The following is a 115,343-nucleotide window of genomic DNA, read 5'->3' as shown; positions in this document are numbered from 1 at the left end:
TGATCATGCTCATATTGGCGTCAATCATGTCATTGACGTTGGCAATGAGGCTGTTGTTTATGATCTTCATGCCGCCAACAGACGTATTGTTGACAATGTGGTATGAAGATTTGCCAACGTAAACAACAAAGATGGAAACACCGATAAGCAGGATTACGCTTATGAGCGCGGCTATAACAGTATTTACGCTCTTGAATGACAGACGTGGCATGATATCCTCCAATGAACTCGTGATGCATTTGTGATTATGATGTGATAATAACGTATGTTAAAAAAAATTAGCATTCCGTTAACACTTCACATCTCTCTAGAATATTTTCACTTTTACTAGTTTAAAAAATCGTCAAATCCAATATAAACTTTATATCTTTTGTAATAATATTTTGGAGAAAAGGCAGTAGTGTAGTATGTATTCATGTGATTATTGGAATTGAAAAATTTAATTACAGCAGAAATCCCGTTTGTATCATCTCCTGCTGAGTCTGAACACAGCGCCAAGTATGAGTGCGCCGCCTGCAAAAATGCCCAGACCGGGAGCATCGTTAAAGAGCATCCACGCAGCAATTATGGCGTAAACAGGTTCAAGCGTGATAATAACTGCTGCCTGTCGGGCCTTGAGGGCAGTGAGGCTGCTTACGTAAAGGCTGTAGGCGAGGGCGGTGCACAAAAGGCCCAGACAGATTATCCACAGCCAGTCCAGAGCGGCGATGCCCGGCACATCCGCTGCAGCAAAAGGCAGAAGGCAGATGATGATTACCGTATTTTGCCACCAGCAGGTCTGCATGCCAGACATGCCCCCGGCAAAGTGCCGGTTTGCAATGGCCACAAGTCCGTAGACAGCAGCGGAAACAATGCCCCAAAGCAGGCCGTGGGTTGCAGTATCAGCTAGCGAAAACGAGGGCGTCAGGCACACAAGCCCAATGCTTACCATGCCAATGCACTGCAATTCCCGGGCGTTTGGGCGCTCGCGGTAGGCTATGGCTTCAAACAGGGCCGTAAAGGCGGGAAAGCACGCAAAGCCGAGCGTGCCCACCGCAATGCCGCCCAGTTTTATGCCCATAAAAAATGTAACAAAATGGAGGGTCAGCAGAATGCCGCTTACGGCAAGGCCTGTCAGGTCGCGTGCCGCAATTCCATGCCAGGGCGGATCACGCCGAATAAGGCAAATGCAGCCAAGGGCCGCCACTGCGACCACGGCCCTGCCCCAGACAAGATCAATGGCGGAACACTGGCACAATTTGCCAAAAATGCCAGAAATACCAAACAGAACCGTGGCTGCGTGCATGCGGATCAGGGCTGCGCGCACGGCGCTTTGCTGCATTGCGTCCTTGTTGGGTGCTGTGGTAGATTGTAATTGTGGGGGCGCAGCCTGTCTGGCATTCTGCATGCAAGCTCCTTTATTCTGTCTGTGCGCTATGGATACATTCAAGGGCCGCGCGCGGCAAGCAGGGCTAGGCAAGGGGGCATGCATCTGGCGAATTTGTCATGCCCACAGCTTGATCAGCGGTAAGCCCGGACAATGTTTCTGAAAAAAAGTCTAGATTTTATCTTGAAATTCACGGGCAGGTAGTGTAGCGCAAAAAGAAAACATAGCGTAACACGATGCTTGGCGAACTTGCGCCAGGCCGCACGCAACATCGGGGGCATCATGCCGCAGGTCGCAGCACGTATTAACGACGATCAGGAACGCTGGCTCAAAGACTACTTCCGCACAAAGAGCGCGGGGGCGGAGTTTATCCTCCCCTGGGCGGTGGACACGTTTTTTCGGGCAATCACGGGCATCAAGCATATCTTTAGTGCTGCGGAGCTGAAAACCATTGTGGAAGCCCACAAGGATATGAAGCTCATGCCCGACCATACGCGGCTTTCGTATCTTTTGCTGCGCGTTACGGATGCCTGCGACATCAACGGCGTACATCTGCGGCATGGGGCCAGCAAATCCAGCCTTGAAGCCAAGATCAAAAGTCTGGACGACACGCAGGCCACAGCCCTGATGGTATGGGCCTCTGCTTTTTGGGTCAGCCGCAACTGCTCTGCGGAAAATATGGACGAGTACATCAAGGCGTATTGATTTTTTTGCGCCGTCTGCTTAGGTTCACACCGCTTTTGCGGCCCGGAGCGTAGCGACCAAACCGGGGCCGCGCCCGGTGAGGCTTGCGGCGCGCTTCATAGTTGTTGCATGCCGTGCTCATGCGCCCGCCGCTACCGGGCGGCGCGAGGGGTTGCCCTGTGCTGGCAACTCCTGCGGGGCGGGCAACTGCCGGATTCGGCATCATTCATGGTCGCTTGTGCGACCTTTTTTTAGGCGCGTTCAACCGCGCAAGAGAGTTTGTCATGCTGCAAATACTGCGGGCAAAACTGCATTGCATTCGTGTTACCGGGTGTGAACTGAACTACCACGGCTCGGTAACGCTTGACCCGGAGCAGTGCCGCGAGGCGGGCATCTACCCGCTGGAATTTGTGTATATCTGGAACAAGAGCAACGGACAGCGTATTTCCACCTACGTTATCTACGGCGAGCCTGGGTCGCGCTGCTGCATACTCAATGGTGCGGCGGCCCGGGCCTGTCAGCGTGGGGATGAAGTCATCATCAGTGCTTACGAATATGTGAACGGCCCGCAGGATCTGTATAGCCGCAAGCCCGTGGTGCTGACCTTTAACGAGGACAACAGCATTCATGAACGCCTGCGCTACGTGGTTGACGGGGAAGAAGACGGCGACTTTGGCTTTCATGTAGAAACCGAATAACCGCAGGCTCCGGCAGAACGCGCAAGATGTCCTTGCGACGAGCAGTGTACTATAAACGAAAAGAGGCCCCATGGGGCCTCTTTTCGTTTATACTGCGGCGCACAGAAAGCAGCGCGATCATTCGTTGGTGATAATAAGGTACAAATCGCCTTGCCACGGCCCCACACGCTTGCCCAGACCGCGCAGCCGGATGGGTTTGCCCACGGCAAAATCCGGCGGCAGGGTGATCTCGACAGTTTTCAGCTCGCCAGAAAGGGCCTGGCGTATTTGCAGGCGAATGCGCTTGCCGGGCGCAAGGTTGGCCGAGGGTAGCGCAAGGGTTTGTTCTTCATCAATCTGACGGCGCAGCCAGCCCTTGACCATGCCGGTAACGCCCTTGCTGTGGTCTTTGTTCCACTTGGGCGTGCCCCAGGCCAGATTGCTCTTGTGCAGTTTTACATTGCGCTTTTCTGCCGTGGTTTTTTCCTTGGGCTGGCCAAAAGCAGGCCCTTCCTTTTGGTAAGGCGCTTCCTGCTGTGGGGGCGCTTCTTCCTGATGCTGACGGTTCAGTTCGCTGTAAATATCTTCAAAAACGCGGCGGGCAAAGGGATCTGTAAGCAGGTCGCGCAGCACGTCATGCTCTGAATAGCCGTTCTGCGCAGTTTTTTTGTCTGCCGTTTTGTTCTTTTGCTGCTCTTGATTCTGCTCTTTTTGGGCTTTCCCGGTCTCGTCTGCGGCCTGCGCCCTGGCAGCGGCGTCAGCCGGGCCAGAGCTGGCTTCTTTTGCGTCAGATTCCGCTTGCTGCCCGTTGCTGCCTTGAGAGCCATTTTCAGCCTGGGCCTTCTGCTCAGCCCTGTCGTCAGTAGGCTCTTCTTTTGCGGCCCGCGCCTTGCTCTCTGCCTGGGCAGCCCTGGTGCCCTCTGTTGAAGCCCGTACGCCGTCCTCATGCTTGAGTATGGCGGAAAGGGCCACATAGGCCTCGTTGAGCAGCTGGAATTCCCGGCTGGCATCCGGGTTGCCGGGGTTGAGGTCGGGGTGCAGCTCAAAAGCGCGACGCCGATAGGCCCGCTTGAGGTCAGCCGTATCGGCGTCCTTTTTAAGCTTGAGAATGTCGTAGCATTCTTTCAGCGATATCTGGCGGGGGCGGCGTCGCATGATTACTTCAGGATAAGCGCATTGGCTTCACAGGTGGCATCGGAAGCAAGCAGGCCGTTGTCGCGCAGATAGTCGCGGCCTTCGCGCGCAAAATCCGCATGCAGCGCGCCAGTTTCGATGCCGGGGCAGAATTCCTTGGCCATGGCGAGGCTGGCCGGGTCTTCAATATTGCCGCGAAAAAAGGGCCATGCGCGGCAGATTGAAGGCTTGCCCTCATGTACGCCGCAGCCGCTGCCCTGGCGAAAAAACACGCAGTAGCCATCTTCGCCGCAGCGAATCTTGAGCTTGCCGCCAATGCGTTCGCAATAGTTTTCCGCCACGGCTTCCGGCGCTTGCTGCATGTGCGCTGCCAGCCGGATCAGGTCTGTGGGGCTTACGACAATGCCGCCTCTTCCTTCGCAGCAGTGGCCGCACATGCGGCAGTTGAAAACAGATTCTCTGTGAGAGGCAGACATGGGCTATAATCCTTGGCCTTAAAAAGTGAGCGAGGGGCGCATGAGGCGCTCGTGTTCCACCATGATGCAGGAATCTTCAACCACGGTCATGCCTGTACGGGCCAGCAGCTGACGTGCCTCGATCGAGCGTATGCCAAGCTGCATCCAGAAAACTTTTGGTTTCCAGGGCAGATCCAGCACTTCCTGCGCGTGGGCGGGGCAGTATTCCGGCGCGCGAAACAGATTGACGATATCCACCGGCTCGGGCAGTTCCGCAAGGCAGGTGACCGCAGGCAGACCCCATACGGTTTTGCGCACAGGATGGACAGGAAAAATTCTGTATCCCTGCTCCAGCAGATAGCGCCCGACCCTGTCCACAGCCTGACCGGGTTTGTCCTTGGCGCCGATAATGGCGATGCTGCGTGATTCGCCAAACATGGCGCGCATCAGTCTGTCGTCAAGCATAGTACATCCATACCGCAAGAGGGCGGATTATCAGCGGGCAGCCCTTTGGGTTGCTCCCGTTAGTATATCTGTAATCAGTTTTAATAGACGGCAATGGCAAAATGCGCAAGTTCCCAGCCCCGGTTTGGCTGAATCTTTTACCGAGGCAGCGCTAACTCCTTGCCGAGTTTGGCAATTAAAAGGAGGCAGGGCAAGCCCCGCCTCCTTTGTCGCAGCAATTGCGAAATGCGCTACGCGGCCTTGGGCGGGGGGCTGGTTTCCTTGCCGGATTCGCGCAAAGGGCCGGAAAAAAGCGGGGCTATTGCCAGGAGTTTATCTGTTTTGCCAAACAGATACACAACGTCATCGGCCTGGAACAGGTCGTTGGGTTCGGGCGATGCCTGGGTTGCGCCGTCACGCAAAATGGCAATAACCGTTACGCCGTATTTGCGGCGCATCTGGCTTTGGGCAAGGCTGATGCCGCAAAGGGGCGAAGCGGCGGCAAGGCGCATGGCCTGAACGCCCATCTCCGGCAGGCGGCTGACCATGGAATCAAGCGAGTTTACCGATGCGCTCATGCGGCGGATCATGCGGTAATTCTCCTGCCGGATACGCGCGGCAAAGGAATCTATGTCCTGCCGGGGAACCAGATAGCGCGTCAGCACGCGGCTGAAAACCTCAATGGAGGTTTCAAATTCTTCCGCGATCACTTCGTCCGCGCCAAGTGCGCGCAGGGGGGCCACCTCGCTCACAAAGCGGGTGCGCGCAATGATGTGCAGGTTGGGGTTGAACCGGCGGGCTTCGATAACAATGGAGCGCACAGCCGCCGGGTCGGAAATGACGATGGCGAGCACGCGCGCCTTGGTGACGCCCAGATGCTCCAGAACGATTGGCTGCGAAGCGTCGCCGTGCGAAATGGGTTCCTTGTGCCGATAGCGGGTAACTGTTTCAGGATTCATTTCAAGGATTGTGTAACATACGCCGGATTCTCGGGCCACATGGGCCAGATGTTTACCGCTGATGCCAAAGCCCACAATAATCAGGTGGTCATCCATGGCGCAGGCACCTTCGTGGTCTTCGGCCTTGGCGAGTATCCTTTCGTTGCGCTTGCCCGCAACCTTGTCGGCAAGGTGCGGGGCCACGGCCATAAGGCCGGGGGTCAGCATCATGGTGAGTACGCTTACATCAAGGAATGTCTGGTAGGCGTTCATATCAAACAGCCCTGCCGCCAGACCAGATGCCGCCAGAACAAAGGCAAATTCGCCCACCTGCGCGAGGGAAAGGGACGTAACGATGGCAGCGCGCAACGGGTAGCCCTGCACCAGCACCGAAGGCAGGGTGAGCAGGGATTTGATGACGATGAACAGCGCCGTCAGAACAATAATGGCCACAAAATGCTGTAAAAAAAACTCCAGATTCAGCATCATGCCTACCGAGATGAAAAACAGGCTCATGAAAACATCGCGGTAGGGCAGAATACCCGAAATAACGCTCATGCTGTATTCCGAGCGGGCGAGCATCAAACCAGCCAAAAAGGCCCCGAGCGAGAGAGAAAGGCCCAGATGGTTGGTCAGCATGGCCATGCCAAGGCACAGGCCCAGGGTGGAGAGCAGCAGTATTTCTCTTGTGCGGGTGCGCACCACGGCTTCCATAAGCCTGTTAAGGCCAAAGCGGGCAAACAGCAGCACGCCGCCCAGCACCGCCACCACGCGCAGGGTGGAGAACACCGCGCCCTGGAGCGAAAGCTCAAGCGTGCCCGCAAGCAGGGGCACCGCCAGCAGCATGGGCGCTACCATAATGTCCTGAAAAACAAGAATGGCTAGCGAAAGGCGGCCCGTGGGCGTGTTGGTGGCCCCGCGCTCCTGCAAAATGCGCAGCACGATGGCCGAGGACGAGAGCGCCACCAGACAGCCCCAGAAAAGGCCTTTCTGGTAGGTGGCGTCGCGCAGCAGCATGGCAATGCCCGCCACGGCAAGAACCGTCAGGCCGATTTGCAGGCTGCCGCCCAGAAAAACGGGCCGTTTCAGGCGGTTGAGGGCCTCGCCGGAAAGTTCCATGCCTATTGTGAACAGCAACATGGCAACGCCGAGTTCAGCAATATGATCAATGGCCTGCATATCCTTGACGATACCCAGCAGGGACGGGCCGCACAAAACGCCTGTAAGCAGAAAGCCCACGGTAGCGGGCAGTTTTATTCTGTTGCAGACGATGGTGACGAATATTGAAAGAAGAAAAATAATGACGATTTCATAGAGCAAAGGAACTTCCATGCAGCCTCCTGCGGCAATCTAGCACTGTGACCATATACAGCGCAAGACGCGCTGCCGCAACAATGTTTGCGGCAGCGCGATGCTCGTCCAACTGGTTGCAATGTAAGGCAGGATTGTAGTTGCTGCGCAAAACCTCAGCGGCTCTCGCGCATGTCGGGCAGAGCCACAAAAGGCCCGACAGTTATGCCCTGCGAGGGGGCCTGCATGATCTGTTTGCCATCGTCCATGCGTACCAGACCATTGGGCAGAAATTCTACCCGCAAGGGAACAACTACTGTGCGCAGCATGGTGAGCTGATCTTTTTCCATGCGCGGCGACATGCATTTCTGCTCCGCGCCCTGCTGCCAGCGCAGGGAGCAGGCGGCTGTGACAAGGCTGGAAACCGCGCCGTCTTCAGCAAAGCACAGGGAATTGACATCGCCGCAGATGGCCGAGGCGGCGGGGTCGTAGGCCGCAATCTGTCCAATGGAGGTCAGCACATGCGCAGGGCGCGCTGGTTCGCAGCTTCGCAGCGCGCCGCTCTCATAAAAGGCGCAGCCGTACCTCACGGGCATGGGGCCTAATGGGGTGGCAAGCAGGATAGTTTCGCCGGGCCAGAAGGTGACGCTTTCCAGCACGCCAGAAGGATAGAAACGCAGGCCCTGAACCTTTGCGTTCACTTCCTGCCCATGCAGAGAAAGGGATAGCTGGCTTGCCAGTTTGCGCTCGTCCTCTTCTGTCCAGTAGCCGCTGAGCTTGCCCTTGCGCAGGAGTATGCGCTTGAGCGCGCCGTTTCCGTGCCAGGCCAGCCATTCTGCGGGCATGTCGCCAAGGGGTGTGCTGACTGTTGTTTGATCTTGCAGCTCCAGGCTGCGCCACATGCCGTTGGGGTAGAGGCTGAAGCTCTTGACGCCGCTACGGCGCACGTCTTCCGGGTCATGGTGGGGCGTGAGCCAGCCGTGGGGCGTGGGCACGGTATCTTCGGCCAGCAGGCGGCAATCCTGCGGCGCGCCGCCGGGCCAGCGGGAGAGCACATGCACGTTTGTGATGGTGCCGTAGGGCGTGGCCACAGTTTCAAGTTGCAGGGCGGTACCCATAACATAGACTCCTAACGTCCATTGGACGCAGTTTCACCGCAAAGCGCATGCGAAATCCGGGCGCGGACGGTTCCGTCTTCCTGTCGGGTGAGGGCGCAGGTCAGGCGCTGCTGACGCATGTGCTCCTCAAGCCAGGGGGGCATGTGCCCGCAGATGAGTTCCAGTTCCACAAAGGGTGTGGACGCAAAAAAGGGACGCAGGGCTTTTTTTGACGTAATTTCCGGGTGTGCGGCCTGCACTTCCATAAGATTGATGCTGTATACGCCGGGCGTATCTGTGGGCGTGGGCGCGGTGGGAATCTGCGCCTCCCCCTGGGCGGAAGCCAAAATCTCGCTGGCAAGGGCATCCAGAATATCGGGCGAGAATGCGTCCAGCTCGCACAGGCAAAAGCCCATGCGGCTCAGTTCGTTGTAGGCAAGACCGGAAATACTGGCCCCGGCTATGGCAGCCTCTGCGGGCAGCAGAAGGGCCAGTTGACGCAGCCGGTCTCGTATCTGGGGCAGAGTTGCGCAGCCTTCAAGAGAAAAAGGCACTGGATCACAGGCATGCCAGCCCTTGCCCGTGCTCCTGTCGCGCTGCCAGAGGGAAAGGTGGGTGCAGTTTTCCATGGCGGTGATTGAATTATCTGTATTTTCCAACACTGCAATGCAGTCGCATTTCATGGCGATCTCCATATGCTTGGGCGTCCAGAGTGTTAGCGGCAACGAGTGATGTAATTATTAAAAATAACATCTATCTGACGTAATTATGATAAACTTGTTTTAGCACAAGATGGATTTTGTTCTCTGCCAAGGAAGACAAGCCTGTTTTTGAGGGAGTGTACTCTTATAGTACTCGACCGAAAAAACTGGCGCAGTGTAACGCTGGCAGAGGACAAAAGACGCTTGTGCCGTTAAAGACCAAAGGGGCGCGTGCCATAGCTATACCCCAAATGCTTGCCCCAGCCGTTCATGGATTTTTGCGGTAAAAGTGTAGCCGCAAGGCGTTCCAGTTCAAGTGCCTTGCGCGCATCTACGGCGCAGGATGTATTGCCAAGCCGCGCAGCCGCCGCCGTAAAGGTGGCAAGCCCGCAGTTGCCCGCCCGTTCGCCAATGCCCCACAACGTTGTATTAACGTAGCGCGCCCCGGCGTTCACAGCCATGAGTGAATTGGCAACAGCCATGCCAAAGTCGTTGTGCGCATGGATTTCCACATCCACGCCTGCCTCGCGCAGCATGCGCACGGCCCGCCAGACCTTGTCTGGCGTGTAACAGCCCACAGTATCGCTGAGCCGCACCCGCACCACGCCGCACTGGCGTGCCGCCTTTGCCGCTTCGCGCAACTGGTCGGGCGAAGCGTGGGAGGCGTCTTCAAAGCCGACAGTCACTTCCGCGCCACGGCTTGCGGCGAGCGCCGCGCACTTGGCAAGGGATGCCATCACTTCGGCGCGGGTGGTTTTTAGTTTGTCCTTGATCTGCCGGTCAGAAACCGGGCAGCACAGATGGATGATATGCGGAGAGCAGTCAAAGGAGTGGCGCACGTCGCTTTCGCGCAGGCGGTTCCAGGTGGACACGCGGGCATTGGAACAGGCCTCGCGGATGGAGCGGATGGTGCCCTTTTCGTTTTCGCCCATGGCGGGAACGCCCGCCTCAATCTGGTCCACGCCAGCTTCGTCCATCATGGCGGCAAGGCGGATTTTCAGGGCAGGGGGGAATGCAAAGCCGGGAGCCTGCTCGCCGTCGCGCAGGGTGGTATCGACAATAATGATCTCAGGCATGGCCCACCTCCACAGAAGCCGTTGCGCCCGAAAGACCGCAACAGTCCGTTCGGGCAGAAGACAAGGATTCGGGGGGATGGCATGTGTGACACAGGTCGAGAAACTGAGCATCGGTCAGGCTGTACTGCTGCTGCTCGGCAAGCTGTTGCACCAGTGCAAGCATATGTTCTTCTTCCGTGCGCGGCAAGTTCAAACCAAGCTGGCGGGCCTTGATGCGCAGCGAAACGCGCCCTGAGTGCTTGCCCACTACAATCTGGCGTTCAAGCCCCACAGTGGCTGGCGTATACGGCTCGTAGAGAAAGGGCTTTTTGACAATGCCGTCCACATGGATGCCGGATTCTACAGCAAAAATATCCGCACCCAGCACGGCCTTGTGGTGGGAAACTTCCTGGCCCGCCTCCTTGAGCATGGCTGTTGCTTCAGGCAGTTTGTCCAGATGCGTCAGGCCGGTTTCCAGGCCCTGGGCGTACAGGCTCAGGGCCACTTCCTCCAGCGCGGGCCCGGCATCGGGGCCGTGCAGGGCAGAGCCGCCAATGCAGCCCGCCACACGGGGGCCGCCCTTGAGCAGCCACAGCACGGCAAGGGCCGTGGCGCAGGCCGCATGGTCGCCGGGGCAGAATTCCACCGTATCCTTGATGGCGGCAAAGCGCGGCCAGAGTTCCGTTTCAAAGGTATAAAGAGCGTCACAGCAACCGCTCAGGCGTGCCCACGGCCCGTTAAGGATCGGGCGTTTGCCTGTGCGGCGGGCCTTGACGCTGGCTGCTGCAAATTGCAGGTCTGGGGGAATTTCGACCACAAAACCCATGTGGTGCATGAGGTCGATCCATTCCCCGGCCCAGAGCGCAAATGCGTCTGCGGTCTGCCTTTCCTCTTGCGAGTGCGCGGCTGGCAGCACCCGGTAGAGCAGGCAGAGCGTTCTGTCCACCAGTTGCGGCATGGAAATAACCTCTTGGCAAAGATGGCGTGTGCCCCGGCCTGACCGGTTTGCCTCCGGCCAGGCCGTTGGAATGGGCCGGAATTATCCGCAGAGCGCCCTGGCGGCGTCATTCACGGCCTTATCCACATTTTCATAGAGGGTGAACACGCGTATTCCCTTGGTCTCAAGCTTTTTCAGCGGGCTTTCGCCTATGCGCAGGGCCAGCACACCCTTGCAGTCGTCCACGGCGGCCAGTATGCCCGCCATGCGCCCGGCCTTTTCGCCGCAGTCGTCCATGCCGTTGCAGTATTTGGAGACGCTGCGAGTTTCCACGTAGTTGGCGGCGTCGCCATCGCTTTCGTAGATGTAGAACTGTTCGGCCTGACCAAAGTGCTGATCAACGGTCATGCCTGTCTTGGAAGCCACGGCTATGCGTATCTTGCGGGCCACGGCGGGCTTGGCTTCTTCCACCACGGGGGCCTTTTCGGCAACGGGCGGGCGGTAATCAATGGACTTGTCGTCGCCCAGCAGGCCCACGGCATCGGCGCGGCACTGCTTGCAATGGTACATCTGCTTGAGCGTGGGCTCGCAGCTGCGGCGCATGTCCATGAGTTCCTTGTTGCTCACAAGGGGCATATTTTCAAAAACGCTGCCCTTGACCGGGATGAGCTGCATGATGTTGGTCATCACAGCGCCCAGTTCGCGCGCGGTTTCCACCACCTGCGGAATGTGCCCATCGTTGATGCCCTTGAGCAGCACCGTGTTGACCTTGCTCACAATGCCAGCCTGGGAGAGGGCGCGCAGGCCCGCCATCTGGTTTGCCAGCAGAAGGGCGGCTGCGGTTTCGCCCGTGTATTTCTTGCCACGGTACATGGCAAACTTGTAAATCTGCGCGCCAATGGCGGGATCAACGGCGTTGATGGTCACGGTGGCGTGGCTCACGCCCACGCGCTTCATGTCTTCCACATATTCCGGCAGGGCCAGACCGTTGGTGGACATGCAGAAGGTGATATTGGGGTCTTCCTTGCGGATCATCTCCAGCGTGCGGAAGGTTTCCTCGGGATTTGCCAGCGTGTCGCCGGGGCCGGCGATGCCCACAACCGTAAGGTTGGGCATGTCGTGCTTAACCTTCATAAAGTGGTCAAAAGCCTGTGCAGGCGTGAGCACGGCGGTGGTGACGCCGGGGCGGCTTTCGTTAACGCAGTCGTACTTGCGCAAGCAGTAGTTGCAGCTCAGGTTGCACTTGGGCGCGATGGGCAGGTGCAGGCGCGCCGAGGTGGCACAGGCCCCACAGGAAAAACAGGGGTGGGACTTGGTGCGTTCCGCATTGACGGCGGCGGCGCTGCCAGCGGCATGGGCTGCTGAAGGGGCAGTTACAGGCACAAGAGGCTCGCTGGCGGGGGCCATAACTTCTATGCGGGAGGCATCAGCTTCCATGACGGCTTCATCCTTGAAGTATTTGTTGAGAAGCTCCTCGCGGAAGCTGCCCTCGGTGAACTGCAACATGGCGTTGGCCGTGGCTTCCATGAGGCTGAGCGAGCCGTCATAGAAGAGCATGCGTGTGCGCTGGCCGCCAACCCTGTCGTGGATGGGAAATCCGTAACGCAGCAACGGAACATGATGGCGCTCTTCAATGCGGCGGCCATCGGAATTGCCAAGCATGAGGTTGGCCTTGCGGGCCAGCATTGCGTTTTCAATGGCGGCAAAGTCTGCAAAATTGAGAATGTCGTAATCGCCGCTGAACTGGGTTTCCGTAGCCTGAGCCATGTCGGGCGCAAGCGTTTTTTCAAAGGCGGCGCAGCGGCTGCCGGTGGCGGCCACCACGGGGACGGCTCCGTTTTCGCACGATGCGCGCACAAGGGCCAGCACCATGTCAGGTTCGCCAAATACGGCAACGCGGCTCTGGGCGTTATACTTGTGCGCATCGATCATGGCGTCAAGGTAGCGGGCGCGTTCTTCGCGCACCGTGGCGGGAATGGCCCCGCCAAGGGCCTCAAGCGTGGCTATAAAGGCATCCGTATCGCGCAGGCCCACGGGCAGGTTCATGCGCAGGAGCGGCACGCCGTAAGTATCGCGCAGGTACGCGCCAGGGGAATAGCCCTCGGGGCAGAAGGGCGCAAGTTCAAGCGTCATGCGCGCGCCAGCCATGAGGCCGATGCGGGTGAGCGTGGTGCCATATTGGGGCAGCCGATTGTAGTCGTCTTCATGTCCGCCATCAAGATTCTGCGAAAGGTCGGGCAGCAGCACATATTCAAGGCCGCAGGCGTCAAGAAGCAGCTTGAGCGCTCTGGTATCCGCCGCAGAGAGGTGCCCGGTGATGATGTTGACAACGTTGTTGGGCGTGGCGTTCATGGGCACATGGCGCACAATGGCGTGCAAAGCGCGGAAAAATCCCTCGTACTGCGAGCCGCTGTAGCCCGGCGAGACCACGGGAATGATGGTGGCCGTCACTTCCGGGTGTTCGTCCTTGAACTGCTTGATGATGGCGGGCACATCCTCGCCGATGGTTTCGGCAAGGCAGGTGGTGGAAACGCCGATCACCTCTGGGTTGTAGAGTTTGATGAGGTTTTCAAGCCCCTTGAGCAGATTCTTGGTGCCGCCAAAGACCGTGCCTTCTTCTGTAAGCGAAGAGGAGGCGATATCCACCGGCTCATTGTAGTGTGTTGCCATGTGCCGCCGAATGTAGGTGCTGCACCCCTGCGAACCGTGCAGAATGCTCATGCTCTTGCTGATGCCGTAAAAGGCGCTTACCGAACCCATGGGCATGCACATCTTGCAGGGATTTGTATTCAGGTTGACAAGATTGGCGCTCATTGTCTTCTCCTTATGTTCCAGGCGGCCTTTGGGCCGCGGCGGCGGGCAAACTGCGTGCAAGCCGATTACGCTGTGCTAGAAATGTGCTGCTCTTGCTGCCAGTGCTTCACGCACCAGATTGGCCTGCGCCTGCGTTGCCTCGGCAAATGAGGCGCTGCTGCGCGTGAACTGCCACACAGGGCTGTTGATGGAAAGGTTCACCTCGCGGGTGAAGTTTTCCACGCCTTCAAAACCGCCCAGAGCGTGCTTGCGCTCATGGTTGTGGTCGCAAAAGGCAATGCCGAGTTTGTAGGCGAGCGGGCGTTCCTTGACGCCGCCAACCAGGATATCCGCGCCTTTCTGCTTCATGAAGGTTTCAAGCTCTGCCGGGTTGGCATCGTCCAGAATGACGGTGCCGGGGTTAACGAGGCTTGAAATGATTTCATAATCTTCAGGCTTGCCGGTCTGGGTGCCGACCACTACGGTTTCAATGCCCATCTCGTTAAACTGACGGATGAGCGATATGGCCTTGAAGCCGCCGCCCACAAAGATGGCGGCCTTCTTGCCCACAAAGTGCGGCTTGTACTGTTCAAGAAAAGCTTCCGCCTTTGCGCCGCGTTCAGAAATAAGTGCCTCAGCCTTGCGCTTTGCGTAGTCGTCATTGAGGCGTTCGGCTACCTGACGCAGGGCGGTGGAGGTGTCTTCCACCCCAAAGAAGCTGGCGCGCATCCAGGGAACGCCCATTTCGTCTTCCATGCGGTGGGCCAGATACATCATGGAGCCAGCGCACTGCACGATGTTGAGCTGGGCAGCCGGGGCCTTGATGAGCGTTTCGTACGCGGCATCGCCCGTGAGTGTGGCCACAATGGGAATGCCCATCTCGCGCAGGTAGTTGCGGATGATCCACATTTCGCCCGCAAGGTTGTAGTCGCCAAGAATGTTGACGCCCTTGATCTTGGGCTGTTCCTTGTGCGGCTCCATGAGCTGCACAAGGGCGTTGCAGGCCATGCGGTAGCCTGTGGACTTGGTGCCCGAAAAGCCCGGAGCCTTGACCGCGATCACGCGGATGCCGTGCTTTTTTTCCGCATTGCGGCACACGGCTTCCACATCGTCGCCGATCACGCCCACAATGCAGGTGGCATACACAAAGATGAGCTTGGGCGAATAGTTGACCACGGCCTCGTCAATGGCGCGGGTGAGCTTTTCCGCGCCGCCAAAGACGATGTCCTTTTCCTGCAGGTCAGTGGAAAAACTGTTGCGGAACAGTTCCGACCCGCTGGTGAGGCTGCCGCGGATATCCCAGGTGTAGCTGGCGCAGCCGATGGGGCCGTGCACGATATGAAAAGCATCGGTAATGGGGTTTAACACCACGCGCGTACCGCAGTACACGCAGGCCCGCTGGCTCACGGAACCGGCCACGCTGGCCGTATCGCAACGCAGGCCGTCGCCGCTACAGCAGCCCCCGCCCTTGTTTCCCTTTTCCTTGATGGACGTACGGCGTTCTTCAAGTATTTCCATAGCCATGGGAACCCCCTTGCAAGGGCGGGGGGGGGATGCCCCCCCGGCCCTATTGCGGCTTAGAGCCGTCTTACATAATCAGATCCATGTCTTCGTCAGCGCAGTTGCGGTCAAACTCTTCCATGAGCGTATCAGCGATCCGGGTGGCGAGCTGGAAGGCTCCACGGTAGCCGACCATGGGCAGCGAGGCGTGTCCGTAGCGGTCAAGCACCGGGAAACCAGCGCGAACCAGCGGAATGCCCTCGGCCTTGGCGATCTGCTTGCCGTGAGAGTTGCCAAGCAAGAGATCAACGGGTTCTTCCTTGATGAACTGATGCAGGTCAAAGAGATCCTTGGCGGCAAAGGCCCGGCATTCTTCTTCCTTGCCGTATTCCTTGAACATGGCCTTGGCCAGCTTGACGAAGGTTTCGCCGGGCGTACCAGTGAGCACGTACTTGGGGATCATGCCCAGTTCGAGGCAGAAGCGGGTCATGCCAAGCGCTGTGTCGGGGTCGCCGTACACGGCAACCTTCTTGCCGTAGAAGTACGGGTTGGCGTCCAGCATGAGGTCAAGCAGGCGACCACGTTCTTCGTCAATAAGCGGGTCAACGTCGCCGCCGTTGAGGTTTGCCATGGCCATGACAAAGGCATCGGTATCAGCCAGGCCGATGGGCAGGGGCAGCAGGTCAAAGTCCACGCCGCACTTGCGCTTGAGCTGGGCCGCGGGTTCCTCGCTGGTCAGCCGGCCAAGGGCCAGAACCTTACGGCAGGTGCCAAGGGCACGGATTTCTTCAACCGTGGTGCCGCCATCAGGGTACATCTTGTATTCGCCGGTCATGGGGGCATCCATGACGTTGCTGCAATCGGGGAACATGATGGACTTGAGCTTCATCAGGTTCACAAGGTGCTTGTATTCACGGATGTCGCCGGGGTTCACAAAACCGGGGAACACCGCCACGGTTTCCGTGGTTTTGCCCTTGGCGGCAAGGTAGTTGATAAAACCGGCCATCATGTTGCCAAAGCCCGTCACGTGCGAGCCAACGTAGCTCGGCGTGTTGCAGTGCACCACGATCTTGTCGTCCGGAATTTCCATTTCGTCGATGTAGGTCTTGAGGTCATCGCCGATGGTTTCAGAAAGACATGTGGTATGCACGGCAATAATGTCGGGGTTATAGACCTCAAAAGTGGTCTTGACGCCCTGACGGATGTTTGGGCCGCCGCCGAACACGCAGGCGCCTTCGGTAAAGGAACTGGTGACGGCAATGGCGGGTTCCTTAAAGTGACGCGTAAGGTAGGTGCGGTGGTAAGAAGCACAACCCTGCGATCCGTGGCTGTAAGGCATGCAGTTGCGCACGCCCAGGGCGGCAAACAGCGCGCCCACCGGCTGACAGGTCTTGCACGGGTTGATAAGAACGCCCGATCTGTTCACATGTGTCTTTGGGGTGAGGTCAAGCATACTATTCTCCCACAGTTCCTTGCAGGGTGGCGCGGTTCTTCCAGGGCGGGGTTACCATGTGCCACGCGGGGGTAAAGTAACCCATGCAGAGGTCGTAACCGAACTGCGTTGCGCCCTTGAAACCCGCGTAAGGCCCGCTGTAATCGTAGCTGTGCAACTGGCGCGAGAGCGTGCCGGCCTTTTGCAGCGCGTACTTGTCCTTGATGCCGGAGAAGAACATGTCGGGCTTGAGGATTTCCATAAATTTTTCAGCTTCGTACATGTTGAGGTCGTCAACCACGTAAGTGCCCTCGTCCATGTCGCGTATCATGCCGTGGTACTTTTCAAGCGGGATCTCGGCGGCCAGCTTGTCGTACTGTTCCTGCGTAAGGTAGGCATGATACTTCTTTTCGTCCTTTTCCACGGTGATGTGTTCAATGTTCTTGCTGTCCGCGTCGTCCTTGATGTTGGGGATGATTTCCCGGCCTTCGTAGTCGTCGCGGTGGCCGAATTCGTACCCGGCAAGCACTGTCTTGATGCCCAGATCCTGCAGCAGGCCCTGGTAGTGGTGCGAGCGGCTGCCGCCCACAAAGAGGGCTGCGGTCTTGCCGTTGAGGCGGGCCTTGTAGGCCGCCATCTGATCCTGCACCTCGGCCAGTTCTTCGGCGATAACCTGCTCGGTACGCTGCGCAAGCTCTGGGTCGCCAAAGTAGGCAGCCATGTCGCGCAGGCTCTGAACCGTTCCTTCCAGGCCGATAAAGTTGACCTTGAGCCAGTCCACGCCGTATTTGGTCTTCATCATTTCGGCGATGTAGTTGATGGAGCGGTGGCACTGCACGAGGTTCAGATTTGCCTTGTGCGAGCTGGCGATGCGTTCCACTTCTCCGTCGCCCGTGAACACCGAAACAACTTCGTAGCCGATCTTTTTAAGGATGCGTTCCTGTTCCCAGCCGTCGCCGCCGATGTTGTATTCGCCAAGGATGTTGATCGAATACTTGGTGGCGGGTTCATAATCGCCAGTTCCGATAACGCGCTTCATAAGACCGTTGTTGGCGATATGGTGGCCCGCCGACTGGCTTACGCCCTTGTAACCCTCGCAGCTGTATGCCACGCAGCGGATGCCATATTCTTGTTCAGCTTCTGCGGCCACGGCCTGAATGTCGTCACCGATCAGGCCCACAGGGCAGGTGGCGGCGATCATGATGGTCTTGGGGTGCATAAGCTCCATGATTTCATCAATGGCTTTCTTGAGCTTCTTGGTGCCGCCAAAGACGATGTCCGGTTCCTGCATGTCCGTGGTAAAGCAGTACTGGATGTAATTGGGGGTATCCCCTTCTGCCTTGGCCTTGTTGCGGCGCGTACCCCAGCTGTAGAAGCCGCAGCCCACAGGGCCGTGGGTGATCGTAACCATGTCCTTGATGGGGCCGAGCACAACGCCCTTGCAGCCAGCGTAACAGCAGCCCCGGTTGGTCATGATGCCGGGAATGGCACGCGTGTTGGCGATAATAATCTGGTCTTCCGCAGGATTGACCTTGAGCATGTGCTCCTTGCGGTTCTTGAAGACCTTGGCGTTGTAGCGCTCAAGCACTACTGCGTTGGCGTCAATACTCATACATACCTTCCTTATGCGTCAGCGCGCTCGCCCGTGCGAACCACATAGGATTCTTCCACCGGCATCACAAAGATCTTTCCATCGCCGGGGTGGCCGGTGCTGTTGGCCTCTATAATGGCCTTGACCACAGCTTCGACCTTTTCATCGGGAACGCAGATATTGAACAACCGCTTGGGGATCAGCCTGCCCACTTCGGTCAGGGATTCGCCCGCCGGAGTGCGCGGCAGCTCGCCGCTTTCCATAACCATGCGCAGGGTGGCGGGATCCATGCCTTTTTTGCCGCGTCCCAGGCACTTGGTGCATGAGAATGAGGGGCATCCGGCCTTGGACAGGGCATTCTTGGTAGCCGCCACCATGTTGGCTCGAACCATTGCAACTATTTCCTGCATGGGAGCCTCCTACAGGCCGGACTTGCCGCTGCTGATGGTCCAGGCCTCGCTGACGCTTGAAACAAAGATTCTGCCATCGCCAAAGTGACCGTCGCCCGTTTTTGCCACGCGCAGGATAACGCGGATGGCATCGTCCTTGTCTTCATCGCTGACCACAAGCATGAGCATCTGCTTGGGAATTTCGTCGTACTGGATATCGCCCACCATGATGCCTTTCTGCTTGCCACGGCCCACCACATCAAGCTTGGTAACGGCGGGAAAGCCCGCTGACAGCAGCTCGGAGAGAACCTCGGTGGTCTTTTCAGGCCGAATAATCGTGCGAATCATCTGCATTGTTGTTCTCCGTTTCGTGCTGTTGGTTTAGGCGTCCATCAAGCCGTGTTCCATGAGCAGCTCTTCGAGCCGTTCCTGGGAAAGGGGCTTGGGGATAATAAACATGTCGTTACCGTCGATCTTCTGCGCCAGGGTGCGGTATTCGTCGGCCTGTCCGCAGGTGGGGTCAAATTCGATAACGGTCTGCTTGTTGATTTCGGCGCGCTGCACCATGTTGTCGCGCGGCACAAAGTGGATCATCTGGGTGCCGATTTCCTTGGCAACGGCAGAGACAAGCTCGGCTTCGCCATCAACCTTGCGGCTGTTGCAAATGATGCCGCCAAGGCGCACGCCGCCGGTGTTGGCGTACTTTTTTACACCCTTGCAGATGTTGTTGGCGGCGTAGAGGGCCATCATTTCGCCCGAAGCCACGATGTAGATTTCCTGGGCCTTGCCTTCACGGATGGGCATGGCGAAACCGCCGCACACAACGTCGCCCAAAACGTCATAGAACACGTAGTCGAGGTCTTCGGTGTAAGCGCCAAGGCGCTCCAGCAGACCGATGGAGGTGATGATGCCGCGCCCGGCACAGCCGACGCCCGGTTCGGGGCCGCCGGATTCCACGCAGCGGATGCCCTTGAAGCCGTTTTTGAGCACCAGATCCAGCTCGATGTCTTCACCCTCTTCACGCAGGGTATCGAGCACGCTCTGCTGGGCAAGGCCGCCCAGGATAAGGCGCGTGGAGTCGGCCTTGGGGTCGCAACCCACGATCATGATGTTCTTGCCCATTTCGCCAAGGCCGGCGTTAAGGTTCTGTGTGGTGGTGGACTTGCCGATACCGCCCTTGCCGTAAATAGCTACCTGACGCATGAGATTCCCTCTGGGTTTGATGTTCCCGCGCTCGTTGCGCTTGTCCCTCTTTGTGCAGAAACCGTGCCGTTAGATTAACTATATAATATTATTACTTAATTTTATAATCTGCATGCACAATCAATACAAATTTGTTAAGGTGGCCCATCGTGCGGAAAAAACTGTCCAATCTGTAACTTGCTTTAATAATAGATTTTTATTTGAGCAAAAATTTCAGGCATAAACAGCCGATACAAATTTGTTTGAAATTGGGAACGTGTTGCAGGGGAATTGCCATGTGTGAATGTGCTGGGGCAGAATGGGCTACATTTGGAACACATGATGATGGAAACGGCAGAGGAAAACAGGCAGGGCAGTGATGGCTGCTCATGAACACAGAAAGCCCGGCCCATCTGGTAAATGGGGCGGGGCAGGGGTTGAATCGCCAAAAAGCGGCGAATTGAGAGCAGTGTGAAGGGAGGAAGGGAGCGGTTCAGGCAAGAACGTATCTGTTCGGACGGTTTTGCCAGTAGGGGAGAGAAAAGGGCTTATTCATCAAGCGTGGTCAGGCCTGCATGGCCGCAAAGATATGCATAGCCAAGACAGGAAAAGTTTGATTCAAAATTGTACCAAAATAGGAATGGAAACGTAAAAGTTGCAAAGCGTGAACAACCCAACTCGCGCAAGAAATACTGCGGGCAAGACCTTGCGCACGGCTTATGAACGGCATGCGCGGCAGAAATGCAGTATGGGGTTCGGGGATGGGGAAGGTGAGCTACGCGCAGCCAGAAGTTTTTAAAGTTTCTGCGCGGGTTAGAGTCGTGATTAGGATATCTGCCAGATCAGCATTTCAAGGGAATATTCCGTGCGTTCCACATATTCCCCGTTCTGGTTGCGAAATCCCTCAAGATGCGCGGCAAGATGGGCCATGTCCGGCTCAGCGCCACGGGCGCGCAGGTTGGCGGCGCAGGCTCCAAGCAGCTTGTCGCGGGTGTGCGGCACAATCCACTGACCGTTAACGGGCAGCGCTGTATACTGAATGCACTGACTCTCAAGCCATGCGCGCATATCTGGGGCATCGGCAAACTGGGGCGGCGTAATGCCGTAATGCGTGTACAGCCCGGCCATGACATCCGAAGTTTTGCGCTCGTTAAAACCCATAAAGACCACCTGCTCCAGCGCGTAGTGCTGCAGCTTTTCGCGGGCGGCGTCATCGCTCAGGGCCGGGGTCATGGAAGCAAAAACAATCTGAAAGCGTTCCTCAAGGGCAAAGTGCTCCCAGTCGGAAAGCACGGGCCGGATGTTGGCAAGGCCCTGCGCGGCGGCATCCTGCATGAGGATGCGGAGCATTTCGTCCGATATATCTACGGCAGTGACCGATGCGGCCTCCTGCGCAAGGCGGATGGTGTACATGCCGCTGCCGCAGCCCACATCCAGAACCGTTTTGCCGCGAAAATCCACGCCGTTGTCGCGCGCCAGCTGGAGCATGCGCCCCTCGTAGGTGTCAGCCCCGGCTTCATAGCGGGGAAAGGACTCGGCTCTGCTGTTCCAGAATTCCCTGGTGCTGTTTTGGGCTGTCATGGCGTATCCTTTGGGTTGGTCGCAACCCGCCTGGACAATTGGAGCAATGCACAGAAAATATGCGTCAGACGGCGCGGCAATATTGCAGCTTGTTTCTGATTTCCTGAGGTGTGGACTTTGCAAACACCCACTTTGCAGACGGTGAACCGTCTGCAAAGTGGGTGCTGTAAACGTTTAACTGCGCGGCATATTGCCGCAATCCAAAGTCTAGCGGGCTTCGAGCCGCTGCCGCAGAATGGTGACAGGGTGCAGGCTGAATTTGCCGGAACCGTGCGTGATCTGCACGCGGCAGGTGCCGCACTCGGAAACCGCCGCCTGAGCACCGCTTTCGCGTACCTTGGCGAACAGTTCCGAGCCTACAGTCTGGGCAATGTCGTATTTTTCCTTTTTAAAGCCATAGCTGCCGGAAATGCCGCAGCAGCCTGCATCAGCATTTTCCACGGTCACGCCGTCAAGGCGGCGCAGCAGTTCCAGCCCCGGCAGGCCGTTGCCCTGTGCCCGCAGATGGCAGGGTGCGTGGTAGATCAGCTTGAGGTCGGGCAGGGTCTGCTTGCCGTCGGCCTTCAGCGAAAGATCGCCGCTGTCCACAGCATCCAGCAGAAATTCCTGCGCGTCCGCAAGGCTGCATGCGCCGTATTTTTCCGCCACATCGGGGAAGTATTCCGGCAGATCCACCCGGAACATGAGGGCGCAACTGGGGCAGCCCGTCACCACGGGTAGCCCTGCATCGCGCCACTGGCCCAGAGCTTTCAGGTTATGTTCCGCATTGGAGCGGGCATGCTGCCAGAAGCCGTTGGCAACCATTGGCAGGCCGCAGCACACAAGTTCCTCGGGCACAATGACCTTGTAGCCCGCGCGGTTCATGGCCCACACCATATCAAGGCCAGTGCGCGGGTCATACACGTCCACGTAGCAGCCGGGGTAGAAAACCACGCTGCGCTTGTGGTCGGGCTGGTGCACATGGCGCATGAGCTGGCGGAATGTCTGGGGCGCAAAGGCGGGCAGGGGCGCGCGTTTGTCGATGCCCAGCGCATCCAGCACCATGCGGGTAACGGGATTGAGCATGCCGAAGTTCTTGAGCGCCGCCGGAATGAGCCGCAGCCACTTGGCCATGAGCTCGCCGTGACCGAGCACCCAGTCGCGCAGACCGGGGGAGTGCTTCTTGAACTGGTCGGCCCTTGCCATCATGTTGAGACTGGAAACCGGCACGCCGTGCGGGCACGAGATATCGCAGTTTTTGCAGTTGGCGCAGTAGTGCAGCGAGGGGTCTTCCGTCAGCCCCAGCAGGCGAAAGCGTTCATAGGCTGGGCCTATCATGCGCGGCCCCAGGAATTTGGGGGTCGCATCCGCCACGGGGCAGTGCACCACGCAGGTGGTGCAGGCTATGCATTTGTCTGGATTGATGCGCACGCTCATTGGTTTTCCCCGGCAGCGGCGGCTGCGGCGGCCATGAGGCCCGCCTGCCAGCCCGTGGCGATGGCAACGCCGTGACCGCTTTTTTCTGTTGCGTAATCATATCCGCCAAGGCTGCGCCCGGCGAAAAAGACGTTTTGCCAGCGCTCAACGGCGGCATCGTCCACAGGCCGCATGGTGCGGTCAACGCGCACACCCATGCGCGAGAACAGATGGTTGCCGAAAATCTTCGGCTCTGACCACTGCGAAACATCCTGCGGCACGGTGATGTCGATGCCGAACACGGAATCCCAGCACTGGCCGGGTTCAAGCGTCATGCCGCCGCCAAGGATGCCGCCGGTGGCGGTTACAAAGGCGCGGGCGGCGTGGTGGCGTTCCTGCCCGGAGGCCTCGGCCACCAGGGCTGTGCAGGTTTTGCCAGTTGTTTCGGCGCGCAGAACCGTGGTGTTTTCCACCAGTTCAAAGTTGTGCTTGTTCAGGGCCTGCAACAGGGCGTCGCGCAGGCGCAGGCCGCCAACCCCCGGAGGGATGGACAGCATTTCCACAACCGGGCAGCCAGCTGCGGCATTGACCGCCTGCCAGACTTCCGGATTGGCCTTGCTGCCGCAGAGCGGCGGAATAAGAATGAGGTCATGCTTTCCGGCATACGGGGCAAGCGCATCCAGCAGCCAGCGGCGGCTGTGCGGCTTGTCCGCAAGGCGGGCCAGATCAAGCGCCGATATGGCGCGGTGGGTGTCGCCAAAGGGCGAGGGCAAAAGCCCCTGAGTGAATTCCTTGTCGGCCCAGCTTTTGTAGCGCCGCAACTGGCTGACCACCAGGGAGGGGCGGCAGTCGCGCAGGCCCTGAACGCTGAGCACCAGCACTTTTTTGGCGCTGGCGAGCGCCTCGGTGTGCAGGCTGGCTGGCAGCAGATAGGTGGGCTTGAGCGTTCCCATGATGGTGGGCAGCTGGGTGTTGCGCGGCGTGCCGTCCTGCGAGAGGGCGGGGCGCATGGGCCAGTGCTGGCCTTCCATCACATTTGCAAAGAACTGAAAGGCCGAGCGGACGCTTTCTGCCCCAAGCAGGCTGTAGGGATGGTCTTCTGGCAGCATTGCCAGACCCTGCCACGGATCGGCGGCAAATCTGCCATCTGCATAGCCAAGAAAATCCACCGAGCCGCCGCTGATAGCCAGCGAACCCATGCCCGTGGTGAGCAGCCGTACGCTGCGGCCCTGATCCGCTGCTGCAAGGGCGGCCACAAGGCCCGCCATGCCGGAGCCGACCACCAGTACGTCAACAATCCTGCTCATGGGCGGCTCCATCAAGATTGAGTGTTCCCGCGTATACAGCGCGGCCAAGTTCCATTTCGCGTGCCTGCATGCCCCACAGGGCCGGGCGCAGACCGCCCCAGCGCTCCTGAAGGAAGCGCCGCACGTTGTCGGTAGCTGAAAATTCAAGAGGAATGTCGTGTTCGGAAAGCGCGGCCACTGCCCGCAAGGAGCAGAACGTTCCCTGGCAGGTGCCCATGCCCAGGCGTGTGCGCAGGCGGATATCCGTCAGCGAATGGGTGGAGGCATCGCGCGCCACGCATTCAATTTCCGCCATGCTGACCATTTCGCATTCGCAGAGCAGGGGGTTGGAATCGGCCTTTTCAGCGCGTTCGAGCACAGGGGTCAGGTCATCACCCATACGGTCGGCCATAAGCTGGATGCCCTGCACGGGAAAGTACTTGGCGGCACGGGCAAGCGTGGCTTCGTCCGGATCCGGCACAATGGCTTCTTCAGCCGTGCGGCAGGGGGCGGTAACGCCAAGCTTGGCGCAGACCTTGTCTGCGGCGCGTTCGCCCATGAGGCGGTAGGTGGTCAGCTTGCCGCCGAAAATGGAAATCATGCCGTCAAGGCCCTGTTCCGCATGATCCACAACATGGAAGTTGCGGCTGGCCTTGCGCCCGGCGGCGCCGCCCGGCGTGTAGAGGGGGCGTGTGCCCGCAAAGGCGCGCAAAATACGGTAGCTGCGCACATCGGGGAACAGCGGCTCGCCGATTTTGAGCAGGCGCAGCACTTCCTCGCTGGTGGGGGTTGTGTCGTCCGGCCTGTCTGTGGGAATGGACGTGGTGCCAAGAATGGTGATGGAGCCGTGCGGCACATAAATATCGCCGTCAGAGCCGGGGTGCAGGCGGTTGACCACGCGCGAGGTAAAGCGGTGGTTAAAAACCACGAGAGTGCCACGGTCGGGCGAAACCGCCACATCCTGACCAGCCAGCGCCGCAATGCGCCCAGACCATGAGCCAGCGGCGTTGACAACAACAGAACAGGCAATCTCAATAGTTTCGCCAGTGTTCTTGTTGATGGCCGTAACGCCGCATATCTTGCCGTTCTTTTGGCAGATGCCGGTCACTTCATGATAGGTGAGCATCTGCCCGCCGTGGCGCTTGGCCGACATGGCGTTGTGCAGCACCAGCCGGAAGCCGTCCACGCAGGAGTCAGGCACGCGGAAAACGCGTTTGACCTCGGGCGACATGTTGGGTTCAAGGCGCAGGGCTTCCTTGACGTCAATTTCAGAGGCCTCAATGCCCGCGCGGCCGCAGGCCTCAACCCATCGATCCACATAGGCGGGGTCGTCCTCGGGCGTGAGCGCAAAAAAACCTTCGGTTTGTTCCACGCACTGCCTGCCAATGCGCCGCACGATCATGTTTTCTTCAATACATTCACGCGCGGATTCATTATCTCCCACGGCGTAACGGCCGCCGCTGTGCAGCAGGCCGTGAAAGCGCGAGCTTGTGCCGTGGGCCAGGCCGCCCTGTTCGAGCAATATGGCAGGAACGCCGCGCATGCAAAGATCGCGCAGGGTTCCTATGCCTGTTGCGCCGCCGCCGATGACGACAACAGTAGTTTCAAGCATGGTTTCTCCAGTGGAGCAAATTGTCGGAATCATCCTGAAGCATGCAAACGCTGCCAGATGCCGCGCCTGCGGGGCCGAAAAACAACGGCTTAGCTGCGCAACAAGGTTGAATATCCAGATCGGGTAAATGATTGTTGCGGTTATGCTCAGGATGATTGTTGATACCGTATGGTTATCAATTTGTGTAGTTGCGTCAAGATTGAATGCAGGAGAATATTGCGGATGCACTTGCCAGATAAGGCAATGCCGCATAATGAAGGCAAAAAACTCAAGGATTGCATATATGAATTGGTCAAAAAAACGTTGCGTTGTGCTCGATATGGACGGCACCGTCTACCTCGGTCATATTCCCATTGATGGGGCCGTGGGCTTTATTCAGCGGCACTGGAACAGTCTGGATTTTTATTTTTTGAGCAACAATACCTCCAAATCTCCATTCACCTATGTGGACAAGCTCAACGGCATGGGCATTGCCGCGCGCGAAGATTTGCTGCTCTCGCCCGTGACGCCTCTGGTGGATTTTTTGCGCGCCAACGGCATCTTGCGCATTTTCCCCGTGGGCAATGCCGATTTTCAGCATGATCTGCTCAAGCGCATGCCCGAGCTGCAACTGGTGGAAGAGGGCGCGCAGGCCGTGGTGCTGGCCTACGATACGGAGCTTACCTACCACAAGCTTGCCCGTTCTGCCGTGTTGTTGCAGGACAGTTCGGTGCTCTTTCTCGCCACGCACCCTGATCTGGTGTGCCCCTCGCCCGAAGGCCCGCTGCCGGATGTGGGCAGTTTCATCAGCCTGTACGCCACGGCCACAGGCAGAAAGCCGCAGCACATTTTCGGCAAGCCCGACCCAGCCGTGCTCGCACCATTGCTGGCGCGTTACCGCAAGGAAGAAATGGTCATGGTGGGCGACCGCCTGAGTACAGACATGCAGCTTGCGCGCAATGCGGGCATTGATTCCATTCTGGTGCTCAGCGGCGAAGCCACGCGCGCCGACCTTGCCAGGGAGGAGCATCAGCCGACTCTGGTGCTTGAAGACCTGGGCCACGCCGATAAAGACTGGGCATAAAGCCAGTCTGCCCGTTGCCGACAATAAAACACCCGCTCTGGCCGAAAGACCAGAGCGGGTGTTTTATTGTGTCAAAGCCCAAGGCCTAACATGTTGTTGGGCCTAAGCTCGTTTTTGCGTCAGTCTAGTAGGCCACGGCAGCGCCATCGCCGCGCGGGTCCGTACCGCCCTGACGCACGCCGGTGGCCTGATCCACAAGGATTGCGCCAGCATGGCCCATGGTGTCGGTGTAGTTTTCAATCAGGCGCACGGGATGCCCGCGCCGCTTGAGTTCGTCCGCCACTTTCTGAGGAATGCGGCCTTCAAGCTTGAGGTCGTTGGAAGAAGCGCCCCATGTGCGGCCATAAAGCCAACGGGGAGCGGCAATGGCTTCTTGCGGGATCATGCCAAAGTCCACCACGCGGGTAACGATGGCGGCCTGGGTCTGGGGCTGACCTTCGCCGCCCATGGTGCCGTACACAAGGTAGGGCTTGCCGTCCTTGAGCAGCATGGCCGGGTTCAGCGTGTGGAAGGTGCGCTTGCGCGGCTCAAGATGGTTCACGTGCTTGGGATCGAGGGAGAAGAAGCTGCCCCGGTTTTGCAGCAACACGCCTGTGCCGCCCGCAACAATGCCGGAACCAAAATCGTGATAAATGCTCTGGATAAGCGAAACCGCATTGCCCTGCGCATCCACAACGCCAAGCCAGATGGTGTCGCCCTTGGGATCAAGGGGCGTAAGGTTTGTGGCAGCCTTGCTCATGCTGATACGCGCGGCCTGATCCTTGCCATGCTTGGCAGAAAGCAGGTAGTCGAGCGGAATTTTTACAAAATCAGGGTCAGAGAGGTACTTGTCGCGATCGACAAAGGCTTCCTTGGTGGCTTCGATCAGCGCGTGGTAGTAATCCGCCGTGCCTTCGCCCATGCCCTTGATGTTGAAGTTGTTGAGGATGTTCAGAATTTCAAGGGAGGCCATGCCCTGCGTGTTGGGCGGGAAGTTCACGGCCTTGTAGCCCCGGTAATTGACGGAAATGGGGTCAACCCAATCGGCCTTGTGGTTGGCAAAGTCGTTGAGGGTCAGCAGGCCGCCGTTGGCTTGCAGGTCGGCCACAATGCGCTTGGCGATGTCGCCCTTATAGAAGACCTGCGCGCCCTTGTCCGCAAGCTGGTTCAACGTGGCTGCCAGATCGGGCAGGCGCATGACCTGACCCACGGTGTAGGGGCTGCCGTCCGCATGCAGATAGGCTTTGCGGAAGGCGTCAAAGCGTTGCAGGTTGCGGAATTCTGAATCATTGGGATTGGTGTTGATCTTGCTCCAGTAAGCCAGCGAGGTGCTCACGGGAAAGCCGTTGGCTGCATAATCGGTGGCGGAAGCGAGCAGCTCCTTCCACTTCATTTTGCTGCCCATGCTCTGCTTGCTGTAGGCATAGGCCGCATCCCAGCCGGAAACCACGCCGGGCACGGTATTGGCCGCAATGTAGCCGCGGGAGGGAATTTTTTTCAGCCCTTTGGAGGCATAAAAATCAATGGTCGCCATTTCGCCCGAGCGCCCACTGGCGTTGAGCGCCTTCAGCTCGCCGGTTTTGGCGTTGTAGATCAGCCAGAAGTTGTCGCCGCCCAGGGTGCACATCTGCGGGTAAACAACCGCAAGGGTGGAGGCGGTGGCAATGGCCGCGTCCACAGCCGTGCCGCCGCGCCGCAGCACGTCCAGCCCGGCCTGCGAGGCCAGATAGTTGGGGCTGGTAACAACGCCCCTGGTGCTCAGGGGGTTGGTGGCGGCAGAAATGGTCGCAGTGTACTGGGGCTCATCCTGCGCCTTGACTGTCGCGGTAGGCAATAAGAGGCCGCATGCCATGAGAACAGGCAGGGTTTTGCGGCTGACCAGAGAGAGAAAATTCATGGACATCAGATTCTCCTTTCAGAAATACTAAAGGCAATGAAACCGGCCATGTATATGCACCATCTGTTCCAAAGAGAAAGATAAGCCAGTTAAATATATTGAATTTTTTAACAGGCGCAATCTGGAACATTTTTGTTTAATTCTCGGCTTGCTGAGCCAATTTTGTAACAAGTTGCAGACTGCGCGGCAAAACCATAGACCCGCCCCCGACAAACGCGGGCGACAATCTGTCTGTACAGCAGGCGTTGCGGAAATTTCCACGCTGTCGCTGCGTATTTGTTTATCAAACTCTGGAGGAATGATGGCGCGGTGCAGCAGGGCGCTTCACCTTGGCGAAGCGCCCTGAACTTGCCGCATTATTTGGTATTTTTTAGCTCAGTGACCATGTTGTTGAGTTTTTTGGCCTCATCGGCAAGGGCGGCAACCGCTCGGGCCGACGTGTGCATGATGGTGGCGGTTTCTGCCGCGATGGAGCTGACCTGGGTCACTGTCTGCGTGATGGATTCGGTCGCGGCGGACTGTTCTTCTGACGAAGTGGCAATGCCGCGCACCTGATCAACGGTCTGATCCACCATACCCACGATTTCGCGCAGGGCTTCGCCGGATTTTTGCGAAAGCGTGGTGGCGCTTTCCACATTGCCAGCCGTCACGCCAACCTGGCGGATGCTGGAATCCACGCTCTTCTGGATTGCGCCTATGGCATTGCCCACATCACTGGTGGAACTCATGGTTTTTTCTGCCAGTTTGCGCACTTCATCGGCCACAACGGCAAAGCCACGTCCGGCTTCTCCGGCGCGCGCCGCTTCAATGGCAGCGTTGAGGGCCAGCAGGTTGGTCTGGTCTGCAATGTCCGAAATAACGCCCATGATCTGCGAAATGGCCCCCGCATGCTCGGCAAGCTTGGTCATTTCCTCTTTCAGCACAAGGGCATCCTTTTGCACGTTGCCAATGGCCTGCACGGACTGGAACACAACTTCCGCGCCTTCCGCAGCGCGCTGGCGCATGTTGGTGGAAAGGTCCGCTGTGGCCGAGGCGTTTTTGGCGACTTCAATGACCGTGCAGTTCATCTGTTCAACTGCAGTGGCGGCTTCTGTGGTGCGCGCGGCCTGCGTGGTGGCCCCTTGCTCGGCCTGCTCGATATTGCCGGAAATTTCGGCAGAGATGCTGGTTATGGCCGTTACCACCTGTTCCAGATGCTTGGCGGCGCTCAACATGCCTTCACTACGGGCGCGGTGCGCTTCTTCAGTCAGGCGTTCGGCCTCGGCAACGGCTTCGAGGGCCTTTGCTGCGCTCTGTTCGGCCTCGCGGGTTTTTTCTTCAGAAATTGCCAGAGATTTTTTTACGTTGGCTGTCATTTCCGACATGCAGCGTTCAAGAACCGTAATTTCGTCCTTGCCAGTCGCTATGATGTTAACGTCCATGTCGCCGTTGGATATGCGTTGCGCAGCCTCGCGCGCGTCCTTGATGGGCAGCAGGATGGAGCGGGTAATCAGCAGCATGAACGGAATGTATAAAAGCACAACGCAGCAGGCCACCGCGATGAGAATTTTTTTGAGATTGGCAAAAATGGCATCGCTGATCTGGCCCGCGATTTCATTTTTGACCTGCTCCACGTTGTCGATGTAGACGCCCGCGCCGACCCACAGGCTCGTGCCGGGCACCTGCGCACCGTAGGCGATTTTTGACTGGGTGCCGCCGCCGGGCTTGTTGAAGACAAAGGTCACAAAACCACCGCCTTCCGCCGCCTTCTTGGCAAGCTCCGCGTTAAAGCGGACGCCGTTTTTATCAACGGAATTGCCAAGATCCTTGCCCACCAGATCAGGGAAAACGTGGGCAACAACAATGCCGCCATCATACACAAAGAAGTAGCCGGAGCTGTCTTTTTCGTAACGGGCTTTTTTTATGGCGCGGGCAATAATGGCATTGCGCTTGGTTATGTCGGTAATGCCGCTGATCTGCTCGCCAATGCTGTTCGCCATGGTGGTTGAGAGATCGCGGATGCGTTGTTTTTGGCCGTCATAAAACATTTCGCCCACTTTCTGGGCGGAAAGTTCGGTGGCGGAGTTGGAGATGTGAATCAGGGAGTAGACCAGACCGCCAACAATAATCAGGGTAAAAATCAAGATCATGAACATACGATACGAGATCGTAAACATCCTGAACATGCATACCTCCTGTACCATTTACTGTTGAAGCAAAACGTCTGCGCCAACCCTTGGATTGGCCTCATTGTTTAGTTTGTAGATAAAAATTCCTGCTGAATTTTCACATTGATACCAATTACCATATCGTTCGTTATATATATAACTTTATGCTTTGAATAAAAATCCTTTATTACCAGAAAACGATGATTTTTTTATCGCTCGCAGTATTTTGATGCATGCCTATTAATTTACTCAAACAAGTTGCAGCAGAACACTAAAAACAATAACCATATGTTAATTTTGACAAAATATTCTATTTGCGGGGTGACTTCTTAAAATGGCGTCAATATCGACTTTATCGGTTTTAAAGCATGGGCAATGTCAGGCTGCAGTGTGGAGTAACTAATCTATATTTATATGATATTATTTTGTGAAAAAAATCACTTTACTCCTGATTTAGTACATCCTAGTGTGAATGCACAACCAGTTGTGCTGGCTGTCGCAGTTACCCAAAAGACAGGAGAAGAGAAATGAAAGGTTTTGCAATGCTTGGCCTGAACAAGATCGGCTGGATAGAAAAAGAAAAGCCTCAGTGCGGCCCGCTGGATGCCCTTGTTCAACCCGTGGCGGTAGCTCCTTGCACTTCAGATGTCCACACGGTTTGGGAGGGCGCGCTGGGTGACCGGCACGACATGATTCTGGGACACGAGGCGGTTGGTAAAGTTGTGGAAGTTGGCTCTCTGGTGCGTTGCTTCAAACCCGGGGACAAGGTCATCGTGCCCGCGATTACCCCTGACTGGAATTCCCTTGAGGCGCAGGCCGGGTTTTCCATGCATTCCGGCGGTATGCTCGCGGGCTGGAAGTTTTCCAACTTCAAGGACGGCGTGTTCGGCGAGCTTTTTCACGTGAACGATGCGGACGGCAATCTGGCCCTGCTGCCGCCCTCCATTGACCCTGCCGAAGCCGTGATGTTGAGTGATATGGTGCCCACCGGCTTTCATGGTGCGGAACTGGCCGATGTGCAGTACGGCGATTCCGTGCTGGTGGTGGGTATTGGCCCAGTGGGGTTGATGGCGGTTGCGGGCGCGGCCCTGCGCGGCGCTGGCGAGATTTTTGCTGTTGGCTCCCGGCCCCTGTGCGCAGAGGTTGCCCGTGAATACGGCGCAACAGCTATCATCAATTACCGGGATGGCGACATTGTCAGCCAGGTGATGGACCGCACCAAGGGCAAGGGGGTGGACAAGGCCATCATCGCCGGGGGCGATGTGGATACCTTTGCGGAGGTCATACGCGTGCTCAAACCCGGCGGACGCATTGGCAACGTGAACTATCTGGGTTCTGGCGATGCCGTTAAAATCCCGCGCATCGAGTGGGGTTGTGGCATGGGCCACAAGATAGTGGCTGGCGGCCTGATGCCCGGCGGCAGGCTGCGCATGGAAAAGCTGGCAAGCCTGCTGGTTCACGGGCGGTTGAGCGTCGCGCCCCTGCTGACCCACAGATTCAAGGGATTTGAGAATATTGAGAGCGCCTTGCTCATGATGAAGGACAAGCCGCGCGATCTGATCAAGCCTGTGGTTGTGGTGTAGTACCCGGCCACACTGAAGTTTGTCGGGCAAAACAATAAGCCCCGGCAGTCGCCAAATAAAAACCTCCCGGCATACCAGTGGCATGCCGGGAGGTTTTTTTATCTATGTGCAATGAGTTGCTAGTTGCCGCCCATCAGCCAGTTCATGGGAACAATCGAAAGGCTGGGGAAGAACAGCAGCAGGAAGAGCATGATCACTTCCACAAGCACAAAAGGCACCAGCTTGACGATGAGGTCGGCAAACTTGATGTGCCCGATGCCGCACACAACGTACAGCACCGTGCCCACCGGGGGCGTAATAACGCCGATGCCCAGGTTGAGCACAAAGAGCAGGCCGAAGTAATACGGGTCAATGCCTGCCTGCTGGATCAGCGGGTAGAACACAGGGGCAAAAATCAGGATGTTGGGCGTGAGATCCATGACCATGCCGATAAGGAACAGGAAAATATTGATGCTGATAAGCAGCAATATGGGGCTGTCGATAAGCGGCGAGAAGAGCGCGGTCATCTGGTTGGGAATCTGCGCAATGGTAATGAACCAGCCAACAGCAGTTGCCGTGGCCACGATCAGCATAACCACCGAGGTGGTGCGGGCCGCGCGGGCGCTCACCCGCAGCAGATCGCGGAAGGAAAGCTCGCGGTAATACAGCACACACACCAAGATGGCGTAAATGGCTGCAAACGCGCCGCCTTCAGTAGGTGTGAAAACACCAAAGCGAATGCCGCCAAGCAGCAGCACCGGCATCATGAAGGCAGGCGTGGAGTCGATAAGAATTTTGATGGCTTCTTTTTTGGTGAAGCGGATAGTTTCGTTGTAGCCATCCTTGCGCACCACAAAGAACCACACCACCATGAGGGCCAGACCGATCATGATACCGGGCACCAGGCCGATCATGAAGAGCTTGGTGATGGAAAGACCGCTGACGGTAGCGCCAAGCAGAATAAAGTTGGTGCTGGGCGGGATGATGGGGCCAAGAATAGCGCCAGAGGCGATAACAGCGCCCGCGCGGCCAGGGTGGTAGCCCACCTGTTTCATCATGGGCAGTAGCAGGCCGCCAAGAGCGGCAGCTTCACCCACGGAGCTGCCCATCAGGCCAGCAAAGATGATACTGGCGATAATGGCAGCATAGCCAAGACCGCCGCGCACCCGGCCAATCATGAGCTGGGCAAGCTGTACCACGCGTTTGGAAAGACCACCCTCCGCCATGATTTCACCGGCGAACACAAAGAAGGGAATGGCCATCAAGGGGTAGTTGTTGGCGCCGTCCAGCATGCTGCCGGGAATAATCATGGCATCCCACATGCCCGAGTGCCACATGAGCACAATGGAGCACAACACAAGCACAATGGCCAGAGGAACGCCAATGAGCATGAAGAAGAAGAGGGAGCCGAGGAAAATAAAGAGTTCCATTCTTCTCTCCTAGCCCTTTTGGAAGGTGGATGCGGGTCTGCGAACAAGGCTCACGAGGGAGCGCAGTTCTACAATCAAGCCAACAAGCGCCATGATGGGCAATGTGCCGTTGATAAAGGCCATGTTGACGTTTGTCGCCACGGAGTAGGTATCAAGTGTTTGCAGCACGTTGACCACGCCGCCGTAAAACAGCAGGCCCAGGGCAAAAAGGCTGCATACCGAAGCCAGTACATCCACAGCCTTACGCTTGGTGCCTTCCAGCGTGGTTACAAGCAGGTCGACTGCAATGTGCTTTTTGCAGATAAAGGCTTCAATGGCGCCGAAAAACGTGATGTACATAAAGAGAAAGCGCGCCCATTCTTCGCTCGGCGGGTAGCTCGAAGAAAAGATGTAGCGCAGCAGGGCATTGTAAAACACAAGACCGATCATGCCCAGAAAGATGACGGCGCAAAAGACTTCAAACAGCAATTGCCCCGTGGTTTCATGCTTGGGTTCCTGTTCCGGCTCAAGCAAGGCATGCACGCCCGGCGCATGGTCCGGCGGAAAATTTTTGGAAATGTCGTCGCTCATAACGAACCTCTGGAAAACGCTGCCCCAATCGCTGGCTACGCAGTGCCGTGCTGATGCTAGCAAGCCTGTTTGTGCCGCCGCAGATGGCTGCGTGAAGAATTGTTGCAACCCCCGCGGTCTAAAAAGGCCACGGGGGTTTTGTCCATTAACTGCACAGGCCGGAAAAGCCTATACTTTTCCGGCCTGTAAAGCGGGGAACAATTATTTGGATTCGCGGTAGCTGGCGGCGCTGTCCAGAATGGCCTGGCAGTTGGGCACCGTGTCATAAAAGAGCTTCCAGCTGCGCTTGCCGGCTTCAGCCATGTAGTCGTGGAATTCCTTGCTGGGGGTATTGATGCTGCCCTTGTTGGCAAGGATGGTCGCCTTGGCTTTTTCGTCGCCTTCCTTAACCATGACCCACACGTCATCGGCGGAGCGCTTGGCGGCTTCGTCAAACCACTTTTTGTCCTCGGCGGGCAACGACTGATAGAACTTGTCGTTGATGTAGAGGGAGTGGATCACGAGGATGTGGCCGGTAAGGGTGATCTGGGGCGTGATTTCGTACATCTTGAGGCTGACGATGTCGGCCAGGGGGCTGTCGCCGCCATCGATGACGCCCTGATCAAGCGCGCCGGGCACTTCGGCAAAGGGCATGGGCTGACCGCTGATGCCGCATTCCTTGGCAAAGTTGGTGTACAGGGGAATGTTGGGTACGCGCATGCGCAGGCCCTTAACGTCTTCCACCGTGACGATGGGCTTCTTGGTGTAGAAGTGGCGGAAGCCCAAGGGGAAGGCGTTCATGGTGCGCAGGCCGGACTTTTCGGTGAAGCCTTCGTTGATGAGGTCAAAAGTCTTGCCTTCCATGGCGCGGCGGGCGTGATCCAGATCATCAAACAGCATGGGCGTTTCAAGCATGGCCATGGCAGGGTGCAGAGCAGAGGTCTGCGTGCCGGTGGCGCACATCTGGATGATGCCCTTGCGGGTGGCGGCAATGTAGGCGTCTTCCTTGCCAAGCTGGCTGTTAGGGAAGACCTGCACTTCATATTTGCCGTTGGAAAGTTCGGCAAGATACTTGCCGAAAAGGTGCATGCCGATGGTTTCCGGCTCGCCTTCGGGCTTCATGCCCGCCATCTTGATGATGGTCTTGGCTTCAGCGGCCTGGGCAAAACCAAGGGTCATGCCGCAAACAAGGCCCAGAGCAACAAGCAGAGCTACGATACGTTTCATCCTGTAAACCTCCTCGCTAGTAAAACTTAGATGCCGTTTGACAATGAAAACTTATCCCTGTCCACAGCAGGGGGGCAATTATGACCAGCCGACGCGCCCACGTTTCCCAATACGTTCCGGTGCGTCAGACTCTGACGGGTCAAAAGCTGAGGCAAACTTAAGTGACGATCTACCTAAAATTCAACTGTTATTTGCAAAAAAAAGTTGAAGAAGCTCTTATATCCTGAATCCACGCCGAAATGATTGTTTTCAACAAAAATGTAGAAATCTGGAATCTTGCCGCTTTTGCTGAAAATATGGCGACTACTACAGTTGATTTGTAAGTATGAAATTTTTTTTAAAATAAAAATTATATAGTACATAAAAATATTATTTAAAATTTATTAAATATAATATGTAATAATTATAAAACAAAAAAACATAATGTAATTTTTGAAAAAACTCCTGTCCTAAATTTTTTTAGCGGAAAAAATTTATTTTTATTTTTTAAAATAAATTTAAAAAAATTGTTAACGTATAAATAATAAATAAAATTTTTAAATATATCATACTAAATCGTGATTATTGTGACAAATACATTACAAATTTGTGACAATTTGGGGGCGTTTTTTTCAGATGGTTCCCCGCCATCTGCTCATGTTCACAACTGGCAGCAGGGCAGCCGTGAGGAAACTGGTCGCAACTACGCATCGCAACATCAAGACATCTAACCGGGGAGGCATACGCCCTGATGTTGCGATGCGCAGGGTGCTAGATTTTTTTGAGCTTGTATTCGCGGCTTCCAAGGCCCAGTGATTCGCCATAGCTCAGTTGCACCTGTCCGCATGTGTGCGGCCAGCGGGCGGAAAATTTGTCTGCGACCGTTTGGGCCGAGGCCTCCTGACCGAGAGAGGGGGCTTTTGACACAAGGTCAAAACAGGCCTGATCCAGAGCCACCGGGTCGGTAGAGGCCAGAATGCCCACATCCGGCACCAGCGGCATGTCGCTCCAGGGGGCGCAATCGCAGTCGGGTGTTACGTTGAGTACAAAATTGATGTAGCAAACGCTCTTTTTGCGGCCTTTTACAGCGCCATAAGCGTATTCTGTCATGCGCTCGATAAAGGGCTGCATCTCTGTTTCCCAATCTATACTAATTGCCTTTTCTGGGCAAACAGTGATGCATTCAAAGCAGCCGATGCATTTTTCAATGTCCACAACGCTTTTTTTACTTTTCATGCTGAGCGCATGCTGCGGACACACCCTGACGCACTTGGCGCAGCCCACGCATTTTTTTTCGCTGACAGATACGTGGGTGGCGTGTTGTTCTTTTTTGCCGCGCACGGCCGCGCCGCCCATGGCAAGATTCTTGATCGCGCCGCCAAATCCCGCCATTTCATGCCCTTTAAAGTGCGACAATACCACCATCGCCGGGGCGCGCCGTATCTCTGTGGCGATATGCACGTCTTTGAAATGCTTGGCGTTGATGCGCACGGGCACGTCATTTTCCCCATACAGGCCATCGGCCAGAATGATGGGGGCATGCACAACCGAAGGCGCGAAGCCGTGGGCGTATGCCGTTTGCATATGGTCAACGGCATTGTGACGGCTGCCGGAATACAGAGTTGTTGTGTCTGTCAGAAATGGTTTGCCGCCTGCTTCCATGACCTTGTTTACAACCTGGCGCACCAGCGTGGGGTTGAGGTGCGTGTCGTTGCCGTATTCGCCAAAGTGCAGCTTGATGGCGGCAAGCTCTTTTTTCTTGATGATTTTCTTCAGATTGAGCGCATCGCAAAGGCGGGCAACTTTGGCGATTTTGCTGTCCTCGTGCGATCGACAGTGCATATCTGCATAATAAACTGTGGCGGGCATGGCATGGCCTCCATGTGGGGATGTTTGGGGTGCTGCAGGGCAGGGATCAGGCATGCTTCTGGCCTGTGCAAAGCTGTGAAACTCTAGCGCATGCCGCACAGCCAAGGCAATGCGCCGGTCCGCAAGTATCGTTGACACGAGCAGTTATTAAGACTAGCGTATTCCGGTTTTAATTTTTTCCACCCAGTCAGTTATGCATAGCTAAGGAGGCTTTATGGCCGTTTATGTCGTTGATCATCCTCTTGTGCGCCACAAGTTGGGCATTTTGCGCATGGGGGCCACCTCCACGCGCGAATTTCGTTCTGTTTCCAACGAAATCGCAAGTCTGCTCATTTACGAAGCCACCAAGGGCTTTCGCACGGAAAAGCACACGGTTGAAGGCTGGGCCGGGCCGGTGGAAATCGAGGTCATTTCGGGCAAGATGGTGACGGTTGTTCCGATCCTTCGCGCTGGCCTTGGCCTCATGGACGGCGTGCTGGACATGATCCCCGGCGCCAAGATCAGCGTTGTGGGCCTGTACCGCAACGAAGAAACACTTGAACCCGTTGAATATTACGTAAAGCTCGCTACAGATATGGATCAGCGGCTTGCCATCATCCTTGACCCCATGCTGGCAACCGGCGGCTCGCTTATTGCCGCCATCAGCCTGCTGAAGCGCCACGGCTGCAAGCAGATTTGCAGCCTCAACCTTGTGTGCGCGCCCGAAGGGATCGCCAAGGTCAAGGCCGCCCATCCGGATGTGGACATCTACACCGCCGCCATTGACGACCATCTGAACGAAAAAGGCTATATCATCCCTGGTCTCGGCGATGCCGGCGACCGTATCTTCGGAACCAAGTAGCGAGGGACCCCATGAGCACAGCCAGTACGCGGCGCGAAATTGCACCCACTGACTATAATTTTCGCTTCAGGGATTGTCTTATAGGCGCGCAAATGCTCTTTGTGGCCTTTGGCGCTCTTGTTCTTGTTCCCCTGTTGACCGGGCTTGACAGCAACGTGGCGCTCTTCACCGCAGGTGTGGGCACGTTGTTGTTTCAAATCTGCACACGGGGCAAGGTACCCATTTTTCTTGCTTCGTCCTTTGCCTTTATTGCGCCCATCATTTATGGCGTTCAGACCTGGGGCATGGCGCAGACCCTCGGCGGGCTTGTTTGCTCCGGTCTGGTGTATTTTCTTTTGAGCGGGCTTATCCGCTGGCGTGGCACGGATGTGGTGCTGCGTGTGCTGCCGCCCATTGTGACCGGCCCGGTCATTATGGTTATCGGCCTTATTCTGGCTCCGGTGGCGGTGCATATGGCCCTGGGCAGAACAGGCGACGGCGCGGTTGTGCTGGTGCCTGAAAACACAGCCCTGTGGATTTCCATGACGTCGTTGGCCGTTACCGTGCTGGTGTCGCTCATGGGCAAGGGCTTTTTGCGCCTCATGCCCATTTTGTGCGGCATTGCGGCGGGCTTTATTGTTTCGATGTTTTTCGGCGTGGGTGATTGGACAAAGGTTGCCGCAACTCCCTGGTTGCAGATGCCCTCGTTTACCTTCCCCGAGTTCGCCTGGGAACCCATACTGTTTATCATGCCCATCACGCTTGCTCCGGCCATTGAGCATTTTGGCGATATTGTCGCCATCAGCTCTATTACCGGGCGCGACTACCTGAAAGATCCCGGCGTTCACGCCACCATGTTCGGCGATGGCGTTGCCACCATGGCTGCCGGTTTTGTGGGCGGCCCGCCCTGCACCACCTATGCCGAAGTTATTGGCGCGGTGAGCCTTACGCGGGTGTTCAACCCCGCCGTGATGACCTGGGCTGCCATGTGTTCAATCCTGCTGTCGTTTGTGGCCAAAATCGGCGCGTTCCTTGGCTCCATCCCCGTGCCCGTCATGGGCGGCATCATGATTCTGCTGTTCGGCGCGATCATGGTTGTGGGCCTGAACACGCTGGTGCGGGCTGGCAAGGATCTGATGGAGCCGCGCAACATGATCATTGTCGCGCTTATCATCATCTTTGGCGTGGGCGGCATGCAGTTCAGCATTGGTTCGTTTAAACTTGGCGGCATCGGTCTTGCGGCGGTTACGGGCGTGTTGCTCAATCTGCTGCTGCCCAGAAGCCGTACCTAGATACAGAGTTTCTGCGGCGCGGATTTTTTTAAGGTTCGCGTTGGTCAGGCGCGGCATATGGCTGATCTTGCCTGATCCCTTTTCTATGCGATTTGGCTGATGGGTGTTGTCTGTCTGCGGGCGGCATGGCGTACTTCGCCGTGCCGCCCAGTTTTTTGCCAAGTCATTGGGCGGAAGGGCGTAGGCCGGAGGCAACGGAGCCAGCGGGCAGCACAGCGCATTCTGGGTTGTGAAAATTTCAGAGATTGCGGCGTGTTGGTATCAATACGACACGAGGTTGATAGATATGTCATGCATTATATTTTTGCCGCTTGGGAAAGCGCTATAAGAAATATACTGTAATGAAAATTTATCATCATACGCAATTATAATAATGAGGTGCAGTTATTAAATTAAATAGAATATTTTTAAATAAATACTGCGTATAAAGTTCTTTTTTTGTTAGTATCTATCTGTATTAATGCTAAAAATACAGTATTTTTTTGTATAAATATTATTTTTTTAATAAAAACATATTGAATATATATGAAATCGTATAAATAACGTGTGCCCTAAAACATCTGTACCTGAGCAGAAAAAATCGGTATAGAGATATCCCCCAACTTTGGATGGGCCTGCCAGCCAGCAGACCATTGTCAAAATCCCTTTTCTTTTTTGGGTAAATCCCGAGTCGCCAATGCAGCGTAGTAGTAATCATCAGTCCTGGGAATGGGTAGCCGGGCCAGATTTGTGTTATTGCGACGATGTCCCTTTCAAGTCCGCAATTCTTGGCATTCCAACGGTAAAAGGTCAGTCTCTGTTTTTCGGCATGGACGCCGCTGACCAGCAGATGGCCATGGAAACCCTTATGGATGAATATGGCGAACCGCGCGCCTTTTCAAACGTGGTCGGCCATTATGTGCGGAAAAGCGATGGGGTGCTGTTTCTGCTGGAAATGAGCGGCGAGCCACTGTTTGATGACGGTTACGGCCTGATGGGATTTAAAGGCGTAGAGCGGGTTATTGCCAACATTGCCCTGTATTCTGCGGGAATTTCCACATCCATTGACCTGGACACCATCTACGCCACAGCCCCCATTGCCATGTGTGTTGTTGACCGCAACGGCGTGCTTATTTCTGCCAACGAGCATCATGTGCAACTCTCCGGGCGGTCATTGTTTGATACGAGTGGCGCGCATATTTCTTTGTTGCATCCTGAGCTGGAAGCAAACATCCAGAGCGACTTTTGCAATCTTGATACGGGTGGGCGGGTTTCTGACCATGAAGTGAGGATCGACAACAGGGATTACGCTGTTTCCGTCACGCCTGTCCGCAATGCCTCAGGTGGCATAACCGCGCTGTCGCTGGCGTATTTTGATATTACAGAGCGCAAATCGCTGGAACGCAAACTCAAGGAAGCCAACGAGCGCCTGCGCCATATGTCCATTCACGATCACCTCACGGGCGCGTATAACAGAAGATTTTTTGACGCCATCCTGCGCAGAGAGGCTGCCGTGTGCAACCGCCGCGCGGGCAACCTCTCTGTGATCCTCATAGATATCGACTTCTTCAAGTTTTATAACGACAAGTACGGGCATCTGGCAGGCGATGAATGCCTGGCCCAGGTCGCCAGAGCCATGAAGGATTCGCTGGAAGATATGGGGGGAGAGCTGTTCCGCTATGGCGGCGAGGAGTTTGCCGTGGTGTTGCCCGAATGCGATGACCGCAACGCCCATGAAGTATGCGAAGCTTTGCGGGCAGCGGTGTGTGATCTCAAAACGCCCCACGCGGGCAGCGATCGCAACTATGTGACCATAAGCGCCGGGGTGGCCACGGTGCAGAGCCGGTTTGAAAAGGTGTCGCCTTCCCAGCTTGCAGCCAAAATCCTTGAAGCCGCCGATAAGGCGCTTTACGAGGCCAAAAATACAGGGCGCAACAGGGTCAAGGCCAGTACAGTATAAAGCCCTTTAGCTGCCGCTGCCCTTGTTTATGTTTTCCTGCCGCATCCCGTTTGGGGAGGGCAGGATTTTTTTGTGGAGTTGTGGCGTTAGATTGTTATTTTCTCCAATCCCTTTCATCTGGAATTGCTGTAGCGCTTCTGGGCTGCCTGGCACACCATTTACCGAGGCTAACCCTTACTTTTTGCTGCCTGCGCCGGGGCACACGCAGGGCCGCGCCAGCAGCTCCTTGACGTGTTCCGTCATAAAATCCACTAGGGCCCGCACGCGCAGGGGCAAACCTTTTTGCACCGGGTAAACCACATGGGCGGGCAGTTCACGCGCACGCCATTGGGGCAACAGACGCACAAGCCGCCCCGCAGCGAGGTCTTCCGTCACCAGCCAGCCCGGCAGGGGGGACACCCCAAGCCCCAGCAAGGCCGCTTCGCGCAGGGCCGTGACGCCCTCTGCCGTCAGCATGGGGTTTACATGCAGGGTTTGCTCCTCGCCTGATTCAGTAAAAAGGGTGATGTTGCGCGCGCCGCCAAAAACTTCCGTACCCAGCGTGAGCCAGGGCCAGGCCGCAATGTCGGCTGGTGTTTCAGGCAGTTGCCTCCCTTCAAGAAATGCGGGCGCGGCAACGGGATACCTGCGTATCATGCCCAATGGTCTGACGATAACCGTTTCATCGGCAACGCTCCCGGCTACCACGCCGGCGTCGCAGCCTTCTTCAAGCATGCGCAAGGGCCTGTTCGAGTACACCAGATCAACGGTGATGGCAGGATTTTGCAGCATGAACCGGGCCAGAAACTTGCTGACCACGCTCTGACCAAAGTCAATGGTGGAGAAAAAGCGGATATGCCCCATGAGGGCGGTCTGATCCACGCGCAGGCGGCGCTCGCATTCTTCAGCCATGTTCAGCATGGCGCGGGCATCGGCCAGCACCTTTGCGCCCATGTCTGTGAGGTGCATGCGGTGCGTATCGCGCCGCAGCAGCACGGTGCCGCATTCCTCCTCAATCTGCGCAAGCTGGCGGCTGAGGGTTGGCTGGGTAAGGCCCATGTTGCGGGCCGCAGCCGAGATGCTGCCGCTTTCGGCAATGCTCACAAAACTACGCAACAGGGCCAGATTTGAAAATATTGTCATACGTAATCCGTATAACCAATATGAAGGCCATGCGTCTACCAATTATCCGCCCCAACCAGCATTGTGCTTTCAACAAAGCAAACAAAGTGGAGGCACACATGAGCATGCAGACTTCATCACCCAATGCGGCCATTGTTACCGGCGCGGCGCGCGGCATTGGCGCGGCCATTGCCCGGCGGCTGGCTGGGGACGGCCTGGCCGTTGTCGTCAACTACGCCAGCAGCGCTGGCAAGGCCGAGGCCCTGGCGGCTGATATATGCGCCCAAGGGGGCCGCGCCCTTGCAGTCAAGGCCGATGTGACGGTTCCCGAGCAGGCGGCTGACTTGTTTTCTACCTGCGAAAGCGTTTTCGGCACTGTGAGGGTGCTTGTGAACAACGCCGGGCTTATGCAGCCGGGCATGGTGCCGCTGGCGCAGACGGACGATGCTCTGTTTGACCGTATCGTGAGCACCAATATCAAGGGCGTTTTCAATATGCTGCGGCTGGCTGCCGCCCGAATGCACGAAGGCGGACGCATCATCAATCTTTCCACCAGCGTCAACCGCCTTGCCCTGCCGGGATATGCCGTCTATGCGGCTACAAAGTCCGCTGTGGAAACCATGACCGGCATTTTTTCCAAAGAACTGCGAGGCCGCGACATCACGGTCAACGCTGTGGCACCTGGCCCCACAGCCACTGATCTGTTTTTTGAGGGCAAAACGGAAGGGCAGGTGGAGGCAATGGCAAAGCTGCCGCCGCTGGAGCGCCTTGCCCAGCCGGAAGATATAGCCTCAGTAGTAGCCTTTCTGGCTGGTAGGGACGGCGGCTGGATCAACGGACAGACCATCCGTGCCAATGGTGGCATGGTCTAGGGCCTGAGGCAAATTTTCATATCGGTTATGTGCCGCGCATATCGCGCGCAACTATCGCAAACAGACATAAAGGAACATGCCATGAAGACGGAAACCACAGACCCTCAGCAGAACGGGTCGCTCATATACCTGCTGGCTCTTGCCGCGGGGTTGGCCGTAGCCAACATTTACTATAATCAGCCTGTGCTGGGGCTGATCGCCGGGGAACTCAAGGGCGGCGACCATGTGGGCCTTGTGGCCACCATCACCCAGGTGGGCTACACCCTTGGGCTTCTGTTTCTCGTGCCGCTGTGCGACACGCTGAACAGAAAAAGGCTGGTTCTGATTCTCTGCGCACTATTGGTGGTTTCCGCAGCTCTTGCGGCTCTGGCGCCGGGCATGGCGGTTCTCATGGCGGCCTCGACTGGTATGGGGGTGGCCGCCACCATTACGCAGATGGTGGTTCCCATGGCCGCTGACCTTGCCAGGGAAGGCGAGCGAGGCAAGGCCGTCGGCATTGCCTTTAGCGGTGTTTTGTGCGGCATATTGCTGGCCCGTGTGGTGTCTGGCGCGGTGGGCCAGTGGCTGGGCTGGCGCGAGGCTTTCTGGCTGGCCTGCGCCTTTGCCGTGCTGCTGAGCGCGCTGCTTGCATGGCGCTTGCCTGATCTGCCGCGCAAATCGAGCCTGCCATACGGGCGGTTGCTGGTCTCCATGCTGCAACTTTTGCGGGATTACCGTGCGCTGCGCTATGCCTCCATTATTCAGGCTTGCGTGTTCGGAGCGTTCTGCGCCTTCTGGTCAGTGCTTGCGCTGTATCTGCAAGGCCCGGCTTACGGGCTTGGCGCAAGCGTGGCGGGTTCGTTCGGCATCGTTGGGCTGGTGGGCGTACTGGCAGCGCAGGCTGGGGGCAGGCTGACAGACCGCTTTGGCGTCAGGTGCGGCGTGTTGATCGGCGCGCTCACAAGCATCGCGGCTTTCGGCATCATGAGCTTCAGCGGCATGACAGCCCTTGTGCTCGGGGTTATTGTGCTTGATTTCGGCGTGTCCATTGCGCAGGTGTCCAATCAGTCGCTTATTCTGGGTTTGTCCGAGTCGGCGCGCGGCAGGGTGAACACCATTTACATGACGGTATTTTTTCTGGGCGGTTCGCTGGGTTCTGCTGCGGCCAGCCAAGCCTGGGCGGCATACCGCTGGCCCGGCGTCATGCTCACTGGCGGCGCTTTTGCCTTGGCGGGCCTGATTTTTCATCTGCTGGAAAGACGCTGCACCTGCCCCTCAGCGCGTACTCCCGCTCAGGAGTGCTGTTAAATCCGGCTGGTGCGCCTTGCAGTTCAGCCCCGCCGGTCTTTTTTACCCGAAATTATAGGCGGGTTGGCGCAAAAAGGGAGGTTTTAGCCTCCCTTTTTGCGTTTGCAAGGATATTTTGCCTACAGCAGCCGCAAAGCGCTGTCGTTTGGGCGCGGATTGTTACAGTTACGTGGTGCAGGTCGGCTTAAAATTTTTATTTCAGCCTGTTAGCGGTGTTACGGCATCGCACAAAAGCCCGATAACCTTCACGCTGCCAGCACACAATCCCTCTGGATTTTTTCTATAGTGCAGACCATGCAATACCCAGTACGCATCCGCATCATTTCAGGCAACGCTGTAAACGGCGGATGTGTCGCGCCGTTACAGCAACGTAGTTGCTGAGGCGTGATGATGGCGGAATCGCGAATGGCCACAGCACATTCAGGAGGAAGCCGCATGTTCCCAATCCCAGACGGAGAGCAGAGAAATTCCAGCCCGTTCAATGCCTCGTTCTGCGTAGATCTGCACGTCCATTCCCGCCATTCAACCTGCCCCTCGCAGTGGATTTTGCAAAAGATCGGCTGCGGCGAAAGTTACACCCCTCCCCGCAAGATTTACGATATCGCCAGAGCCAGGGGCATGGACTACGTTACGATTACAGATCACGACACCATTGCTGGCGCGCTGGAAATCGCCCATTTGCCGCAGACCTTCATCAGCGAAGAAATTTCGGCCTACTTTCCTGAGGACAAGTGCGAAATTCATGTGCTCGCCTGGGATATCACGGAAACGCAGCACCGGGAGATAACGCGACTTCGGGGCAACATCTTTGAGCTTGTTCCCTACCTGATGGGGCAGGGCATTGCCCATGCCTGCGCGCACCCCCTGTGCGCGGCCAATAACCGGCTGACTCTGGGCCATGTGGAGCAGCTCATACTGCTGTTTTCAGTTTTTGAGCTCAACGGGGCGCGCAATAACGTGCAGAATGACGCGCTTCGCCAGATTGTGAAGGGCCTGACCCCGGAATCCACAGCCAGAATGGAAGAAAAACACAATGTTAGCGCACTTGTTGCCCAGCCCTGGCGCAAGAGTTTTGTGGCCGGGTCCGACGACCATTCCTCCTGCAATATCGCCAGAAGTTCCACGGTGATAGAAGTTACCCCCGCGGAACTTGGCAGCTCGGGCCATGCCCCGGCCTCGGCCTTGCTGCGGGCGGTCATGGCAGGGGGCACCACGCCCCGGGTCATACCTGCAACGCCGTTGGGTTTTGCCCATAATCTGTACGCCATCGGCTACCAGTTCTACAAAAATTCCACCGGCCTAGCACAGGATATCAACAACAGCACCGTGCTGCGCTTTGCCGAAAACATGCTCACGGGCAAGCCAGATACGCGCTCCCGCACCATCAAGACGCGCGTCATGTCCATTGGCGGATTTTTGCTGAACTGCGGCAGATGGGTGTCCCGCTCTGAAAAAAGCATGCAGGAAAGCATACTTGAGGCGGCTGGCAGGGCCATTGCCCAATCGCCGGAGCTTGCCGTGGCGGCGGACAGCGTCAACGTCATTGTGCCGCAGGAGCGCATGCCCCGGCGCGAGGCGTTGCTGGCACGTTTTGTGGGCGATGTGGCGGAAACCGTGCAGCTTGCCTGCGCCAATTCTGTTTTGTCTGACGTGCTCAAGGGCAATTTTTTCAATGTGTTCAAGCTGGTGGGAGCCATGGGATCGCTTTACGCCATGCTTGCCCCTTACGGCATCGGCTATTCGCTTTTTGCGCAGGATAAAATGTTTACGCGCGAATGCCTGCGCCGTTTTCTCCCAAGGGATGCCAGATCCGGCACGGCAGCGGACAGGGCCGCCATTGCCCATTTTACGGATACCTATCTTGAGGTGAACGGCGTTGCCAAAACCCTGCAATCCATGCTGCCACTGGCGCGGGAGCAGGGTAAGAAAATGGATATCCTGACCTGCGTTCGGCCAGAAAATGTGGAAGGCAGCCACCCCGGCGGCCTTGGCCCCATAAATTTCAGCCCCACGGGCAGTTTTTCCATTCCTGAGTATCCAGAACTGACGCTGCACTATCCGCCCGCGCTTAAAATTGTGCAGCATTGCTATGAGAACGGTTACACCCTGCTGCACTCCGCAACGCCCGGCCCCATGGGGCTTGCGGCCCTGCTGACGGCAAAAATGCTCAAGCTGCCCATCCATGCCACCTATCACACGGCATTTCCGCAGTATATTCTGGAGCTGACGGGCGACCCCTCGCTGGAAGAAGCCACATGGCGCTATGTGTACTGGTATTATAACCAGATGGATGTGGTTTTTGCGCCCTCGGCTGCCACCATGAAGGAACTGATCGCCCACGGTCTGCCCGAGGAAAAAATCCGCCTCTATCCCCGGGGGGTGGACGCATCGCGCTACACGCCCGCCTGGCGCAACAGCGGGCGGGAAAGCGCTCAGGGTACACGTTTTTTGTATGTGGGGCGACTTTCAAGAGAAAAAAGCGTCAGCCGTCTTGTGGATGCCTTCCGGCTGGTGCTGGGGCATATCCCCGGCGCGCAGCTGACCATTGTGGGCGACGGCCCGCAGGCCGGGGAACTTCAGGCGCAGGCTGCGGACATGCCCGTGACCTTTACGGGCTATCTGAGCGGTGCTGCGCTTGTGCAGGCCTATGAAGAAGCCGACATCTTTGTTTTCCCCTCAACCACAGATACCTATGGAAAGGTTGTGCTGGAGGCGCAGGCTGCGGGGCTGGCAGTGGTGGTGAGCGGGCAGGGCGGCCCCAGAGAGAACGTGGTGCCGGATAAAAGCGGCATAGTGGTGCGGCAGGAAACGGCAGAGGCCTATGCCTCGGCCATGGTGGCTCTGGCAAGCGATGAGGCCATGCTGTTTGCCATGAAGCGCGAGGCCCGCTGCTATGCAGAATCGCGCAGCTCGCAAAAGGCCTTTGCTGCCCAGTGGAAGCTCATTGAGACCCTGACGCCGCAAGCCTGCTGGTAGCTTTTGCGGCATCACGCAGGGTAATCTGGCAAGTCCAGTACAACGCAGACGCTGTAACTAGCAGCTCCGGCAGCAAAATACCGCAAGACGGGATTTGATATCAACCTGACCGCCCTGGGCAGAATGCCCGGGGCGGTTTTTAGTCGCTGATTCTGCTCACAAGGCGGGCCAGCACATCGGGGCCGTCCTTGAGGAGCCGTTCGCGCATGACCGAAGCCTCGCCAAAGGAAATTTCCTCAAGCAGATCTTTGCCTTTTTCCGGGTTGCTGGAAATGATGGCTTCAAAGGTCTGGGCCACAGCTTCCTCATCACGGCCAGTCAACTGGCTGAGGGCACCGATCAAAACATCAACTCTGCGCATGAAAATTATCCTTAAGCCTGATGCGTTTTGACATTTCAAATTCCGGGGCAGGGCGTTGCCGCATCCCAGATGGTGAACATGCTGAAATAGAAGGTTTATCCCTTTCCCGGTGTATAGCGTTTACATTATCTGCGGGCAAGCCCGGATGTGTAAAAGAAATGTGAACAGTGCGTATTTGTGGCAGAAAATGCCGTGGATTGCTGGCTGAGCGTACTGGAGGAGGGCACGATCTGGAGCTGTCTACGCCGGGCCGCCCAGCAACATCGGAATATCAAAATGCGCCGCTTCGGCCGCAGATAGAGAGCGTGTGATACGCAGGCCTATGTAGCGCGTGAGGTCGACAAACTGCGGTTGAATGGCGCGTCCGTCAGGGTCGCGCGCCACAAGAACGCAGGGCTGCGCGGGAAAATTGGGGTTGGAGCGGCACACAATACCCTGGTGTTCGTTTGAAAGTTCCACCGCAGTACCCACGGGAAAAATGCCCACCATCTTGATAAAGCGTTCCACATAGCCGGGGGCCCAGGCCTGACCGCGCATTTTGTACATCATGCCCAGCGCCTTGTTGGGGGCCAGTGCGCCCTTGTAAACACGCTTGGACGAAAGCGCGTCATACACGTCGCTGAGCGAAAGGATACGGCCAAAAACGCCAATCTGTTTGCCGGATAGCCGATTGGGGTAGCCCGTGCCGTTATGCTTTTCGTGGTGCTGCGCAATGCCTTCAATGGCTTCCTGCTCAACGCTCGAAAACTGTTTGATCTTTTCAACACCAAGCAGCACATGCGACCGCATGACCTCAAATTCCTGAAACGTCAGGGAGCGGGGCGCGGTGAGAATTTCGTTGGGAATCAGCGCCTTGCCGTAATCGTGCAGCAACCCGGCCAGCCCCACATTGTGCAGCCGGTCATCGGGCATGCCCAGAAAATTGGCAAAGGCCACGGCAAAAATGGTCACGTTGACGCTGTGGGCATAGGTGTATTCGTCTGTTTTTTTGAGCAGAGAAAGCGTCACCAGCGCGTCAACGTTGCGCGAAAGGCTTTTGATGATGTCGCCCACCAGCGGGCGCGCAAAGGTAAGATCAAGTGCGCCGCCTCTGGCGGATTCGAGAAAGTTTTTCACATTCTCGTAGGCGTCTTCATAAATTCTGTTGGCGGCCTGTAGTTCTATGGCAAGGGGGGTATTTGGCTGGGGAGCAGCGGAATTTTCGTCGCGTGAGCGTTCCGGGTCGTAGTAGGCTTCGGCAAATCCCTGGAGGATTATACCGTTGATCTCGTCGTCCGACGCCAAAATTCCCTCCTGCATATAGAGCAGAGGGGCTTTCAGCCATGATATCCCGGGGTCAACAATATACATCCCCGGGCGTAGGGTTGAAACGGGTATTTTGATGTGGGACATGTGGTCTTGATCGCCTGGATATAAGTTCTTGCCTTGATCTTCGCAGATAGCAAACCCCGCAGTAATGCCCACGCAAGGCCAACACGCCGCCGCAAATATATTTTGAAATTATGCGATATTTGAAAAATAAATTCAACACGCAATTTGCTGAGAATTAATTCTTATGATTACAGGTGAGTATAGATGCCGCTCGCCACGCTTGTGGGCCGATTGCGTAAAGGATATAGACCTGCTTGGCAGAAAAAGGCTTTATCGTGTGCACAGCGCACTAATCCGTGAATTATAGTTTTCAAAAGTTGCTGTTTGGCGTCGTAGTCGGCGCAGGAGTTTCCCTCTATGTTCAGCTCAGTCTGCTCGGTTTTGCGGTTGCGGCGTATTTTTGCCCTTTCGGCTGGCGTGTTTTGCATTTTAGCGGGCATATGCGCTGTCTTGGTGGAGCACCCCGCAGTTGCTGCCCCGGCTACTGCTTCGTCTGCTCCGGCCCCCTCCTGGGCGCCCGATGCGCAGGATGCCCGCAAGGCTTTGCGCAACGACGCAACCCCGCCCGCCAAACGCGAACCTTCAGTGATGCTTCCACCGCTCGGGGCCGATTCGGTGGGCACAATCCGGCGGGTTGCGCTGGCAGATGGGGCCAAGGTGGTTGCCCTTACCTTTGATCTTTGCGAGCTGGATACAGTCACCACCGGCTGCGATATGGATATTCTCGGTTTTTTGCGGGCCGAGCATATCCCGGCCACGCTCTTTATGGGCGGCAAGTGGATGCGTACCCATTCTCGCCGTGTACTGCAAATCATGACCGAGCCGCAGTTTGAAATAGCCAATCATGCGTGGTCCCACGGCAATTTTGCCCTGCTTTCCCCGGCTGGCCTGCGCGCCCAGGTTTTGTGGACGCAGGCTCAGTATGAGCTGCTGCGCGAGGAGGCCTTGCGCGATGCCAAGGCGCAGGGCCGTCCGGAGCCTGCCATTCAGCCTGTGCCCACGCTGTTTCGCTTGCCCTATGGGCGTTGCAACGACCAGTCTTTGCAGGCGCTGGCAAAGCTGGGCATGCAGGTGGTGCAATGGGATGTGGTGGCGGAATCCGGCGCGGATAATACCAATATCGAGCATGCGCGGCGCGAGGCCCATCTGGTTGCCTCACAGGTCAAACCGGGCTCCATCCTGCTGTTCCACGCCAATCTGGTGCCCAAGGGCTCGGCGCAACTGTTGCGCGAGACTGTGGCGGAACTGCGCCGCAGAGGCTACAATTTCGTTTCTGTGAGTACCCTGCTGGGCATGGGGGTTCCGCAGCGCACCATGAACGGCTATTTTACATCGCCGGGCGACAACAAGGCGCTGGACAGCAAATTCGGTGTTGACGGCTCTGGGCGGCATACGCCCTTTAACGGCGAGTAGCCCTTCGCCTGAAACCGGAAGCAAGGAAATCCCTTCGTGAAGCAATATATTTTTTTTGATCTTGACGGCACGGTGACAGACTCCAAAACCGGCATCATCCGCTCTGTGCAGCATGCCCTGAAGTATTTTGATATTGCCCGCGCTGACGATGAACTGCTGTATTTTATCGGCCCCCCGCTGAAGGATTCGTTCGGCAAGCTGTTTGGGGGCGATGCGGCCAAGGCTGATCTGGCTGTGCAGAAATACCGTGAATATTATTCGGTCACGGGTATATTTGAAAATGCGCTTTATGACGGCGTGGCAGACATGCTGGTAGACCTGCGGCGCGAGGGCCGGGTGTTGTCGCTGGCTACATCCAAGCCGGAACCCTTTGCTCAGCGTATTCTGGAGCATTTTGGCATTGCCAGCCTGTTTGACCATGTGGCGGGAGCGGAGCTGACCGGCCCGCGCAACAGCAAAACGTCCGTGCTGCGGCATGCCTGCGGCCTTTGCGGTGTTGCGGATATGGCGCAATGCCTTATGGTGGGCGACCGGAAATATGACATTCTTGGCGCGCATGCTGTGGGTATGGACGGTGTGGGAGTACTCTACGGCTACGGTTCGCGCGGCGAGCTTGAAGAAGCCGGGGCGGACAAGTTGTGCGAAGACGTTCCAGCCCTGCGGCAGCTGCTCCTTGCGTGATGTCCTTTCAGAGGTTACTTTTTTTGTGCTTGAGGCTTGGTGAATGATAACAAAGTAGCCATCAACGTATAAATTCGTGAACAGCATTAATATGGGTGATGATCGCCATGCATTACGCAACGATATGTGCAATAGCGAAAAATGAAGAGTCTTTTATCAGGGAGTGGGTAGAGTATCATTTACTTATAGGATTTGAACATATTTATATTTATGATAATAATAGTCGCGTGCCTATTTCAGAAGCACTGCCTGAGTATATAGATAGCGGTTTGGTAACTGTCATTAATTCCTCACGCGATGTAGATCAGCAACGCATTGCTTACATGGATTGTTTGCAAAAGTATGGAATCCAATGTAAGTGGATGGCATTTATTGATATTGATGAATTTATTGTGCCGAAGTCAGGGAATGATATTCGTGACATTCTTGACAGATACATTGACTATGGCGGTTTGGCGATTCATTGGAAAATGTTTGGATCAGGAGGACACAGGACTAGGCCTGCTGGCGGTGTTATAAAGAATTATGATAAAGTTGTTTCCTTTGATAATCATATAAAATCAATTGTACAACCCAAAAAAGTCGATAAAGTTTTTACTCCTCATAGTTTTGGATACAAGGATGGAAGCTTTTGCGTGAACGAAGATTGTATTCCAGTTGCTTCGTACCAGTCATACCACATATCCAGAACTATCCAGGTAAATCATTATTACTATAAATCATTGGAAGACTTTAAGGACAAGATTGAACGCGGCTGCGCAACAGGCGTTGACAGAGATCATGCTGCTGCTTTCGCTGACTTTGCAAGGCAGGAATCTCAGGAGGGGATACTGGATCAGACCATTCAGTCTCTGATTGAGCAAAAGAAATCCTGCATGCCAACGCTTGAAGATATTTGTAAAAATGCATCCGTTGGGCAGAAGTCATTGGCTGAATTTGAGTCGTTGATAACTGATTGCATATCAATAAATAAAATTGGTTTGGCATTAAACAGTGTGCGGATATGCAGCAGGTATTATGATGCTCCAATAGTCTGGTTGTTGGCGGCAAGGGTTCACTTGCTGGCTGAACATCATACGGAATGCTTGTACTACCTTCAGAAACTGCTTGTTGATGTTGATAATCCCCTGAGGGCTGGGGCTTATGGCTGTCTTGCCGATTATTACCAGTTTCTTCAAAATGCGGATGCCGCCAATAGCCTGCAGAGGGCTATGTCATAAGAAACAGCGACTCGCAATGTTTTGAGTATGTCCAAAACAAAAAAACTCCCCGCAAGCGGGGAGTTTTTTTGTTCAATATGTCGGTAAACCGTATGGCAGGCGTTTAGCCCAGATCCCAGTCCAGCCCGAAGGTGTCGTGCAGAATACGCACGGCAAGCTCAACGTATTTTTCCTGAATCAGGATGGTGATCTTGATTTCAGAGGTGCTGATCATGAGGATATTGATGCCTTCCTGAGTCAGCGCGGCAAATGCCCGCGCGGCAACTCCGGAATGGTTGCGCATGCCCACGCCGATGGCGGAAACCTTGGCAACGCTCACATCGTGCAGCACTTCGCGCGCGCCGGTCTTTTGGGCCACTTCTTCCATCATCTGCAAGGTCTGCTTGAGATCCTTGCGCGAGATGGTGAAGGTCATGTCGGTATGGCCGTCCTGACTGGTGTTCTGAACGATCATATCGACCAGAATGCCCTTTTCGGAGAGAGGGCCAAACACCGCCGCAGCCGTACCGGGCACGTCGGGAAGGTCGCGCAGGGTCACGCGGGCCTGATCTTTGTCATATGCAATGCCGGAAACGAGTACGGCTTCCATGGTGGAGTCCTCCTGAGTGACAAGCGTGCCTGGATCATCGCTGAACGTGGAGCGCACGCGCACGGGAACCTTATATTTTTTGGCAAATTCTACCGAGCGGATATGCAGCACCTTGGCCCCCATGCTTGCCATTTCAAGCATTTCCTCATAGGCGACGCGGTCCATTTTACGGGCCGTGGAGCAAATGTTGGGGTCGGTGGTGTAAACGCCGTCAACGTCGGTGTAAATGTCGCATTCCACAGAGCCGAGGGAGGCGGCCAGCGCCACCGCAGAGGTGTCCGAACCGCCGCGCCCGAGCGTGGTGATGCGGCCATCTTCGGTGCAACCCTGAAACCCGGCGACCACAAGCACATCGTAGTCGTCGAGGTATTTGCGCAGGGAATTGCTGTCGATGGAGCGAATGCGCGCACGTCCAAAATCGTTGTCCGTGGTGATGGGAATCTGCCAGCCGAGCAGCGAGCGGGCGCGAATGCCCGCATCTTTGAGCAGCATGGTGAACAGGCTGATGGAAACCTGTTCGCCAGTGGAAACGAGAGAATCAACTTCCGCGCGGTCAGGCGTGGAAGACCATTCATCAGCAAGGGCAAGCAGCTTGTTGGTGTCGCCAGCCCGCGCCGAAAGCACCGCAATGACCTTATACCCCTTGGCAAGGCCTCCCAGCACTTTCTCGCGTACCTGCTTCATGCACTCCAGCTTGGCAACGGAAGTGCCGCCAAATTTCTGGACCAAAATTTTCATGCCTGTATCCATTGTCCTCAATCCTTGATGGGTACAACAGGTCAGCCCACCCCGGAACTGGTTACCCGTGGTCAGGACTGTCCACAGGCCAATTTCGGCGCAGGTGGCGCAAAAGCTCAGAGGCAATAGGGCCGTGAGCTTGCAGCGTCAGTAGGCGACCTTCTTCGCACGGTTGCAACGAGATGTCCAGATAATCTTGCGGCATTTCCGTCTCGGGCAGGTATTCCGACCATTCCAGCACAGAGAGGATTTGCGGATTGTCCAGACCTTCTGCGATTTCATCGGGCAGGCTGCCGGGGCTGCGGTACAGATCGCTGTGTATGACAGACGGCTGGGTAGGGTAGTAGTTGCAGAGCGTGAACGAAGGGCTGCCCACCTCGGCCTGATCCCCGCCGGGCATGGCCTCCACAAGGGAGCGGGTGAGCGTGGTTTTGCCGCTGCCAAGCGGGCCGCGCAGCAACAATGCCGCAATGCCGCAGGTGGCGACAGCCTCGGCAAGCATATGTCCAAGGCGGTCGGTATCAGAAAGATTGTGCAGGATTATCTGGGCCATGGCAGAATGTCGTCCTTTGATTCACTGGCTGCCATGCAGACAGAGAGGGTTTGCGGCAATGCATCTGCCACTGCCGAAGGCGTATTGCCCCTGAGGGGCCATTGTTCGGCAAGGCTTTTGCCCGCAAGGGCGTGCAGGGCCGCTGCCTGCCCGGCCAGTATGTGGGATGAGGTCAAAGTCTGATTTGCGGTATTGTTGTGCACTTGCGCTTGCTCTTTTGCGGTCTGCATGCCGGGCAGCATCCGGGCAAGCAGTCCGCCAGCGCAGCCCGCCAGCACATCGCCCGAGCCGCCCACCGCAAGCTGCGGCACATCGTAGGGGCAGAGCAGTGTTGGCGCTTCAGCCTGCCCTATGAGGCTTGCCGCTCCTTTAAGAATAATCACGCCACGGCAGAGGCCGCGCAGGCGCTCTAGCGCGCCTTGCCGGTCGGCCTGAACATCCGCTGCGGAACAGCCCAGCAGGGTTGCCGCTTCGCCGGGGTGGGGCGTCAGAATATCATCTGCGGTTATGCGGTCGAGCAGGCCTTGTCGCCCGGCCAGCAGCACCAGGGCATCGGCGTCAAATACCGTGGGCGGTCTGTGGTCCAGTGCCAAAAGAGCTTCAACAAAGGCTGCAGCGTCCTGCGCTCGGCCCATGCCGGGGCCGACCACAAGGGCGGCGCAGCGTTGGGCCAACTCCATAAAATTTTGCGGCAGGCGGGCGGGCCACTGACGTTCGCTCTCGCCCAGAGGCAAGGTCATTATTTCGGGCCAGCCGTTCTTGATATCCGCAATGCCAGCACCGGGCGCGGCGGCGGTTACAAGGCCTGCGCCTGCGCGCAGGGCCGCGCGGGCGGCAAGATGCGCCGCTCCGCCAAGACCGGGCGCGCCACCAACCACCAGCACATGCCCGTATGAGTTTTTGAAGCCTCCGGGCTGAATCGCCGCAAGTGGGGCGAGGCAATGCCCGTCAGCGACGTAAAAAGAGCAGGGAGCCTTGCGCCGTGCGGCAAGGGGAATGCCAATGCTGCGCACGTGCAGTGCGCCCGTCCAGGGGCGCGCCTCGGGCAAGGCCAGCCCCGGCTTTGCGGCCGCAAAGCTGACTGTGGCCGTGGCACGCACTGCTTCCGGCATGGGCAGGCCGGTGCGTCCGTCGAGGCCAGATGGAATATCGAGCGCCAGCACAAAGGGACGGCTTTGCAGGGAATTGACCGCGCGCACAAGCTCCAGCGCATCCGGTCGCAGTTGACCGCTGAAACCTGTACCCAACAGGCCGTCCACAAGAATGTGGGGGAGTTCCGCCCGTTGGAAGACCGCCGGGCGGCAGCGTTCAAAGGTAACGCCTGCGGCTCTGGCAATGCGCACATGCTTGCCGCAGGCCCCCTTGCAGGAGGCGAGAGGCCGCGCGTGCAGCACCAGCGGTTCCGCGCCCGCATCTAGCAAATGCCGCGCAAGGCATGCGGCATCGCCGCCGTTGTTGCCGCTGCCCATAAGCAGCCAGACGCGCAGACCCGCCAGCCGTGGCTGGTATTTGTGCAGGACGTCAAAGGCCGCTCTGGCGGCATTTTCCATCAGCAGTTCTTCCGGCAGGCCAAGGGCCATGGCTTCCGCATCCCACTGGTGCATTTCAGCAGGCAGGGGCAGGGGAGGGAACAGATCGTCAAATGAAGTGGGCATGCTTATGCCTCCAGCACCACAACCGCCACAGCGGCATTGCGGTCATGACTTATGGAAATGTGGGCGGCGCGCATGCCCATAGTTTTAGCCCGCGCAAGCGCAGGGCCGTGCAAATGGAGTTGGGGTTGCCCCGCAGGGCCGCGCAGCACCTCTATATGGAGAGGGCCGATCCCCTCGTTAAAGCCAGTGCCAAGCGCCTTGACCGCAGCCTCTTTGGCGGCAAACCGACCGGAAATGTAGGTGATGGGATTCTCCGGCACGAGTTTCAGTTCATCGGGGGTAAGGATCTTTTGCAAAAAGCGCTCTCCAAACCTGTCGTAACTTGCCTTGATGCGTGCCAGTTCCGTAATGTCAGTCCCAATGCCTATGATCATCAGTTATCCACCATATGCAGTACGGGCGGAATGTACTGCAAATAGGGCTGTTGCCCATTAAAAAAAATTAGCGTATTGGTTCGCTTTCAACCTAAACTATTCTGACCCGTTCCCCGCTGTAACGTCAAGCGCGCTGGCTGCGGGAACGTACGGAGAAATTTTGTATGAAGTTGTGCATTATCGGGACCGGCTATGTTGGCTTGGTCAGCGCCGCGTGCTTTGCTGAAATGGGTAATACCGTGACCTGCGTGGATGTTAACCCGGCTGTGGTGGAAAAGCTCAATGCCGGTTCCGTGCATATTTTTGAACCCGGTCTTGAACCCATGGTTCGCCACAGCCGTACTGATGGCCGCCTCAAGTTTACTACCCGTCTTGAAGATGGCATTGCGGATGCCGACTGCGCCTTTATCTGCGTTGGCACCCCGCCCCAGCCCGATGGCTCGTGCGATCTGAGCTATGTGCGTCAGGTGGCTGGCGAAATTGGCCGCCACATGCAGAACGACCTCGTGGTCGTGGACAAGTCCACGGTTCCCGTGGGCACCGCTGACGAAGTGCGCGCGCTCGTGGAAAAAGAGCTTGCAACGCGCGGCGTGTCCTACAAGGTGGACGTGGTTTCCAACCCCGAGTTCCTCAAGGAAGGCGACGCCATCTCCGACTTCATGAAGCCCGACCGCGTTGTGCTTGGTACGGATTCCGAACGCGCCGCTTCGCTGATGCGCGAACTGTATTCGCCCTTTGCCCGCACCCGCGACAAGATCATCGTCATGGGCGTGCGCAGCGCAGAAATGACCAAGTACGCGGCCAACTGCATGCTTGCCACCAAGATTTCCTTTATCAACGAAATCGCCACCATTTGCGAAAAAGTGGGCGCGGATGTGCGCGATGTGCGCACCGGCATCGGCTCAGACACCCGCATTGGCTACCAGTTCATCTACCCCGGCGTGGGTTACGGCGGTTCGTGCTTCCCCAAGGACGTGAAGGCGCTCATCCACACCGCTGAAAAGGCTGGCGTGGAACCCAAGCTGCTCAACGCTGTGGAAGACGTCAACGCCCGGCAGAAAAAGCACATGGCTGGCCGCATCATGGAATATTTTGCTCCGCAGGGCGGCGTGAAGGGCAAAACCCTTGCGCTGTGGGGGCTGGCCTTCAAGGCCAATACCGACGACATGCGCGAAGCCGCTGCCATCAGCATTGTCAACGAGCTTACCGCCGCTGGCATGAAGGTTCGCGCCTTTGACCCGGTTGCTGCCGACAATGCCCGCGAAATATTCAAAGATAATAAGCTGGTTGAAATTGTGGACAGCCAGTACGGCGCATGCGAAGGCGCTCAGGGCCTGCTGGTGGTTACGGAATGGAACCAGTTCCGCAACCCCGATTTTGACAAAATCAAGGGCCTGCTGACCGCCCCCCTGCTGTTTGACGGCCGCAACCTGTACTCGCCCAACTTCATGGCGCAGCGTGGGTTTGCGTACTTCTGCATTGGCCGCCGCGCCGACTAGAGCCTGGTAACACTTTGATTCTTTTGCTTCCTTCTTTGGCGGGGAACAAATTACTCCTGGTGTTAACAGCCCCTTGTAAAAATGCTCAGTAGATAGTTTGAAATGGTTGAAGCCGCCCGGAGCCGATGCTCCGGGCGGCTTTTGTCATAAAAAAGGCTCTGTTCCACAGGAACAGAGCCTTTAAGCTTTTTATATGCGGTAAAAACTATACGTTGAACAGGAAGTGCATGACGTCGCCGTCGTTGACCACGTATTCCTTGCCTTCCACGCGCAAGACGCCATCGGCGCGGCAAGCCGCTTCGCTTTCGTGGCTCATGTAGTCGGCGTAAGAGATTACTTCGGCCCGGATAAAGCCGCGCTCAAAGTCGGTATGGATGACGCCAGCGGCCTGCGGGGCCTTCCAGCCCTTATGGATGGTCCAGGCGCGGACTTCGTCCGGCCCGGCCGTAAAGTAGCTATACAGGCCAAGGGTGGCGTAGCCGGTGTGGATGATGCGTACAAGGCCGCTTTCATCAATGCCGTAGGAGGAGAGCAGTTCCGCCTGTTCCTCATCGGGCAGGCCTTGCAGTTCTTCTTCAAGCTTGGCGCAAATGCGCGCAAAGCCGGACTGGCGTTCCTTGGCAAAGGCTTCAAGTTTGGCGGAAAATTCATTGCCCTCGGCAACGGCGGCTTCATCCACATTGGCGCAGTAAATAACGGGCTTGGCCGTGAGCAGGCCAAGTTCGCGCCATGTGGTCAAAAAGCTCTCGTTATCAGGCAGGTCAAATCCCCGCGCGGGCTTGCCGTCGTTGAGCTGAGCCAGCAGGGTCTGCATGATTTCTGCGGATGTCTTGGCATTTTTGTCAAACTTGGCAAGCTTTTGCAGCTTGTCCAGGCGTTTTTCAACGCTTTGCAGGTCGGCCAGCAGCAGTTCTGTTTCAATGGTGTCCACATCGCGCAGGGGATCAACGCCGCCGTCCACGTGGGTGATATTTTCATCCTCAAAGCAGCGCACCACATGCACAATGGCCGCGCATTCGCGAATGTTGCCCAAAAACTGGTTGCCCAGCCCTTCACCCTTGCTTGCGCCGCGTACCAGACCTGCAATGTCGATAAAATCAACACTGGCGTAAATGGTCTTCTTGGGCTTGGCCTTGGCGGTCAGGGCGTCCACCCGCTTGTCCGGCACAGCCACCGTGGCCTTGTTGGGTTCAATGGTGCAGAAGGGGTAGTTGGCGGCCTGGGCATTCTGGGCCTTGGTCAGGGCGTTGAAAAGGGTGGATTTGCCAACGTTGGGCAGGCCCACAATACCAATACTGAGCGACATGTTGTCTCCTTGCTGCGCGCAAAAAGGCGTATAGCCCGCAGTGGGCGGCGTGCCCGCGCGGGATTGGCCGCCAGCAAAATCAGCGGCCCGGGTTCACGGATCGTTACGCTATTGCCCCGGCGGGCACGGCGGAATTATTGAAAACAGCGGCTGCCGCAAAGGCAACCCGCGCCGTCAAGCAGACAGGCGCGGGCATGTTATAGACGCAAAGCGCGTATGAGGCAAGGACGCTACTGAAGCCGTGTGCTCACCGAGGGCGCAAGCCCGTCGCCGGGCCGGGCCTCGCGCACGAGGGGCCGCAGGTCGTCCGTAATGGGCACAGTGGCCGTGCCCATGGCCAGCACCTCATTGCTTGAGGTGTGGATAAGCCGGATGCTGAAGCGCACCTGTTCGCTGGTAGTCACATAGGTGCCCGCCAGTATGGCCTGACTGGTGCCGCTGGGGCTGGCAAGCTGGCGCACGTCGCGCGTCAGGATAAATTCGCCCTTGAGTTTGTCAAAGCGGATATCGCGCCCCTTGCGCAGTTCCTGAAAGCGGTAGCCCGCACTGATGAGCCAGCGGGAGATTTCTTCCGTCATCTGGCGCGCCAAGGGCGAGGCTTCGTCCAGATTGTTGATGTTGACCGGGGTGGTGCCCATGATCATGATGCGGGCGCGGGCAAGGGCTTCGCGGTCTTTGCGGCTCATGTCCTGACTATCGCCCGAAAAGCGCATCATGATCTGTTCGTCAAGCTGCTTGGCAATGCTTACGGCAGCAGTGGGCACGTTTCCGGCTGCCGCCGCCGTGAGCGGAAAGAGCAGGGCCGCAAGCACAAGAATGGTAATGAAAAAACGGTTCATGTCGATCCTCAGCGCATGGTGCGCAAAAGCAGTTCAACGCCGTCCAGCTCCCTCTTTATAATACCAAGGGTCTGGTCGTCGGCACAGATGGAAAGGGCCTGGAGATAGCGCTGCCGCGCAAGTTCATAGCGCCCCTGTTCGCGGAACTGACGAGCCTGACCAAGATAGGCCAGGCTGTGCTCGTTGGCTTTAGAAAGATAATTGGCCCGTTCATTTGCCTCGCGCTTTGCCTGGGCGTCATTGCCCTGCCCGCTGTATGACGACATGCTGTCGGCCAGCGCGCTGGCTGGCAGTGCCGCAAGGGGTAGGCCGCATGCGGCCATAAGGCAAAGTGCGCAGATGTTGTTCAACGTTTTTTTCATGGCAATTCCGGCATTACCGGCCTTGTTTGATTACAAGCGTGCCGCTGCTGATGCTGCTGGCAGGCGTATAGAGCGAAGTTGGGGCAGGTTTGGCTGGGGCGCTTGAACTGCTGGCCGTGGCCTTTACTGGCGGGGGCGCATCGGCCTCGGCCATGCGTGTCACAATGGGGGTATTCACCAGTACAAGCTGGCCCGTGCGCATCACAAGGCCATCGCTGGCGCGCACCAGCCGGGCGTTGATAAAGGTTGCGTCCTTATCCACATAATAGGTGCCCACAACAAGCGCGGCCCATTTTTGCCCGGTGGTTGACACCATCTGGTTGGCGGCAAGTGCAAGGTCATCACGCCCGCCCTGAACGTTGATGGCCCCGTTCAGCCTGTATTCGCGCGTGGGAAAGCCCCGCTGGTTGAATTCATAAAACAGCGATTCAGCCATCAGCCTGCCCATGGGCGAGCTTTGCGAGGTATTGTTCTGGTTCACAAAGGCCGTGGGCATGGCCACAAAGCCCTGAATGGCATCGTTGGGCATGGTGGCAAGCATCTGCTCGGCCAGTTCGCGGCTTTTGAGCTTCAGCTCCACGGCGTCCGTATAGCCGGGCGAAAGCGCGGAAGGCCCGCTTTTGCTACAGCCGGAAAAGAGCGGCAGCAAAAGTGCGCAAAGCATAAGAAGACGCGGCATTATATGCATACAAACCCCGAGTGAAATTGCTCTGATGCAGCTCCTCGCGCCGTGATCCCGATAGATCCCAGGCGGGATAATTCCTCGCTTGCCAGGGGCTATTGCCCACAGCCCAGCGGAACTGCTCTTACCATAGTCTTATCGTCACAATGGCCGTCAACTTGAGTGCTGACGGAAAAAACGTCAGCCTGAGGCCTTTTTTTAAAACTTTGCAAGACACGTTCCAGATATCCATTTGCCCAATGGTCGCTTACTCTCAGGCTGTCCAAATGGGGTTTGTGCGGCACAGAAACTCGATACATGCGGCAAGGCTTGCCGCAAAACCCACAGCGCGGCTCGTGCTGCGCGCACTTGGCTTGCAGGGGGAAATAGCATAGAAGACTCGTTTACGGAGTGCCGTGGCTTTAGCCCGTGGCTCCACTCGTTTTTGTGAGGGAAGCATGCAAAAGCACACAACCCGCGCCATCCGTCTGGGCGGGCTTTCCATTGGCGGCGGTGCGCCTGTTATGGTGCAGAGCATGACCAATACCGACACACGCGATGCCGAGGCAACGCTTGCGCAGATTGCGCGGCTTGAGGCGCGCGGCTGCGAGGCCGTGCGCGTGGCTGTGCCGGACGAGGCTGCCGTTGCGGCCCTGCCCGCCATCCGCGCGGGTACGCGCCTGCCGCTCATAGCGGACATACATTTTGATTACCGCCTTGCCGTGGCCTCGCTGGAGGCCGGGCTTGAAGGCCTGCGCATCAACCCCGGCAATATCGGCCCCAAGGAGCACGTGGACCGCGTGGTGGATGCCGCCAAGGCCCACGGGGCGGTCATTCGCGTTGGGGTAAACTCCGGCTCGGTGGAAAAGCGCCTGCTCCAGCAGTACGGCGGCCCCTGCCCCGAGGCGCTGGTGGAAAGCGCTCTCACCCATGTGCGCATGCTTGAGGCGCGCGGTTTTTACGATACCAAAATTTCGCTCAAGTCCTCCTCTGTGCTTGATACCATTGCCTCCTACCGCAAGCTTGCCGAAGCTTGCGACTACCCCCTGCACATCGGCGTTACCGAGGCCGGGGGCCTCATGCGCGGCACGGTAAAATCTGCCGTGGGGCTTGGTATTCTGCTGCACGAGGGCATTGGCGACACCCTGCGCGTTTCCCTCACCGCCGACCCGGTGGAAGAAGTAACCGTGGCGTGGGAAATATTGCGCGCCCTTGGCCTGCGCTCGCGCGGGCCGGAAATCATCTCGTGCCCCACCTGCGGGCGCACGGAGATTGACCTGTTTTCGCTGGCACGCGCGGTGGAAGACCGCTTAGCCACCTCCAAGGCCGACATCAAGGTGGCGGTCATGGGCTGCGTGGTCAACGGGCCGGGCGAGGCCCGCGAGGCCGATCTGGGCGTTGCGGGCGGGCGCGACAAGGGCATCATATTTCGCAAGGGCGAGGTCATCCGCTCGGTCAAAGGGCAGGAGGCCCTGCTGGCGGCTTTTATGGAAGAACTGCAACAACTGCTCAACGAAAAGGAATCACAGTAATGCGTTTCAGCAACTGCTATATTCCCACCCTCAAGGAATCTCCGGCGGATGCCGAGGTAATCAGCCACAAGCTTTTGCTGCGCGCCGGTATGGTGCGCAGGCTTACCTCGGGCATGTACACCTATCTGCCGCTGGGCCTGAAGGTGATTGAAAAAATAAGCCGCGTCGTGCGCGAAGAAATGGCCGTCGCCTACTTTGAAGAACTGCTCATGCCCATGGTGCAGCCCGCCGACCTGTGGAAAGAATCGGGCCGCTGGGAGCATTACGGCAAGGAACTGCTGCGCTTCAAGGATCGCAACGAGCGCGAATACTGCCTTGGCCCCACGCATGAAGAAGTCATCACCGACCTCGTGCGCGGCGAAGTGCGCTCTTACCGTCAGCTTCCCGTGCGTCTGTACCAGATTCAGACCAAGTTCCGCGATGAAATCCGCCCCCGTTTCGGCCTCATGCGCGGGCGCGAATTTATCATGAAGGACGGCTATTCCTTTGACGCCACGGAAGAAGGCGCGCAGCAGAACTACTGGGCCTGCCACGCGGCCTACAAGCGTATTTTTCAGCGCCTTGGGCTCAAGTTCCGCCCTGTGGAGGCCGACTCCGGCTCCATCGGCGGCAACTTCTCGCACGAATTCATGGTGCTGGCCGAAACGGGCGAAGACACCATCGCCTTTTGCCATCACTGCGACTACGCGGCCAACGTGGAGCGCGCCGAGGTAGTCTGGAACGGCAAACCCTGCACGGAGACCTGCGCTCCGGCGGAGAAGGTAGCCACCCCCAACGCCCACACGGTGGAAGAAGTGGCGGCCCTGCTGGGCGTGCCCGCAACCTCCGTGGTCAAGACCATGCTCTTCAAGGTGGACGGCAAGCCCGTGGCCGTGCTGGTGCGCGGCGACCGCGAAGTGAACGACATCAAGCTCAAGAATCTGCTCAGCGCGCAGGATGTGCTCATGGCCGACGCCGCCACCGTGCAGCAGATCACCAAGGCCCCTGTGGGTTTTGCCGGGCCTGTGGGGCTGGAAATCCCGGTCTACGCCGATGCAGAACTGCAAGGCGCCACAGATTACGTGGTGGGCGCCAACGCTGGCGATGCCCACCTTGTGCACGTTGACCTCAAGCGCGACGCCACGGTGACCGCCTGGGCCGACCTGCGCGCCATCACGCCTGAAGACACATGCCCCCGCTGCGGTGGCCGCATTGAGCTTACGCGCGGCATCGAAGTGGGTCACGTGTTCATGCTTGGCCGCAAATACAGCGATGCCATGCATGCCGCCTTTCTTGACGAAAACGGCAAGGAACAGATCATGATCATGGGCTGCTACGGCATCGGCGTTTCCCGTGTGGCCGCCGCCGCCATCGAGCAGAACAACGACGAGCACGGCATTGTGTTCCCGCCGCCGCTGGCTCCTTACGACTGCATCCTGCTGAACCTTGACCCGCGCAACGACGAGGTCAACGCCAAGGTCGAGCAGATCTACGCCATGCTCAAGGATATGGGCGTGGACGTGCTCATGGACGACCGCGACGAACGCCCCGGCGTCAAGTTCAAGGATGCGGACTTGTTGGGTATTCCCATGCAGCTCGTGGTGGGCGGCAAGGGCCTTGCCAAGGGCATTGTGGAATGCAAGGATCGCCGCAGCGGTGAAAAGGGCGAACTGCCCGCCGATGCCATGGCTGAAGCCTTTTCCGCCTGGGCCGCCAAGGTTCGCGAGGGGTGGGCGCAGCAGCAGGGCTAGGGCTGTTCCTAACTAATTCACGCCTCGGTCTGAGGGTTTGTTATAGGTTGAGGTAATGTAAAAGGGGCACTGTCAGTGCCCCTTTTACGACAAAAAAGCTTTTTTTCAGATAGATAACCTGACACGGAGCACCATGCAGGAAGCCATACTGTCTGTCCGTGAACTCACGGAACAGCTGCGCAAAACCCTTGAGGGACGTTTCCCCTTTGTCTGGGTGCGGGGCGAGGTGACCAACCTGACCCGTCCCGGCTCCGGGCACGTCTATTTTACCCTCAAGGATGCCGATGCGCAGTTGCAGTGCGTGTGGTTCAGGCACATGCAGCGGCAGAACAACCAGGGTTTTGATCCGCTGACAGGCGAGGTTTTTGACGCGCCGCGTCCTTCGCCGCTGGAGCTTTTGCGCAACGGGCTGGATGTGCTCTGCGCGGGGCGCATCACCCTGTACGCGCCGCGCGGGCAGTATCAGCTTGCCGTGGAACTGGTGCAGCCAGCGGGCGAGGGCTTGCTTGCGCAGGCCTTTGAGGCCAGCAAGCGCAAGCTGGCAGCTCTGGGCTATTTCAGCCATGAGCGCAAACGGCCCCTGCCGTATGATCCGCAGCGCGTGGCCCTTATCACCTCCCCAACGGGCGCGGCAATCCATGATTTTATGGAGCTTGCGGCCAGCCGGGGCAGCGGGGCGCGCATTCGTCTGTTCCCGGCTCTGGTGCAGGGGGCGGATGCTGCTCCCTCCATTGTACGGGCGCTGCACGAGGCCAATGCGCAGGGCTGGGCGCAGGCCGTTGTGCTGGTGCGCGGCGGCGGTTCGCTGGAAGATTTGTGGGCCTTTAATGAAGAAGCTGTGGCCGAGGCAGTGTTTGAGTCGCGCCTGCCGGTGCTGGCGGGCATCGGGCATGAGGTGGACGTTACCCTTGCCGACATGACGGCAGACCTGCGCGCGGCAACGCCCTCGCATGCGGCGCAACTGCTCTGGCCCGCGCGGGCCGAACTGATGCAAAAGATTGACGAGGCGGAGGCCGCCCTTGTGCGCGCCGCGCGGCGGCGGCTGGAAACAGCGGGGCAAAGCCTTGCCCAGTTTGAAAACGCCCTGCGCTGGTTTTCGCCCATGCGGCATCAGGCCCGGCTTGCAGAACAGCTTGACGGCCTGAACCGTTCCTTGCACAGGGCCGCGCGCCAGTGGCTCGATACCACGGAGGCCCGGCGCGACAGGCTTGAGCGCGCCCTGCAAACCGCCTTCAGCCCTTCACGGCTGGATGTACTGGGCAGCAGGGTAGAGGCTCTTTCTGCCAGTCTGGCTGCTGCCATGCCGCGCATGCTGACCGCGCAGGAGCATCTGTATGATGCCGCGCATCAGCGCTTGCAGTCGGCAGGGCAGGAAATGCTTGCCCGCACCGGGCGCGAACTGGAAAAATGTGAATTTGCTCTGGCAGCCGCCAACCCCCTCGCGCCCCTCAAGCGCGGCTATGCCCTTGTGCATGGTGCGGATGGCAGGCTGCTGCGCACGGTGACGTCGGCCCCTGCGGGCAGCGCCATCACGGTGCGGCTGGCGGATGGCAGCCTTGCCGCCGTAGTCAACAAAGTGCTGCCAGATGTTGCGCCTGACTCGGATACAGTTGCGTTGCCGGTTGCCAAAAAACAAGGACGGAATAGCTGATGTCTGTGCTCACGCGCATGCTCATGGTTCTGTTGGCGGGGGCTTTTCTTTTTGTTCCTGCAGCCGTTCTGGCTGCGCCGTCCCCCACTCCAGCCCTCGCGCTTGACGCGCCAGAATCCGTAGCCAGAGGGGATGCCTTTCCCGCCCTGGCGGTGAGCGACATGCCCGTAAAGTCCTTTACGTTCCGCTGGCTGGGCAAAACCTACGAAGCCAGGGCCGAGCAGGTGAGCGCCAATACCGCTGCGGGCGCTGCAACGCGCTGGCAGGCCGTCATGCTGCTGCCCGTGCCGCTGGAAGAAAAGGAATCCGCGCGTGATCTTGCTATCTCCACGGGCAATGGAAAGGATGCCCCCGCCGTAGCGCGCAAGATTGCTTTTTTTGACAAAGATCGCCCAATGCAGAAGCTGAACGTGGATAAAAAATATGTTGATCCCCCGGCGGCGGAAATGGCGCGCATCAAGGCCGACAGGGAGCTGGTGCGCCAGGCCCTGGCCCAGCGCCTGCCCGAGCGCTTCTGGGTGCTGCCCTTTGTGCGGCCTGTGCCCGGTGATGTTTCAAGCCTGTACGGCCTCAAACGCGTGTTCAACGGGCAGCCGCGCGGGGTGCACAAGGGCCTTGATCTGCGCGGCCCGCAGGGGCAGCCTGTACTTGCCTGCGCCGATGGGCAGGTGGGCCTCACGGGGAATTTGTACTTCTCTGGTAATGTAGTGTACATCAATCACGGCGAAGGGGTGTTCACCGCGTATTTGCACCTCTCTGAAATACTGGTGCAAAATGGCGATCGGGTGCGCAAGGGGCAGGTTATCGGGCTGGTAGGGGCCACGGGCCGCGTTACCGGGCCGCATCTGCATCTTTCGCTTCTGGTTCAGGGCGAGTCGGTTGACCCGCAGCCCTTTTTGACAACCGGGAACGCCAGGGGAAACAATCCATGAGCGCCAAGACAGACAATACTTTTGAAAAAAAGATGGCCCGGCTTCAGGAGATCGTGGCGGCGCTTGAAAGCGGCGACCTGCCCTTGGAAAAAGGCATGGCCCTGTATAAGGAAGGAGCGGCGTGCTCGCGCTATTGCCGCGAGCAGCTCGACAAAGCCCGGCATGAGCTTGAAATCTGGCAGGATGGTCAGGCTCGTCCCCTTGAGTCACGCCCTGTGGCGGCAAGCGGGCTGAACGCAGAAGAGGAGGCGGAATAGGCGATGATGAGCGTTGCTGACATGAAGGCCCTGCTGCACGCGCGGGGCAAGGATGTGGAAGCCTATCTGGCCACCTGTCTTGATGGCCGCGATGTGCCGCAGAGACTCAAGGATTCCATGCTGTACAGCCTGCAAGCCGGGGGCAAGCGTTTGCGCCCTGTTTTGTGCCTAAGCACTGCCGCCCTGTGCGGCCTTTCGCCACAGCGCAGCATGCCCTTTGCTGCCGCTATCGAGATGATCCACACCTATTCTCTCATCCATGACGACCTCCCCGCCATGGATAACGATGATCTGCGCCGGGGCAAGCCCTCGAACCACAAGGCATTTGACGAAGCCACGGCCATACTGGCGGGCGATGGCCTGCTGACGGACGCCTTCATGGTCATGTGCCGCACCGCAGAAGCCCCGGACCGTGTGCTGGACGCCGTGTCCGAGCTTTCATTTGCGGCGGGGTCTTCCGGCATGGTGGGCGGGCAGGAATGGGACATGATCTACACGGGGGCGTCTTCCATCACACTTGAGCAGATGCGCGCCGTGCACGCCATGAAAACAGGGGCGCTGCTGCGGGCATCGTGCGTATGCGGGGCCATTCTTGCCGGGGCGGAAACGACCGCGCGCGAGGCCATTGCCGCCTACGGCGCTGCGCTTGGCGTGGCTTTTCAGATTGCGGACGACATCCTTGATGTGGTTTCCGACACTGAAACCCTGGGCAAACCTGCGGGCAGCGATGAGGAACAGGGCAAGAGCACCTATCCCGCCCTGCTGGGGCTTGAAAAAAGCCGTGAACTGGCGCGCGCGCAGGCTCAGGCCGCGCAGGACGCGCTGGCCCCGTTTGACGGGCAGGAAGCGGATTTTCTGCGCGCATTGGCCGACTACACGGTAACGAGGGCGGCCTAGATGGACACCACAGAGAGCCCATTGCTGGATGCTGTGAGCAGCCCGGCGCAACTGAACAAATTTTCTGACGCGCAGCTTGCCCAACTGGCTGGCGAGGTGCGCAGCCGCATCATTGAAACCGTCTCCCGCAACGGCGGGCACCTTGCGCCCTCGCTGGGCGTGGTCGAGCTGACGCTGGCCCTGCTGGCGACCTTTAATGTGGAGCACGACAAGCTCATCTGGGACGTGGGGCATCAGGCCTACGCCTACAAGCTGCTGACCGGGCGCGCCAAGGATTTTCACACCCTGCGGTCTTTTGGCGGCATTTCCGGCTTTCCGCGCATGGCAGAAAGCCCGTACGACCATTTTGGCGTGGGGCATTCCTCCACCTCCATTTCTGCGGCCCTGGGCATGGCCTTGGCCCGGGATCTTTCCTGTCTCAAACACCACGTGCTGGCCGTGATTGGCGATGGCTCGCTGACGGCGGGTGAGGCCTTTGAGGGCCTGAATCTCGCCGGGCACATGGGGCGGCGGCTCATTGTGGTGCTCAACGACAATGAAATGTCCATTTCGCCCAATGTGGGCGCGCTTTCGCTGTTTTTGAGCCGCACGCTGTCGCAGCGCTGGGTGCGTCAAACCCGTAAGGAAGTGCTCAATTTTCTGCGTTCCATCCCGCGCATCGGCCAGAAGCTGGCCGTGTACGCCATGCGCGGCGAGTGGAGCTTCAAGTCCTTCTTTACGCCGGGCATGCTGTTTGAGGCTTTTCGCTTCAACTACATCGGCCCGGTGGACGGGCACGACATCACAAGCCTGCGCCGCCATCTGGAAATGGCCGCCGCCATTGAGGACGGTCCGGTGCTGCTGCATGTGCGCACCCAGAAGGGCAAGGGCTACGGTCCGGCGGAAAAAAATCCCACACTGTACCACGGAATCGGCCTGTTCACGCCCGAAACCGGGCAGCCCGTGGCCTCCACAGCCAAACTGCCTTCGTTCACCACGGTGTTCAGCAATACGCTGACCGAGCTTGCCGAGCATAACGACAAGATCATTGCCATCACGGCGGCCATGCCCGAAGGCACCGGCACGGACAAGTTCCGCGCGCGCTTCCCCGACCGCTTTGTGGATGTGGGCATTTGCGAGCAGCACGCCGTGACCTTTGCGGCAGGCCTTGCCAGTCAGGGCTATCGGCCCGCGCTGGCCGTGTATTCCACCTTTTTGCAGCGTTCGTACGATCAGGTGGTGCACGATGTCTGCCTGCAAAACCTGCCCGTTACCTTCTGCGTAGACCGCGCGGGCCTTGTGGGCGAGGATGGCGCGACCCACCACGGCGCTTTTGATATCGCCTACCTGCGGCATATTCCCAATATCTCCATGCTGGCCCCACGCGATGAAAATCTGTTGCGGCACTGCCTGCATACAGCCCTGTGCCATCCCGGCCCCTGCGCCCTGCGGTACCCGCGCGGCAGCGCCTTTGGCGTTGCCCCCGACGGAGCGCCCCGCCTGCTGACCCCCGGCAGGGGCGAAGTGCTGCAACAGGGCGAAGGCCTTGCTGTGATAGCTGTGGGCAACCGCGCGCATCCTGCGCTGGAGGCTGCGGCCATGGTGGAACGGCAGACAGGCGTGAAGCCCCTTGTGTTTGACCCGGTCTGGATCAAACCCTTGCCGGAAGAACAACTGGCCGAAATCGCCCAGAACTTTGACCGTATTCTTATGGTGGAAGAAGGCGTGCTGGCTGGCGGTTTTTCGTCCGCAGTGCTGGAATTCTGGAATGACCGTGGCCTTATGCGCGGGCAGCGCATCAAACGCCTTGGCCTGCCCGACCACTTTGTGGAGCACGGCAGCCAGTTGCGCCTGCGCGAGCTTGTGGGCCTGCGCACCAATAATATCGCCCAGGCAATGCTGGAACTTTTGGGAAAAAAATAGCCTTTGCGCCGTGTTGAAAATGAAACTGCCGGGATTTTGATGCATCAAAATCCCGGCAGTCTTGTATTCTGGGCAGAAAATTATTTTGCGGCACTGCGCCCTAGTATTTCTGGATCAGAATGAAAATATTCTGCCACACGCAGTCTAGTCTGGCTGAATATCGTACTGTTCCAGTTTGTCCCACACGGCGCTGATAATCAGGGCCATAACAGCAGCGAGGCGGGCCTTGGCGTGGTCGTCCGGCGGGGAGGCCTGACCGCGCAGGTTGGCGGCCTGCACCGCAAGGCGCTGGCAGAACAGTTCCGGGCAGCGAACCTGCTGTTCCTGCGCGAGCAGGGGCATGTATTCGGCAAAGGGGCCGTCCACAAAGGAGTTGAGGGCTGCGTTGACCGCTTTTTCGTCCGCGCTGTCAAAGTCATTGCTTGCGGCGGCCAGCAGATTGCCTGTCTGGCGCAGATAGGCCAAAAACACGGTATTGGGCGCGTGGTGCATGATGGCGGCCGTAACCACAGCATGCACAAAGGCCCGCCACTCCGCGCAGAACATATCCGCACCGGGGCCTGACAGATATTCATCCGGCATCTGCGCGCCGCTGGCCATATTGATGATGTCGGCAGTCTTGCTGTTGAGCTGAAACAGAATACAGGCCGCTTCCACACCCTGAGCCGCGCTAAGCAGTTTTTTGGACATCAGGCCTCATCCTCCAGCGGGTTTTGCGCGCAGGCTGCCTGCGCCTCGGCATAGGCGGTATAACCCGCAGCGCGCAGGCGGCAGGCCGGGCAGTCGCCGCAGCCATAACCCCATGGGTAGCGCTGGCCGCGCTGCCCCATGTAGCAGGTGTGGCTTTCTTCCACAATCAGGTTGACCAGCGCATCGCCGCCAAGGCTGCGGGCCAGCATCCAGGCGTCTTTTTTGCTGCGCCACATGAGTGGAGTGTGCAGCGTAAAACTGGCGTCCATGCCGCTGTTTATGGCAACCTGCATGGCCTTGATGCTGTCGTCCCGGCAGTCGGGATAGCCGGAGTAATCGCTCTGGCAAACGCCCAGCACCATGTGGCGGATTTCCTTGGCGTAAGCCCAGGCAGCGGCGTGCAGAATAAATATGAGGTTGCGGCCAGGCACAAAGGTGTTGGGCAGGCCGTTGGCGCCGTGCTCTTCAATGGGCGCGTCAGAGGTCAGGGCAGTGTCTGCCAGCTGGCGGAAAATATCGAGATTAAGCAGGGTGTCCGGCCCAAGCCGTTGCGCCCACTGCGGGTTGAGAGCGGCAATGCCCTCGCGCACGCGCTTGCGGCAGGCAAGCTCCACAGAGTGACGCTGTCCGTAGTCAAAGCCCAGCGTCAGCACCCGTTTGAAGCGGCTGAGCGCCCAAGCAAGGCACGTGGCGGAATCCTGCCCGCCGGAAAATATGACCAGAGCCTGTTGTTCAAGCAGGGGAGAAGTGGTGTTCATTTTACTTGCGGCCAGAAGTTGCAGGGACGCGCCGGGGCGTAGCCAGCCATGAACGCATCCATGAGCGTGCCAAAAAACACGCGGTTGCGGGGCTTTATGTGCTGTACTTCAGCGCAGTCAGTGGGGAAAAAGCGCATGGATTCGCGGTTGCCCAGATAGGTCTTTTTGGCGGCGGGCAGGGTGAGCACATGCGCCCACATGCCACGCCGAGCGGCAATGGCCTCGTGCTGGAGCTTGCGCAGCCTTTCCTGAAAATGGGGATTAAGGTCGTTGTGCGGATACACAAAGGCCGCACCGTTGCGAATCATGGTGTCGGACAGGGAGTGCCCGTCAGGCAGGATGACATCGGCCACCACGCGCCCGTAATGATCCTTGCCCTTGGCATCCACGGCCACAAGGCGCACATCCTTGCCCTGAGCCAGCTTGGTGAGCTGGTCAAAGGCTTCGCGGGCGTAGTACTGCGGCTTATGCTTGCCCCGATCCATTTCAGGGGCGTCAATGCCCGCAAGGCGCACTGTGCGGCGATCTGTGAGTTTTAACGTGTCGCCGTCAAAACACTTGGCGACCTTACCCTGCGGATTGGGCAGGGACTCTGCCGCAGGCGCAGCGCCAGCAACACTGGTCAGTGCCAGCAGGCACAGAAGAATCAGCGCAAAGGCATGCGCTGTAGTATGATTTTTGCCGCCCGAAAATTGGGGCCAGCGGAAACGCTGTTGCATGTGGCTCAGCATGGGTGCGGTGCTCGTCCGTTGCTGTCTGTGTGGCTGAATATGCGCTAAAACAATGAACGTGCAAGCCCGGCAGGTCAACCCGCCGGGCTTGCACAATGAATCAGTTTTCGTAGTAGGAGCGCAGGGGCTGGCTGCGAACGGGGTGGCGGAGCTTGCGCAGGGCCTTGGCCTCGATCTGCCGGATGCGTTCGCGTGTGACGTTGAAGAGCTTGCCCACTTCTTCAAGGGTGTGGTCGCTCTTTTCTGCAATACCAAAGCGCTTGCGCAGCACCTGTTCTTCACGCGGGGTAAGGTCGGCCAGCACGGCGGCTAGCTGCTCTGACAGCTTGGTATTGATGACTTCTTCAGCCGGTGCAACGGCCTTTTTGTCTTCAATAAAGTCGCCGAGGCTCGAATCTTCTTCATCGCCAATGGGCGTCTCAAGCGAGATGGGCTCCTTGGCGATCTTGAGCACTTTTTTGACCTTTTCCACCGGGTATTCCATACGCTCGGCGATTTCCTCGGGCGTGGGGTCGCGCCCCAGTTCCTGCACAAGGTAACGCGAGGTGCGGATAAGCTTGTTGATGGTCTCGATCATGTGCACGGGAATACGGATGGTGCGGGCCTGATCCGCGATGGCGCGGGTAATGGCCTGACGGATCCACCACGTGGCGTAGGTCGAAAACTTGTAACCGCGCTGGTATTCAAACTTGTCCACGGCCTTCATCAGGCCGATGTTGCCTTCCTGAATGAGGTCAAGGAACTGGAGGCCGCGGTTGGTGTATTTTTTGGCAATGGACACAACCAGGCGCAGGTTGGAGCGGATCAGCTCCTGCTTGGCTCGCATGGCGGCGGTGTTGCCGCGCTTGATGCGCCAGAGCACTTCTTCAAGATCAGTGACGTTATGGCAGCACTTTTCCTGAAGGCGGCTGAGAATTTCGATCTTGCCGATGATCATTTCCTTGAACGAAAACAGCTCGTCCACGCTCAGCTTGAGGTCGCGGGCCGCATCGTTGGGGTTGACCTCGCGCTTTTCAAGGCCGTCAAACATGGCCTGAATTTCCGCCTGGGTGCGCCCGGTGGAAAGAATGTAGGCCGACAGGTCGCGCTGGCAGTTGTGCATCTGGCGCACGTAGTCCTCGACCGTTTCAATGATGCGGTCGATGAGCGTCTTTTCCAGCTTGATGTCGCGCAGGCGGGTGACGATTTCATCCTTGAAGCTGATGATTTCCTTCTGCACTGCGGTAACGCGGCGGTCCATGCAGGCGCAGGCGTCCAGCTTTTTGTAAATCTTGCGTTTTTTCTTGAAGGTCTGCTTGATTTCGTCCAGCAGCAGAATAACGCGGGTGCGCTGGTTCATTTCGTCTTCGCTGGGGTCGTCTTCTTCAATGGTTTTGACCACGTCCTTCAGTTTGACGCGGTTCTGGCGCAGGTCTTCGCCCACATTGATGAGTTCTTCAACGGCCACAGGCACTTCAACCAGAGCGTAGAGCACGTCCTGCTCGCCCATCTCGATTTTCTTGGCGATGACAACTTCGCCATCGCGGTCGAGCAGGGGTACGGCACCCATTTCGCGCAGGTACATGCGCACGGGATCGGTGCTGCGCGAGGAATAGTCCGCTGTGTCCTCGTCTTCAGTCAGATCCAGCGAACCTTCGGTAATGTCTTCGTCAGTCTCGGTGGCGGCGGCGGAAATCTTTTTTCCGTCCTTTTCCGAATCCACAATGACGATTTCGAGCTGTTCAAAGATGCCGATGATTTCCTCAAATTGCTCCGGCGTGCTCATTTCAACTGGCAGAGCCTTGTTGACCTCTTCAAAGGTCAGAAAGCCCGCGCCCTTGCCTTTGGCAATAAGGGATTGTATCTGCTGGATATCTTTAAGATTGCTCATGCCCTTTCTCCAAGGTTTCCTTAAGTGCGCGAAGATAATCCAAATCAGCTTCAAAGTCACCTATGCCTGTATTGGCCCGCATAGCAGCGGACAGGGAGGAGGCCTGAGCTGAGGCGTAGTATTGATCTAGCGACTGTCGCAATAATTCGAGTTCTTTTTCGCCGCTGTCGCATGGTGCGGCTTCCGGGCCGCGACATTTGCACCAGAAGTTTTTTTCCCGTTCGTCAAGCTGATGAAACACTTCTTCCGGGCCGTGGGTTTCAATCTTGTCCCACAGCCTCCGGGCGATTTCAGACCTCAAGGCAAGGTCTGCCCCCATTTCCTGCATGTCCCGCAGGCGGTGGGGATACCGCACGGCAAACATCATTATTTCGCGGTCGCGTATGTTCTGGCGCGTCCGCGAGGCGGAGACTCCTTGTGGCTGGCCGTCTTTGCGTTGCCCCCGCGCCCCGGCAACGCCCTCGCGCAGGTCGGCTTCCGAAAGCTGCAAATGAGCCGCCAGCCGCGAAATGTAGGGGCTGATCAGCTCTGGAATATCCAGCTGGCGCAAAAAATTGCGCGCCCATTCCACTGTTTCGCGCGGTGCCAGTGCCTTGAGCACGTCCACGCAAAAGCGCAGACCGTCCGGGGCCTGTGCCTGCAAGGCCTCAAAGGCCTCGGGGCCAGCGCCGCGCAGCAAACTGTCTATGTCTTCACCTTCGGGCATGATCACCACGCTGCACGAAAGGCCGCGCGTGAGCAGCATTTCGCACGAGCGCAAAGCTGCCTTGCGTCCGGCGCGGTCACCGTCAAACAGCAGGGTCATTTGCGATGCAAAGCCCGAAAGGCGTTTTATCTGTTCAGGCGTCAGGGCCGTGCCAAGCACGCCAACGGCATTGTCGTAGCCGAACTGGTGCAGGGTGAGCACGTCCATGTAGCCTTCTGTCAACATTGCTCGGCCTTTGGTCACAATGCCGCGCCGCGCCTGCGCCAGCCCGTAAAGGTGCTCGCCCTTCTTGTAGAGGGGCGTGTCGGCGCTGTTGATGTATTTGGCTTCTTCCTCATCGGCGATAATGCGCCCGCCAAAGGCAATTATCTGGTTGGAAAGACTCTTGATGGGAAAAATGAGCCGCCCGCGAAACCTGTCGTAAGGCCGCCCGCTGCTCGCCTGTCCTACAAGGCCGGCTTCCGCAGCCATGCGCATGTCAAAACCCGCACGGCGCAGGGCATCAGCCAGCGACTGCCATTCGCGTCTGGCCCAGCCAAGGCCAAAGCGCTGTACTATCTCATCGCTCAAATCGCGTTTTTCTATATACCGTCTGCATTCTTCCGCCTCGGGGCTTTGCAGGGCCGAGGCAAAATGGCCTGCCGCAAGCTCATACATGCGCAGCATCTGCTGCCGCGCCGAGCGCTGCTTGCGTTCCTGCCCGTCCCGCTGAGGATCACGAGGGCCTCGGTCAATGGTAATGCCAGCTTCCGCCGCCAGTTGTTCAAGCGTTTCCTTAAACTCCAACCCGTTGATGCGGCTGTAAAAATCAAAAATATCGCCCGAGGCGTGGCAGCCGAAACAGTAAAAAAGCCCCTGATCTTCGTTGACGGAAAAGGACGGCTTGGTTTCCTGATGGAACGGGCAGGGCGCCACCCAGCGCGGCCCGTTGCGCTTCAGCTCAACATAGCGGCGCACCACGTCAACGATATTCAGGCGCTCTTTAATGGCGCGGATTGCGTCCCTGGACTGCATGGGTCACACGCCCGTAATTAGCGAAAGGTTACTATGGTCATGCCATCGCCGCCCCGGTCTTCCGGCGCAAGGGCAAACTGCCCCACAGCGGGGAAACTCCGCAAAAAATCATGCACCTGGCGGCGCAGCGCGCCCGTACCCCTGCCGTGTACCACTTCCACTTCTGAAAATCCTGCCAGCAAGGCCTTGTCCATAAAGCGTTCCAGCTCTGCCAGCGCAACGTCCGCGCGCATGCCGCGCATATCAAGGCGCAGGGATGCTGCCTCGTCACTGGCGGATGTGCGGCCCACAACGCCCCTGAGGGCGCTTTTGGAGGGGCTTGGCGCTGTCTGGCCTGGCACGCGCAGGGCCTTCATTTCTGCCCAGAGGTTCACGCCGTTCATTTCCAGCCGCACCCGCCCGCGCCGTTCGTCCACATCTGTGATGACACCGCGCTTGTTGAACACGGTGTGCAACACTTCCTGCCCGGCCGCAAAGGTCTGGGGCTGAGGCAGCACGGACGCGCCTTCCGCAGTTTCATCCTGCGCTGGGGCAAGCGAAGCCCGCAGACGCGACATTTCCTTGAGCGCCTGCTTGTGGGTGGCGCGGCCTTCCTTCCATGCGCGCATGAGGTCGCCAGCCTGGGCTCGAACCTCGTCGTGCAGGCGGAGGCGCTCCTTCTCAAGCTTTTCGCGCAGATCCTGCGTCTGACGGCGGGTTTTATCCTGCTCGCGTTTGAGTTCCGCCAGCTCTTCCTCCCGCTTCGCAGCCAGATCATTGAGCCTGCCAAGCAGGGCCGTGGCGTCCTGCCCGTCCTGCAAAAGGTAATGCTCCGCCCGGCGAACAATGCTTTCGGCAAGGCCGTGCTCGCGCGCCACATCCAGTGCCTGACTGGCCCCGACCTGATCGTAAGCAAGCCGGAACAAAGGCTTTTTGCTTTGGGGATCAAAGAGCATGGAGGCCGCCCGTGCGCCTTCGCGCGTGAGGGCATAGCTTTTGAGCGCGGGGAAATGCGTTGCCGACAGAACAAAGGTATGTTTGTCCAGCAATTCGTCAAGTACTGCCTGCGCAAGGGCAGCGCCCTGGGCCGGGTCTGTACCTGCGCCAAATTCGTCAAGCAGCACAAGGCTGCTGGCGTCAAGGTGCTTCCAGGCCTTGGCGAGGTGCTCAATCTGGGCGGTGAAAGTGGAAACGTTGTCCGCAAGGCTCTGCTCGTCGCCGATAAAGGCATCCAGCCTGCTGAACCAGGGCAGGTGCGAACCCGCGCCCACAGGCACGGGCAGGCCACTCAAAGTCATGGCAGCAATGAGGCCAAGTGTCTTGAGGCATACGGTTTTGCCGCCCGCATTGCCTCCGGTGATGACCAGAGCGCGCTCGCCGGGGCGCAGCACGATATCCAGAGGCCGCACCTTGCTGTGGGCAGCGGCAGCGCCCTTGGAACCGTCCTTGCCGGATTCGGCCACGCGGTTGAGCATGAGCAGGGGGTGGCGGGCGTCAAGAAGCTGAATACCCTCCGCCACAGGGGTGAGGGGCAGCGAGCGGCCATCAAAAAGGGCGGCAAGCCTGCGCTTGGCCTGCAAAACATCAAGCTGGGCCAGCAGTTCAAGGGCTGCGCGCGCGCCGGGCAGCTCCGCCTCAAGCAGGCTGCGCAGATAGACCAGAACCTTGCGTTCTTCTTCGCGCTCTTCGCGCTTCAATTCTTGCAGGCGGTTGTTGATTTCCACCAGAAACATGGGCTCAAAATAGCAGGTCTCGCCCGTTTGCGACCAGTCGTGAATGATGCCCTGCATGCGGCCCTTGAAGTTGGCCTTGAGGGGCAGCACGTAACGGTCGGACGAGAGGGTCATGAACTCGTCTTGCAGATAGGCCAGCATGTTGTACTGCTGGGCAAAATCCTTGACCTTGCGCATGCAGCTCTGGTGCAGGCGGCGCAGTTCGCCGCGCAGGCGGTACAGCTCGGGCGAGCTTTCATCACGCAGCAGGCCGTCGTCAGAAATACAGCGCAAAAGGGCTGCGGTGAGCTGAACCGGCAGGGGGGAGCCGTCGGCCATGGCCATCAGGTGCGGCCAGCGGGTGGCGGCTTCGGGCTGGGCAATGGAGGCGTGGGCGTCTCTGGCAAGGCGCAGCACCTCGCGCAGCGCCCAGAAGGCATCCACATCGGGCTGAAAAGTTTGGGCGCGGCTGGTGGCCGCAGCGCGCAGCATGCCGCTGACATCGGGGAAGGAGCAGACGCAGAAAACCGCGCCGCCTGCGGCAGGGCGGCTGGCCCAGTCGGCGGCTTCCTCATAGATGCGCGCGGCAAGCGTTACAGCCTCTGCATCTTCAAGGGGGGCAATGGCCCTGGCGCGTTCCCGGCCTACGCCGGAAAGGCACAATTCCGAAAGGTGATCAGCAATGCGGTGAAATTCGAGGGCGTTGAGCGTGCGGGCGTGAATCATGCGTGAACTGCCTTAAAGCAATGGGTTTGCGCGCAAAAAACAGCGCTTACCCGTGGTGCGGAAAAAAATCGTGAGCCGTCGGGCAGTATGCCCTTGCGCAGCAGCAAAGTTACCCGGCAAACGCAGCTGTAGCTGCGGCTCTTTCGGGCAGTCGCCCAAGGGGCGAAGGTGAGCTGCTCAAGGCTGTTTGCTCCAAAACAAGGCGACTCCCGCAAGATTGCATGCCAACTCAAAACGGGACACTGAAACGGGGGTTTTCCCCAGGTGGAAATGCGCCTGAAGCTACGGCTGGAGGCGTTTTTTGACGGCTTCCGAAAGAGCTTTGCCGTCTACACGGCCTTTGTGGCCCGCCATGATGGCAGAAATGACCTTGCCCATATCCTTGGGGGATGTTGCGCCCACTTCGGCCACAGTGGCGTCAATAAGGGCTGCAAGTTCTTCTGGCGAAAGGGGCTTGGGCAGGTATTCTTTAAGGATGACAAGCTCCGCCGCTTCCTTGTCGGCCAGATCTGTGCGGCCTGCTGCCGTGAACTGGTCGATGGAATCCTGCCGCTGCTTGCCTTCCTTGATGATGATATCAAGCATTTCTTCGTCGGCAAGGCTGCCGCCGGGGCGCTTGAGTTCCACCAGGCGATTCTTCACCGCCGTCTTGAGAAGGCGCAGCACGGTAAGGCGCACACTGTCCTTGGCTTTGTAGGCTTTGATATAGTCAACGTCGATCTGCTCAAAAAGCGTGGTGGTGACAGTCATGGCGGTGGTGGGGTGGAGGGTGGAGAAAAGCAGAAAACGCGGGAAGCCCGAGGGGCCTCCCGCATAACTGGCCGAATGAACGGAGCGATGGCTTTGCATCGCTGGGCCTGCCGTTTGCCGGGCAATGCCCTGCAAAGCGGCGTAAGGCATTGCTGCCTAGGCCATGTTCATCTTCCTGATCTTTTTCATCAGCCGCTTCCGGGCGGCGGCCTTCTTCTTTTTACGCATAACGCTGGGCTTTTCGTAGTGCTGGCGCTTCTTCATTTCAGAAAGAACGCCCGCCTTTTCTACCTGCTTCTTAAAGCGGCGCAGTGCGATGTCGAAGTTATAGTCGTCGTCGTTAAGAAAAACTCCGGGCAAGAAAATCACCCCCTTCGGCGGTGGGGCACGGCTCTAGACCATGGCCCGCAAAATATGAACTGCTCTTTTAGCCCGCACTTTAGAAAAAGGCAAGCCTCAAGTGCGGGAAAATCAATATTTTCCGCAAAAGGTGGCAGCTTTTCAAATTGCTGGTTTCCCGCAGCAAGTCATAGAGCCAGCTTGCAGGGGATACACCCCCCTGCGAGCTGGTTCTTTGCCTTGCCACTGGGCAAAAGCAATCGACAACAGCCCTGCGGCTGCTGGCGCAAATTAAAAAGCCGCTATGCCAGAGCATAACGGCTCAAGCTTAATTCAGGGAGTCCTTGAGCATTTTGCCGGGACGGAATTTGAGAATTTTGCAGGCGGGAATGGTCAGCGTATCGCCGGTGCGCGGGTTGCGCCCCTGACGAGCTTTGCGGGTTTCTACCGCAAAGGTGCCAAAACCCGTAAGGGTCAGTTTGGACTCTTTTACAAGAGCGTCTTCCACAGAAGCAAGAAAAGCATTGAGGGCACGCTCGGCGGCAGCCTTGGTCAGGTTTGCCTTGGCGGCGATTTTTTCAACCAGATCAGCTTTAGTCATCAGCACATCCTCCTGAAAATTCCCCGGCTTGAGTTGTTCTGCCAGCAAAGCTCAGGCGGCAAACGCCGCCAAGCGTTACGTTTTAAAAGACAGTGCGTAAACTCAAAACTTTTTATGCATTATTGTCAAGCTGCTCGGCCCAAAAAGCGGCAAGAGCCTGAAAATCTTTGTTGGCGAGGGCTTCAGGCCGCAGGCTTGGGTCGATGCCTGTCTTTTCCAGCGCGGCCTCAAGCCCGGGCTGGCCGCTGCGCCTGAAAACGCCGCCAAGCTGTTTGCGGCGCTGCTGAAAGCACACGCGCAAGAGTCGCGCCAGCACTTCGGGGTGAGCTGGCCTGCGCTCCGGCGGGAGCGGATCAAAAGAAAGCACGGCAGAATCCACCTTGGGCGGCGGGCTGAAGGCCCCCGGCCCCACAATAAATTCCATGCGCGGGCGGGCGTAGCTCTGCACCCAGACAGAAAGCGCGCCATAGTGACTGGTGTTGGGCTGGGCAGCCAGCCGCTGGCCCACCTCTTTTTGCACCATAAAGGCAGCGCGTTGCCAGCCCGTTGCGCGGGAAACAATGTCCCATATGAGGGGCGAGGCCACATTGTAGGGCAGGTTGCCTATGATCTTCCACGGTTTTTCAGGCGTGATGCGCCGCCAGTCAAAACGCAGGGCATCGGTCAGCACCGCCTGGGTGCGGGCCTCGGCAAGGCGCTGGCGCTCAGCCGCCCAGTGGCGGTCTTTTTCAAGCAGCAAAAGGCGGGCGTGGGGCTGCTCCTCGATGGCGCGGGTGAGCGCGCCAGGGCCGGGGCCGATCTCAAGCACCATGTCTTCGGGCTTGGGCAGCAGCAGCATGGCAATGCGGCGGCAGATGTCCTCGCGCTTCAAAAAGTGCTGGCCGAGGCTTTTTTTTGCGCGGGGCTGGCCGTGTGTGGATTCTTGGTGCTGCATGGTTCCTCAGGGCAGATCAAAGCGGTCAAAGGTCATTACCAGCCCGGCGCGGCCTTGTGTGGCCGAGCGCAGGGAGGTGGAAAAGCCGAACAGGCGGCGCAGGGGGGCGGTGCCGCGCAATGTTTTGCGCCCGCCGTGGTCTTCCATATCCTCAACCTTGCCGCCGCAGGTGGTGAACAAGGTGATGGACGCGCCAAGGAAGTCTTCCGGCACGGTAATTTCCACGCGCATCACAGGCTCCAGAACCACAGGCGTTGCCGCGGCCAGCGCCTCGCGCAGGGCTTGTCCGGCGGCCATGCGGCAGCCGGGAACCGTTGTCAGGCCTTCCTGCCTGTCTACCGCCGTGAGGGTCACGGCTACGTCTTCAATGGGGTAGCCTGTCAGGTCGCCGCATTGCAGGGCATCGCGCACGCCTTCAAGGGCGGCGTCCAGATAGACCCTGGGCAGAATTTTGCGGGCTTCGGCGGCATCCTGCGGCAAAAAGTCGCCCACTTCAACTACATTGCCAGTGCCTCGGGCGCGCGGCGCAACACGCAGGGCCGCAGAACCCTGATGGCGCTCCTTGCCCATTTCACGGTCAAAGACAGCGGCTGCCTCGGCCTCCTTGCGCACGGTTTCGCGCAGCACAACCTGCGGATTGCCCGCGCGGGGGCTTATGCCGTATTCGCGCTGCATGCGCTCAAGCAGAACGTCCAGATGCAGCTCGCCCATGCCGGAAACCATGCGGGAACCTGTGTCATCATCCAGCCGCGCCAGCAGGGTGGGGTCTTCTTCCGTATAGCGTGCCAGGGCTTCGTCCAGAATCTTGCCTTCGTCCGCATTGCGGGGTTCCAGCGCAAGGGTGATGACGGGAGCGTAGGCATCTATGCTTTCCAGCGCAAGCTGCCGCTCGCGGGCAGTATAGGTTTCGCCCGTATGCCCGCGCAGGCCCACCACGACCACGATTTCGCCCGCTTCGGCGCTTTCCACCTGTTCCCGCCTGTCGGCATGGGGGCGGTAGATGCGGCCCAGGCGGTCATCCTTGCCGCTGGCGGTATTGCGCAGGCTTTCGCCCTCGCGGATGCGGCCCGCGTACATGCGTACAAAGGCCAGCTTGCGGCCGTTTTCCATGAGCACTTTAAAAACCAGCGCCGCAGCGGGGGCATCGGGCGTTGCTTCCACAATGATTTCCCGACCATCGGCATCATGCCCCACCGGGGCCGGGACATCGGCGGGCGAGGGCAGCAGGGCGCACACGGCATCAAGCACGGGCTGCACACCCATGTTGCGCAGGGCTGAGCCGCAGAAAACAGGCGTGAGTGTGCGGGCCAGCGTGGCGCGCCGCAGGGCGGCGTTGATGTCGGCCAGGGTGAAGGTGCCTTCCAGATAGGGTTCCACAAAGGCATCGTCCGCCTCGCCAAGCTTTTCCAGCAGAATTTCGCGCCAGGGGGCGGCGAGGGCAGCTTCTTCTTCCGTAAAGGGCGCGCGGTGTACGGTCTGGCCCTGATCCGCCGGGTCAAAGGTCAGGCTTTGTTCGTTCACAAGGTCAAGCACGGCGCGGAAATCTTCTCCCTGCCCAAGGGGAATGGTCACGGCAACGGCGTTGGTTTGCAGGCGCTGGCGCATGGCCTCGAGCACTGCCTCAAAATCTGCGCCCAGGCGGTCTATCTTGTTGATGAAGGCGATCTTGGGAACGTTGAAATCTTCCGACTGCCGCCACACGGTTTCCGACTGCGGCTCAACCCCACCCACGGCGCAGAACACGCCCACGGCCCCGTCCAGCACGCGCAGGGCGCGCTCCACCTCAATGGTAAAGTCTACATGGCCGGGCGTGTCGATGAGGTTGATGGTATTTTCGCCCCACTGGCAGGTGGTGCAGGCCGACATGATGGTGATGCCGCGCTCCTGCTCCTCCGGCATGTAGTCCATGGTGGCAGAGCCGTTGTGCACCTCGCCCATGCGGTGGATTTTGCGGCTGTAGAACAGCATGCGCTCGGAAAGCGTGGTTTTGCCCGCGTCGATATGGGCAATAATGCCTATGTTGCGGATATGCTTGATGCTGGGCATGGCTTTGCTCCCAAGGCGAGGTGTTTCTGAATGATTACGGCTTTTTCAGGCGCAGGGCAAGGCTGGCCGCCGCAGCTTCCCCATGCAGTGCAGGGAAGCTGGGCAGTCAGCTTGCAAAGAAGCTTTGGCGAAGATTCAATTAAGAACGCTCGATGGCCTTGCGTAGTGCCCGGCGTGAATTTGCGCGGGTTACAGCAGCCCGAATGCCTGCCGCTGCACGCGGAAGAAGTCGGGCGTGAGGCCGGGGTGCAGCCAGAAGCCCTCGCAACCCGGCGTGAGCGCGGGCGCGCCGCTGTAGGGGAATGGCCCGGTGCGGCGCTCGCGGCAATGCCCAAGGGCAGCCACGGGTGCAAGGTAGGTGGCGTCAGGGGTGAGACGCAAGGAGGTGTCGAGCGCTGTTTCCAGAGCCTCGGCCTGCGCAAAAGCCAGCGCTTCAAGGTCAAAGGCATCGGGCTTGGGCAGGCACAGGATGGGCGAGCGCCGCTCCTCGTAACAGGGCAGCTCCAGCGCCCGTGCGGCCCCGGCCACGCCGTCCAGTTCGCCCCTGTGCAGCAGCACCAGCCGTCCCGGCCCTGGTTGGGTTTCTTCCAGCAGGGTGCAGAGGCTTGCGCTGTCCATAACAAAGATATCTTCCACACCAGCCAGCTCCAGCGTGACCAGAGCATTCCTGCTGGGTGCACCGCCTACGCACACGGCCCCCACAAGGGGCACGCCGCCAAGCAGAGCGGGCATGCAGGCCGCCGCAAGGCGGGCCGCTGCGGCGTACGCGGGCGTAAAGGCAATGACCGCCCAGGGCGCGGGGTGCGCGATGGAACGCCGCCAGAAGCCCAGATGCGCGTTGCGCACCTCGTTACGCTGGCTGGTGGTGGACTCGCCAAAGTGCATGTGCGCCAGAGCCAGCCCTGTTTTGACTGCGGCGCGCAGGGGAGCAGGAGTTGCCTCGTAGGCCTCTGCGGCGAGGTCGTCGTCCAGCCGCGCGTCTTCCGCCCACTGGGGCCAGCTCACGGCGGAGGGGGCTTCCGCCCCCATATCCTGCCGGTTTTCGATATCAAAAATGGACATGGCGTTCGGCTCCGTGCTCAGTTTTCCTCGCCCAGATTCTGCCCAAGCCACTGGTGGATCTGTTCAAGCTGTGTTTCCACAGAGCGGGGCCCGGTACCGCCGGGGGTTTCGCGGCGGCTCACGGCTGCGGCATATTCCAGAATGGCAAAAACCGAGTCGTCAATGCGTGGTTCAAGGCTCTGGAGTTCGCCAAGAGTGAGGTCTTCAAGGCCTTTGCCAGCCTTTTCGGCTATGGCCACGGCCTGACCCGTGATGTGGTGCGCCTCGCGGAAGGGAATACCCTTGCCCACAAGGTAGTCCGCCAGTTCCGTGGCGTTGAGGAAGCCAGCCTTGCAGGCCTCGCGCATGCGGTCAGTGCGGAAGGTCAGTTCTTCCAGCATGCCCGCCATGAGGCGCAGCGAAGCTTCAACGGTGCGGTCGGCATCAAGGAAACCTTCCTTGTCTTCCTGCATGTCGCGGTTGTAGGCTAGGGGCAGACCCTTCATGACCGTGAGCAGGCCCGTCAGCGCGCCGTAGACGCGCCCGGTCTTGCCGCGCATGAGTTCGGCAACGTCTGGGTTTTTCTTTTGCGGCATGATGGACGAGCCAGTGGAATAGCCGTCAGAAAGGCGCACAAAGCCAAAGGCGGGGTTGGCCCAGAGGATGATTTCTTCGCACAGGCGCGAGAGGTGCATCATGATGGTCGAGCCGTCAAAAAGGGCTTCAAGCACAAAATCGCGGTCAGAAACGGCGTCCATGGAGTTGCCGTAAATTTCTGCAAAACCCACTTCGTCCGCCACGCTCTGCGGGTCAAGCGGGTAGGTGGTTCCGGCCAGGGCCGCTGCGCCCAAGGGCGAAATGCGCACGCGCTCAAGGGTGTCTTCAAGTCGCATGGCGTCGCGGCGGAACATCCAGGCATAGGCCAGCAGGTGGTGGGCAAGGCTTACGGGCTGGGCCGGTTGCAGATGGGTGCAGCCTGGCAGGATATCCGTCTTGTGTTCAGCGGCCTTGTCTGCCAGCACGGAGCACAGCAGGGCCGCGCGCTGACGCCAGGTTTCGAGGCGGTCGGCCACAAAGAGGCGGAAGGTCAGGCCCACCTGATCGTTGCGGCTGCGGCCCGTGTGCAGTTTTTTGCCCACATCGCCCACAAGTTCGGTGAGGCGCGCTTCAATATTCATGTGCACGTCTTCCAGCTCGGGCTTCCACACAAAATTGCCAGCTTCGATTTCTTCGCGCACACGGTCCAGACCGTTGACCAAAGTCCGCGCCTCGTTCTGGCTGATGACGCCCTGACGGCCCAGCATGCGGGCATGCGCCTGTGACGCGCGGATATCCTGTGCGTAGAGCGCCCTGTCGTAGGATTGCGAATCCGTATACTGGGCCACGGCTTCCTTGGGGCCTTCGGCAAAGCGGCCGCCCCAGCTCTGGTTGGTCTTCATGGTCTGTCCGTTTTCTGTAAAAAATGAATTAGGGGAAGCCGCGTTGCTCGTGGCGAACGCCGCCTCCCCCGGAACCTGTCCCGTCAAATCTCTGCAAAACATGCGGCAATGCCGCCAATGGCCGAACCCAGGATGGCGCAGGCTCCGGGGAAAGCGCCCGATATTCCACAACCCCGCATGTCGCTTTAAAAAAAGGCGGCATGCGGGGCGTTTCAGTCTACTTGCCGAGCTTGCTCTGCACAGCGGCGTGCAGGCGCAGGCGCAGGCTGTTGAGGCGGATAAAGCCAGCGGCATCCTTGTGATCGTAGTTGCCGCCTTCAAAGGTGGCCAGATCTTCGGAGAAGAGCGAATTGGGGGAGGTGCGGGCCAGGGGCCACACGCCGCCCTTGTAGAGCTTGGCGCGCACCGTGCCGGTAACGCACTCCTGCGACTTGTCCATAAAAGCCTGCATGGTTTCGCGTTCGGGCGAATACCAGAAGCCGTTGTACACGCACTGGGAGTAGCGCACGGCCAGCATGTCGCGGATGCCGAGCAGCTCGCGATCCATGCAGATGCCTTCAAGGTCGCGGTGCAGGGCAAACAGCAGGGTACCGGCGGGGTTTTCGTACACGCCGCGGCACTTCATGCCCACAAAGCGGTTTTCGACCATGTCGTCGCGGCCAATGCCGTTACGCCCGGCCATTTCGCTGAGGGTCTTGATGATGGCGGCGGGGGAGAGGCGCTGGCCGTTGACGGCCACAGGGTTGCCCTGCTCGAAATCCACGCTGATGATCTCGGGGGTGTCGGGCGCTTCTTCCACGGGCACGCAGCGCTGATGGCACGAGGCGTCGGGAGCGCTGCCGGGATTTTCCAGCTCGCTGCCTTCAAAGCTCGTGTGCATCATGTTGGCATCCATGCTGTAGCGCTTGGCTTCGCTGGAGATATGGATGCCATGCTTTGCGGCAAAGGCCGTGAGGGCCGTGCGCGACATGAGATCCCATTCGCGCCAGGGGGCGATGACCTTGAGGTCGGGCGCAAGGGCGCTGACGGCAAATTCAAAACGCACCTGATCGTTGCCCTTGCCGGTAGCGCCGTGGGCCACGGCGTCAGCGCCTTCCTTGCGGGCGATGTCCACAAGGGCCTTGGCGATGAGCGGACGGGCGATGGAGGTGCCCAGCAGATAGCGGTTTTCGTAGCGGGCAGCGCCGCGCATCATGGGGAATACAAAGTCCTTGGCCATTTCTTCGCGCAGATCAAGCACATAGGCCTTGGAAGCGCCGGTCTTGAGCGCTTTTTCTTCCACGCCCGTGAGGTCTTCGGGCTGGCCCAGATCTGCGGTAACGGCAATGACTTCACACTTGTAGGTCTCAATGAGCCATTTAAGGATAACGGAAGTATCAAGCCCGCCCGAATAGGCGAGGACGACTTTTTTTACATTCTGCATGTGGTGCTCCCCTTGTGGATTCAAGGGAAAAATTATTGCGCAAAAAAAAGTGCAGGGCAAGGGCTTTGTGCCCCGCCATGCCGCGCGGGCAGGGTAAAACCCTCTGATGCTGGCCTGGCGGGCGCGCGGCGGCAGCACTGCAAGGGTGTGTATTCATTTGGCCGAAGGAAAAACTTGACTTTTATACCAGCTGTGGAATAAAAACAATCGTTTTATGCAAATCGGCGCGCCTGTGCCGCGTCATTACCTCTGATCTCAAAATCCGCAGGAAAGTTCAATGCCCAAGCGTTCGGATTTACACAAAATTCTTGTCATCGGCGCGGGCCCCATCATCATCGGCCAGGGCTGCGAGTTTGACTACTCCGGTTCCCAGGCCGTGAAGGCCCTCAAGGAAGAAGGGTACGAGGTGGTGCTGGTCAATTCCAATCCGGCTACCATCATGACCGATCCGCATATGGCTGACGCCACCTATGTGGAACCCATCGAGCAGGAGACCCTTGCCGCAATCATCCGAAAAGAACGCCCCGATGCGCTCTTGCCTACGCTTGGCGGTCAGACGGCTTTGAACGCCGCTCTTGGGCTTGCCAAGAGCGGCGTTTTGGCGGAATGCGGCGTTGAGCTCATCGGCGCGCGCGCCGACGTGATTGAAAAGGCTGAAAGCCGCGAGCTTTTCCGCGAAGCCATGGAAAAGATCGGCCTTAAAATGCCCGCCAGCGGCATTGCCCGCACCATTGAAGAAGCACGCCAGCTCGGCAACGTGCTGCCCTTCCCGCTGATCATCCGCCCGGCCTTTACGCTTGGCGGCACCGGCGGCGGCGTGGCCTACAACATGGAAGACCTGGAAGCCATTGCCGCCAGCGGCCTTTCGGCCAGCCCCACCTCTGAAGTCATGATCGAGCAGAGCGTGCTTGGCTGGAAAGAAATCGAAATGGAAGTGATGCGTGACGCCAAGGACAACTGCGTCATCATCTGCGCCATTGAAAACTTTGATCCCATGGGTGTGCACACGGGCGACTCCATTACCGTGGCCCCGGTGCAGACCCTCTCCGACGCCGAATACCAGAACCTGCGCGATGCCTCCATTGCCATCATGCGCGAAATCGGCGTGGAAACGGGCGGCAGTAACGTGCAGTTCGGCCTCAATCCGGCCAACGGCGAGATTGTGGTTATCGAAATGAACCCCCGCGTGTCGCGTTCGTCCGCGCTGGCCTCCAAGGCCACGGGCTTCCCCATCGCCAAAATCGCCGCCAAGCTGGCCGTGGGCTACACCCTTGACGAGCTGCGCAACGATATCACCCGAGAGACCGTAGCGAGCTTTGAGCCCGCCATCGACTACTGCGTGGTGAAAATCCCGCGCTTCACCTTTGAAAAATTCCCCGGCGCCAAGGACGAGCTCACCACCGCCATGAAGAGCGTGGGCGAGGCCATGAGCATTGGCCGCACCTTCAAGGAAGCCTTGCAGAAGGGCCTGCGCTCCATGGAAATCGGCGCAACGGGCCTGGGCTACAGCTTCCGCTCCGAGCTGCCCGACCGCGAAACCATTCTGGAATCCTTGCACCGCCCCAACTCCAAGCGTATTTTTTCGCTGCGGCAGGCCATTGTGGCAGGCATCAGCGAAGAAGAAATCTTTGCGGTCTCCGCCATTGATCCCTGGTTTATCCGCCAGGTGCGCGACATTGTGGAGATGGAAAAGCGCATCAGCAATTTTGGCCTTGCCAACGACATGACCACGGCCAACGCCGCTCTTGCCGACATGCTGCGCGAAGCCAAGGAATACGGCTTCTCCGACCGCCAGCTGGCGGAAATGTGGAAGATGCCCGAGGCCGACATCCGCCGCATGCGCAAGGAAATGCACGTGGAACCCACCTACTATCTGGTGGATACCTGCGCTGCGGAATTTGAGGCCTACACCCCCTATTTCTACTCCACCTACGAACGTGGCGAAGAAATCAAGGTGGAAGACCGCCGCAAGGTGCTCATTCTTGGCGGCGGCCCCAACCGTATCGGTCAGGGCATCGAGTTTGACTACTGCTGCTGCCACGCCTCCTTCGCCCTGCGCGATGCGGGCGTGATGGCCATCATGGCGAACTCCAACCCCGAAACCGTTTCCACAGACTACGACACCTCGGACAGGCTCTATTTTGAGCCGCTGACCTTTGAGGACGTGATGAACATTGTGGAAAAGGAAAAGCCCGAGGGCGTCATCGTGCAGTTCGGCGGTCAGACCCCGCTGAACCTTGCCGTGCCACTCATGCGCGCTGGCGTGCCCATTCTTGGCACCAGCCCGGACGCCATTGACCGCGCCGAAGACCGCGAACGCTTCCAGGCGCTCATTGAAAAGCTTGCGCTGCTCCAGCCGCCGAACGGTACGGCCATGAGCCTTGAAGACGCGCTTGAAGTGGCCGAACGCATCACCTACCCCGTGGTTGTGAGGCCCAGCTACGTGCTCGGCGGCCGCGCCATGGCCGTGGTGTACGATGCCGCCGAACTGAAAGATTACTTCCATGTCCAGGTGCCGCAAAAGCCGGAACACCCCATCCTCATCGACAAGTTCCTTGAACATGCGGTGGAAGTGGACGTGGACGCCCTTTCGGACGGCAAGGAAGTGTACGTGGCGGGCATCATGGAACACATTGAGGAAGCCGGCATCCACTCCGGCGACTCGGCCTGCGTGCTGCCCTCGTACTCGCTTTCTTACGACCACGTGGCCCGCATTGCGGTGCAGGCCGAGGCCCTTGCCCGCGAACTCAAGGTCGTGGGCCTGATGAACATCCAGTTTGCCATCAAGGGCGATGATATCTATATACTGGAAGTAAACCCGCGCGCCTCGCGCACCGCGCCCTTTGTGTCCAAGGCCACGGGCGTTCCCCTGCCGTACCTGGCAACCCAGGTCATGCTGGGCAAAACGCTTGAGGAACTGGACCCCTGGAGCATGCGCAAGGGCGGATTCACCTGCGTCAAGGAAGCTGTGCTGCCTTTCCAGCGCTTCCCCGGCGTGGACGTGATTCTCGGACCCGAAATGCACTCCACCGGCGAAGTCATGGGCATGGGCTCCAACTTCGGCGAGGCCTTCCTCAAGAGCCAGCTGGGCGCTGGGCAGGTTCTGCCGCAGGGGGGCAAGCTCTTCCTGTCGGTCAACGACCGCGACAAGCCCTATCTGCCCGAAGTGGCGGATATGTTTGCCAAGCTTGGTTTCCACCTGCTGGCTACGCGCGGTACGGCTGCCGTGCTGCGTGAGCACGGGCTTGAAGTGGAAGAAGTGCTCAAGGTTTACGAAGGGCGGCCAAACATTGTGGACCTGCTCATCAATCATGAGGTGGCTCTGGTCATCAACACGGCTTCGGGCAAGCATACGGCCAGGGATTCCAAGGCCATTCGCCACGCGGCCCTGACATACAAGGTTCCTTACTGCACCACCATCGCCGCAGCGCGCGCCACGGCCACGGCCATCGGTTCGCGGCGGGCAGAGACCCATGTGGAAAGTTTGCAGGAATACTACGCGCGGGAAGCGCGGGGGTAAGTTATGAAAGCATTGCTGGTGCTGGAAGACGGATTCACGTTGGAAGGCAAATCCTTTACCGGAGACTTTGAAACCGGCGGTGAAGTGATTTTCACCACGGGCATGACTGGCTATCAGGAAGTGCTCACCGACCCCTCCTACTATGGGCAGATGGTCTGCATGACCTATCCGCTGGTGGGCAACTACGGCATTTCCGAGGCTGATATGGAATCGGCCCGCGTGCATTGCAGCGCCTTTCTGGTAAAGGAATGCTGCAAGCAGCCCTCCAACTGGCAGTCTGTCATGGCATTGCCCGCCTTTTTGCAGAAGTTCGATAGGCCTGGCATGGAAGGGCTGGATACCCGCGCCCTGACGCGCCACCTGCGCATCAACGGGGCCATGCGCGGCATGATTTCCACCAGGGAGCTGAACCCCGCTGCCCTCAAGGAAAAAGTGCTTGCCCAGCCCACCATGAAGGGCCGTAACCTTGTGCCCTTTGTGGCAGCGCAGGAACCCTACGCATGGTTTGACAACCAGCCGCAAAAGGTCGCCCTTGGCGCGGACGGCGCCTACGTATGGCGCGGCACGGGCCTGCCCCTGTTGGTGTATGATTATGGCATCAAGTGGAACATTCTGCGCCGCCTGTGCGAGGCCGGTTTTGAGCCTCTGGCGGTGCCGCCGAACTTCAGCGCTGCGCAGGCCAAGGCCAGCGGGGCAAAGGGCGTGTTCCTTTCCAACGGCCCCGGCGACCCGGCCACCCTGACTGCGGAAATTGCACTGGTGCGCGAACTCGTGGGTTCGTTCCCTGTCACGGGCATCTGCCTTGGGCATCAGCTTATTGGTCACGCCCTTGGCGGTACCACCGACAAGCTCAAGTTCGGCCACCACGGCTGCAACCACCCGGTCAAGGATCTGACCACAGGACGCATCGAGATCTCGTCGCAGAACCACGGTTTCCATGTGGTGCTGGACGGCGTGAACGATGTGGAAGCCACCCATATCAACCTGAACGACAACACGCTTGAAGGCCTGCGTCACAAGACCCTGCCAGTCATGAGTGTGCAGTACCACCCCGAGGCGGCGGCTGGCCCCCGCGACGGGCAGTACCTTTTTGGCCGCTTCCGTCAGCTTATAGGCGAGGCCGCAGGAGCGTAGGGCAGATTGCCCTGCCAGCAAGGCATATAAAATACAAAGGCGCACCGTGCGCCATCACGAGTGAAAACCCGGCTGTTTGCATAAGACAGCCGGGTTTTTCGTACTTGATATCTCGGTGGTGTTTTGGGTAAACTGCAAGACAAGCTAAGGGCCATGCCCCGATAATTCTTGCCGCTGGTGTATACCCTCCACGCGGCTGGCTGCCGCGCAAGCGGTATTGCAGAGGGTTCTTCAACTCAAGGAGCATATCGTGAAAAAGTCGGTTTTGTGTCTGGCCTTGAGCCTTGCACTTGTTCTGGCGTTCGCTCCGGTTCGCGCTGCCGAAAATACGCCCGAGGCCGAAAATTCCAAGGCGAACCCTGTGGATCAGTTTACGGGTGCCGCGTGGCAAAAAACTCCCGAAGCTGAAAAGCTCGCCTTTCTTTTCGGTGTGGAAACAGCGATCACCGTTGAGTATTTTGTAAACGGAAAAATCGCGGAAAACGCGACCAAGGAAGGCAAACGTCCGGTGTACACGCTTTCACCCTTTGAAAAGGGCTGGATGAAGGCCTTCAAGGGTGTGAACCGCGCGGAAGTCGCCAAGATGGTGGACGCGTGGTACACGGCAAATCCGCAGCAGCTTGACCGCCCGGTCATGAGCGTGATCTGGCGCGAAATCATTGAACCCCGCCTGAACGCCAAGTAACAGCAAAATCCGCTACGCGGTTTCTTCAGGAGAGAAAATATGAAAAACTTGTTGATAATCACGTTGCTGGCCGCCTTGTTTGTCAGCGGCATTGGTTGCACCAATATGAGCAAGACCCAGCAGGGTGTTGCCAGCGGCGCGGCCCTTGGCGCGCTTGGCGGCGCTGGCATTGCCGCCATTGCCGGTGGATCCGCTGCCTGGGGCGCTCTGGCTGGCGCGGGCGTGGGCGCTCTGGCTGGCGGCATAGTCGGGCACGAGCAGAGCAAAAAAGCCTGGTAAGGTCTGTTTGCGTAACGGCATTTGCGGCCTAGGCCGTATGAGAATGCACTCTTCAGGCGGGCTGTACCAACGGCCCGCTTTTTCATGAACAAAGGATGATGTCATGACCCCAAGGCTTCATACGGTCTTTTTCAGCCCAACTGGCAGCAGCCGCAGCATGGCGCAAGAAACTGCCCGTGTTCTGGAGCAGGAACTGACGCAGAATATGCCACTGGCGCGCGGCGATGACTGGGACTGGACGTTTCCTGAAGGGCGGGCGGCAGCCCGCACGCTTGGGGCGGAGGATGTGCTGGTTTTTGCCTTTCCGGTCTATGCAGGGCGTATTCCCCCATTGCTGATGGAGCCGCTGGCAAGGTTGGCAGGGCATGGCGCGCGAGCGGTTCCGCTTGCCGTGTATGGCAACAGGCACTATGACGATGCCCTGCTTGAAGCGGTTGATCTGTTTGTAGCCAACGGTTTTTCCGTACCTGCGGCAGGGGCCTTTGTGGCAGAGCACAGCATGACGGCAAAGGTCGGGGCAGGTCGGCCTGATGCAGAAGATATGGCCGCTATCGCGGATTTTGCCCGCAGGGCAGCTAGCGTCATCCCCTGTGGAAAAAGCGCAACGGTGGCTGTGCCCGGCAACCGCCCTTACAAGGCGCTGCCCCCAGCGGCGGATATTCGGCCCCAGACCCTTGATTCATGTACGCAGTGCGGCTTGTGCGCCAGCGTGTGCCCTGTGCGCGTGATTGATGCCGACAATGCCGCGCAGGTGGCGCAGGGCTGTTTGCGCTGTTGCGCCTGCGTAAAAATCTGCCCGGAACAGGCAAAGTATTTTGACAATCCGCAGGTGGACAAAATCGTTGCCATGCTTGAAAGCAAGTGCCGTGAACGGCGTGAGCCAGAAGTGTTTTTTGCCGCAGCGGGCAAAATGTAAGCAGGCCCGTCCAAGCTGGCAGGTGATTGTACACCGCGCAAGCAGGCCAAGAGGCTTACATAAAAAGCCGGTTCAGAACGCATGGTTCTGAACCGGCTTTTTATGTATTTGCTGGCAGAAGGACAAACTCCCTTAGGGTGTTTGATCTGCGACCAAATGAATTTTTCTTGTCCTTTTGCTGGCCTGCGCCAGTATGTGTCTATTCCGGCTGCGGCGTATCCACCACTGCGTCCATGTCGACCATTTGCCCGATAGTGCCTGCGGCAAAACCACCGAACAGGGCGTTGGCCATTTCCTGGTCATAGCGTGGGTCGTTGGCAAGCTCCTTGGCAGACTGCACAATATCCTTGCCCTTTCTGAAAGGCCGGTCGCAAATCATGGCGGCAAAAGAGTCGGCCACCGCTGCGAGGCGTCCAACCTTGGTGGTCTGGTTGCCCTTGGTGTGCTGGGGATAGCCGGAACCATCAAGCCGCTCGTGGTGCTCAAAGCAGGCGCGCAGCAGCTCGTCAAAAGACACTTCCATCTTTTGCATCAAGCGAACGCCCACAATGGGATGGGGAATGATTTTTTCCCTTTCTTCCTGTTTCAGTGGACCAGCCTTGCTGAGCAGGAAAGGGGGAACCTTGCACATGCCCACATCGTGCAGCAGCATGGCAACAGCAATGCGATCCATGTCTTTGCGTCGGAATTCACCTGCGCCCTGCAACCATATCCACAGGCCCACAATCATGCTGTTGATGGAATGCCGTGCAAGGTTGTTTTTGCGGAACAGACGGCGCATGAATGTGCTGATGTGGTGTTTGTCGCTCCACAGGTACTCAGTAACAACCATAACATCGCGGTACAGCGGTTCAAAGAGCGTTTTGACAGGCTGCTCAAAAAAGTCGCTGCAACGCATAAGCAGGGCGCGAATGCAGATGTCTGCGATTTCCGCTTCCTTGAGGTTGTTGTCCTGCAGCACAAGGTCAAGCTGCTTGACGATGTGGCGCGAGTAAATGTGGTGGTCGGAGCGCGACACAAAAAGATCGCCCTCCGCGCACAACTGCGCCACTTCATCCACCTGTTCGCTGGTCAGGCGGCTCCCCTTGACGCAGTAGGGAGCGAGCACAGCGATATCTTCGCGAAACCTGAACAGATCTACCGGAGGCCGGAACTTGGGAAAGCTCGACAGGATTTCGCCGCTGATCTGATAATATTCCTCGTTGATGTTCATGGGAACATCAAGAACTTTCCTTTGCTCTGCGGCCATGAGCTACTTCCAGTAAATTTTGACAAGGTTTGTGCCACGGGGCGTGGCGGAAGACCCCTTGACCTGACCAGCGGTAATAACCGCGCAGTCGTCAGGTTCAAAATCCGGGCTGTTATGGATAAAGCTCTCGGCCCGAATAAGGTGACTTGGTTCTTCCTGCGGATTTTCCACAAAAACCGGCCTCACGCCCCAAACGAAGTTGAGGGCCTTGATGGAAACCGGGTCAGGCGTGAGTGCATAGATGCTTTGCGGGGGGCGGCGGGCAGAGACCTGCCGGGCCGAACTGCCCGAAAGACTGTGCGACACAATGGCCTTGGCCGAAGCCTTGTCTGCCAGCAGGCAGGCGGAGTAGGCCAGAAATTCTGGTATGCCCTTGTCGCTGTCCGGCTCTTCAAGCTTGCGGTTGAGCAGCAGCAGGCGTTCGGCTTCGTCCGTGATGCGGCGCATGTAGCGCACGGTTTCAACGGGGAAGTTGCCCATGGCGGTTTCTTCCGAAAGCATCACGCAGTCCGCGCCGTCAAGCACGGCATTGGCAACGTCAGTGGTTTCCGCGCGGGTAGGGGCGGGGCTGTTGACCATGGAGAGCAGCATCTGCGTGGCAACAATAACAGGCTTGGAGGCCTTGTTGCATGCGCTGATGATGTGCTTTTGCAGCGCGGGCAGAAGGGGCAGGGGGCATTCTACGCCAAGGTCGCCGCGAGCCACCATGACTACGTCAGTCTCGTGCAGAATCTCGGCAAGGTTGTCCACGGCGCTCTGCCGCTCAAGCTTGACGACCACGGGCAGGTTTTTGCCGGCAGCGGCGATAAGCTCCTTGGCTTCGCGCACGTCGTCCGCAGTCTGCACGTAGGAGATTGCCACTGCGTCCACACCTAGTTTGAGGCCGTCCGCAAGGTCTTTTTTGTCCTTATCCGTCAGGGCGCGCACCTTGGTGGCCTTGCCTGGCAGGGCCAGACCCTTGCGCGAGGTGACGATGCCGGAGTTGTCCGCCTTGAGCAGCACAAGACCGTCCGCGCGGCATTCCGTAACCACAAACTGGAGCCCGCCGTCAGCCAGCACCATGCGGTCGCCGGGTTCGAGGCTTTCGAGGATCACGTCGTGGTCAAAGGGCAGATAGGGGAAATCGTCCACATGGCGGTCGCTGGGGCCGAGCAGCAGCTCCATGCCCTTGGTGACGGTTATGCTGGTTTCGGGCAGCACGCCAAGGCGGATTTTGGGGCCGGAAAGATCCTGCATGATGGTGATGGGCCGCCCGATGGCCGCTTCCACCTCACGAATGCTCTGGATGATAGCAACAAAGTCCGCTGCGCTGCCATGCGAAAAATTGAGGCGAAACACACTGACTCCGGCCTCGGCCAGTTCGTGCAGTTTTTCTTTGCTGTTGGAAGCGGGACCGATAGTAGCGACAATTTTCGTTCTCATATCTGTTCCTTTTGGCTGAAACCGGTGGCGCAAGGGCGCAAAAGTGCAAAATTTACAGTTCCGGCTTGATCCAAATAGTCTTGGTTTTCCCCCATATTGTCAAGGCATTCGGCGCAAAAGCGTTGAAACTGCGCCCATGTTGTCCGCCTGGTGGCTTTTTGCTTCTGCGGAAATGATGGGCGTTATTTTTTGCCCTGCATCCCCTGAAGGGTTGGCAGTGGTAACTTGCCACTTTTTACCACCGCAAAAATGTACGGAAACTGGAGGACTGATCGCCAGATAATTCGCAGATAAAGCCAATTTTGCGACATTGCTTGACACGGGGTAGGGCTTGGGGCATAAGTGGGAAAAAGTGGTAACAAGTAGTAAGAAGTGGGAAAAAGTGAAAAAACTGTTCACAAAAAGCCTTTCCCGCAGCCTAGACCCCAAGGGGCGACTCATGCTGCCGCCGGAATACCGCGAAGGACTCTGCGCGGACGGCGGCTCTGGGACGTTTTGGCTTACTGCTTTTTACGGACGCCTGGTGGCCTATCTGCCCGCCGACTGGGACATGGTTACAGAACAGCTTGGCAGTATCCCCATGCCTTCACCCAGGCTTTCGCACTTCAAAACAAAGGTTATGGGCCTTGCCCAGGAACTCGAGCCCGATGCCCAGGGGCGGGTGCGCATTCCGCAGGTGCTGATGCGCGAGGCAGGGTTGCACAAGGATGCAATGCTTGTGGGCATGCTGAACAAATTTGAAATCTGGGATCAGGAACGCTTCAATGCCCTCCAGCTTGAGGATGTGTCCGACGAGCTTTCCGGGCTTGGCATAACTCTCAGTCTATAGGCCGCACCATGACGGAAATTTTGGATAACATCGCTGAACCAGTGCGGCACGTGCCGGTGCTTCCGGCAGAAACGCTGGAGGCTCTTTCGCCCCGCGCCGGTGGTCGCTATCTAGACGGCACCCTTGGTATGGGCGGTCATGCCTCGGCTGTGCTCGGCACCGCCAGCGACATTGAACTGTGCGGCCTCGACCGGGACGAAGACGCCATGGCTCTTGCGCGTCAGCGCCTTGCCCCCTTTGGCAACCGCGCTCACATTTTTCATTGCAATTACAGCAATTTTCCCGATGCGCTGGCAGAACTGGGCTGGAACAAGGTGGACGGAGCGCTGCTGGATATCGGCGTTTCTTCGCTCCAGCTTGATGAAGCCGAACGCGGTTTCAGCTTTCACGGCGATGGCCCGCTCGATATGCGCATGGATCAGAATTCCGGTCAGCCATCGGCCTGGCACTGGGTCAACCGCGAAAGTTTTGCAAAGCTCAAGGAATGCATCGCCATGCTGGGCGAAGAACCCCAGGCAGGGCGCATTGCCCGTGTGATTGTGGAATCGCGCCAGAAGGCCAGCATAGACACCACGGCAGAACTGGCGGCCCTGGTGGAAAAGGCCTACCCCGCAGCATGGCGGGCCAAGGCCCGGCGGCATCCGGCCACGCGCACCTTTCAGGCCTTGCGCATGGCCGTCAACGACGAGCTGGGGGAATTGCGGCGTTTCCTTGATAGCATACTGGCTTATCTGCCCATCGGCGGCAGGCTCGCCGTCATAACGTTTCACTCGCTTGAAGACCGCATGGTCAAGCAGGCCATGCGTCACTGGGCAGAAGGCTGCCGCTGCCCGCGCCATGTGCCGGTATGCGTGTGCCATCATCAGCCCGAAGTGCGCATCCTGTTCAAAAAGCCCGTGACCGCCACGCCCGAAGAGCTGGCCGTCAACCCTCGCTCCAGCAGCGCCAAGCTGCGCGCTGTGGAAAAAATAGCCGAGGCGACCGGAGCATGAAGCGCAATACAACCATGAACCAGCAACATGGAGGCAGGGGATGGCTTCTGGCGCTGGTTCTGGGGCTTCTGAGCTGCATGGTCATGGGCCTTGTGCTGGTGTGGAGCAACATTGAGCGCATGGACACAACCTATTTTATCAATATCCAGCAGAATACTGTTCGCGAACGGCGCGCCCTGAGGGCCAAGCTTGAAGTTGAGCGCGAGCGGCTGCTTTCTCCCTATGAACTGCGGCGCAAGGCAGATGAGTTCGGTATGCGCGAACCCAAGCCCGGCCAGATTCGACGTATGGAACTACAGTAAAAACTCCGGAATGCTCCAATGTCTGTCCAGTTAATGGTCAGGCCCGGAAAAAGCCCGGCGTCATTACGGCGACGCCCAGTTTGGAAACGCCATGTTCAAACTCAGTTCTCGCAAACGCAATGTGTCCAGCGCTGGCCCTGCCCGTGCCACCAAGCCGCAGACCACCCGCAACCTTGTTTCTTCGGGCAAGGGCACGAGCTCTCCGGCCTGGATGGGCAATGTGGACTGGGGCCGCGCCCGCATCAAGATCGTTGTCTGCATCTTCTGCTTGCTGTGGGTCGGGCTGTGGGGGCGCGCATGGTACCTCCAGATGATGGAGGGGCCGCGCCTTGCGGAGCGCGCGCGTCGCCAGCATACGGCTACGGAGCTGGTCACCGGGCGCCGCGGCATGATCTTTGACCGCAACGGTCAGGTGCTGGCCCGCAGTGTGGAAGCAAAATCCATTTACGCCCGCCCGCAGGACATCACCGATTTTCAGGCCATGGCCAACACCCTTGGCCCCATTCTGGGCATGGAGCCGCAGAAGCTGTATGATGATCTGGCGCAGACCAAGCGCCGCTTTGTCTGGCTGAAGCGCAAGGTGGACGATTATACCGCCGAGGCCGTGCGCAAGGCCAACATCACCGGCATAGGCCTGAGCAAGGAATATGACCGCGTTTATCCCTTCAAGCACATGGCTGGGCAGCTTCTTGGCTTTGTGGGCCTTGACGACAAGGGCCTTGAAGGGATTGAGCGCTCGCTTGATTCGCGCCTTGGCTGCATTCCCACGCGCCAGATTGTGCAGCGCGATGCCATGGGCCGCCGTTTTTATCTGCACGAAGAAGGCCAGAGCGAACCGGTGGGGCAGGATCTGACCCTCACCATCGACATGCAAATCCAGTTTTTTGTTGAAGAAGCCGTGGCGCGTACCGTGCGGGAATATGATGCCCGCTGGGGCGGGGCGCTGGTGGTTGATGTGGCCTCGGGCGAAATTATGGCCTGGGCGCAGTATCCTTTCTTCAATCCCAACAATTATAAGGATTTTTCGCCGCTTGTTTACCGCAACAGGCTGGCTGCCGATGCTCTGGAACCGGGTTCCACGTTCAAGCCTTTTGTGATGGCCGCCGCCATTCAGGAACGCAAGGTTACGCCCAATACACTTATCGACTGCGAAGGCGGCAAGTGGGTGACCAAAAACTTCACCATCCGCGACACATCGCGGCAGGGGATATTGCCCGCTGCCAAGGTGCTGCGCTATTCGTCCAACATTGGCATGGCCAAGATCGGCCTGTCTATGGGCGCACCCACCTTCTACAAATATATGCATGCCCTGGGCTTTGGGCAGCGCACGGGCGTACCTGTGTCTGAAAGCCGAGGCATCCTGCGCGCTCCGCGCGACTGGAGCGAAGTGGACATCATGTCCACCTCGTTTGGTCAGAGTATTTCGGTGACAGGCCTCCAGATGGCGCAGGGCTACCTGACCCTGCTCAACAACGGCGTGTACAAGCCCTTGCGCCTCACGCGCGAAGACGGCGCTGTGGATGAGGTGCGCCCCCGCATTTATTCTGAAACCGCCGTGCGCGAAGTCATGCACATGATGCGTGATGTTGTTGAAGAACCGGACGGTACAGGTAAACGCGCCCGTGTGGACGGCATTGACGTGGGCGGCAAGACCGGTACGGCCCAGAAGGCCGACCACAGGTCGGGCACATACGGCAGCAAGCGTCTTGCTTCGTTCGTGGGCTTTTTCCCTGCAGACAAGCCCAAGTATTTTGTAATGGTCATGGTCGATGAACCTTCGCGCAACCAGTACGGCGGCGTGGTCGCAGCACCTGTGTTCAAGGAAGTTGCCTCCCGCATGGTGTCGTACACGGGCATGTTTAATGAAACCAAGGTGGCGGAAGCGGATAAAAAAGCCTCCGAGGGTGAAGGCCCGGCCACCAAGATCCGTCAGCGTGGCCTCAAGCTTGCCGCGCTGGAGGTTCCCTATGCCACCGACACCAGAAAGCTGGCCCCGCCGCAGCAGGCCGAAGGCATGCGTTTGCCTGGGCATCTGGCCAAGGCCAGCAGCAAGGTGCCGGACGTGATGGGCAAGTCTGTGCGCAATGCTGTTGAACTGTTTGCCCGCGCGGGTGTTGTGCCTGAACTCAAAGGATCCGGCAGCAGGGTGGTCAAGCAGACCCCTGCTCCTGGTGTGGCCTGGCCTGAAGAAGGCAAGGACATCGAATATATTCTCTGGCTTTCCGAACGGTAAGAACGGCAGGTTGCTTCCGGCTGGCGCACGCATGGCGCGCGGGGTTGCGGGTTGAATTGCGCGCGCCGCCGGGACTAAATTGGGGTATTTGCCCCGGTTATGCAGTGAGGTTGATATGGAACGGGAATTTGCAGCCCTTCTTGAACAGTGCAGACGTGGCGGTATTGAAGTGCGCGTCGATTCTCGCCAGGTCAATTCCGGCGATATCTTTGTTGCCGTGCCTGGCGTTAACGAAGACGGGGCGCGTTTTATTCCCGCCGCAGTAGCCGCAGGGGCTTCCATTGTCGTTTGCCGCCCCGGCGGAGCGGAAGAAGCTGCCGCACTTGCTGGCGGCTGCCACGTTGTGCACCATTCCGACCCGCGCGAGGCGCTCTGGCGTCTGGCGGAGGCCCGCTGGCGCACCAGTGAACTGCCGCTCAAGATCGTGGGCGTTACAGGCACCAACGGCAAGACCACCTGCTCCTATCTGCTTGAGCAGCTCTTTGCGCAGGCCGGGCACAAACTTGGCGTCATGGGCACTGTCAGCTACCGCTGGCCCGGTCATGCGGAAGCCGCGCCCCTCACTACGCCCGATGCCCTGAGCGTGCACGCCATGCTGGCCGCCATGGCCAAGGCGGGCGTGGATGTGGCGGTGATGGAAGTGTCCTCCCATGCCATTGACCAGCAGCGCGTCTGCGGCGTCCCTTTTTCCGGCGCAGCCTTTACCAATCTGACGCAGGATCATCTGGATTATCACAAGAGCATGGAAAGCTACTTCCAGGTCAAGGCCCGCCTGTTCCTGGAACTGCCACGGCCCGACAAAGCCATGGCTGTCAACGCCGACGATCCATGGGGCCGTCGCCTGCTTGAGCTGTGCCCCACGGCCCTCTCCTTTGGTTTGCAGAAAGGCGCGCTGAACAAGCGTCACCTCTGGGGTGAACTGCTTTCTGCCGGAACAGACGGCTGCCATATGCGCATGCATCTTGAGGGCAGCAAGTGGGAACTTCGCTCGCCTCTGGTGGGCGCGTTCAACGCCTCAAACCTGCTGGCCGTGCAGGCCGTTGCCCTTGAAATGGGTATTGAGCCTGATGCTTTCAAATCTCTTGAAAGTTTTACAGGAGTGAGCGGGCGGCTTGAACGTGTGGAAAATCCCCAAGGATTAAATGTATTTGTAGACTATGCCCACACGCCGGATGCGTTGGAAAACGTTTTGCAGGCCCTGCGGGGGGCTGGATTCAAACGCGTTGTTACTGTATTTGGCTGCGGCGGCAATCGTGACCGCACCAAGCGCCCCCTCATGGGCGAGGCGGTTGCCCGCTGGTCCGACGTGGCAGTGCTGACCTCCGACAACCCGCGTTTTGAAGAGCCGGAAGCCATTTTGCAGGATGTCCTGCCCGGTTTGAAATCCGCCCGCGAAGTTGTGGTTGAAGTTGACCGCCGCGCGGCTACCATCAAGGCGCTGAAAATGCTCGGCAAGGACGATGCATTGCTTATTGCAGGCAAGGGCCATGAGGATTATCAGATCATCCAGGGCGTCAAACACCACTATAGCGACCAGGAAGTAGTTAGGGAGTTTCTTCATTGCGACTGACCTACAATGAAATAGCGGCCCGTCTGGGCCTGAGCGCCCTTGAGAGCGACATTGCGCTGACCGCCACAGTGACGGACAGCCGCGAAGCCGCGCCCGGGGTTCTCTTTGTCTGCATCCCCGGCAGCAGGGTGGACGGGCACGACTTTGTGCCTGCCGCCGTGGAACTGGGGGCTTCTGCCGTGCTGGCTTCCCGGGCGCTGCCTGATGCAGGTGTGCCCGTGCTGGTGGTGGAAGATACGGTCAAGGCCCTTGGCAGCATAGCCGCCATGTGGCGAGACAAAACTACCGCCAAAGTAGTGGGTGTTACGGGCACTGCGGGCAAAACAACGCTCAAGGAAGTGTTGGCTCAGGTGCTTTCCGTGCGCGGCAAGACCGCCAAGAACGCCCTGAACAACAACAACCAGATCGGCATGCCCCGCGCCATGCTCGCCACTGACGGCGATGAAGATTTTTGGGTCATGGAGGCTGGCATCAGCCACGAGGGCGACATGGAAGAACTGTCGTCCGTCATGCGCCCTGACATTGGCCTCATTCTCAATGTTGGCGCAGGCCACACCGAAGGGCTGGGCAGCAAGGGCGTGGCCTGGCACAAATCGCGTCTGCTCACCAATCTTGCCCCCAAGGGCATTGGCCTTGTGTGCGCCGATTATCCAGAACTTGTGCGCGAGGCCAGAGCCACAGGCGCGGAACTGCATTTTTTCAGCGCCACAGGCAAAGCCGTGGAATATCGTGCCTCATACGCAGGGCCAGCCCCCGCGCAGGTCGACAGCCGGGATGATGCCGCAATGGGCATAGATGCGCCGGACGACAGGCGCGGCCTGTACCACCTCTGGCTTGACGGTGTGCGTTGCGATGTAACAGCGCCTTTCAGGGGAGAGTACGGTGCGGAGAATGTCATAGCCGTTGCTGCCGTTGCCCATCTGTTGGGCCTGAGTACTGCGGAAATTGCTCAGGGCCTGTCCCAGAGCGATCTGCCCGTGCAGCGGTTCAACCAGACGCGCGTGGGCAAATGGCTGCTTATTGACGACACCTATAATGCCAACCCGCTTTCCATGCGCCGTATGCTTGATGCCGCGGCAGAGCGCGCCGCTGGCAGGCTTTTTGTGCCTGTGCTCGGCGAGATGCTCGAGCTTGGGCCGCAGGCTGCGGCAGAGCACGAATCCCTCGGCAAACATCTGGCTGAACTTAAACCCTCGGCAGTATTCTGGAAGGGCGGCCACGGCGAAAATATCCGCGCCGGGCTGACTTGTGGGGGCTATACAGGGCCGTGGTTCGAGGTGTATGACGCTGCGGCTTTTGCCGCTGCATGGGCCCAATTGACGGCCAGTGCTTTTGCAGAAAACAAGACCAGCGGCGTGGCTCTGTTCAAGGGATCACGCGGCAACAGGCTGGAATGTCTGCTCCAGACTCTCACAGAGCCGGAGGCCGTGCGGGGCTGAGGGCCAAGATCAAAAACGCCGCCTGCTGGAGCGTTGCATACTTGAAACGGGCGTTGGCGGATTATTCCGCTCAAACCCCAGTTTCAGGGTTTACCTGCTTTAAAGAATGGGCATAACGGTCTGCACACGACCAAAAGAACGGATTACGCTGCATGTTCTATAATCTCTTTGTCCCCCTTACGTCCGAATGGACGGTATTCAACGTTTTTCGGTACATCAGCTTCCGCTCGTTGGCCGCGCTCATCACTGCTCTGGTGCTTTCCATTCTCATTGGCCCCCGGTTTATCGGCTGGCTCCGCAGCCTCAAATGCGGCCAGTATATTCATGAAGACGTTGCCGCCCACGCCTGCAAGGCCGGCACCCCCACCATGGGCGGCCTGCTCATGCTGTTTACGCTCAGCATCAGCCTGCTTTTGTGGTCTGACCTGACCAATCCCTACATCTGGCAGGCCTTTCTTGTTTTTGCGGGCTTCGGGGCCGTTGGCTTCTGGGACGACATCACCAAGTTGCGCCACCACAAAAACAAGGGGATTTCCGGCAGGTCCAAGATGGCGGGGCAACTGGTCATTGCCTGCGCGGCAATGGTGCTGCTCTACATTAATCCCGATTACAGCAGCAAGCTGACCATACCTTTTCTGAAAGAAGTTACCTTTGATCTGGGCTGGTTTTATTTGCCCTTTGGCGTGTTTGTCATGGTGGCCTCTTCCAACGCCGTTAATCTGACGGACGGTCTGGACGGCCTTGCAATCGGGCCTTCCATTGTGGCTTGCCTCGTTTTTTCCATTTTTATTTATATCACGGGCAACGCCCGCTTTGCCGGATACCTGCTGCTGCCCTACATGCCCGGCGTGGGCGAGGTCACAGTGTTCTGCGCGGCGCTTGTGGGCGCGGGCCTTGGCTTTTTGTGGTTCAACGCCTATCCGGCCCAGGTATTCATGGGCGATGTGGGTTCACTTTCGCTTGGCGGCGTGCTGGGCTATCTGGCCCTGCTGTGCAAGCAGGAACTTGTTCTCTCTGTTGTGGGCGGCCTTTTTGTGGCCGAAACGCTTTCGGTCATTCTGCAGGTCGGCTACTTTCGCTGGACTGGCGGCAAACGTATTTTCCGCATGGCACCCTTGCACCATCATTTTGAACTCAAGGGCGTGCCTGAATCCAAGATCATCATCCGGTTCTGGATAACTTCCATCCTGTTGGGCCTTGTGGCGCTTTCTGTTCTGAAGCTGCGCTGAGGAGAGGGGATATGGCACTGGAGAAAAATCGCGGCAGACGTATTGAACCCGGCGAGCTGGCAGTTGTTGTGGGGGCGGGCCGTTCAGGTCTTGCTGCCGCCAGACTGTTGCGGCGCGCCGGGGCGAGGGTTCGGCTACTGGACAGCAACCTCAAGGCGCTGGCCGGAAGGGAAGTGCTTTCCGCTGAACTTGCTGCCCTTGGTATTGACGTGCAGCTTGGCGAGCATTCTGCCGCGCAGTTTGCAGGCGCGACCTTTGTGGTGCCCAGCCCCGGCATGCCTGTAGCCAGGCTTGCAGGGCTGGTGGACACGCAGGTTTCTGAAATTCTGGCCGAAATGGAACTGGCCTGGCGCTACCTTGATGATGAGCCAGTGCTGGCCATTACCGGCACCAGCGGCAAAACCACCACGGCCTCTCTGGCTGCCGCCATGCTGCATGAGCAGGGCTATTCCGTGTTTTTGGGCGGCAATATCGGGACGCCGCTTTCGGAATATGTTCTCGGCGGTAAAAAGGCCGATGTGCTTGTGCTTGAGATCTCCAGCTTCCAGTTGCAGGCCTGCACTACTTTTTGTCCGCGCGCGGGCATCCTGCTCAACATCACGCCCAACCATCTTGATTACCATAAGGACATGGCGGAATACACCGAAGCCAAATTCCGCCTGTTCCGCTGTCAGGACGAAGGCGATCTGGCCGTGCTTGGCGAAGACCTGCAAGCGCTGGCTGACGCCCACCGCCTCAAGGCCCGCAAGGTTTTTGTAAAGGCCACCGAGCGCTTTCCCACAAGCTGTCTCATGGGCGCGCACAACCGCATCAATGAAGAAGCCGCATGGCAGGCCTGCCGCCTTTTTGGCGTGACGGATGCCAGTGCGACCAGGGCCGTGGAGCGTTTTCAGCCATTGCCGCACCGTCTTGAGCGCGTGCGCGAGCTTGGTGGCGTGCTGTACGTCAACGATTCCAAATGTACCACGGTTTCCGCCCTTCAGGTGGCGCTGGAGGCCTTTGACCGCCCAGTGCGGCTGCTCTGCGGCGGCAAGTTCAAGGGCGGCGATCTGGCCGGGCTTGCCGATCTGCTGCGCGCCAAAGTGCAGGAAGTCGTGCTTTTTGGGGCCAGCCGCGAGCATTTTGAAAAGGCCTGGCAGGGAATTGTGCCCATAAGCTGGCACGAAACAATGGAGCCTGCTGTACGTTTCGCCTCGGCAAATGCCAAAAGCGGCGATGTGGTGCTGCTTGCGCCCGCCACCTCCAGCTATGATCTGTACAAGAATTATGAACAGCGTGGAGAAGACTTCAAACAGATTGTGGGTAAACTGTCATGAAGAACATCTTCAGCGGTAAGGAAAAAGCGCCCAAGGTAAACAGCGCCATGGCGAGAGCCACGGAAGAAGGGCCGTTCGCGCCCTTTGACTGGTGGCTTTTCACCATCATGCTCATTATCCTTTCCATTGGTCTCGTGATGGTGCTTTCGGCCAGCGGCATCGTGGCGGAGCAGGTCAACGGCGACAAATACTTTTTCTTCAAGCGTCAGGTCATTTTTGCCCTTGGCGGCGGCGTTGCGCTGTGGAGCGCGGCCCTTCTGCCAAGGCACTGGCTGTACCGCATGCAGTATCCTGCGCTCTTTCTTGCGCTGCTTCTGCTGCTGGTGACGCTCTCGCCCCTTACCCCTGCCATCAATGGTGCAAAACGCTGGATCCCTCTGGGTTTTATCTCCATTCAGCCCATGGAATTCGTCAAAATTGCGCTGGCGCTGTATCTGGCGTATTTCATGAGTTCCAAGCAGGAACTTATCAAGACGTTCAGCCGGGGCGTCATTCCTCCCTTTGCCGTTACGGGGCTGTTCTGCTTTTTGCTGCTTTTGCAGCCTGACTTCGGCAGCGCCGTCGTTCTGGCAAGTATTCTGTTTTTCATGTGCGTGGCGGGCGGCACCCGCTTTGTCTATCTGTTCTTTTCGGTGGCGCTCGCATGCGGCGGCGCTATGGCGCTGGCCATCTCTTCGCCGTATCGTCTGCGCCGTCTGCTGGCCTTTCTTGATCCTTTTCAGGATGCGCACAACACGGGCTACCAGCTTGTGCAGTCGCTGCTTGCCATTGGGTCGGGCAGTTTCTTTGGCGTAGGCGTTGGCGCAAGCAAGCAGAAGATGTTTTATCTGCCTGAAGCGCACAACGACTTTATCATGGCCGTGCTTGCCGAAGAAATGGGCTTTGTGGGCGTAAGCGCCGTGATGATTCTGTTTGCTCTGCTTTTTTGGCGCTGCTACAAAATCATCATGGGCCAGCGGAATCTGCGCGACCGTTTTACCGCATTCGGCATTACCACCATTCTTGCAATGGGTTCGGTCATGAATCTGGCCGTGGTCATGGGGGTTGCGCCGCCCAAGGGCGTGCCCATGCCCCTCATGAGTTACGGCGGTAGTAACCTTTTGGCCACCATGCTGTGCGTGGGCCTGCTCATGAACTTTTCAAGGACGGCGGACACATGGACAACATCATCCTGACGACCGGCGGCACGGGCGGGCATATCTTTCCGGCATTGGCTGTGGCAGAGGAATTGCGGCGTCGCAATCCCAATGCCAACTTGCTGTTTGTTGGCTCGCTCTACGGGCCGGAAGAACGGCTGATGCGTCAGGCGGGCATTCCCTTTGAGGGACTGCCTGTGCGCGGTCTTTTGGGGCGCGGCTTCAAGGCTGTGGGCGCAGGCGCGCAGATGGCCCTTGCCGTGGGCAAGGCCGTGGGCATTCTACGCCGTTTCAAGCCTGATGTTGTGGCTGGATTCGGCGGGTATGCCGCATTTGCGCCCATGCTGGCCGCACGTATTCTTGGCGTGCCCGGCGTGCTGCACGAGCAGAACGCCATAGCCGGTGCCAGCAACCGTTTTCTGGCCCGGCTTGCGCGGCGCGTGTGCATTTCGCTGCCCAACACCAGCGGCTTTGATATGAAGAAATGCGTGTTTACGGGCAACCCTGTGCGGGCGGCCGTAAGTGCGGTGGGGCAGGTGGATCGCCACCGGCAGACGCGCCGTCTGCTGGTCGTAGGCGGTTCGCAGGGCGCGCATGCACTCAATGCCTTTATGCTTGAAAATCTGGCGGAATTTCGCGGTGCCGGGGTGGAGATCCGCCACCAGACCGGCATAACCGACGAGGGCAGTGCGCGCGCGGCCTATGTGGCTGCGGGTTATGCCCCCGAATGCGTTTCCGCCTTTATAGACGACATGGCCGGGGCCTATGCCTGGGCGGACGTGGCCCTGTGCCGCGCCGGGGCCAGCACGGTAGCGGAGCTTTGCGCCGCAGGCCTGCCCTCGGTTCTTGTGCCTTTTCCCTATGCCATTCACGATCACCAGACCCGCAATGCCGAGGTGTTGACCCGCAGCGGCGCTGCCGTACTGGTGCCTGAAGGACGTATGGCCGTACAGGGGATGTCTGACATCCTGCTGCGGCTCCTGACCATGCCCGGCGAACGCGAACCCATGGCCGCAGCCGCACTTGCCGCTGCCCGGCCTGACGCGGCAGCGCGCGTGGTCGCGGTTCTGGAACAAACAGCGTAAACAGGGTTTCAGCATCCAATATCCAAGGGTGAATTCAACCCTTTAAATTATCTAGACTTTCTTTAAAGGTAGAGCATGAACAGCAAGATTCGGCGTATTCATATGGTGGGCATTGGCGGCGCGGGCATGAGCGGCATTGCCGAGGTTCTTCTCAATCAGGGCTACGAGGTTTCCGGCTCTGACATGAGCGATTCTGCCGTTGTGCGTCATCTGCGCGACCTTGGCGCACACGTTGCCGTGGGCCATGCCGCGGAAAACGTGGGGGATGTTCAGGTTCTGGTAAAGTCCACCGCCATCAGCGATGAAAATCCAGAGCTTGTGGAAGCACGCCGCCGCAACATTGCCATAATCCCGCGCGCCGAAATGCTGGCAGAACTGATGCGCTTGCGACAGGGCATTGCCATTGCCGGTACACATGGCAAGACCACTACAACATCACTTACGGCATCTATCTTTGATACTGCGGAGCTTGATCCTACAGTTATTATCGGCGGCAGGCTCAACGCTTATGGCACCAACGCACATCTTGGGCACGGCGAATATCTGATAGCCGAAGCCGACGAGTCTGACGGCTCCTTTCTGTGTCTTTTGCCCATCATCAATGTCGTGACCAACGTGGACGAAGACCATCTGGATCACTACAAAACCCGACAGGGCATTGATGATGCCTTTGTGCAGTTCATGAACAACGTTCCTTTTTACGGCCTGAACATCGTCTGCGGCGACGACCCCGGCGTGCGCGCCCTGCTTGCACGTGTGAAGCGCCCTGTGCTTACTTACGGCTTTGCGGAGGACAACGTGCTGCGCGCCGTGCCGCTTGAATGCGGCGTGCGCAACAACTTTGAGGTGTGGCGCAACGGCGTCAAGCTCGGTCAGGTCAGCCTACCGCAGCCGGGTCGTCATAATATGCTCAACGCTCTGGCCGCCATTGGCGCGGCTATGGAAGTGGACATCAGCTTTGAAAAATGCGCCGAGGGCCTGAATGGTTTTGGCGGCGTGGGGCGACGCTTTGAATTCAAGGGCGAGAAGGGCGGTGTGACTGTGGTTGACGATTACGGCCATCACCCGGCGGAAATTGCGGCTACCCTTGCAACGGCGCGGCAGGTCTTTCCTGGTCGGCGCATTGTGGCGGCTTTTCAGCCGCACCGTTTCAGTCGCACACAGGCCCATTTTGGCGAGTTCTGCAAAGTTTTTGACAGTGTGGATCAGCTGCTGCTCACCGAAATTTACGCCGCGTCTGAAAAGCCCATTCCCGGTGTTTCGGGGCAGAGTCTCGCTCAAGGCATCCGTCAGGTTTCCACAACTCCGGTGGAATACTACCAGACCCTTAATGACCTTGCCGCAGCCCTGCCCAATGTGTTGCGCGAGGGTGATGTGCTGCTGACCCTTGGCGCTGGCAGCATCACCCGCCTTGGCCCCGCCTGGCTGGAAGGACAAGACCATGCGTGAGATGCCCGCTCCTTTTCTTGCCCCACGCACCACGCTGAGGGTGGGGGGGACCGCCATTGCGGAAATAATACTCGAGCGGAGCGAAGACCTTTATCTATTGCCCGATAGGCTCAAGGCTCTTGGCGGCACACCATTGGTGCTGGGCGCGGGCAGCAATATTCTTGCACAGGACGGCGAGTTGCCGCTGGTTCTGATCCGCCCGTTTTTTAGTGACGGCCCGGTCATTGTGGGCGAGCACGAGGGCAAGGTTCTGGTGCGTGCGGGAGCGGGCGTTCCTATGGCGCGGCTGCTGCGTTTTTGCGCTGTAAACGGGCTTTCCGGCCTTGAAGGGCTGGTGGGCATACCCGGCAGCGTGGGCGGGGCTGTTGCCATGAATGCTGGCTCGCATGGTACGGAAACATGTAAAAATATTTATAATATTCAGGTGTTTATTGATAACACCATTCAGCGTATCAACGAAGATGCACTGCAATACGGCTATCGTACTCTCAGCATTAACGGGAAAAAGAATGATTTTATCGTCTTGGAAGCCACATTTGGCTTGACCGTTGCTGAAAGGGATGGCATCTGTAATTGCATGCGTCACAACTTTTTTAAGAAAAAGTCTAAACAACCTGTGACGGCTTGGAGCGCGGGGTGCGTATTCAAAAATCCCACGCCGGAAATGTCTGCCGGGAGGCTTCTTGACGAGGCCGGTTTCAAGGGCAGGCAGCTTGGGGGAATGGCCTTTTCAACCCTGCATGCAAATTTTTTGATTAATGAAGGCAAGGGCAGCGCCACGGCGGCCTTGGCCCTGTTGCAAGAGGCCCGGCAAGCTGTGCGGCAACGGTTTGGCATTGAGCTTGAGCCGGAGGTCAGGATAGTGCCATGCCCCTTGCCCTGAAAAAAAACGGACGCAAAGCCCGTAACTCCTACACACGAGCATCTGCCCCAGTCAAGAAAAGCGGCGGCGGGTCAAACGTACGTGCGGGCGGGGTTATTGCGGGGATTTTCAAGAAGCTCAGGGGCTTCAGCGGGCTGAAAAGCCTTGCGGCGCTGACTGTGCTGCTGGCCTGTCTAGGGCTGATTCTTGCGGGTGTGTGTTATTCGTCGCTCTGGCTCTACAACAAGGCCATAACCAGCGATTTCTTCACCACCCGCCATGTTGACGTGACCGGTAATGTGCGCCTCTCGCACGACATGGTGCTGCAATACGGCGGCATCCGCGAGGGCGACAACAGCCTGGCGGTCAGCATTGCCAAGGTTGAAAGAAACCTGCGCAAGACACCCTGGGTTGAGGAAGTTTCTGTTAAGCGCCTTCTGCCTGACAGGTTCGTGATTCGGCTGAAAGAACGGCTGCCTTCTTTTTGGGTGCATAAGGACGGGGTGCTGTATTACGCCAACGAGCTTGGCGAGATTATAGCGCCGGTCGAGAGCAAGAATTTTCTCTCGCTGCCCACCCTGCGCGTTGACTCGGGGGCAGAAGACGCCTTGCCGTACCTGACGCGTCTGATGAAGGGAATGCAAAGCGGTTTGCTGCCCATAGAGGCGGGGGCTGTTTCATCCGTCAGCGTGAGTCCCGGCAAGGGCATTGAAATTTATCTTGAAGACAGGGAAATGCGGCTTTCCATCGCTACTGACGATTGGGAGGGCAATCTTTCCCGGTTGAGTCTGACCCTGGGCGATCTGGCCCGCAGACACGAACTGCGCAATGTTCGCGAGATTCGATCTGTTAACGGCAACGTTTGGGTTTTACTTAACCAGCCAGCGTAAGAAACTTGCGGCATGTGCCAGAGTGGCATGCCGTTGCGACCCGGAGACAGGCGTTTTGAGGAGAATGGCATGAATAAGTCCGAGCTCATCGTTGGCCTCGACATCGGCACCACAAAGATATGCGCTGTGGTGGGCGAGCTGTCGGAGTCGGGACTTGTAGATGTGGTGGGCATCGGCACCAGTGTTTCCACTGGTTTGCGCAAGGGCGTGGTGGTCAACATTGAACAGACCGTCCAGTCCATCCGCAAGGCCGTGGAAGATGCGGAACTTATGGCGGGCTGCGAAATCCACTCCGTATACGTTGGGATTGCGGGCAGCCACATCATGGGCATCAACAGCCACGGCGTGATTGCCGTCAAGGGCGGCGAGGTCGCGCAGCGCGATATTGAACGCGCCCTTGATGCCGCCAGGGCTGTGGCCATTCCTGCCGACCGAGAGGTCATCCATATTCTGCCTCAGGAATACATTGTTGATAACCAGCGCGGCATTGCCGACCCGCTCGGCATGGCTGGCGTACGCCTTGAAGTGAAGGTGCACATTGTTACGGGCGCTGTTTCTTCAGCCCAAAACATTGTGCGCTCGTGCCACCGCAGCCAGCTTGAAGTTGCCGATATTGCCCTTGAATCGCTGGCATCGGCCAAGGCCGTGCTGACCGAAGAAGAACGCGAAATCGGCGTTGCTCTGGTTGATCTGGGCGGCGGCACCACCGATATTGCCGTTTTTGCCAACGATGCAATCAAGCACACGGCTGTTCTGGCGCTCGGCGGGCAGAACCTTTCCAACGACATTGCCTTTGGTCTGCGCACTCCCATCGCCTCTGCCGAAAAGATCAAGCTCAAGTATGGCTGCGCCCTTGCCGACCTTGTGCGCAACGATGAATTTATCGAAGTTCCCAGCGTGGGTGGCCGTGAGCCGCGTCGGCTTTCGCGTCAGGTGCTGGCCGAAATATGCGAACCCCGCATGGAAGAAATTCTTTACCTTGTGGATCAGACCCTCGTGCGCTCCGGCTACAAGGACATGATCGGCGCAGGCGTGGTGCTCACGGGCGGCACGGCGCTGATTGAAGGCTGCCAGGAACTGGGCGAACAGATTTTCAATCTGCCCACGCGCATTGGCTACCCGCGTAACATTGGGGGCCTGAAAGACGTGGTCAACAGCCCCAAGTTTTCCACGGCGGTCGGTTTGCTGCGTTACGGTGCGGAAAAGGAACTTTCCGGGCAGAAAAAATTTACCACACGTAGTGAAAGCGGCGTTTTTGACGGTGTGCTTTCGCGAATGAAAAAGTGGTTTGCGGACATTTCATAACAACCTCAAGCGGGCATTTTGAGGACAGCACAGAGGAGAGGTGTAATGGCTCAGTCTATCGTTGATGATATCGATACCTCGTTGGCCAGCAATGCCAAGATCAAAGTTATTGGCGTAGGTGGTGGCGGCGGTAACGCAGTGCAGAACATGATTGCCTCTGGCCTGCGCGGAGTGCAGTTTGTTTGCGCCAACACCGATGTGCAGGCGCTGAACAAGAACGGCGCCTCTGTTAAGGTGCAGCTTGGTGAAAAGCTCACCAAGGGTCTTGGCGCTGGCGCCAACCCCGCCATTGGCCGTGAGGCGGCGGTGGAAAGCGTTGGCAGCATTCGTGAAGCCATCGGCGATGCCGATATGGTCTTTGTTACCGCTGGCATGGGCGGCGGCACCGGTACCGGCGCTGCTCCTGTTGTTGCTCAGGCTGCCAAGGAAATGGGCGTCCTCACCGTGGGTGTTGTGACCAAGCCTTTCAGCTTTGAAGGCGCCAAGCGCAAGCGTGCGGCGGAAGCAGGGCTTGAAGAGTTCAAGCAGCATGTGGACTGCCTGATCACCATCCCCAACGACCGTCTGCTGGCCTTTGCCCCCAAGAAGGCTCCTTTCTCCGAAATGCTTCAGAAGGCCAACGATGTGCTGTACTACGCCGTCAAGGGTATTTCTGACGTCATTGTGGGCGAAGGCCTCATCAATCTCGACTTTGCAGACGTGCGCACCACCATGGCCGAAGCCGGCATGGCCCTGATGGGCACGGGCATCGCCTCTGGCGAAAACCGCGCCCGCGAGGCCGCCCAGCGCGCCATCATGAGCCCGCTGCTTGAAGATGTTTCGCTTGAGAGCGCCAAGGCGGTTCTGTACAACATCACCGCCCCCACCGACATCACTGCCGAGGAAATTGCCGAAATCGGCGACATCATCGGCGATGCCACTCCTGAAGAAGCCAACATCATCTTTGGTGTTGTGTTTGACGACAATATCGGCGACGAAATTCGTCTCACCGTTATTGCCACCGGCATTGACTCTCCTCAGGTTATTCAGGCCGTGCAGGCTCCTGCGGCCACTGTCACCAACTTCCGCAAGCCCGGCCCTGACGCCGTGGTTGCCGAACCGCGCCGCACCACCTCTCGCCTTTCGCAGCAGGGCATGATGGAAGAGCAGGAACGTGGAGAATCACGTTTGCCTCAGTCTTCGCGCCGCTCTGAGGTTGAACGCTGGTATGACGAAAACAGTAGCCGTCCTTCATATTTGCAGAAGCGTGAAGTTGTAGGCCAGCCGCGCCGCCGTGCGCACAACCCTGGCCACGAAGACTTCACCTATGATGAGGACGATTTTGAAATTCCTACCTTCATCCGCACTCAGGCCGACTAATACTGCTGTTGCCTGAGCGCCTTGGCAGAATATTTTTCTGCCAGGAAGGCCCATGATTTTCAGGGCTTGCCTCTTCGGCCCTGAAATGCCCGCCGGGAGGCCCATTGGGGGCCTCCCAGAGTGGGGCGTAAATGTCCGCTATAGTCCGTGAGACCTAGGTTTCACGGACTTTTTTGTTGGAAAACTGTCCACAGGATTTCGTCCGCCATTTAGAATATAGCGGACGAGTGCTGCGCTACTAACTGCGCTCTTGCACTGTGTGGTTGGCGTTGTTATGCCCTGAGCAAGGCGGGCAGGGCGAGGCGTACAAACGCCGGGTCAGGAATCGACCGCTGGAATCCATGGCGCTGGCACAGAATCCCTCTTGTCATCTGGCGAAATATTGGGCTGGTTTGAGTGCGTCAGCGAAGGTGCGCTTGTGGGCATCGAGTCATGTTTGTCATGGCTAACTGGCAACGGAGGGTATGTATTTCTTCTTGTGAATAGTCCTTTTGTTGCAACTTGCCTAACCCTTTGACCGATGGGGGAAACCTATGAGCAAAAAGTGTCTGCATATCCTGTGGGTTAACGATAACCCTGTCACCGCTGAAAATATGGTCTTTATGTATGCCACAAATTCCTTGCTGAAAGGCTGGTGGGAAGAAGTACACCTGATTCTTTGGGGGGCAACGGTTAAATTGATTTGTGAAGACGTGAAGCTGCAAGGCCTTCTTAAGAAATTTCATGATGCTGGCGGGCATGTTTCAGCATGCAGAAAATGTGCTGAAAACCTCGGTGTGTTTGAGCAGATAGAAAAGCTGGAAGGTGTTGATGAAGTCTTTTACATTGGGGAGGCGTTTACAAAAATCCTCAAGGATGATGAAAAACTTATTACCATCTAGCTCCAGCTGAATAGTCAAGGCCTTTTCATGACAGTGGTTCCACTAGTCAAGCTGGCACTCTGTATCTGTTCTTTGCGATGCTGCGGGTGAGCGGGGTAATATCCCTGTAATGCTTCAATGCTGAGATTTTGCGGCGTAATGATTAAGCCGTGCGGCTTTCACTACACAAAGATGCTCTCGGTGGGTGCATGGCGATCAAGCAATTTTTGGAAATTTTGCGGTGCATGTTTTTGCCGCAACGGCGCAATGCTTGTCCGCATTGTGGAGGCATCCGTTGCATAGGCGCATGCCAGTTCAATGCTTCCGAGTCTGGCGCTGAGGTCGGGCAAAAGGGCAAAAATCAGGAAACGCCGGGTGCTAGCGAGGGCAAGAAAGGCTAGAAGTGGTTCGTTGCTACAAATAAATATCCCCCGGCTTAGCCGGGGGTTTTTCATATGCGCCTGTAAGGCTC

The 115,343-nt window shown here is 58.1% G+C and carries 97 protein-coding genes (1 of these 97 running past the window's edge); 42 read left to right on the top strand and 55 right to left on the bottom strand.

All coding sequences use genetic code 11. The annotated features are described in order from the left end of the window. Both QZ383_RS12670 and QZ383_RS12665 read right to left on the bottom strand, forming a co-directional pair. A protein-coding gene (locus QZ383_RS12670) for a methyl-accepting chemotaxis protein (RefSeq protein ID WP_291445937.1) crosses the window boundary here: on the bottom strand, positions 1 to 211 show its 5' end (the start). The gene continues 2,105 nt to the left of window position 1, outside the view; the window shows 211 of its 2,316 coding nt (coding positions 1–211); the start codon lies at positions 209 to 211; its stop codon lies off the left edge, out of view. Positions 212 to 466: 255 nt separating this feature from the next. Continuing rightward, entirely contained in the window at positions 467 to 1,387 is a 921-nt protein-coding gene (locus QZ383_RS12665; RefSeq protein ID WP_291445935.1) for a DMT family transporter, read from the bottom strand. 261 nt (positions 1,388 to 1,648) lie between these two features. On the opposite strand from QZ383_RS12665, the gene QZ383_RS12660 reads away from it, so the two are divergent. Both QZ383_RS12660 and panD read left to right on the top strand, forming a co-directional pair. Then, positions 1,649 to 2,071: a hypothetical protein gene (locus tag QZ383_RS12660; protein WP_027180902.1), complete on the top strand. Its 423-nt coding sequence runs from the start codon at positions 1,649 to 1,651 to the stop codon at positions 2,069 to 2,071. Between the two features lie 263 nt (positions 2,072 to 2,334). Next, positions 2,335 to 2,748 carry an aspartate 1-decarboxylase gene (panD, locus tag QZ383_RS12655; RefSeq protein ID WP_022659245.1) on the top strand — a complete coding sequence of 138 codons (414 nt, stop codon included), beginning with the start codon at positions 2,335 to 2,337 and terminating at the stop codon, positions 2,746 to 2,748. A gap of 117 nt (positions 2,749 to 2,865) precedes the next feature. Here the strand turns inward: panD and QZ383_RS12650 are convergent, their stop codons facing one another. The 19 genes from QZ383_RS12650 to glpA all read right to left on the bottom strand — a co-directional run bounded on the left by QZ383_RS12650 (position 2,866) and on the right by glpA (position 25,539). Further along, complete coding sequence (locus QZ383_RS12650; RefSeq protein WP_291445932.1) at positions 2,866 to 3,882, bottom strand: J domain-containing protein; 1,017 nt, start codon at positions 3,880 to 3,882, stop codon at positions 2,866 to 2,868. Between the two features lie 2 nt (positions 3,883 to 3,884). Beyond that, on the bottom strand, positions 3,885 to 4,337 hold the full coding sequence (locus QZ383_RS12645) for a YkgJ family cysteine cluster protein (protein WP_291445930.1): 453 nt from the start codon (positions 4,335 to 4,337) through the stop codon (positions 3,885 to 3,887). Positions 4,338 to 4,355: 18 nt separating this feature from the next. Next, on the bottom strand, positions 4,356 to 4,781 hold the full coding sequence (locus QZ383_RS12640) for a CoA-binding protein (protein ID WP_291445928.1): 426 nt from the start codon (positions 4,779 to 4,781) through the stop codon (positions 4,356 to 4,358). 230 nt (positions 4,782 to 5,011) lie between these two features. Next, positions 5,012 to 7,030 (bottom strand): cation:proton antiporter, encoded by a 2,019-nt coding sequence (locus QZ383_RS12635; protein WP_291445926.1) that lies wholly within the window; start codon positions 7,028 to 7,030, stop codon positions 5,012 to 5,014. A gap of 134 nt (positions 7,031 to 7,164) precedes the next feature. Beyond that, complete coding sequence (locus tag QZ383_RS12630) at positions 7,165 to 8,106, bottom strand: hypothetical protein (RefSeq protein ID WP_291445924.1); 942 nt, start codon at positions 8,104 to 8,106, stop codon at positions 7,165 to 7,167. Positions 8,107 to 8,117: 11 nt separating this feature from the next. Continuing rightward, on the bottom strand, positions 8,118 to 8,768 hold the full coding sequence (locus QZ383_RS12625; protein WP_291445922.1) for a Fe-only nitrogenase accessory AnfO family protein: 651 nt from the start codon (positions 8,766 to 8,768) through the stop codon (positions 8,118 to 8,120). Between the two features lie 230 nt (positions 8,769 to 8,998). Then, entirely contained in the window at positions 8,999 to 9,862 is an 864-nt protein-coding gene (locus tag QZ383_RS12620; protein ID WP_291445921.1) for a hypothetical protein, read from the bottom strand. Continuing rightward, positions 9,855 to 10,799, bottom strand: a complete 945-nt coding sequence (locus QZ383_RS12615; RefSeq protein WP_291445919.1) for a hypothetical protein — start codon at positions 10,797 to 10,799, stop codon at positions 9,855 to 9,857. Before QZ383_RS12615 ends, QZ383_RS12620 begins: the two co-directional genes overlap by 8 nt. 81 nt (positions 10,800 to 10,880) lie before the next feature. Further along, entirely contained in the window at positions 10,881 to 13,592 is a 2,712-nt protein-coding gene (gene nifB / locus QZ383_RS12610) for a nitrogenase cofactor biosynthesis protein NifB (RefSeq protein WP_291445917.1), read from the bottom strand. A gap of 75 nt (positions 13,593 to 13,667) precedes the next feature. Beyond that, positions 13,668 to 15,095 (bottom strand): nitrogenase iron-molybdenum cofactor biosynthesis protein NifE, encoded by a 1,428-nt coding sequence (gene nifE / locus QZ383_RS12605; protein ID WP_291445915.1) that lies wholly within the window; start codon positions 15,093 to 15,095, stop codon positions 13,668 to 13,670. A 64-nt stretch (positions 15,096 to 15,159) separates the two neighbouring features. Continuing rightward, positions 15,160 to 16,524 carry a nitrogenase component 1 gene (locus QZ383_RS12600; protein ID WP_291445913.1) on the bottom strand — a complete coding sequence of 455 codons (1,365 nt, stop codon included), beginning with the start codon at positions 16,522 to 16,524 and terminating at the stop codon, positions 15,160 to 15,162. Between the two features lies 1 nt (position 16,525). Further along, complete coding sequence (gene nifD, locus QZ383_RS12595) at positions 16,526 to 18,115, bottom strand: nitrogenase molybdenum-iron protein alpha chain (RefSeq protein ID WP_192111993.1); 1,590 nt, start codon at positions 18,113 to 18,115, stop codon at positions 16,526 to 16,528. 11 nt (positions 18,116 to 18,126) lie between these two features. Next, positions 18,127 to 18,504 carry a P-II family nitrogen regulator gene (locus tag QZ383_RS12590; protein WP_022659258.1) on the bottom strand — a complete coding sequence of 126 codons (378 nt, stop codon included), beginning with the start codon at positions 18,502 to 18,504 and terminating at the stop codon, positions 18,127 to 18,129. 9 nt (positions 18,505 to 18,513) lie between these two features. Then, positions 18,514 to 18,837: a P-II family nitrogen regulator gene (locus QZ383_RS12585; protein WP_022659259.1), complete on the bottom strand. Its 324-nt coding sequence runs from the start codon at positions 18,835 to 18,837 to the stop codon at positions 18,514 to 18,516. Between the two features lie 27 nt (positions 18,838 to 18,864). Continuing rightward, the gene (nifH, locus tag QZ383_RS12580; RefSeq protein ID WP_022659260.1) at positions 18,865 to 19,686 is read right to left on the bottom strand and encodes a nitrogenase iron protein; all 822 of its coding nucleotides are present in this window, start codon (positions 19,684 to 19,686) and stop codon (positions 18,865 to 18,867) included. A gap of 804 nt (positions 19,687 to 20,490) precedes the next feature. Then, positions 20,491 to 21,246 (bottom strand): class I SAM-dependent methyltransferase, encoded by a 756-nt coding sequence (locus QZ383_RS12575; protein WP_291445910.1) that lies wholly within the window; start codon positions 21,244 to 21,246, stop codon positions 20,491 to 20,493. A 207-nt stretch (positions 21,247 to 21,453) separates the two neighbouring features. Next, positions 21,454 to 22,662 carry an anaerobic glycerol-3-phosphate dehydrogenase subunit C gene (locus QZ383_RS12570; RefSeq protein WP_192111991.1) on the bottom strand — a complete coding sequence of 403 codons (1,209 nt, stop codon included), beginning with the start codon at positions 22,660 to 22,662 and terminating at the stop codon, positions 21,454 to 21,456. Continuing rightward, positions 22,659 to 23,948, bottom strand: a complete 1,290-nt coding sequence (gene glpB / locus QZ383_RS12565) for an anaerobic glycerol-3-phosphate dehydrogenase subunit GlpB (protein ID WP_291445907.1) — start codon at positions 23,946 to 23,948, stop codon at positions 22,659 to 22,661. Before glpB ends, QZ383_RS12570 begins: the two co-directional genes overlap by 4 nt. Further along, on the bottom strand, positions 23,932 to 25,539 hold the full coding sequence (gene glpA / locus QZ383_RS12560) for an anaerobic glycerol-3-phosphate dehydrogenase subunit GlpA (protein ID WP_291445905.1): 1,608 nt from the start codon (positions 25,537 to 25,539) through the stop codon (positions 23,932 to 23,934). The genes glpB and glpA overlap by 17 nt, the downstream gene beginning before the upstream one ends. A 283-nt stretch (positions 25,540 to 25,822) precedes the next feature. Here glpA and QZ383_RS12555 point away from each other — a divergent pair, with 283 nt between their 5' ends. Further along, positions 25,823 to 26,602 carry an HAD-IIA family hydrolase gene (locus QZ383_RS12555; protein ID WP_291445904.1) on the top strand — a complete coding sequence of 260 codons (780 nt, stop codon included), beginning with the start codon at positions 25,823 to 25,825 and terminating at the stop codon, positions 26,600 to 26,602. Positions 26,603 to 26,726: 124 nt separating this feature from the next. On the opposite strand, the gene ggt is transcribed toward QZ383_RS12555, so the two are convergent. Together ggt and QZ383_RS12545 are read right to left on the bottom strand one after the other, a co-directional pair. After that, entirely contained in the window at positions 26,727 to 28,484 is a 1,758-nt protein-coding gene (gene ggt / locus QZ383_RS12550) for a gamma-glutamyltransferase (RefSeq protein ID WP_291445901.1), read from the bottom strand. 350 nt (positions 28,485 to 28,834) lie between these two features. Further along, positions 28,835 to 30,643: a methyl-accepting chemotaxis protein gene (locus tag QZ383_RS12545; RefSeq protein ID WP_291445899.1), complete on the bottom strand. Its 1,809-nt coding sequence runs from the start codon at positions 30,641 to 30,643 to the stop codon at positions 28,835 to 28,837. A 509-nt stretch (positions 30,644 to 31,152) separates the two neighbouring features. On the opposite strand from QZ383_RS12545, the gene QZ383_RS12540 reads away from it, so the two are divergent. Then, on the top strand, positions 31,153 to 32,208 hold the full coding sequence (locus QZ383_RS12540) for an NAD(P)-dependent alcohol dehydrogenase (protein ID WP_291445897.1): 1,056 nt from the start codon (positions 31,153 to 31,155) through the stop codon (positions 32,206 to 32,208). A gap of 119 nt (positions 32,209 to 32,327) precedes the next feature. Here QZ383_RS12540 and QZ383_RS12535 read toward each other — a convergent pair whose 3' ends face one another. The 4 genes from QZ383_RS12535 to QZ383_RS12520 all read right to left on the bottom strand — a co-directional run bounded on the left by QZ383_RS12535 (position 32,328) and on the right by QZ383_RS12520 (position 37,241). Next, positions 32,328 to 33,617 carry a TRAP transporter large permease gene (locus tag QZ383_RS12535; RefSeq protein WP_291445895.1) on the bottom strand — a complete coding sequence of 430 codons (1,290 nt, stop codon included), beginning with the start codon at positions 33,615 to 33,617 and terminating at the stop codon, positions 32,328 to 32,330. Between the two features lie 9 nt (positions 33,618 to 33,626). Continuing rightward, positions 33,627 to 34,187: a TRAP transporter small permease gene (locus tag QZ383_RS12530; RefSeq protein ID WP_291445893.1), complete on the bottom strand. Its 561-nt coding sequence runs from the start codon at positions 34,185 to 34,187 to the stop codon at positions 33,627 to 33,629. A 201-nt stretch (positions 34,188 to 34,388) separates the two neighbouring features. After that, positions 34,389 to 35,393 carry a TRAP transporter substrate-binding protein gene (locus tag QZ383_RS12525; protein WP_192111983.1) on the bottom strand — a complete coding sequence of 335 codons (1,005 nt, stop codon included), beginning with the start codon at positions 35,391 to 35,393 and terminating at the stop codon, positions 34,389 to 34,391. A gap of 750 nt (positions 35,394 to 36,143) precedes the next feature. Next, positions 36,144 to 37,241: a DUF362 domain-containing protein gene (locus QZ383_RS12520; protein ID WP_291445890.1), complete on the bottom strand. Its 1,098-nt coding sequence runs from the start codon at positions 37,239 to 37,241 to the stop codon at positions 36,144 to 36,146. 214 nt (positions 37,242 to 37,455) lie between these two features. Here QZ383_RS12520 and upp point away from each other — a divergent pair, with 214 nt between their 5' ends. From upp to QZ383_RS12505, 3 genes are all read left to right on the top strand, one after another. After that, on the top strand, positions 37,456 to 38,082 hold the full coding sequence (gene upp / locus QZ383_RS12515; protein WP_291445889.1) for a uracil phosphoribosyltransferase: 627 nt from the start codon (positions 37,456 to 37,458) through the stop codon (positions 38,080 to 38,082). 11 nt (positions 38,083 to 38,093) lie between these two features. After that, positions 38,094 to 39,353: a uracil-xanthine permease family protein gene (locus tag QZ383_RS12510; protein ID WP_291445888.1), complete on the top strand. Its 1,260-nt coding sequence runs from the start codon at positions 38,094 to 38,096 to the stop codon at positions 39,351 to 39,353. Between the two features lie 676 nt (positions 39,354 to 40,029). Continuing rightward, entirely contained in the window at positions 40,030 to 41,292 is a 1,263-nt protein-coding gene (locus QZ383_RS12505) for a diguanylate cyclase (RefSeq protein WP_291445887.1), read from the top strand. Positions 41,293 to 41,466: 174 nt separating this feature from the next. Here QZ383_RS12505 and QZ383_RS12500 read toward each other — a convergent pair whose 3' ends face one another. After that, complete coding sequence (locus QZ383_RS12500; RefSeq protein ID WP_291445885.1) at positions 41,467 to 42,414, bottom strand: LysR family transcriptional regulator; 948 nt, start codon at positions 42,412 to 42,414, stop codon at positions 41,467 to 41,469. Positions 42,415 to 42,512: 98 nt separating this feature from the next. On the opposite strand from QZ383_RS12500, the gene QZ383_RS12495 reads away from it, so the two are divergent. The 3 genes from QZ383_RS12495 (at position 42,513) to QZ383_RS12485 (ending at position 47,528) form a co-directional block, all read left to right on the top strand. After that, complete coding sequence (locus QZ383_RS12495; RefSeq protein WP_291445883.1) at positions 42,513 to 43,265, top strand: SDR family oxidoreductase; 753 nt, start codon at positions 42,513 to 42,515, stop codon at positions 43,263 to 43,265. Positions 43,266 to 43,346: 81 nt separating this feature from the next. Continuing rightward, positions 43,347 to 44,552 (top strand): MFS transporter, encoded by a 1,206-nt coding sequence (locus QZ383_RS12490; protein ID WP_291445882.1) that lies wholly within the window; start codon positions 43,347 to 43,349, stop codon positions 44,550 to 44,552. A 435-nt stretch (positions 44,553 to 44,987) separates the two neighbouring features. Next, a complete protein-coding gene (locus QZ383_RS12485) occupies positions 44,988 to 47,528 on the top strand; it encodes a glycosyltransferase (RefSeq protein WP_291445880.1) in 2,541 nt (846 codons plus the stop codon). 139 nt (positions 47,529 to 47,667) lie between these two features. Here QZ383_RS12485 and QZ383_RS12480 read toward each other — a convergent pair whose 3' ends face one another. Continuing rightward, positions 47,668 to 47,889, bottom strand: coding sequence for a hypothetical protein (locus QZ383_RS12480; RefSeq protein ID WP_291445877.1), 222 nt, complete (start codon positions 47,887 to 47,889; stop codon positions 47,668 to 47,670). Between the two features lie 240 nt (positions 47,890 to 48,129). After that, entirely contained in the window at positions 48,130 to 49,281 is a 1,152-nt protein-coding gene (locus tag QZ383_RS12475; RefSeq protein WP_291445875.1) for an HD-GYP domain-containing protein, read from the bottom strand. Between the two features lie 336 nt (positions 49,282 to 49,617). Here QZ383_RS12475 and QZ383_RS12470 point away from each other — a divergent pair, with 336 nt between their 5' ends. From QZ383_RS12470 to QZ383_RS12460, 3 genes are all read left to right on the top strand, one after another. Next, entirely contained in the window at positions 49,618 to 50,673 is a 1,056-nt protein-coding gene (locus QZ383_RS12470; RefSeq protein WP_291445873.1) for a polysaccharide deacetylase family protein, read from the top strand. Between the two features lie 36 nt (positions 50,674 to 50,709). Further along, a complete protein-coding gene (locus tag QZ383_RS12465; RefSeq protein ID WP_291445871.1) occupies positions 50,710 to 51,354 on the top strand; it encodes an HAD-IA family hydrolase in 645 nt (214 codons plus the stop codon). A 107-nt stretch (positions 51,355 to 51,461) separates the two neighbouring features. Next, positions 51,462 to 52,574, top strand: a complete 1,113-nt coding sequence (locus QZ383_RS12460; protein WP_291445869.1) for a glycosyltransferase family 92 protein — start codon at positions 51,462 to 51,464, stop codon at positions 52,572 to 52,574. Between the two features lie 103 nt (positions 52,575 to 52,677). Here the strand turns inward: QZ383_RS12460 and QZ383_RS12455 are convergent, their stop codons facing one another. The 4 genes from QZ383_RS12455 to QZ383_RS12440 all read right to left on the bottom strand — a co-directional run bounded on the left by QZ383_RS12455 (position 52,678) and on the right by QZ383_RS12440 (position 56,483). Further along, the gene (locus QZ383_RS12455; RefSeq protein WP_291445867.1) at positions 52,678 to 53,901 is read right to left on the bottom strand and encodes an aspartate kinase; all 1,224 of its coding nucleotides are present in this window, start codon (positions 53,899 to 53,901) and stop codon (positions 52,678 to 52,680) included. Positions 53,902 to 53,962: 61 nt separating this feature from the next. Beyond that, on the bottom strand, positions 53,963 to 54,454 hold the full coding sequence (locus QZ383_RS12450) for a tRNA (adenosine(37)-N6)-threonylcarbamoyltransferase complex ATPase subunit type 1 TsaE (protein ID WP_291445865.1): 492 nt from the start codon (positions 54,452 to 54,454) through the stop codon (positions 53,963 to 53,965). Beyond that, positions 54,442 to 56,109 (bottom strand): NAD(P)H-hydrate dehydratase, encoded by a 1,668-nt coding sequence (locus QZ383_RS12445; RefSeq protein WP_291445863.1) that lies wholly within the window; start codon positions 56,107 to 56,109, stop codon positions 54,442 to 54,444. Before QZ383_RS12445 ends, QZ383_RS12450 begins: the two co-directional genes overlap by 13 nt. Before the next feature lie 2 nt (positions 56,110 to 56,111). Further along, positions 56,112 to 56,483, bottom strand: coding sequence for a holo-[acyl-carrier-protein] synthase (locus QZ383_RS12440; RefSeq protein ID WP_291445861.1), 372 nt, complete (start codon positions 56,481 to 56,483; stop codon positions 56,112 to 56,114). A 164-nt stretch (positions 56,484 to 56,647) separates the two neighbouring features. Here QZ383_RS12440 and QZ383_RS12435 point away from each other — a divergent pair, with 164 nt between their 5' ends. Beyond that, positions 56,648 to 57,982: a UDP-glucose/GDP-mannose dehydrogenase family protein gene (locus QZ383_RS12435; RefSeq protein WP_291445860.1), complete on the top strand. Its 1,335-nt coding sequence runs from the start codon at positions 56,648 to 56,650 to the stop codon at positions 57,980 to 57,982. A gap of 205 nt (positions 57,983 to 58,187) precedes the next feature. On the opposite strand, the gene ychF is transcribed toward QZ383_RS12435, so the two are convergent. The 4 genes from ychF to QZ383_RS12415 form a co-directional block, all read right to left on the bottom strand. After that, positions 58,188 to 59,288 carry a redox-regulated ATPase YchF gene (gene ychF / locus QZ383_RS12430; RefSeq protein WP_291445858.1) on the bottom strand — a complete coding sequence of 367 codons (1,101 nt, stop codon included), beginning with the start codon at positions 59,286 to 59,288 and terminating at the stop codon, positions 58,188 to 58,190. A gap of 230 nt (positions 59,289 to 59,518) precedes the next feature. Further along, positions 59,519 to 60,127, bottom strand: a complete 609-nt coding sequence (locus QZ383_RS12425) for a FlgO family outer membrane protein (RefSeq protein ID WP_291445856.1) — start codon at positions 60,125 to 60,127, stop codon at positions 59,519 to 59,521. Positions 60,128 to 60,135: 8 nt separating this feature from the next. Continuing rightward, the gene (locus tag QZ383_RS12420) at positions 60,136 to 60,489 is read right to left on the bottom strand and encodes a hypothetical protein (RefSeq protein WP_291445855.1); all 354 of its coding nucleotides are present in this window, start codon (positions 60,487 to 60,489) and stop codon (positions 60,136 to 60,138) included. Between the two features lie 13 nt (positions 60,490 to 60,502). Then, positions 60,503 to 61,168, bottom strand: coding sequence for a FlgO family outer membrane protein (locus tag QZ383_RS12415; protein WP_291445853.1), 666 nt, complete (start codon positions 61,166 to 61,168; stop codon positions 60,503 to 60,505). 440 nt (positions 61,169 to 61,608) lie between these two features. Between QZ383_RS12415 and ispG the strand changes: the two genes are divergently transcribed. From ispG to dxs, 7 genes are all read left to right on the top strand, one after another. Beyond that, positions 61,609 to 62,682, top strand: coding sequence for a flavodoxin-dependent (E)-4-hydroxy-3-methylbut-2-enyl-diphosphate synthase (gene ispG / locus QZ383_RS12410; RefSeq protein ID WP_192111965.1), 1,074 nt, complete (start codon positions 61,609 to 61,611; stop codon positions 62,680 to 62,682). After that, on the top strand, positions 62,682 to 64,412 hold the full coding sequence (locus QZ383_RS12405; RefSeq protein WP_291445851.1) for a proline--tRNA ligase: 1,731 nt from the start codon (positions 62,682 to 62,684) through the stop codon (positions 64,410 to 64,412). The genes ispG and QZ383_RS12405 overlap by 1 nt, the downstream gene beginning before the upstream one ends. 133 nt (positions 64,413 to 64,545) lie before the next feature. After that, positions 64,546 to 66,063, top strand: a complete 1,518-nt coding sequence (gene xseA, locus QZ383_RS12400; RefSeq protein WP_291445850.1) for an exodeoxyribonuclease VII large subunit — start codon at positions 64,546 to 64,548, stop codon at positions 66,061 to 66,063. Continuing rightward, positions 66,063 to 66,995 (top strand): M23 family metallopeptidase, encoded by a 933-nt coding sequence (locus QZ383_RS12395; protein ID WP_291445848.1) that lies wholly within the window; start codon positions 66,063 to 66,065, stop codon positions 66,993 to 66,995. Before xseA ends, QZ383_RS12395 begins: the two co-directional genes overlap by 1 nt. Continuing rightward, complete coding sequence (gene xseB / locus QZ383_RS12390) at positions 66,992 to 67,252, top strand: exodeoxyribonuclease VII small subunit (protein ID WP_192111962.1); 261 nt, start codon at positions 66,992 to 66,994, stop codon at positions 67,250 to 67,252. Before QZ383_RS12395 ends, xseB begins: the two co-directional genes overlap by 4 nt. A gap of 3 nt (positions 67,253 to 67,255) precedes the next feature. Next, positions 67,256 to 68,149 (top strand): polyprenyl synthetase family protein, encoded by an 894-nt coding sequence (locus tag QZ383_RS12385; RefSeq protein WP_291445846.1) that lies wholly within the window; start codon positions 67,256 to 67,258, stop codon positions 68,147 to 68,149. Further along, a complete protein-coding gene (dxs, locus tag QZ383_RS12380; protein WP_291445844.1) occupies positions 68,150 to 70,051 on the top strand; it encodes a 1-deoxy-D-xylulose-5-phosphate synthase in 1,902 nt (633 codons plus the stop codon). It begins immediately after the preceding gene. A gap of 144 nt (positions 70,052 to 70,195) precedes the next feature. Here the strand turns inward: dxs and QZ383_RS12375 are convergent, their stop codons facing one another. From QZ383_RS12375 to QZ383_RS12310, 14 genes are all read right to left on the bottom strand, one after another. After that, entirely contained in the window at positions 70,196 to 70,741 is a 546-nt protein-coding gene (locus QZ383_RS12375; RefSeq protein ID WP_291445842.1) for a serine/threonine protein kinase, read from the bottom strand. Beyond that, entirely contained in the window at positions 70,741 to 71,499 is a 759-nt protein-coding gene (gene queC / locus QZ383_RS12370; protein WP_291445840.1) for a 7-cyano-7-deazaguanine synthase QueC, read from the bottom strand. Before queC ends, QZ383_RS12375 begins: the two co-directional genes overlap by 1 nt. Further along, positions 71,496 to 72,218, bottom strand: a complete 723-nt coding sequence (locus tag QZ383_RS12365; protein ID WP_291445838.1) for a thermonuclease family protein — start codon at positions 72,216 to 72,218, stop codon at positions 71,496 to 71,498. The genes queC and QZ383_RS12365 overlap by 4 nt, the downstream gene beginning before the upstream one ends. A 112-nt stretch (positions 72,219 to 72,330) precedes the next feature. Next, on the bottom strand, positions 72,331 to 74,100 hold the full coding sequence (gene rpoD, locus QZ383_RS12360) for an RNA polymerase sigma factor RpoD (RefSeq protein ID WP_022659301.1): 1,770 nt from the start codon (positions 74,098 to 74,100) through the stop codon (positions 72,331 to 72,333). Further along, positions 74,087 to 75,820 carry a DNA primase gene (gene dnaG, locus QZ383_RS12355; protein ID WP_291445836.1) on the bottom strand — a complete coding sequence of 578 codons (1,734 nt, stop codon included), beginning with the start codon at positions 75,818 to 75,820 and terminating at the stop codon, positions 74,087 to 74,089. Before dnaG ends, rpoD begins: the two co-directional genes overlap by 14 nt. A gap of 17 nt (positions 75,821 to 75,837) precedes the next feature. Next, positions 75,838 to 78,237, bottom strand: a complete 2,400-nt coding sequence (locus QZ383_RS12350) for a Smr/MutS family protein (RefSeq protein ID WP_291445835.1) — start codon at positions 78,235 to 78,237, stop codon at positions 75,838 to 75,840. A gap of 282 nt (positions 78,238 to 78,519) precedes the next feature. Further along, positions 78,520 to 78,987, bottom strand: a complete 468-nt coding sequence (locus QZ383_RS12345) for a GatB/YqeY domain-containing protein (protein ID WP_240824581.1) — start codon at positions 78,985 to 78,987, stop codon at positions 78,520 to 78,522. Positions 78,988 to 79,143: 156 nt separating this feature from the next. Beyond that, the gene (gene rpsU, locus QZ383_RS12340) at positions 79,144 to 79,347 is read right to left on the bottom strand and encodes a 30S ribosomal protein S21 (RefSeq protein ID WP_183718206.1); all 204 of its coding nucleotides are present in this window, start codon (positions 79,345 to 79,347) and stop codon (positions 79,144 to 79,146) included. 307 nt (positions 79,348 to 79,654) lie between these two features. Further along, positions 79,655 to 79,927 (bottom strand): HU family DNA-binding protein, encoded by a 273-nt coding sequence (locus QZ383_RS12335; RefSeq protein WP_022659306.1) that lies wholly within the window; start codon positions 79,925 to 79,927, stop codon positions 79,655 to 79,657. A 112-nt stretch (positions 79,928 to 80,039) separates the two neighbouring features. Beyond that, positions 80,040 to 80,861: a 16S rRNA (adenine(1518)-N(6)/adenine(1519)-N(6))-dimethyltransferase RsmA gene (rsmA, locus tag QZ383_RS12330; protein WP_291445832.1), complete on the bottom strand. Its 822-nt coding sequence runs from the start codon at positions 80,859 to 80,861 to the stop codon at positions 80,040 to 80,042. Positions 80,862 to 80,867: 6 nt separating this feature from the next. Then, positions 80,868 to 82,907, bottom strand: a complete 2,040-nt coding sequence (gene fusA, locus QZ383_RS12325) for an elongation factor G (protein WP_291445830.1) — start codon at positions 82,905 to 82,907, stop codon at positions 80,868 to 80,870. Between the two features lie 189 nt (positions 82,908 to 83,096). Further along, positions 83,097 to 83,969: a hypothetical protein gene (locus QZ383_RS12320; protein ID WP_291445828.1), complete on the bottom strand. Its 873-nt coding sequence runs from the start codon at positions 83,967 to 83,969 to the stop codon at positions 83,097 to 83,099. A gap of 17 nt (positions 83,970 to 83,986) precedes the next feature. Next, the gene (gene argH / locus QZ383_RS12315; RefSeq protein WP_291445826.1) at positions 83,987 to 85,387 is read right to left on the bottom strand and encodes an argininosuccinate lyase; all 1,401 of its coding nucleotides are present in this window, start codon (positions 85,385 to 85,387) and stop codon (positions 83,987 to 83,989) included. 217 nt (positions 85,388 to 85,604) lie between these two features. Next, entirely contained in the window at positions 85,605 to 86,810 is a 1,206-nt protein-coding gene (locus QZ383_RS12310) for an argininosuccinate synthase (protein WP_192111948.1), read from the bottom strand. A 277-nt stretch (positions 86,811 to 87,087) separates the two neighbouring features. On the opposite strand from QZ383_RS12310, the gene carB reads away from it, so the two are divergent. The 5 genes from carB (at position 87,088) to QZ383_RS12285 (ending at position 93,344) form a co-directional block, all read left to right on the top strand. Beyond that, on the top strand, positions 87,088 to 90,330 hold the full coding sequence (carB, locus tag QZ383_RS12305; RefSeq protein ID WP_291445824.1) for a carbamoyl-phosphate synthase large subunit: 3,243 nt from the start codon (positions 87,088 to 87,090) through the stop codon (positions 90,328 to 90,330). A gap of 3 nt (positions 90,331 to 90,333) precedes the next feature. Then, the gene (gene carA / locus QZ383_RS12300; protein ID WP_291445823.1) at positions 90,334 to 91,464 is read left to right on the top strand and encodes a glutamine-hydrolyzing carbamoyl-phosphate synthase small subunit; all 1,131 of its coding nucleotides are present in this window, start codon (positions 90,334 to 90,336) and stop codon (positions 91,462 to 91,464) included. Between the two features lie 250 nt (positions 91,465 to 91,714). Beyond that, complete coding sequence (locus QZ383_RS12295) at positions 91,715 to 92,149, top strand: hypothetical protein (RefSeq protein WP_291445822.1); 435 nt, start codon at positions 91,715 to 91,717, stop codon at positions 92,147 to 92,149. 39 nt (positions 92,150 to 92,188) lie between these two features. After that, on the top strand, positions 92,189 to 92,428 hold the full coding sequence (locus tag QZ383_RS12290) for a glycine zipper domain-containing protein (protein WP_291445820.1): 240 nt from the start codon (positions 92,189 to 92,191) through the stop codon (positions 92,426 to 92,428). A gap of 103 nt (positions 92,429 to 92,531) precedes the next feature. After that, positions 92,532 to 93,344 carry a 4Fe-4S binding protein gene (locus QZ383_RS12285; protein WP_291445818.1) on the top strand — a complete coding sequence of 271 codons (813 nt, stop codon included), beginning with the start codon at positions 92,532 to 92,534 and terminating at the stop codon, positions 93,342 to 93,344. A 199-nt stretch (positions 93,345 to 93,543) separates the two neighbouring features. On the opposite strand, the gene QZ383_RS12280 is transcribed toward QZ383_RS12285, so the two are convergent. Both QZ383_RS12280 and pyk read right to left on the bottom strand, forming a co-directional pair. Continuing rightward, positions 93,544 to 94,593: an HD domain-containing phosphohydrolase gene (locus tag QZ383_RS12280; RefSeq protein WP_291445816.1), complete on the bottom strand. Its 1,050-nt coding sequence runs from the start codon at positions 94,591 to 94,593 to the stop codon at positions 93,544 to 93,546. A 3-nt stretch (positions 94,594 to 94,596) separates the two neighbouring features. Next, positions 94,597 to 96,015, bottom strand: a complete 1,419-nt coding sequence (gene pyk, locus QZ383_RS12275; RefSeq protein ID WP_291445814.1) for a pyruvate kinase — start codon at positions 96,013 to 96,015, stop codon at positions 94,597 to 94,599. A gap of 382 nt (positions 96,016 to 96,397) precedes the next feature. Here pyk and QZ383_RS12270 point away from each other — a divergent pair, with 382 nt between their 5' ends. From QZ383_RS12270 to QZ383_RS12195, 16 genes are all read left to right on the top strand, one after another. Continuing rightward, complete coding sequence (locus tag QZ383_RS12270) at positions 96,398 to 96,844, top strand: protein MraZ (protein ID WP_027180920.1); 447 nt, start codon at positions 96,398 to 96,400, stop codon at positions 96,842 to 96,844. A gap of 8 nt (positions 96,845 to 96,852) precedes the next feature. Then, positions 96,853 to 97,836: a 16S rRNA (cytosine(1402)-N(4))-methyltransferase RsmH gene (gene rsmH, locus QZ383_RS12265; RefSeq protein WP_291445811.1), complete on the top strand. Its 984-nt coding sequence runs from the start codon at positions 96,853 to 96,855 to the stop codon at positions 97,834 to 97,836. Beyond that, a complete protein-coding gene (locus QZ383_RS12260; protein WP_022659322.1) occupies positions 97,833 to 98,138 on the top strand; it encodes a hypothetical protein in 306 nt (101 codons plus the stop codon). The genes rsmH and QZ383_RS12260 overlap by 4 nt, the downstream gene beginning before the upstream one ends. 91 nt (positions 98,139 to 98,229) lie before the next feature. Beyond that, positions 98,230 to 100,371 (top strand): penicillin-binding transpeptidase domain-containing protein, encoded by a 2,142-nt coding sequence (locus QZ383_RS12255; protein ID WP_291445808.1) that lies wholly within the window; start codon positions 98,230 to 98,232, stop codon positions 100,369 to 100,371. Positions 100,372 to 100,486: 115 nt separating this feature from the next. Next, positions 100,487 to 101,941 carry a UDP-N-acetylmuramoyl-L-alanyl-D-glutamate--2,6-diaminopimelate ligase gene (locus tag QZ383_RS12250; protein WP_291445806.1) on the top strand — a complete coding sequence of 485 codons (1,455 nt, stop codon included), beginning with the start codon at positions 100,487 to 100,489 and terminating at the stop codon, positions 101,939 to 101,941. After that, positions 101,932 to 103,380 carry a UDP-N-acetylmuramoyl-tripeptide--D-alanyl-D-alanine ligase gene (gene murF / locus QZ383_RS12245; RefSeq protein ID WP_291445804.1) on the top strand — a complete coding sequence of 483 codons (1,449 nt, stop codon included), beginning with the start codon at positions 101,932 to 101,934 and terminating at the stop codon, positions 103,378 to 103,380. The genes QZ383_RS12250 and murF overlap by 10 nt, the downstream gene beginning before the upstream one ends. 152 nt (positions 103,381 to 103,532) lie before the next feature. Next, the gene (mraY, locus tag QZ383_RS12240; RefSeq protein WP_291445802.1) at positions 103,533 to 104,609 is read left to right on the top strand and encodes a phospho-N-acetylmuramoyl-pentapeptide-transferase; all 1,077 of its coding nucleotides are present in this window, start codon (positions 103,533 to 103,535) and stop codon (positions 104,607 to 104,609) included. Between the two features lie 11 nt (positions 104,610 to 104,620). Continuing rightward, a complete protein-coding gene (gene murD, locus QZ383_RS12235) occupies positions 104,621 to 105,925 on the top strand; it encodes a UDP-N-acetylmuramoyl-L-alanine--D-glutamate ligase (protein WP_291445800.1) in 1,305 nt (434 codons plus the stop codon). After that, complete coding sequence (gene ftsW / locus QZ383_RS12230; RefSeq protein WP_240824480.1) at positions 105,922 to 107,100, top strand: putative lipid II flippase FtsW; 1,179 nt, start codon at positions 105,922 to 105,924, stop codon at positions 107,098 to 107,100. Before murD ends, ftsW begins: the two co-directional genes overlap by 4 nt. After that, positions 107,082 to 108,146, top strand: a complete 1,065-nt coding sequence (gene murG / locus QZ383_RS12225; protein WP_291445798.1) for an undecaprenyldiphospho-muramoylpentapeptide beta-N-acetylglucosaminyltransferase — start codon at positions 107,082 to 107,084, stop codon at positions 108,144 to 108,146. The genes ftsW and murG overlap by 19 nt, the downstream gene beginning before the upstream one ends. Positions 108,147 to 108,221: 75 nt before the next feature. Further along, positions 108,222 to 109,595 (top strand): UDP-N-acetylmuramate--L-alanine ligase, encoded by a 1,374-nt coding sequence (murC, locus tag QZ383_RS12220; RefSeq protein ID WP_291445796.1) that lies wholly within the window; start codon positions 108,222 to 108,224, stop codon positions 109,593 to 109,595. Then, entirely contained in the window at positions 109,588 to 110,478 is an 891-nt protein-coding gene (gene murB, locus QZ383_RS12215) for a UDP-N-acetylmuramate dehydrogenase (RefSeq protein ID WP_192111933.1), read from the top strand. The genes murC and murB overlap by 8 nt, the downstream gene beginning before the upstream one ends. After that, positions 110,463 to 111,347, top strand: a complete 885-nt coding sequence (locus QZ383_RS12210; RefSeq protein WP_291445793.1) for an FtsQ-type POTRA domain-containing protein — start codon at positions 110,463 to 110,465, stop codon at positions 111,345 to 111,347. Before murB ends, QZ383_RS12210 begins: the two co-directional genes overlap by 16 nt. Positions 111,348 to 111,416: 69 nt before the next feature. Beyond that, a complete protein-coding gene (gene ftsA, locus QZ383_RS12205; protein WP_022659333.1) occupies positions 111,417 to 112,652 on the top strand; it encodes a cell division protein FtsA in 1,236 nt (411 codons plus the stop codon). Between the two features lie 45 nt (positions 112,653 to 112,697). Next, positions 112,698 to 114,011, top strand: coding sequence for a cell division protein FtsZ (gene ftsZ / locus QZ383_RS12200; RefSeq protein ID WP_291445791.1), 1,314 nt, complete (start codon positions 112,698 to 112,700; stop codon positions 114,009 to 114,011). Between the two features lie 533 nt (positions 114,012 to 114,544). Further along, the gene (locus tag QZ383_RS12195) at positions 114,545 to 114,892 is read left to right on the top strand and encodes a DsrE family protein (RefSeq protein ID WP_291445789.1); all 348 of its coding nucleotides are present in this window, start codon (positions 114,545 to 114,547) and stop codon (positions 114,890 to 114,892) included. Between the two features lie 161 nt (positions 114,893 to 115,053). Here QZ383_RS12195 and QZ383_RS12190 read toward each other — a convergent pair. Continuing rightward, positions 115,054 to 115,343: hypothetical protein (locus QZ383_RS12190; RefSeq protein ID WP_291445787.1), on the bottom strand; the 290-nt coding region annotated here is incomplete at its 5' end.

It is taken from the genome of Desulfovibrio sp., assembly GCF_019422935.1.
Taxonomy (GTDB): Bacteria; Desulfobacterota; Desulfovibrionia; order Desulfovibrionales; family Desulfovibrionaceae; genus Desulfovibrio.
This window is presented reverse-complemented; position numbering and strand designations above follow the sequence as displayed.

Coding starts and splice junctions, on each gene's coding strand:
- QZ383_RS12630 (WP_291445924.1), bottom strand. CDS start 8,106: ATGGGTACCGCCCTGCAACTTGAAACTGTGGCCACGCCCTACGGCACC.
- QZ383_RS12395 (WP_291445848.1), top strand. CDS start 66,063: ATGTCTGTGCTCACGCGCATGCTCATGGTTCTGTTGGCGGGGGCTTTT.
- QZ383_RS12520 (WP_291445890.1), bottom strand. CDS start 37,241: ATGCCCGCCACAGTTTATTATGCAGATATGCACTGTCGATCGCACGAG.
- QZ383_RS12260 (WP_022659322.1), top strand. CDS start 97,833: ATGAAGCGCAATACAACCATGAACCAGCAACATGGAGGCAGGGGATGG.
- pyk (WP_291445814.1), bottom strand. CDS start 96,015: ATGAGAACGAAAATTGTCGCTACTATCGGTCCCGCTTCCAACAGCAAA.
- dxs (WP_291445844.1), top strand. CDS start 68,150: ATGGACACCACAGAGAGCCCATTGCTGGATGCTGTGAGCAGCCCGGCG.
- glpA (WP_291445905.1), bottom strand. CDS start 25,539: ATGCTTGAAACTACTGTTGTCGTCATCGGCGGCGGCGCAACAGGCATA.
- xseA (WP_291445850.1), top strand. CDS start 64,546: ATGCAGGAAGCCATACTGTCTGTCCGTGAACTCACGGAACAGCTGCGC.
- nifH (WP_022659260.1), bottom strand. CDS start 19,686: ATGCGTCAGGTAGCTATTTACGGCAAGGGCGGTATCGGCAAGTCCACC.
- murC (WP_291445796.1), top strand. CDS start 108,222: ATGAACAGCAAGATTCGGCGTATTCATATGGTGGGCATTGGCGGCGCG.
- QZ383_RS12500 (WP_291445885.1), bottom strand. CDS start 42,414: ATGACAATATTTTCAAATCTGGCCCTGTTGCGTAGTTTTGTGAGCATT.
- QZ383_RS12480 (WP_291445877.1), bottom strand. CDS start 47,889: ATGCGCAGAGTTGATGTTTTGATCGGTGCCCTCAGCCAGTTGACTGGC.
- QZ383_RS12530 (WP_291445893.1), bottom strand. CDS start 34,187: ATGAGCGACGACATTTCCAAAAATTTTCCGCCGGACCATGCGCCGGGC.
- carB (WP_291445824.1), top strand. CDS start 87,088: ATGCCCAAGCGTTCGGATTTACACAAAATTCTTGTCATCGGCGCGGGC.
- QZ383_RS12385 (WP_291445846.1), top strand. CDS start 67,256: ATGATGAGCGTTGCTGACATGAAGGCCCTGCTGCACGCGCGGGGCAAG.
- QZ383_RS12460 (WP_291445869.1), top strand. CDS start 51,462: ATGCATTACGCAACGATATGTGCAATAGCGAAAAATGAAGAGTCTTTT.
- QZ383_RS12615 (WP_291445919.1), bottom strand. CDS start 10,799: ATGCCGCAACTGGTGGACAGAACGCTCTGCCTGCTCTACCGGGTGCTG.
- QZ383_RS12285 (WP_291445818.1), top strand. CDS start 92,532: ATGACCCCAAGGCTTCATACGGTCTTTTTCAGCCCAACTGGCAGCAGC.
- QZ383_RS12620 (WP_291445921.1), bottom strand. CDS start 9,862: ATGCCTGAGATCATTATTGTCGATACCACCCTGCGCGACGGCGAGCAG.
- QZ383_RS12490 (WP_291445882.1), top strand. CDS start 43,347: ATGAAGACGGAAACCACAGACCCTCAGCAGAACGGGTCGCTCATATAC.
- QZ383_RS12445 (WP_291445863.1), bottom strand. CDS start 56,109: ATGCCCACTTCATTTGACGATCTGTTCCCTCCCCTGCCCCTGCCTGCT.
- QZ383_RS12660 (WP_027180902.1), top strand. CDS start 1,649: ATGCCGCAGGTCGCAGCACGTATTAACGACGATCAGGAACGCTGGCTC.
- QZ383_RS12575 (WP_291445910.1), bottom strand. CDS start 21,246: ATGACAGCCCAAAACAGCACCAGGGAATTCTGGAACAGCAGAGCCGAG.
- QZ383_RS12665 (WP_291445935.1), bottom strand. CDS start 1,387: ATGCAGAATGCCAGACAGGCTGCGCCCCCACAATTACAATCTACCACA.
- ychF (WP_291445858.1), bottom strand. CDS start 59,288: ATGTCGCTCAGTATTGGTATTGTGGGCCTGCCCAACGTTGGCAAATCC.
- QZ383_RS12555 (WP_291445904.1), top strand. CDS start 25,823: ATGAATTGGTCAAAAAAACGTTGCGTTGTGCTCGATATGGACGGCACC.
- xseB (WP_192111962.1), top strand. CDS start 66,992: ATGAGCGCCAAGACAGACAATACTTTTGAAAAAAAGATGGCCCGGCTT.
- murG (WP_291445798.1), top strand. CDS start 107,082: ATGGACAACATCATCCTGACGACCGGCGGCACGGGCGGGCATATCTTT.
- argH (WP_291445826.1), bottom strand. CDS start 85,387: ATGAAGACCAACCAGAGCTGGGGCGGCCGCTTTGCCGAAGGCCCCAAG.
- QZ383_RS12525 (WP_192111983.1), bottom strand. CDS start 35,393: ATGAAACGTATCGTAGCTCTGCTTGTTGCTCTGGGCCTTGTTTGCGGC.
- mraY (WP_291445802.1), top strand. CDS start 103,533: ATGTTCTATAATCTCTTTGTCCCCCTTACGTCCGAATGGACGGTATTC.
- QZ383_RS12640 (WP_291445928.1), bottom strand. CDS start 4,781: ATGCTTGACGACAGACTGATGCGCGCCATGTTTGGCGAATCACGCAGC.
- QZ383_RS12435 (WP_291445860.1), top strand. CDS start 56,648: ATGAAGTTGTGCATTATCGGGACCGGCTATGTTGGCTTGGTCAGCGCC.
- QZ383_RS12650 (WP_291445932.1), bottom strand. CDS start 3,882: ATGCGACGCCGCCCCCGCCAGATATCGCTGAAAGAATGCTACGACATT.
- rsmH (WP_291445811.1), top strand. CDS start 96,853: ATGACGGAAATTTTGGATAACATCGCTGAACCAGTGCGGCACGTGCCG.
- QZ383_RS12635 (WP_291445926.1), bottom strand. CDS start 7,030: ATGGAAGTTCCTTTGCTCTATGAAATCGTCATTATTTTTCTTCTTTCA.
- nifD (WP_192111993.1), bottom strand. CDS start 18,115: ATGAGTATTGACGCCAACGCAGTAGTGCTTGAGCGCTACAACGCCAAG.
- fusA (WP_291445830.1), bottom strand. CDS start 82,907: ATGCCCAGCATCAAGCATATCCGCAACATAGGCATTATTGCCCATATC.
- QZ383_RS12405 (WP_291445851.1), top strand. CDS start 62,682: ATGCGTTTCAGCAACTGCTATATTCCCACCCTCAAGGAATCTCCGGCG.
- ftsZ (WP_291445791.1), top strand. CDS start 112,698: ATGGCTCAGTCTATCGTTGATGATATCGATACCTCGTTGGCCAGCAAT.
- ftsW (WP_240824480.1), top strand. CDS start 105,922: ATGAAGAACATCTTCAGCGGTAAGGAAAAAGCGCCCAAGGTAAACAGC.
- QZ383_RS12540 (WP_291445897.1), top strand. CDS start 31,153: ATGAAAGGTTTTGCAATGCTTGGCCTGAACAAGATCGGCTGGATAGAA.
- QZ383_RS12440 (WP_291445861.1), bottom strand. CDS start 56,483: ATGATCATAGGCATTGGGACTGACATTACGGAACTGGCACGCATCAAG.
- rsmA (WP_291445832.1), bottom strand. CDS start 80,861: ATGCAGCACCAAGAATCCACACACGGCCAGCCCCGCGCAAAAAAAAGC.
- QZ383_RS12455 (WP_291445867.1), bottom strand. CDS start 53,901: ATGAAAATTTTGGTCCAGAAATTTGGCGGCACTTCCGTTGCCAAGCTG.
- QZ383_RS12420 (WP_291445855.1), bottom strand. CDS start 60,489: ATGAAAAAAACGTTGAACAACATCTGCGCACTTTGCCTTATGGCCGCA.
- QZ383_RS12425 (WP_291445856.1), bottom strand. CDS start 60,127: ATGAACCGTTTTTTCATTACCATTCTTGTGCTTGCGGCCCTGCTCTTT.
- QZ383_RS12590 (WP_022659258.1), bottom strand. CDS start 18,504: ATGCAGGAAATAGTTGCAATGGTTCGAGCCAACATGGTGGCGGCTACC.
- nifE (WP_291445915.1), bottom strand. CDS start 15,095: ATGGCTATGGAAATACTTGAAGAACGCCGTACGTCCATCAAGGAAAAG.
- QZ383_RS12450 (WP_291445865.1), bottom strand. CDS start 54,454: ATGGCCCAGATAATCCTGCACAATCTTTCTGATACCGACCGCCTTGGA.
- QZ383_RS12250 (WP_291445806.1), top strand. CDS start 100,487: ATGGAACGGGAATTTGCAGCCCTTCTTGAACAGTGCAGACGTGGCGGT.
- ftsA (WP_022659333.1), top strand. CDS start 111,417: ATGAATAAGTCCGAGCTCATCGTTGGCCTCGACATCGGCACCACAAAG.
- QZ383_RS12570 (WP_192111991.1), bottom strand. CDS start 22,662: ATGAGCGTGCGCATCAATCCAGACAAATGCATAGCCTGCACCACCTGC.
- QZ383_RS12600 (WP_291445913.1), bottom strand. CDS start 16,524: ATGCTTGACCTCACCCCAAAGACACATGTGAACAGATCGGGCGTTCTT.
- QZ383_RS12535 (WP_291445895.1), bottom strand. CDS start 33,617: ATGGAACTCTTTATTTTCCTCGGCTCCCTCTTCTTCTTCATGCTCATT.
- QZ383_RS12335 (WP_022659306.1), bottom strand. CDS start 79,927: ATGACTAAAGCTGATCTGGTTGAAAAAATCGCCGCCAAGGCAAACCTG.
- QZ383_RS12415 (WP_291445853.1), bottom strand. CDS start 61,168: ATGCCGCGTCTTCTTATGCTTTGCGCACTTTTGCTGCCGCTCTTTTCC.
- QZ383_RS12280 (WP_291445816.1), bottom strand. CDS start 94,593: ATGGCCGCAGAGCAAAGGAAAGTTCTTGATGTTCCCATGAACATCAAC.
- QZ383_RS12310 (WP_192111948.1), bottom strand. CDS start 86,810: ATGCAGAATGTAAAAAAAGTCGTCCTCGCCTATTCGGGCGGGCTTGAT.
- QZ383_RS12210 (WP_291445793.1), top strand. CDS start 110,463: ATGCCCCTTGCCCTGAAAAAAAACGGACGCAAAGCCCGTAACTCCTAC.
- QZ383_RS12585 (WP_022659259.1), bottom strand. CDS start 18,837: ATGCAGATGATTCGCACGATTATTCGGCCTGAAAAGACCACCGAGGTT.
- QZ383_RS12545 (WP_291445899.1), bottom strand. CDS start 30,643: ATGTTCAGGATGTTTACGATCTCGTATCGTATGTTCATGATCTTGATT.
- QZ383_RS12375 (WP_291445842.1), bottom strand. CDS start 70,741: ATGTCCAAAAAACTGCTTAGCGCGGCTCAGGGTGTGGAAGCGGCCTGT.
- QZ383_RS12625 (WP_291445922.1), bottom strand. CDS start 8,768: ATGAAATGCGACTGCATTGCAGTGTTGGAAAATACAGATAATTCAATC.
- QZ383_RS12350 (WP_291445835.1), bottom strand. CDS start 78,237: ATGATTCACGCCCGCACGCTCAACGCCCTCGAATTTCACCGCATTGCT.
- QZ383_RS12470 (WP_291445873.1), top strand. CDS start 49,618: ATGTTCAGCTCAGTCTGCTCGGTTTTGCGGTTGCGGCGTATTTTTGCC.
- QZ383_RS12510 (WP_291445888.1), top strand. CDS start 38,094: ATGAGCACAGCCAGTACGCGGCGCGAAATTGCACCCACTGACTATAAT.
- ggt (WP_291445901.1), bottom strand. CDS start 28,484: ATGTCCATGAATTTTCTCTCTCTGGTCAGCCGCAAAACCCTGCCTGTT.
- QZ383_RS12645 (WP_291445930.1), bottom strand. CDS start 4,337: ATGTCTGCCTCTCACAGAGAATCTGTTTTCAACTGCCGCATGTGCGGC.
- QZ383_RS12320 (WP_291445828.1), bottom strand. CDS start 83,969: ATGTCCATTTTTGATATCGAAAACCGGCAGGATATGGGGGCGGAAGCC.
- rpoD (WP_022659301.1), bottom strand. CDS start 74,100: ATGAGCAATCTTAAAGATATCCAGCAGATACAATCCCTTATTGCCAAA.
- QZ383_RS12495 (WP_291445883.1), top strand. CDS start 42,513: ATGAGCATGCAGACTTCATCACCCAATGCGGCCATTGTTACCGGCGCG.
- glpB (WP_291445907.1), bottom strand. CDS start 23,948: ATGAGCAGGATTGTTGACGTACTGGTGGTCGGCTCCGGCATGGCGGGC.
- dnaG (WP_291445836.1), bottom strand. CDS start 75,820: ATGCAGTCCAGGGACGCAATCCGCGCCATTAAAGAGCGCCTGAATATC.
- upp (WP_291445889.1), top strand. CDS start 37,456: ATGGCCGTTTATGTCGTTGATCATCCTCTTGTGCGCCACAAGTTGGGC.
- QZ383_RS12365 (WP_291445838.1), bottom strand. CDS start 72,218: ATGCAACAGCGTTTCCGCTGGCCCCAATTTTCGGGCGGCAAAAATCAT.
- carA (WP_291445823.1), top strand. CDS start 90,334: ATGAAAGCATTGCTGGTGCTGGAAGACGGATTCACGTTGGAAGGCAAA.
- murB (WP_192111933.1), top strand. CDS start 109,588: ATGCGTGAGATGCCCGCTCCTTTTCTTGCCCCACGCACCACGCTGAGG.
- murD (WP_291445800.1), top strand. CDS start 104,621: ATGGCACTGGAGAAAAATCGCGGCAGACGTATTGAACCCGGCGAGCTG.
- queC (WP_291445840.1), bottom strand. CDS start 71,499: ATGAACACCACTTCTCCCCTGCTTGAACAACAGGCTCTGGTCATATTT.
- QZ383_RS12345 (WP_240824581.1), bottom strand. CDS start 78,987: ATGACTGTCACCACCACGCTTTTTGAGCAGATCGACGTTGACTATATC.
- panD (WP_022659245.1), top strand. CDS start 2,335: ATGCTGCAAATACTGCGGGCAAAACTGCATTGCATTCGTGTTACCGGG.
- QZ383_RS12290 (WP_291445820.1), top strand. CDS start 92,189: ATGAAAAACTTGTTGATAATCACGTTGCTGGCCGCCTTGTTTGTCAGC.
- QZ383_RS12195 (WP_291445789.1), top strand. CDS start 114,545: ATGAGCAAAAAGTGTCTGCATATCCTGTGGGTTAACGATAACCCTGTC.
- QZ383_RS12505 (WP_291445887.1), top strand. CDS start 40,030: ATGCAGCGTAGTAGTAATCATCAGTCCTGGGAATGGGTAGCCGGGCCA.
- QZ383_RS12485 (WP_291445880.1), top strand. CDS start 44,988: ATGTTCCCAATCCCAGACGGAGAGCAGAGAAATTCCAGCCCGTTCAAT.
- ispG (WP_192111965.1), top strand. CDS start 61,609: ATGCAAAAGCACACAACCCGCGCCATCCGTCTGGGCGGGCTTTCCATT.
- nifB (WP_291445917.1), bottom strand. CDS start 13,592: ATGAGCGCCAATCTTGTCAACCTGAATACAAATCCCTGCAAGATGTGC.
- QZ383_RS12255 (WP_291445808.1), top strand. CDS start 98,230: ATGTTCAAACTCAGTTCTCGCAAACGCAATGTGTCCAGCGCTGGCCCT.
- QZ383_RS12475 (WP_291445875.1), bottom strand. CDS start 49,281: ATGTCCCACATCAAAATACCCGTTTCAACCCTACGCCCGGGGATGTAT.